Below are 115,343 nucleotides of genomic sequence, written 5' to 3' on the forward strand. Positions count from 1 at the left end.
TTGCATCCGAAGATGCTTCTCTGCCTGAATCCGGTAAGTGCCCACACAGTTTGCTTGGCTTGGTATATTGTTAAAGAACATTCGCTTCTTCGTGAAGCGGGATGCGTATTCTACGCCATCCTTGGTTCAGGTCAAGATCCTTTTGGATCTTTTTTTTGACTTGCGTCACTTCCTAAACCCGCGTCATCACTCGGTGACAACGGCGGCGAATTATAAGGATCGCCGCCAGCTGTGCAAGATCTTTTTTGACGTTTTTGAACTGACTGCTGGGTTTTTAATCGGTTGTGCTTTTAGCACTCGATTTCGGCTCAGTTTCTGAACTATTTTGTTGCTTTTTGGTTGGTTCTTCACTTTCTTCGCAATCTGAGTCACCGACCACATGTTCCAACTTTATTTTCTTTACGGTTCTGAAAGTCGTAATTGGACCTGAAATCGCATAAAGAAGGAAAATCGAGAACAACACCAACGAAGGTTCAGTTGCGACGACGACAAATGCCAACACAATTAAAAGAATGGCGATAAACGGAACACGGTCACGCCAGTCGACATCTTTAAATGAGTGATAGCGGAAGTTACTCACCATCAGTAAGCCCGCAGCTATAGTTAGAACAGCTGCAATATAACTGACATTTGACGGGTCAATTTCGTATTTACTACCAACCCAGACAAACCCGGACACAATGGCTGCCGCACTTGGAATCGCTAAGCCTTGGAAGTAGCGCTTGTCAGATGTACCAAGATTGGTATTGAAACGTGCTAAACGTAATGCGCCACCCGCAACAAAGATGAACGCTGCTAACCAACCGAGTTTACCCAAATCAGAAAGGCCCCAGTTATACATGACCAATGCAGGCGCCATACCGAACGAAACAATGTCGGCCATGCTGTCATATTCGGCACCAAAGGCACTTTCAGTATTCGTCATTCGAGCAACGCGTCCGTCAAGACCATCAAAGACCATCGCAATAAAGATTGCGACAGCAGCTGACTCAAAGAGGCCATTCATAGACGCAACAATTGCGAAGAAGCCGGAAAACAGTCCCGCAGTTGTCAACAAGTTGGGCAACAGGAATATTCCGCGGTTCTTTGCGGTAGCTAATGACTGTTCTGTTTTATTCGGCATAGTTTGATTCCCTAATCATAGTGGCCGCACAGCATAACATAGCTTATTCATAGCAATAAATAGCCGAACTTTGGCTTAGCTCGGCTATTACACTTCATCATTACTGCGAAATCACCAATTCATTATCTTGGTAGTCAACATGAATGACCTGCTTTGGAATCAGCTTGCCAGCTAATATCTGCTGCGCCAGTGGGTTCTCAAGCTCTTGCTGAATCGCACGTTTTAGCGGACGAGCACCAAATACCGGATCGAAGCCAGCGGCAGCCAAATGTTCTAACGCAGCATTTGAAAGCTCAAGAGCGTAATCGCGTTCAGCTAAGCGTTGATACAAGCGTTGTAACTGTATCTTCGCAATATTTTTAATATGTTCCTTCGCGAGCGGATGGAACACGACAGTCTCATCAACTCGATTCAAGAACTCTGGACGGAAATAATGAGAGAGAATTTCCATCACCTCGTCTTTCATTTCATTATAGGTTTGTTGATGCGCTTTTTCTTGTATCACATCGGAACCTAAGTTTGACGTCATGATGATTACGGTATTTCTGAAATCGACTGTACGCCCTTGGCCATCCGTTAAACGACCGTCATCCAACACCTGTAATAGGATGTTAAAGACATCAGGGTGAGCCTTTTCCACCTCATCCAACAGAATCACTGAATACGGACGGCGGCGAACCGCTTCGGTAAGATAGCCGCCCTCTTCATAGCCAACATAACCTGGAGGCGCGCCAACGAGCCGAGCAACGGAATGCTTTTCCATAAACTCAGACATGTCAATGCGAACCATTGCTTCATCGGTGTCAAACATAAAATGTGCCAATGCTTTACACAGCTCAGTTTTACCAACACCGGTTGGGCCCAAGAATAAGAACGACCCAATCGGACGTTGTGGGTCAGATAATCCGGCGCGCGAACGACGAATGGCATTAGCGACCGACGTTACCGCTTCGTCCTGTCCCACCACGCGACTGTGCAATTGCTCTTCCATTTTGAGCAGTTTGTCGCGTTCACCTTCAAGCATCTTGCTAACTGGAATGCCGGTCCAACGTGACAGCACATCTGCGATTTGTTCTTCAGTGACCTTATTTTTGAGCAACGACATACCCTGTTCGTCAACTTCTGACGCAGCTTTCAACTGGCGCTCTAGTTCAGGAATTTTGCCGTACTGTAATTCCGACATACGATTTAAGTCGCTTGCTCGGCGCGCAATTTCCAAATCAGTTTTCGCTTGCTCAAGCTGAGCTTTAATATTTTGCTCACCTTGCACGACAGCTTTCTCAGCTAGCCAGACTTCCTCGAGTTCAGCATACTTGCGTTGCTGGTCTTTCAACTCGTCTTCCAATAACTCGAGACGCTTCTTACTCGCTTCATCTTTTTCTTTTTGCAGCGCCTTTTGTTCAAGCTGCAGCTGAATGATACGACGCTCTAATCGATCTAAATCTTCCGGCTTCGAATCAATTTGCATCCGAATACTTGATGCTGCCTCGTCAATGAGGTCAATGGCTTTATCAGGTAGCTGGCGATCGCTGATATAGCGATGCGACAATGATGCCGCAGCAACAATAGCTGGGTCAGTAATTTGTACTGAGTGATGTACTTCGTAACGTTCTTTTAAACCACGCAAGATTGCGATGGTATCTTCCACCGATGGCTCATCAACCAATACTTTTTGGAAACGACGCTCTAAAGCAGCATCTTTCTCTATATATTGACGGTACTCGTCTAAAGTCGTTGCACCAACACAGTGCAATTCACCGCGCGCTAGAGCAGGTTTCAACATATTCCCGGCATCCATTGCGCCATCGGCTTTACCGGCACCCACCATCGTATGCAATTCATCAATAAACAGAATAATGCGGCCTTCTTCTTTACCCAGCTCATTCAAAACAGCTTTTAAACGCTCTTCAAATTCACCGCGATATTTCGCACCAGCAAGAAGTGCGCCTAGATCTAGAGAAAGCACACGTTTGTGCTTAAGACCTTCAGGCACCTCGCCGTTAACAATGCGCTGCGCCAATCCCTCAACAATGGCTGTTTTACCTACACCAGGCTCACCAATCAGCACAGGGTTATTTTTAGTCCGACGTTGCAACACTTGAATCGTACGGCGAATTTCATCGTCACGACCTATAACCGGATCAAGTTTGCCGAGCTCTGCACGTTCGGTCAGATCAATCGTATATTTCGACAACGCTTCGCGTTTGTCTTCGGCATTTTGGTCATCCACAGCTTCACCGCCTCGTACTTTTTCAATTGCTTGTTCAACTTTCTCGCGCGTCACACCCAGTTTCTTCAAGATCTCGCCAAGTGCGCCTTTATCTTCGGTTGCTGCTAACACAAACAGCTCAGATGAAATGAATTGGTCATTGCGCTTTTGAGCGAACTTATCGCAGAGATTTAGCAGCGTTCCAGTTGCCGCCGAAACTTGCACATCACCACCAGTGCCTTCAACTTGCGGTAGTTTTTCCAAAGCGGCCGATAACTGCGTTTTTAAATCATTTGAATTGACCTGAAGCAAGGTCAATAAAGGACGAATTGAACCACCGTCTTGCGTCATCAACGCATGCATTACGTGAACTGGTTCAATAAATTGATGGTCGCGACCCAACGCCAAAGACTGTGCGTCTGCAATCGCCATTTGGAATTTGTTGGTTAATTTATCGAATCGCATGGTTACCCCTTAAAAAATCTCAAATATCCTGATTCTTTATGTGGGTATTACTGAACGAATTTCAAGCGCCAGTGAATTATTTTTTCCAAATCAATGACGCAATGCGACCACAACTTGAATCACGACGATAAGAATACCAGCGCGAATCAGTGTAAGTGCAATGAGCGCTTTGCTGAACAGATAGACAACCTTGCTGTTCAAGGATGCGTTGCGCCAACAAAGGAAGATTCGCGTGCCATTTCCCTTGAATATGGGAGCGAAAAGTATCGGAATCAACTGCCTCAGTGGATAAAAATGCTTCACGCACTTCGTCGCCAACTTCAAAAGCTGGCATCGAGATAGCTGGGCCTATATAGGCTAACAATTCGCGGGGCTTGGCTTGAAAACGCGCCAGTGCATTTTGGATAATACCGCCAGCCAGACCGCGCCAGCCGGCATGCACTGCGGCAATTTCTTGACCATCTTGGCTACACAAAAGAATAGGTAAACAATCGGCGGTGAGCACCGCGCATACTGTTTGACCGCGATTCGCATACACTGCATCGGCTTCGACGGTTGGATAGGCCGCATCGAAATCAACAATGTGCGTGCTATGCACTTGTCGAAGCCAACGCGGTGAAGCTGGAAGATTTAATTCGCGCTGTAATTGGCGTCGATGGCGGATAACCGTCGCCGGCTCATCATTCACATGCACAGCTAAATTGCCCGGTTTAGCCACTGAAGTGACAGCGGCGAAAACGCCTTCGGGTAATTTCCAATCGAGCTGTTTCATATTAATCGATTGGATGTTCTTTTCTATCAGCGCGCAAGGCCGCAATTAATTCGACCATGTCATCTGGTGTTGGCGCATCCCAACTCATCCATTCACCTGTAATCGGGTGGTGCAGAGACAAACGTGCGGCATGCAAAGCTTGCCGACGAAAGTTTCGCAGCGTTTCGAGTAGCTCAGGGCTGGCTTTCTGCGGTGGTCGCGGACGCCCGCCATACGTAAAGTCACCCACCAACGGATGACGCAAGTGTGCCATATGCACGCGAATCTGATGCGTGCGCCCGGTTTCTAATCGTAAGCGCAAATGGGTATGTGCGCGGAAGCGCTCTACTACACGATAATGGGTTACTGCTGGCTTACCTAATGCAACAACCGCCATATGCGTGCGCTTCGTTGGGTGACGCGCAATAGGTTCGTCAATCATACCGCCGGCAGTCATTGGCCCATTGCAAACAGCTTCGTACTCGCGGGTAATCTCGCGCTCTTGCATGGCGGCAACCAAATGGGTTTGCGCTGGAACCGTTTTCGCTACCACCATCAAACCCGTCGTGTCTTTATCTAAACGATGAATAATGCCCGCACGCGGCACTTGATCAATGGCAGGGAAATGATGCAATAAAGCGTTTAACAACGTGCCATCAGGTGTGCCTGCGCCTGGATGAACAACCAAACCGGCAGGTTTATTGATGACGAGAATATCATCATCTTCATACACAATATTTAATTCAATGGGTTGCGCTTCAAAGCGTTGTTCTTCCACCAATTCCGCGGCGACTTCAATAGCCATACCTGCGAGAACTTTCTCGCGCGGCTTATCAACAACCTGCCCTTCCACCTTCACTTGGCCATCGGTAATCCAACTTTTTAACCGAGAACGTGAATAGTCAGGGAACATCTCTGCGAGAGTCTGGTCCAATCGCTTGCCGTTCGCTGAAGGGGGGACATTTCCTGTTAGTGAAATCTGTTCGCTCATAAATTCGTATTCGGACCTGTGAAAGCAGCCAGTGCTGCGCTAGAATGCGTGAATATGTATAGTGTACCTGTTTGGGACGCTGCACCAAAGTTAAATCAACAGAGATAAATAAAACACATTATGAAATTTCGTCTAATTGTAGCCTGTGTAACCCTCATGACCTTGAGCGCTTGTTCAAGTTCGCCTGATGAATTTGAAAATACGCGCATGACCGATATCGAAGTCGGTTACGAGCGGGCACAACAAGCGATTCAGGCTGGTAACTTTAGTAGTGCACTACAAACGTTAGAAGCTCTGAATACACGCTTCCCGTTTGGTCCGTTGACCCATCAAATTCAGCTCGACTTAATTTATGTGTACTACAAAACTGGTGATATTGATAAATCACTCGCTGCAATCGACCGTTTTACGCGTTTGAATCCGAATCATCAGTCGATTGATTACGCACTTTACATGCGTGGATTAACAAACGAACGTGCCTCTGAGAATTTGTTCCAAGATTTAGTTGGTATCGATCGCTCAGATCGTGACCCAACCAAAGCGCGTGAAGCATTCGATGATTATGCAGAACTCGTCCGCCGCTTCCCAGATAGCAAATACTCAGCCGATGCGCGCCAGCGTATGATTGGTATTAAGAGTCGTTTGGCGAGTCATGAATTAGCGGTTGCGCAATATTACATGAAGCGTGAAGCGTTTCTGGCAGCAGCGAATCGCGGTAAATATGTACTTGAGAACTTTAGTGATACGCCTGAAGCTGAACACGCATTGGCAATTATGGCGGAAGCTTATCGAAGCCTAGAGTTGACAGAGTTGTATGCTGACGCAGTGGCTACGCTCAAAACTAACTTCCCGCGTAGCGACTATCTGTCACAACTTGACTAATCAATACAGACGCGGTGACTTACACCGCGTCTTCGTTTTCCTCACCTGTACGAATTCGAATAACACGCTCAACATTAGTGACGAAGATTTTGCCGTCACCGATTTTACCTGTTTGTGCTGTTTCTAAAATCGTATCGATGCAACGCTCAACTTGATCGTCTGCAACAACAATCTCAAGTTTCACCTTTGGTAGAAAATCAACCATGTATTCTGCACCGCGATAGAGTTCGGTGTGGCCCTTTTGTCGACCAAAGCCCTTAACCTCGGCCACTGTCATACCCGCAATACCGATTTCCGATAGTGCTTCACGTACATCATCCAGTTTAAATGGTTTAATGATGGCTTCAATTTTCTTCATGCGAACTCCGAGCTTGCACTTGTCGTTCTAGTTCGTAACGAAAGTGATTGGTAATTGGAAAACGACGATCTTTGCCAAAATTGCGAGCTGTAATCTTCGGCCCAACGGCACCTTGGCGCCGCTTATATTCATTAATATCAACCAAGCGCACAACACGCAAGACATCCGCCTTATCAAATCCGCAATCGATAATGGCACTGGGTGACCAATCTTGCTCAACATAAAGCGTTAAAATTCGATCAAGCACATCATACGGCGGTAAACTATCCTGATCTTTTTGATCCGGTGCCAACTCTGCTGATGGTGGGCGCGTGATCACTCGCTCCGGAATCACTTCTTGCTCTAAATTACGGAAGCGTGCCAGCTCAAACACAAGTGTTTTAGGCACGTCTTTTAACGGCGCAAAACCACCGTTCATGTCACCATAGAGCGTACAATAGCCCACCGCCAGCTCGCTTTTGTTTCCCGTTGTGAGTACCAGTGACCGGGTTTTATTCGACACCGCCATTAACAACGTACCGCGTGCGCGAGCTTGTAAGTTCTCTTCCGTCGTGTCTTTTTCAATACCCGAAAATAGTGGATCAAGCTGCTGCATAAAAGCATCATACATCGGCTCAATCGCTACCACGTCATACTTCACGCCCATGCGGCGTGCTTGTTCGGCGGCATCATCTTGACTCATTTGTGAGGTATAACGAAACGGCATCATAATGGCGTGAACTTTATCAGCACCTAACGCGTCAACCGCAACCGCCATCGTAACAGCAGAATCAATACCGCCCGATAAGCCAAGTGTTACGCCCTGAAAACCATTTTTGTTTACATAATCGCGCACAGCCAGAACGAGTGCTTGATAAATTTCTGCCAACAACGATTGTTGACGTGGTGTGAATGCTGTATCGATGAGCTGTATGCCGTTACTATCAGCACGAATACTTGCACAGGCTGTTTGGCAGTGCGGTAGCTCCGCAATGAGCTCACCCTTGGCGTCCATGACTAACGAATGACCATCGAAAACTAACTCGTCTTGACCGCCACAATTATTCACGTAAAGAATTGGAATGTGCGCTTCACTTGCGCGTTGCTGCAAAATATGTAGGCGTTGTTGGTGCTTTTCTACTTCATACGGCGATGCGTTCAGAGAAATAACCAAGTCGACATTCTCGGCAGCTAAGCTCGCTAAAGGCGCTGCGTGCCAAAGGTCTTCACAAATTAGCAAGCCAATCCGATGGCCTTGCCATGTGAAAATGCCATTGTCATGACCAGGAATAAAATAGCGCTGTTCGTCGAATACGCCATATTGCGGTAGGCGTTGCTTGTGGTAGCGCGCAAGGCACTTCCCTTTATGTAACACCGAGACACTATTATAAAGCTCATCGCCGACTCGCTGCGGATGTCCGACAATCGCAAGATTAGTATCTGCCGCGACGGCAATTTTATCTAATGCTTGGTAAACCAGCGTTTCGAAATCGTCTCGGAATAGCAGATCTTCTGGCGGGTAACCGGTGATCGCGAGCTCGGGGAATATGACTAAGTCACTATCAGCGTACTGCTGTAACGTTGCGATAATCGACTCGGTATTTCGAGTGATAGCACCCACCGTAAAATCAAGTTGGGCAAGCGTTATCGTTATAGGCTTCATGAACGGTATCTCAAGCTCGGCTACAAATAGGATGCGTATGATAGAGCAGCGTTATGTTTCGCGCAAATTCAGAACAACATTACTGATTTAAATCAAATCGAGTGCCGGCACTTTCAATAGTATAAATATCGCGGCCATTCCGTTGCTGCACTTGAGCAATCTCTGCCCACTGGTACACCACGTTACGGTGCACCTTAGCCCAAAGCTCTCGACCGCAGTCTACATAAAGTTGTTCGTTGCGAACCACAAGTGGATGTTGTTCGGACAGGGCGAACCTCTGATCAATATTGGTGGTAACCTGAATAACAGGTGGCGTTAACTCGTCGACTTTGGCCCAAGTCACCACTATAAACGGCACATCAGCGACACTTATTTTGACCTTCTCGGCAGGTGTTACTAAAAAGTAGTTACCCTGTTCGTGCACTAACACGCTAGCAAAGAGCTTTACCAGCCGATCTCGTTTGATCGGCGAGCCCTGATAATGCCATTGGCCATGCTCATCGATATGAATCGGAATCTCACCACAATAAGGTGGATTCCAACGTTCAGTTGGAGCATGCTTCCCCTGCTCTAGCGAGCTTAGGATTTGCTCCAAACTCATTTAACCCACCAAACGTTTTTGGCGCAGCAAGTACCAAAGCGTGGCTTCCGTTCGGTTCGATACTTTAATCGCCTTAAATATGGCAGAAAGGTGAACCCGAATTGTTCCTTCAGTAATGCCAAGGATGGTGGCGATTTCTTTATTCGACAAACCTTGCGCCAACAACTGCATGATCTCTAATTGACGCGGTGACAAAAAGTGTTCTGCACTCCCTTGTCGATTCATATTGTCATTTAGTCGCGACTCTTCTGGTAAATAGCGATCGTTTTGCAACAAGATGCGTATGGCTTGTTTAGCCTCTTCTGCACTGGCGTCTTTCGGCAGATAGCTGCGCACACCATTACTTAGTGCCTGGCGCACTTCAGATAGCGGACGAGGCCAACTAAACAGCACGATATGCGAACTTGGCGCCATCTTTTTTAAGGTCTGTAAGGTCGGACGGATTTCCGCGTCGGGGATATCCATATCAAGGAAAATTAGGTTATAGTCATTTTGGTGGCGCAGATATTCTTGCGCAATATCAAAGCTCGGGGCTTCGTAAATAGCGAGCTGGTCAGAAAAGCTAGTTAGTACTTGGATTAGCCCAGCACGTACAAAAAATTGCGAATCTATTATTAATATTTTCATCTAAAACCACGCGCTTTAATTGATTACTAACATTTAGCGTATTGTACACGCTTTAACGAATGTTTGAAGTTATGGTGTTACTAAATTGTAAATTTATGTAAAAAAGCCAAATTTTCAGTATCTGATATAAACAATGGTTCAAGCTAAGAGTGTGCTATAGCGCATAAAATTCAATAAAAAAGAGAAATTTATGAGAATTTTACGTTTAATTGGTATTGTTTTATTAATGTTGCATTCTGCCACCGTGTTTGCGCAGACTGTTTTCTTTCATAATTTTAACGGCTATACCTTAACCGGAAACCCTGGAAACGAAGCTGTTTTGGTGAAGTTTGACGCCATGTTGATTCGTGATGGCAAAGTTGCGGCGATTGGTACACTGGCTGAATTAGAAAGCGTTTACGGCGCACTAACAAAAGAACAACGTGTCAACTTAAACGGCAAGTTCGTGTTACCGGGCCTTATTGATGCACACGGTCACGTGCTTGGGCTTGGTCAAAACCTGATGCTGGCCGATTTACGAGATGCAACATCACAAAGCGATGCAGTAGCAATGGTCGCGAAGTTTGCGCAAGGTACACCCGGCGCAGACTGGATTTTAGGCCGCGGATGGAACCAAGAAAATTGGACTGTCAAACAGTTCCCAAGTGCTGAATCACTTGATGAAATCTCTTCGGATAAACCAATTTATTTAACCCGCGTTGACGGCCATGCGGCATGGGCGAATAGTAAAGCATTGGAAATTGCCGGTATTACCGCAGACACTGTTAGTCCCGACGGTGGCGAGATCATTCGCGATGCGCAAGGTAATCCAACCGGCGTACTTATCGATAATGCGATGAACTTAGTCGAGCAAAAAATTCCTGCAACGTCAGCGCAACAGCAAGAAGAAGCATTAAAGCTAGCCTTTAATCATCTGTTAGAACGCGGCATTACCGGTGTTCACGATGCTGGCGTTGATGCACTCACCTTGAGCGTTTATAAAGACTTAGCGGCCAAACAGAACATGCCATTACGCATTTATGCCATGCTCTCGGCAACTGAACCCAAGCTACCTGAACTGCTCGACGCTGGCCACTATGTATCAGCTGATGACAAGCTGACCGTGCGCAGTGTAAAAATCTACGGTGACGGTGCACTCGGTAGCCGCGGTGCCGCTTTGCTGAAGCCTTATCACGATGCGCCTGATCAGCACGGCTTAATGGTGACTTCGCAAGAACGTATTCGTGAGTTATATGAGTTGATTATTCCGCACGGTTTCCAAATTAATACACACGCTATTGGCGACCGCGCCAACCGTATTGTTTTGGATGAATATGAGCATGCTTTTGAAACGATTGGTGGGCGTAATTTACGTCATCGGATTGAGCATTCTCAGATTGTCCATCCAGATGATATTCCACGATTCAAAGAATTGAACATTATTGCTTCAATGCAACCAACGCATGCAACCAGCGACAAAAACATGGCAGAAGATCGTCTGGGCAAAGCGCGCATGAAAGGTGCTTATGCTTGGCAAACTTTTGAAAAACAAGGAACGATTATTGCTGCCGGCTCGGATTTCCCAGTTGAACTTGCTGACCCGTTCTTTGGTTTGCACGCAGCGGTAACGCGTCAAGATCGTGAAAATCAACCTGAGGGTGGCTGGTACGCGCATGAAAAACTAAGCCTAGAGCAAGCTCTGCGCGCCTTTACCCTTGATGCCGCTTATGCTGCTGGTCAGGAACAAATTCTAGGCACCTTAGAGCCTGGAAAATGGGCTGATTTCATTGTGTTAGATCATGATCCGTTTGCGCGTGAGGCCGCTATACTATGGCAGAACACAGTCAACGCAACCTATGTTGCCGGTAAAGCTGAATATCAATCGAAATAAGAAAACAGGATTAACCTAAGGAAACAACGCAGTATGGATTTAAAAAACGTTCGACGTGATTATGAGCAAGGTAAATTGTGCCGCGATTCTCTTGCGAATGACCCGATGCAACAGTTTGCACAGTGGTTTGCTGCTACTAAAGATCATCCGTCGCAAACCGATCCAACTGCGTTTACGCTAGCAACGGTCGGTGCGGACAATCAGCCGCACCAACGTATTGTATTGCTTAAAGAACTCCGCGACAACGGCTTCGTATTTTACACCAACTACGACAGCCAAAAAGGTCACGACATTAGCAACAATAGTCGTGTCGCGATGCATTTTTCGTGGTTAGCCATTGAGCAGCAAGTTCGAGTTGAGGGCTTTGCAAGAAAAATCTCACGTGAGGATAGCGAAGCGTATTTCTACAGTCGGCCACGCGAGAGTCAATTAGGTGCCTTAGCGTCAGCGCAAAGCCACCCGATTGCTAGTCGTAGCGAATTAGAAGCGCGTTACCACCAACTCACTGAGCAATACAACGACCAACAAGTACCTATGCCGGCAACTTGGGGTGGTTACCTGATTGTGCCAGAGCGATTTGAGTTCTGGCAAGGCGGTCGCTATCGCTTACACGACCGCTTCACATTCACCAAAGCAAATGATGCTTGGGCAATTGAGCGCCTCCAACCTTAGTTAGTTGATGTAGGTAAAGGTTGCTGCATTAGATCAGCAACCTTTTCTAACTGACGCCACAATTCTGGACTGTACTCAACGCCAAGCTGCAGCTGTCGCGCACGAGTTGTCATAGCTCCCTCACCCGGTATCCGAACCGGATAATTTTTATCAATGGGTGTCGCGGCTTTCATCCCATCAACGAGTGCTTGAGCCTGCGCCTTAAATTCCTCAGCATCACCAAACGCACTTGGGTCAATCACTTGAATCCATACCGTATTCGCATCAAGGCCTGGTTGCTCTTGATGGCGACCCAATTGGCTCAATGCTAGGGTCCACAATTCGCTAAACAAACATAAGCCCGAACCTTTGTAGCCCAACTGCTGCCCACCTAACGGCGCCAAAACACTGGCAGGATCGTTTAGAAATGTAGTGGCGTCGGTCGTATAATCGCCATCAGCAGTAATCAATGCGGGATACGGCAACGGTTGTTGTTCGGCAATCGCTTTACGGACTTTACCGGCAGCGGTCATCGAGAAGCTAATATCAAATAAAATCGGTTGTGACTGCGTTGGCGCGCCAATGGCAAACGGATTTGGTGAGAACCAAGCTGACTTCGCACCGTGCGGAGCAACAACTTGCTGCCCCGGCGTTGCGCACATCAATTGGATGAGCATGCCGGCATTCACCGCTTGCTCAAGATAAACCGCGAGCGCAGCGACATGCTGAGCTCGTTTGATAATCACAGTTCCGGTACCGCATTCGCGTGCCATCTGCATGGCTGCATTAACTGCTTTAGGCACCACGTAAAGCCCAGATAGCAAATCTGCATCCCACAGCTGCACTGCTGCACGCTGCCTCAATACCTGATAATCGCCGCTTGGCCGTGAGCTACCATCACGCAAGCAGTTAATGTTATAGCGCAGCCGCATTAAACCATGCGTTCGGAATCCCATTAAGTCGGCAGCAACCAAGTTTTCAGCCATAGCAGCGGCAACCGCTGCATCAGCACCGGCGTGCTGTAAGCAGTTTTGTGCCCACTGGCGGATTAAATCATCGGAAATATGAATATTTTTTTGCTCTGACATGTGCGCTTCGTTGTAAATTGAGTTAAGTTCGATAAGCTTATCAGACAATAGGAAAGAGGAGTATAGAGGTGTCTGAAACATCGACAAAGCAACGGATTGGTGTGTTAACCAGCGGTGGTGATGCTCCTGGTATGAATGCCGCTTTGCGTGCAGTGGTATTAGCCGCTGAACATTATGGAATGGAAGTTGTAGCATTTAAACATGGCTACGAAGGCCTTTTAAATAACGAACATCTGCCGCTTAAGGCCGCAGACGTGCTACACGTTTTACAGTATTCAGGAACAATCATTAAGAGTGCACGCTGCCCACGTTTCAAAGAAGTTGAAAGTGCGCAATTAGCAGCTAAAAATTTGACGGAGCTTGGCATTAGCGCTCTTGTTGTCATTGGTGGCGATGGCTCGTTTCGTGGCGCGCACCACTTAAGCCAACACTGGAACGGCCAAATTATTGGGGTGCCGGGCACCATCGACAACGACTTATATGGCACCGACGCAACTATTGGCTACTCAACGGCCGTCGCGATTGCGATGGATGCGCTCGATAAAATTCGTGACACCGCTGATGCGATGGACCGGGTGTTCATAGTTGAAGTGATGGGACGTCATGCTGGTTTTATCGGTTTAAAAAGCGCGATGGCCGCAGGTGCCGAACGCATGATTTTGCCAGAATTACAGAAAGACAAACCGTTGACCATTGCCGCTCTAGTGAAACATATCAAACGCGTTGAAGAAGTTCGCGGCGCGGGAAGTTACGTCATGGTATTGAGCGAGCATCAATGGCCAGGCGGTGCCGTGGCACTCTCTGAGCAACTTGAAGCAGAGTACAGTATGCCGTGTCGTCCGTGCTTACTAGGCCATATTCAACGCGGCGGACCGCCAACAGCGACCGACCGTGTGCTCGCCTCAGAACTTGGGGTACACGCTATAGAGCTTATTTTGCAAGGCAAAACAGCGGTAATGACGGGAATTAAAGCCGGTCAAATGGTTGAAGTGCCACTCGTTGATACATGGACCAAAAAGAACCCTCTCGATGCGAATCTTTTACGTATTCAACATGAGATTTTTAATCCAGTAAAAAAGTCGGCGCGTAGTTAATGAGATAGTGGCAATTGGGGGCAATTATAAGGATAATATGCCCCTTTTTAATTTGCCGAAATCAACCCTGTTGAACGAACGGAGGTGAGTCACCTTGAGTCAACAAAATCCAAATCAACATACCGCTCAGACCAAAGTTGCTGAAGCTATCAAAACCGACGCCCCTGTGCGCGAGTTTTTTGGTGCAACATCCGATAACACTGTGTATGCCAATGGCACGCATATTATCGGTTTTGGATTTGATGGTACTGCCTGTTTTCGTAAAGGAACCCGCAACGGTCCTGATGGCTTGCGCGCGGTTTCAGAAGATATCGAAAGCTATTCGCCATATTTAGATGCGGATCTGTTTGATCACGCGTTTTATGATTTGGGTAATTTATCGCTTGGCTCAAGTGATGATGTGGAAGCGCAATGGCAACACGCCAGCGATCAGTTTGATGAAATTTTTCAACCACTCGATTTGCAAGCGAACAATGTGCGCGTGCTCACGCTTGGCGGCGAACACTCTATTTCGTATGCGCCAATTCGCAAATATTTGCAGCAGTACCCTGACTTAGTGCTACTGCATCTTGATGCACACGCTGACTTACGTGACGGCTTTTTGGGTTATCACTATTCGCATGCGTCGATTATTCGTCGCTCGCTTGACCATTTTGGTCCGGGCCATGAATTGATTCAGTACGGCATTCGCTCAGGAACCCGCGAAGAATATCAGTACATGAACGAGCACGGAACGGTGCGTAAATCACGTAAAGATTTCTTAGATAGCGTGGCGGCTATTGCCGACGACCGTCCAATCTATTTGACGCTTGATTTAGATTACTTTGACCCGGCGTTTTTACCGGGCACCGGCACACCTGAACCAGGTGGCGAAGATTTTCATTCGTACGTGAGCTTAATGAAGTTGTTGCGCGGCAAAAACCTTGTTGGCGCCGACGTCGTTGAGCTATCGCCGGAAATCGATCCAACCGGCAACTCAGACGTGTTTGCAGCAAAAATTGTGCGCGAACTGTTGATCATTTTGAACGAAAAAGGGGCTCGCTGATGGCTCAGAACTGGACAATCGACGACGCCGAAGAACTCTACGGTGTGAACCGCTGGGGCGCAGGATATTTCTCAATTGGAGCGAACGGTAATATCCAAATCGCTCCGAATCATCGTCTGCCGGATGTCACCATCGACATGCAAGAAGTTGTCGACGAAATCTTAGCTGAAGGTATTCAATTGCCGGCAGTTATTCGTTTTCACGACATTTTGCGCTCGCAAGTTGAAATCCTCAACGAAACCTTCGCCAAGACGATTGCCGATGCAGACTACCAAGCTCGCTATGTCGGCGTGTTCCCAATTAAAGTAAACCAAATGCGCGAAGTGGTTGAAGAAATCATCGATGCTGGCGAGCCATATGACTACGGCCTTGAGGCTGGCTCAAAGCCAGAGCTGATGGCGGTGCTTGCGTACAACGAAAATCCGAACGCGCTGACCGTTTTGAATGGCTACAAAGACGAAGATTATCTCACGCTTGCCCTACTCGGCCGTCAATTGCGTCGTAAGATGATCATCGTGATTGAGAAATTCAGTGAACTTGAAATGCTAATTCCATTGGCGAAAAAGCTCGGCGTAGAGCCAATGATTGGTTTGCGTAGCAAAATGATGGTACGTAGCGCCGGCAAATGGGCCGGTTCTAGTGGTGATCGCGCGAAATTCGGCTTAAGCATCACTGAAATTCTGAATATTGTTGAGTTGCTGAAAAAAGAAGACATGTTGCACTGTGCGAAGTTATTACACTTCCATATCGGCAGCCAAATGTCGGATATCCGCAAAGTCAAAGAAGCGGTATCAGAAGGCGCGCGTTTGTACGCCAAACTGATTCAAATTGGTGTGCCACTTGAGTATTTAGACATCGGTGGTGGTCTTGGTATCGACTACGACGGCACCAGCTCAACAACCGACTCGTCACGTAATTACTCTACCGAAGAATACGTGGCTGACGTGGTTTATGGCGTCAAACAGATTTGTGACCTCGAAGAAGTGCCACACCCAAATTTGGTGAGCGAAAGTGGCCGTGCCATTACCGCGCACCATAGTTGTGTGGTAACCAACATTGTTGGTGAAATCAAAAATACCGGTGCAAAATTTGATATCAGCGCCAGCGAAGGTGAGCACATTCTCGTAAGCAACATGCGCGAGCTCGTGAACGCAGCTGACATGCATCCGCAAGAACGATACAACGACGCTGCCTCATTCAAACAGAGCGCGTATGAAGCGTTTAAGCTCGGTATTTTGTCATTGGAAGAGATGGCGAAGCTCGACACCATGTACTGGCGCATTTTGAGCGATATTCATCAATCGCTTGATCGCGAAAGCTTCGTGTTCCAAGAACTCGAGGAGCTCGAAGACATGTTGGCAAGTCAGTACTTGTGTAACTTCTCAATTTTCCAATCGGCCGCCGATACTTGGGCTATTGGGCAAGTACTGCCGATTGTGCCAATTAGCCGCTTAAACGAGAAGCCGGAAGTGCGTTGCTCTATTGTCGATATTACCTGTGATAGTGACGGTAAGCTGAGCAAATACATCGAAGGCACCGAAATCAGCGATAACATTCCAATGCATGCGTTGCGCAAAGGCGATGACTATCATGTGGGTATGTTCCTAACCGGCGCTTACCAAGACGTGATGGGCGATATGCACAACCTATTCGGTCGTTTAACCGAAGTGCATATTTATTGCCACGACGACGAACCAGGCGATTTTTATATCGAAGAGGTAGTTCCAGGCACCGCCGCAGAGAAAGTGCTTGAAACCATGCAGTACAATACCGATTTCATGGCGAAAACGGTGAAGAAGTCGATTGATCGCGAAGTTCGTAAAGGTCACATCGCACCACGTGAAGGTGTGAAGTGGACAGACTATTACGAGAAGTGTTTGGCGGGTAGCACCTACTTAAAGGTGTAAAACCAACCAAATTGCGTATTTACTGAGCAAACGGTCTGAATTCACCGATTTTCCTTAAAAAAGCGGTTGACTCAGACCCGAAAAACTCGTTTAATACGCCCCGACGCCCAGATAGCTCAGTCGGTAGAGCAGGGGATTGAAAATCCCCGTGTCGGTGGTTCGATTCCGCCTCTGGGCACCATTATTGATAAGGCCTCGCTAGCAATAGCGGGGCTTTTCTTTTTGTGGCTTTGTGCCAGATTTGTGCCAGTTATACCCTCCTCCCTGACTTAATTCCTTAAAGCCGCAAACCTTTTGCATCAAGCATTCAGAAAATATTCAGGCGTGAGATCTATTGACAACCGTCCAACGTAATCTTCACTTGAATTACAGACTATCGCTCGGATGCATTGTGTCCGAGCTCATTCAAGAAAGGTGCAATATGAAAAAGTTTACGGGTTTACTATTGATTGTTTGTATACATGGGTTTTTCTTGCCATCGGCAGTTGCGCAAGAAGAGAGAACGGCGTTAGTACCTTTGCCTTCTGTTGACGATTTTACCAAGGGTAACGATGGCTGGAGCTTCGCTCTGGGCTTAGGCATTGAATATGAAACGGCCTATGAAGGCTCAGACGAATTTGGATTTGAGCCTCAGCCTGCCGGTGCAGTGCAGTGGCGTAACGGTGATGATATTTTCTTTTGGGCCGGAGAAGCTCTGGGCTGGCGTGGTCTGCGCTCAGACAATTGGTTATTCGAAGCTGCAATTGGTTTCGATGAAGGCCGCGAAGAAGGTGACTCTGATGATGGCCGCTTAAATGGTCTTGGCGATAGCGAAGAAAGTACTGAATTTGTCGTCACTGCACGCCGAGCTCTTGATACCGATTGGCGTTATCACTTAGTTAGCCGTGTGGTCACTGGCGGTAATGGTAGTCTTGGTTTATTTGGTATCAGTCGTCGCTTTGGCGATACTTATGACGGTACGGGCTCTGAAATTTCCCTCGTCGCATCGTTTCACGATAGTGAGTACGCAAATCACGGTTTTGGTATCACCGCTGAGCAAGCCTTAGCATCAGGATTAGCTGAAACACGCATGAGCGGCGGCTTTCGTTCAATTGGGTTGGACTACAACTATCGTTACTACCTAAACGACAATTGGCAAATTTTCGGAGAAGCACTGTATGAGTATTACAGCAGCGACGTACAGGACAGTCCGATTGCTCGTAGTAATTATGAAGCCGAAGTGAGTGTCGGTTTTATTTACGTGTTCTAATTTCAACACAAAAAAAAGGGCGCATCCTGCGCCCTCTCCTTTCGTCATGTCGTGCTACCAATTAGAACTCGTAGCTGTAGCTTAAGCTGAACACCTGCCCTACTTCGCGGGTTTGAACAATCACGCCAGACTGCGTCACTTCTTGGTCTTCGCCAAGCAAGTTTTGCACTTTAAAACTGATTTTCGAATTAAAGTCCGGGTAATAGTTATAAACCAAATCAAGCGAGTGGAACGGCTGTTCGTAAGCATCACCACGACCACCGATACCTGCGGCTAAGATGCGCTCACCAAATACGTTGTAAACCAAAGAGCTAGAATGATTGCCGTTCAGTGAATCGTAACCTAACTGGAGGTTAGCAACGTACTTTGAATGGCCAGTCATACGCTTGGTTGGGTTCGTTAAGTTACCCGCTAGCGCTGGGTCAATCACTGCTTCGGAATCACTTAAGGTAAGGTTACCAGCGGTGAAGAAGCCGTCAGCTAAGTAGGTCAAATCATGTAACCACTCGAACTCAACGCCGTATACTTCAGCTGAAATACCGTTCACGTAGTTCAACGTGTACTCTTCATCACCCACACTTAAAACGGACTCAATTGGCTTTTCAATATCCTTGTAGAAAGCCGAGATGGTGTAGTTATCACCGTTATCAGCGAAGTACTCGAAACGCGCGTCAAAGTTCGTCATTGGGCTGCTTTCAAGGCCCGCACGACCGATAGTACGGATATCGGTGATTGGGTCATAGTAAGCAACTGGCACGGTTTCACGAATATCAGGGCGAACCACCGTTTCAGAGAAGCCGAAACGAAGCTGATAGTTATCATCACTGATATAAGTGAGTGACAACGCTGGATAGAAATCGTCTTCAATGGTGGTGCCGTTCATGATGCGGTCCACTGAATAGAAGGTTTCTAAATCTTCACGGGTGAAGATCAAGCTCGAGGTTGCCAATGATACTTGCTTGAACTCTTCCCAACGTACACCGCCGGCTAAACGCCAGTTGTTAGTCAGGAACGCATCAAATGATCCGTAAAACGCATCGATTTTCTGCACTGCCAAATAATCGTCTGCATCTGGCGACGTTGGCTCGCGATAAGACAACAAGAAGTTGTTCTCTGCAATGCGCTCGTCGGTTAAGTAATCCGTTACGCCCAGAACATCGTTCGCGTCTTCATTGACGGTTACACGCAGGCCAGAGCCGTTATCCATGGCAAAGCGGTCAGTAGTGTAATAACGAGCTTTGTCAGTAAAGTCGTAACCGGCTTTCAATTCGATATCCATGCCGCCGACATTGGTCGGCAAACTGAAGTTACCGCTGTAAGATTTCACGTTATCTTGCATATCAACGTACTGATAAACCGCTCGGTTATCGTCACCAGTCACAACAGTACTGAGGTAATTACCCTGACTGTCATACAAATCATCAAAACGATACGAAATATCGGTAGGAATATCCGTTTCAGCTTTTGACTCCGTGTATTGCCAGTCAAAACCGATGCCCCAGTAATCTAGGAACGTGTGCTGACCACGAATTTGATCAATATCAAGCGTACGCTCTTCGTATTTAAATTCGTGTTCACGATTCGCCAAGCCAGAGCCAAAGATAGTCTTTAAGTTACTGCCGTTCGGGCTTTGCATAATGCCGAACTCAGATTCGTCTTCTGAGTCGGTCAAATATAGTTTGGTATAGCTGACACGGTGCGTATCAAGCTCATAACCAACGCTGAATACGCCATTTAAACGTTCGGTTTCAGTGGTAAGCGTGGTCTCACTTAAGGTGTTGTAACACGAGTTTGAGACTTCTTCTGCGCTGTTGAGTGTCGTCGCACAGCCCTCAGTCGCATTCTCACTCAAAACCGCATTGGTACGCTCTGAAACATCCCATTTGGTATCATACGCGCCAGCTAATAAGAAACCGATGCTGCCACCGAACAACTCTTCATCAAAGCTGTTACCAATGCTGGCTTTGATGCTGTAGTTCGGGTTGAGCGAGTCTTCTTGCAGGGCGATATCACGTGGTAGCGATTGTGCTAAACCAGAATTTATCGCGCGCGCTTGGTCACTTGCTGAGCCCGTTTCATTGGCAACAAGCCCTTCGCGGCTGACAATGTTTCGCAAGCTGAAGTCGCCACGATATTTCACAATTGCTTCGCGAATGTTTTGCGGCACGCCTGCTTCGTTACGGCTATATGTGTAACCATCAGAAGCATTGGTGTTTTGACCAATACCAACCTCAAGATTTACCTGAAAATCAGACGGTAATGATTTAGTACGGATATCGATATTACCGCCACCAAAGGCTGCAGGCATAGCTGGTGAAAATACTTTCTGTACCGCTAAGCTTTCGATAATCGTTGAAGGAATAATATCAAGCGGAATAACGTTGCGGGTTAAGTCTGGGCTTGGAATACTTGCGCCATTTAAACGAGCGCTTGAGTAACGCTCACCCAGGCCACGAACGTAAACATATTTGCCGTCAACCAAAGTTAAGCCGGTTACGCGGCGTAATGCCGAAGCCGCATCGCTATCGCCGGTTCTTGATAACTGTTCAGCACCAAGAATATCTGCCACGAACGCTTGGTTTTTACGCTCATCAACAACTGCAGCTGCACTGCCTTGTAAACGCGTACCTGTGGTCACAACTTCTTCAATAGCTGTATCTGTGGCGGTTTCGGTTGCTGTTTGCTCGGCCTCTTGCTGCTGCGCGTAAGCTTGACTACTCGCAAGAAGGGCAATACTGACCGCTAGAGCTAGCGGCTTGAGTTTATAATTGGTGCTCATCGTCAACTCCTGCGTTATCGGTAATAGCAGGCGTGCCACCAGCACGCCTGCCATAGATTGCTATGCAACAAGTGTGATTAATCTTGTTCTGCAGCAGCTAACGCAGTTTCAACCCACTGGTACCATTCAGATGATGTATCCGTGCTTGATACCGCACCAATGTAATCAACTGCTTCAAAGAAGCTGTTGCCTAAAGCGCTCAAGTCATTTGCAGTCACCGTGATATCAGACGATGACATATCCGTTGCGAAGCCATCAGTGCCGAATACAGTTGCATTTCCGCCTAAACGTGCGTTCACACCGCTGTTGTCGAACCAAGCTTGACGGCTGGTGCCGTTGGCAAACAAATCAGCTGAAGTGAATTCGTTTTCTGCAACACACGCCATTGCTGAGTTGAAGAAGTTCAAGTCACCATCGGTTACACCCAGTTCGCCGTCACCAGTAAAGAGGATGCAGCGGGTGTCGTTGGTTGCAACGTCGGTTTTAACTAACAAGAAGTTATACAGTTGGCCTTGGAAGTTATCGTCAAACTTCATAGCGGTTGATGGATCGTTATCACGAGTTGATAAGCCGTCAGTTGTCACAACAGTCACGTTCGCGATGTTTGGACGTGATGTTGGTGCTTGTGAGTATTCTGCGCCTGAGTTTTTCTCACCGTCAGCTTCAAAACCGCCGTTACCCATGTATACGTCAGTACCGTCAACGTTAACGGTGCCGTGCTTGATATATAGGAATTGTGCGTTACCTTGCCAACCCGCATCGATATCCATTGAATCGTCTTGGGTGTCAGTGAATACAACGCGTTTCACATCAGCTGCACCACCGAAGAACTCGATACCGTCGTCGTAACCTTGATGAATGTGAATAAACTCATAAGAAGAGCCTGAACCAACTGCGTTTAATGTCAGTGAGTTCAAGTCATCGCCGTCGCCGCCTGCACGTGGGCCTGAACCGGCATACCAGATTTTCGCATACTTCATCGAGCCGCTATCATCCGCGTTATCGTTACCGCCGTAGTAGCTCACGATGCCTTCAGAAGCAACATTACAGGTGCCTGCATCACGCTGCGCATCAGTACACTGGTTGGTGATACCTTCACCATTAATGATAATACCGCCCCAATCTGCAAAACGTGGGCCGTTGCCAACCACATCAAAACGTGTAAAAGCGTTTGCTGAAGTGAAGGTTACTGGCTTGTCGAAGGTACCGATTGCATTTAATTTTGCACCGCGAGCAACGCGAATGATTGCTTCACCGCTGGTAAATGCCAAAGTCGCACCTGGCTCAACTGTCATCACAGGACCATCTTGATTGATAGTACACGAGGTGGTGGTATCACAATCTTCACCAATTAATAGTGCGCCATCGAATACGTGCACACCGCCATCTGGCAATTCAGCAAATGTGATGTCTTCAGTGATTTCGATATTACGGCTTGCAAACTCAAGGTTGTATTCACAGTCACGACCGTCAAATGCACCTTGCACACCGTTGTTGGTTGCACACAGGTTATCGGCGGTAGTGTCGCCACCTGAGCTACCACCAGAACCGTTATTTACAACGCTGTTGTCATTCACGGTTGGTGAAATTTCAATATCACCGCCACAACCGGCGAGAGCTAATGCTGAAGCAACAGCGGTAACTTGGAAAAGAGTTTGCAATTTCATTGTGTTCTCCTGGAAGGAACGAATGTAAGTAATTAAACGACGCAGGCAGATTAGTGAGTAGGCATGACAAATTTGTGACAAAACCGGTTTGTCACGAAAGATTCACTGAACCGAAACAGAACTGTCACAGTAAAAATAAAGAAAGAATATTGTCCGAAAGTGAAAGATCGTGGAGCCAATGCAAGGCTGGTGCTACATTGATAACAGAGGTTACATAACGAGGCTTAAATAACGTGCGCTATTTCATTGCTCTTGCAGCTCTGGTTCTTGTGCTATTGCTGTGGTTTGCGCCGGCAGATTCGCAGATACGGTTGATTACGCTCAGTAAATCCGATCTCGGCTGGACGGTGACCTATCAATTAGACGAACCCGTGACACACCTCGAGTTTGTGCGTTCGCCTAATCAATCGCGCGCGGAGCGCTGGCAACCGCTTACCGACAACATTCAGATTGGTTGGCAAAATGGTTCTGAAGTGATCCTCAGTAAAAACGGCCAACCATTTTCCGAAGCGGCTTTTGTGCTCGACGCCAGCTACACCCCACTCCCCAAAGATTATGCGCCGTTTTCACCATTTAGTGACGGCGGCATGCTGATTCATACCGCGCGCTTTTTTGCCTGTGCCGATCAGTGCGCGGCGGCGCATCATGAATGGCCCATGGCGGTTAATTTAACCACGAATGATTATCTGCTCGTCGACGGGCAATTGCGACTTGGTTTTCACGAATGGCTTGATCGTGACAGTGGTCGCGCTATTTACATTGGCTCACAGCCGCCGGAGACCTTTGCCGCTCTGGTTGCCATCATTGATCCGGTGTTGCCACAATCGTTACAACACGACATGGTGACCGAGTTACCGATGATGATGAGTTATTACACCAAGCAACTGGGTGCGCTGACTCAAACGCCGACATTGTTTGCGTCTTATAGTGACTACGAAGGCGGTTATTTCGGTCACCAAGGCGGCGTTTTGCCCAATCAAGTATTTATGCATTGGTATGGCGAGCAAGCACTACAAAACCTTGATGAGAAGAATACCCTTTGGTTTTTTGCACATGAAATTGCGCACTTGTTCCAAGGCGCGGGGCTCAAGTATTCCAGTTCTGATGAAGCGTGGATCCACGAAGGTGCCGCAGAGCTGATGTCATATCTGTATACCGATACCAAGCTGAATCAAAGTAATCAACTGGTACAAGAAGCCGTGCGTAAAGCGCAACAAGAGTGTATTGCTTCGTGGCCGGCAAGCGAGCCATTTATCAATGTGGGTCGTGTTAATTTTCGCGCACACTATAGCTGTGGGTTAGTCGCTAATGCCGATTTACATGCTCAGTTACAAGCCAATGGCGTTCGTGCTGGTATCTTCGCCTTATGGGAAACCTATTCACGACTGGTGAAAGACGGTGCCGCCGCTAACTCTGAAACTTATTTTGCTGCATTTGAGGAGCTCACCGGCTATAGTTCAATGTCACTGCGGCAATTGATTGATCGGCCCGTATCTGCTTCTATAGCCCCCTAAGTATAATTAATTCAGGAACATTTCATGAAACCGCAGCGAATTTTTATCACTGGCGGCGCCAGCGGCCTTGGTTTTGCCCTTGCGCAAATCTGCGCAAAAGGTGGTTGGCGCGTATGTATCGGTGATCGGGATATTGAACGTGGCGAAGCCGTCATTGGTAGCTTGCAAAAAATTCAACCGCAAACCATGTTCATGCCCTGCGATGTAACACGAGTGAGCGACCTTGAACAGGTTGCCAAAACGCTCGAAGAAAAATGGGGCGGCGTGGATGTGGTGGTCAACAATGCCGGTGTGGCGCAAGTTGGCCAACTCACGCAAACGACACTTAATGACTGGCAATGGATTATCGATATTAATCTATTAGGTGTGGTACGCGGTTGTAAGGTATTCACGCCAATGTTTAAACGCCAAGGTCACGGTCATTTTATTAATGTTGCGTCGATGGCGGGGCTTCTGGATGTACCGAATATGTCCGCATACAACGCGACAAAAGCTGCAGTAGTGAGCTTATCAGAGACCCTGCAAAACGAGCTTAAAAAAGATAACATCCATGTCACCGTAGTGTGTCCGAGCTTCTTTAAAACCAATTTAGGGCAAGGTATGCGTACCTCCATTGATGGCATGGAGCAAAAACTCGATAAACTCATGCGTTCGAGTAAATTAAATGCGGTTGATATTGCCCGCCTGATTATGAAAGCCGTCGAGAAGAAGAAAAGCCATGTACTTCCTCATCGTCAGGGCCGTATGGCATGGTATATGAAGCGCTTCTTACCACGCAGCTGGTATCAAAAATTGCTTTATTCACGAATGAAATAGTCAGCACATCCGTTTTGATATAACGCCCTCATCGTGAGGGCGTTATTGTTTAAAAATACTCCAGCATGCGTTTATTGGCGCATTGTTTGGTTAAATCCGTTCGTTTGATTTAATTAATCATTCACACAGTGAATGATTGCAATCCACTTCATTCATTTGTTGTATTATATCAATTCAGTCTAGCCTTGAGTTCGTTAACACACGAACAACAACTGGATAGATTATGAACGGACTAAAGCTCCCAAAACTTGAGCAACCTGCTGCAGGTTTGATAGATCAAAACTGCCAACAATTTTTGGTCGAATTGGTACGCAAATTTCGCCCGCAATTACACAACCTATTGGTTAATCGACAACAACGTCAGCAACAAATCGATGCCGGTGCGCTCCCCGACTTCGCCCCTGAGACAGCGTCGATTCGTGATAGTGACTGGCAAGTAGCCACACTCCCTAAAGATCTCACCAAACGTCGTTTGGAAATCACCGGCCCCGTTGATCGGAAGATGGTCATTAACGCGCTCAATGCCAATGTCGATTGCTATATGGCCGACTTTGAGGATTCCCAATCACCAACTTGGGAAGGTGTGTTGCAAGGACAAATCAACTTGTTCGATGCCAATACGGGCCAAATGACCTATACCGACCCCGTTTCGAATAAACATTACCAATTACAAGAAAATCCAGCACTTCTGATTGCACGTGTGCGCGGCTTACATTTGCCCGAGAAGCACGTGATGCTCGATGGCGACGTGGTTCCAGGAAGCTTATTTGATTTCGCCCTATATTTTTATCTCAACTACCAACAACGTGTGTCACGTGGTACCGGTGTCTATTACTACCTGCCGAAACTTGAGCATAGCAGCGAAGCGCAGTGGTGGGCGGATGTCTTCACGTTTACCGAGGACTATTTTCAACAGCCGCGCGGCACCATTCGCGCAACCGTATTGATTGAAACCTTACCGGCAGTGTTCCAGATGGATGAAATTCTTTATGCCATGCGCGAACACATCGTTGCCCTCAACTGTGGTCGCTGGGATTACATTTTTAGTTACATCAAAACCTTAAAAAATCATCCCGATCGGGTTCTTCCCGACCGCCAAGTCGTGACCATGAATCAACCGTTTTTGAACGCCTATTCAAGGTTGCTAGTAAAAACCTGTCATAAACGTGGCGCCCTTGCGATGGGCGGTATGGCCGCATTTATACCAAGCAAAGATCCAGCCGAAAATGCCACCATTCTAGCCAAGGTAAAAGCAGATAAGGAGCTTGAACGGGACAATGGTCATGACGGTACTTGGATTGCGCACCCAGGTTTAGCTGACACGGTTCGCGAAGTATTTGTTGCGGGCTTACAAGGGGATAACCAACTGCATATTCTGCGCGAAGCTGATGCGCCGATAACCGCTGCAGATTTACTACAACCGAGTTTAGGTGAGCGCACCGAGGCTGGCATGCGCACCAATATTCGTGTGGCGCTGCAATACATCGCAGCCTGGATATCCGGTAAAGGTTGTGTGCCCATCTACGGCCTCATGGAAGACGCCGCAACTGCGGAAATCTCACGAACCTCGATTTGGCAGTGGATCAAGCACGGAAAAACCCTCGATAACGGCGAAGTGGTCACCAAAGAGCTGTTCCGTAATTACCTCGAGCAAGAAGCACAGGTTGTTCGCGGGGAAGTCGGTGATGAACGTTGGGCTGGCGAGAATTTTCCAAAAGCGACGCAACTGCTCGAACAAATCACGACCGCCGATGAGCTAGTGGCGTTTCTCACGCTGCCAGGCTACGACCTTATTCAATAATAATTCAATCACTTAACAGGACAACAACCATGACAACTTCAATTCACCAAGCAGAAGCCGCGAAACAACTTGAACAAGATTGGCAGCAAAACCCACGCTGGACTGGCGTTGAACGCACCTATTCAGCACTGGATGTGGTGCGCCTGCGCGGCAGTGTTCAGCCTGAATGTACCTATGCACAAAACGGTGCGGCGAAACTTTGGCGTTTAGTCAACGGTGCCGCGCAAGAGAAATTTGGCAAAGACTATGTGAATGCACTCGGTGCGCTCACCGGCGGGCAAGCCGTTCAGCAAGTAAAAGCTGGCTTACAAGCTATCTATTTATCCGGATGGCAGGTCGCTGCCGACAACAATACCTCGCTCAGCATGTACCCTGACCAGTCATTGTATCCAGTGGATTCAGTGCCAACGGTGGTTGAGCGTATTAACAATAGCTTCGCCCGCGCAGACCAAATTCAATGGTCAAAAGGTATCGGCCCAGAACAAGAAGGCTATGTGGATTATTTCGCACCGATTGTCGCTGATGCCGAGGCTGGCTTTGGTGGCGTATTGAACGCTTACGAACTGATGCAGGCGATGATTCGTGCCGGCGCTGCGGGCGTACATTTTGAAGACCAGTTAGCCTCGGTGAAAAAGTGTGGCCACATGGGCGGGAAGGTTTTAGTACCAACTCAAGAAGCGGTGCAAAAGTTAATTGCAGCGCGCCTCGCTGCTGACGTTGCCGGTGTGCCAACGCTCATTCTCGCTCGCACTGATGCGAACGCCGCTGATTTGCTTACTTCCGATGTTGATCCAAATGACCAGCCGTTCTGCACCGGCGAGCGCACCGCCGAAGGCTTTTATCGTGTGAATGCTGGTATCGATCAAGCCATTTCACGCGGTTTAGCTTATGCGCCGTACGCTGACTTACTTTGGTGTGAAACTGCCAAGCCTGACTTAGAAGAAGCACGCAAATTCGCCGAAGCAATTCATGCACAGTATCCTGGTAAATTATTGGCGTACAACTGCTCACCAAGCTTTAACTGGAAGCGCAACCTAGATGACGCGACTATTGCTAAATTCCAACGAGAGCTCGCGGCGATGGGTTACAAATTCCAATTCATCACCTTAGCTGGCGTACACAACATGTGGTACCACATGTTCGAACTTGCGCATGATTACGCACGCAACGATATGTCAGCGTACGTGAAATTGCAGCAACAAGAATTTGCGGCAGCCGACAAAGGCTATACGTTTGTTGCGCATCAACAGGAAGTTGGTACCGGATACTTCGATGACGTGACGAATGTGATTCAAGGAGGGAAGTCGTCGGTAACAGCACTTACCGGCTCGACTGAAGAAGAACAGTTCAAAAAACCGGCGTAAGCAAAGGTTTACGAATACCTCTTTAGCATTACCTCGGAAAATACTGGGTATAAGCCGCCAAGCACAGGTGTTTGGCGGCTTTTTTGTGGTAGTATGCGCGCGCCTGAACAGACGATTCATCTTAAAAATTGTGCTGTTCACCCCTGAAGCCTCGCATGTTGAAGGAATAACAATCATGTGGAAAGTACTGCTGTTGTTGTTGGGCGCGAGCCTATTCTCCCCCGCCGCTTTCGCGGCCGCTGGTCAACTCGACTTGACCTCCGCTAACGTTGGTATTGCCGCCATCATTATTTTCACCGTTGCTTATATTTTGGTGATGGGTGAAGAAAAGCTGCACATGCGCAAATCAAAGCCCGTGCTACTGGCCGCCGGCTTAATTTGGATCATGATCGGTTTTGTCTACATGCAAAACGATCTGCCAGGAGTAGCCGAAGAAGCGTTCCGCCATAATTTGCTCGAATTTGCCGAATTGATGCTGTTCCTGCTGGTGGCAATGACCTACATCAACGCGATGGAAGAGCGTCGATTATTCGATAGTTTACGCGCTTGGATGATTAAAAAGGGCTTCACCTATAAGCAACTATTTTGGCTATCAGGATTTCTCGCATTCTTTATTTCGCCCGTTGCCGATAACCTCACGACCGCCTTATTGATGTGTGCCGTGGTCATGAAAGTGGCCGACGGAGACAAAAAGTTCATTAGCGTCTCGTGCATCAGTATTGTCATTGCAGCCAATGCCGGCGGTGCCTTTAGCCCATTTGGTGACATCACCACGTTGATGGTTTGGCAAGCCGGAATGGTTGAGTTTCAAGAATTCTTCGTCTTGTTTATTCCGTCACTACTGAACTACTTGGTACCGGCGGTGATCATGAGCTTCTTTATCGAAGACCGTAAACCAACCGCAATTTATGAAGAGGTCGAGCTAAAACGCGGCGCTTTGCGTATTACGGCTCTCTTCTTACTCACCATTACTACCGCCGTCGCCTGCCACATGTGGCTGCATTTACCACCTGTTCTTGGCATGATGATGGGTCTGGGTTATTTACAATTCTTTGGTTATTTCTTGCGCATGACATTACCCGGCTCGTTGGCACGTAAGCGCGCCATGGCAGAGCGCGCCGGCGATATGGCGCGCCTCGAGCGATTGGGTGGCGTGGTACCGTTTGATGTATTTAACCGGGTACAACGAGCCGAGTGGGATACGTTGTTGTTCTTCTACGGTATCGTCATAGCAGTCGGTGGGCTTGGCTTTATGGGGTATCTCTCGTTGCTCTCAAATACCTTGTATCTCGATATGAGTCCAACCTTTGCCAACGTAGCGTTAGGCTTAATGTCCGCATTAATTGATAACATTCCAGTGATGTTTGCGGTGCTATCAATGCATCCGGATATGTCACACGGTCAGTGGCTATTGATTACCTTGACCGCAGGTACTGGCGGTAGCTTATTGTCGATTGGTTCAGCCGCAGGTGTGGCACTGATGGGACAAGCCCGTGGTTATTACACCTTCGCTAGCCACCTAAAATGGACCCCGGTCATCGCTCTTGGTTATATCGTCAGTATCCTCGCCCACATGTGGCTAAACGAGGGTTTATTTACCGTCTTTAATCACTAACGAGTAACGCTTATGCAGAGGTCGTGCGCACACAACGCATAAAGCGCACGGCCTCCGGATACGGAAATACGTCCGTAATCACGCCTTGCGCCAAATTCTCTTGTTGTTGTCGCCAAAACTCTGCATCCACTAACTCCGGATGATATTTCAGTAGGATATCTCGTAACTTCGGCTGCGGTACCGCATAAGTCGCCAATTGCTCAGGAAAGACATCATTGGGGCCAACCGCATACCAAGGCTCGGGTGCGATCATTTGCTCATAGGTTTCTGGTTTCGGTAACTTGCGGAAGTTCATTTCAGTGAGGTACTGAACTTCGTCGTAATCATAAAACACCACTCGCTTATGGCGCGTTAAACCGAAGTTTTTCAGCAGCATATCGCCGGGGAATATATTCGCTGCCATCATATCTTTAATGGCTTGGCCGTAATCCTTCATGACCAATTCGATTTCCGCGTCAGTACCGTATTCTAAGAAGATGTTCAGCGGCATCATGCGGCGCTCGACAAACAATTGGCTGATCACCAGTTGCCCGTCCTCAATTTTTAAACTGCCAGCGACGGTATTTGTCAGCTCATCAAGCAAATCTTGCGAGATGCGCTCTAGCGGAATCGCCACATTGGCAAATTCATAAGTATCTGCCATACGTCCAGCGCGATCATGGCGTTTGACCATGCGGTACCGGTCAATAACTGTTTGTCGGCTCATTTGTTTGCCGCCACCAAACTTATCTTTGATGACTTTAAATACATACGGATACGACGGTAACGTGAACACTGTCATCACCATCCCTTTGATACCGGCCGCCGCTACCAACTTATCGTCACTGGCATCCAAATGGTGCAGAAAGTCGCGATAGAATTCGGTTTTACTTTGCTTGTGTAAGCCAATTGCCGAGTATAACTCCGCAATTGTTTTCTTTGGCATCAGGCCTTTTAAGAAGCGAACTAACGCCGATGGCGCACGGGTGTGAACCATAAAATACGAGCGCGCAAAGGCGAAGATAATCGCCATTTGATCGGTATCGGTAATCAGGGCATCCAAATAAAGTCGTCCTGCGCTATTGCGCAGTACCGGTACGATAAACGGGAAAATACGATTGGCACTAACAATCCGACCGACTACATAAGCCGCTTTGTTACGAAAGAATGGTTCTTTGAGTACGTCTATACGCAACTGATACGTCGAAAGCTGACCGGCGGCGGTTTGTTCGCGAAAAGCTTTGCGTAGCAAGCGAATGTCTTCGGATAAGTCATCATATTCAGCGCCAAAATCGATGTCGCCCATGATACGCGCTAACGTGCGCCGCATGCCCTGCACTACCGGAAAGTACGAACGGAACTCGGTTTCCAGCGCCAGTGGAATGCTGTCGCTTAGCGTGGTTTCAACGAAGATATAGGCGTTGTTAAAATAGCGCCGATGAAAAAGGTTACAGAATACCGAATTATAGAAGGTTTCAGCCAGCTCAGCCTGCGGATGAAACTGTAAGAATTGCTGGTAAATTTTGCGGGTTTCTAACCAAAGCGCTTCGTTAAGTTCACCGCCGGTCAGCTTATTCAGCACAGCGGTGGTTTCGCGCACGCGCTGGTCATAAAAGCTAATGCGCACAGTTGCCGCATACTGGCCCGCATGCCAATCACCGTGAGCAAAGCGATCACGCGCTTGGCGAGTCACGTCCTGAAACAATGCATAGTGCTTATGAAAGCCTTGCAATATTTTTCGAGCGAACATGCCCGCGCGTTTCGCGTCACTCATAACTAATGATGTGCGGCAGTGTCAGTAATCAACTGACGGAACCAGCGATGACCCGCGTCATGTTGCAGGAGTGGACTCCAAATCATGGTCAGCTCCAGTGCCGGAATCGTAAACGGCGGTTCTAGCATTACCAACTCATCATCATCTTGATATAACGCGGCGGCCTGACTTGGTAATGTCGCAATAAGCCCTTGGCGGGCTAAATGCATCGCCACATGATAGTTACGGGTAAACACGCGGATTTCACGTTTGTGACCGAGTTTACCAAGCGCTTCATCAACCCAACCAAGTTTCTGAACATCGTGCGGATCCATCCCCACCCCGACACCAAAACCAGTTTTACTCACCCACACATGCTCGCCCTTGAGGTAATTCTCAAGCGTGTAGTTCTGTACCAACGGATGGTCTTTGCGCACAAGGCAACTGAAGTCATCTTCCCATAAGTTTTTTTGGTGAAATGACTGCGGCAATTTCTCAAAGCGGTTAATGGCAAGGTCAACTTTACCGTTTTCAACGTCATGGAAGCTGATGTCACTCGGTGTCATGATATCAAGCGCCACATGGGGTGCTTGTTGTTTGAGCTTTTCGAGTAGTCGCGGCATCAATGTCGATGCGGCATAGTCTGACGCCATAATGCGAAATACGCGGTCACTGGTAGCGGCATCGAACTCACGCGCCGGCTGTACCATTTCTTCTACGGAATACAGAATTTGACGCACTGGCTCTTGCATGCGTAGCGCGGTTTCAGTCGGCAGCATACCTTCGCTGGTGCGTACTAGAATCGGATCATTGAGCAAGGTGCGCAAACGCTTTAAGCCATTGCTCATGGCGGGCTGAGTTATATTGAGTTGCGCAGCGGCTTTGGTCACATTTCGCTCGCGCAATAACACGTCGAGGTAGACCAATAAGTTGAGGTCAATATCTTTAATGTTATTCATAAAAAAAATAAATCCCGCTATAAGAATATAGCGGGATTATAGACATAATTTTTCTGAGATACATCAATTGTGTGATGCGACTATGGTCTATTCCCAGAAAAACGGCTTGCGTGGTTCGGCTTTTGGCACCAGTTGGTTCATGGTTTCCGCATCAAACAAGCGGCCATTCACCATGGTATGCGTCACGCGATCAGTGACTGAGATATCCGCTAACGGATTACCATCAATCACAATAATGTCAGCCAATTTACCCGCTTTCAGCGAGCCGATATATTTGTCCATACCAAACTCTTTGGCTGGGTTAATGGTTGATGTTGCCAGTGCTTGCAGTGGTGTCATACCACCTTGTGCCATCATCCAAATTTCCCAATGCTGCGCTAAACCTTCACGCTGACCGTGGGCACCAGCCACCACATCCACACCCAAGTCTTGTAGCTTTTTAGCGACATCGGCGTTGTTAAAGTGGTTGTAATGGTTGTGCGGTGCTTTTTCGCGGCGCACAGAACCGACTAACGCATCGTCTGGGACAAACTTCGATAACTTCGGATGCTTCCACACGTCAGTTTCAGCATACCAGTAGTTTTCACCCCAGATACCGCCGTATGCAACGCCCAACGTTGGCGTATAGTTTACGTCGGTTTGGCTCCAGAACTGCTCGATATCGTCATAGATTTTCGCGACCGGAATCGAGTGTTCAATCGTCGTGTGACCGTCGGCAACCATACTCAAGTTATGTTGCAGCAATGAACCACCTTCTGGTACCACCATCATGCCTAATTCACGACCCGCTTGAATAATCTGCTGACGCTGATTACGACGCGGCTGGTTGTAGCTCTTCACCGAGAATGCACCCACTTTTTGCAGACGTTCAAGGTGGAACTTAGCATCGTCTAAGTCATCCACGTGCGCGGTGTAACCCGGGCCATTCGCACCGTACAAAATGGTACCGGTTGAGAATGTACGTGGTGCAGCAATTAAACCAGCCTTTTGCAATTCACTGGCGGCAAAGATTTCAGTCGTGTCATTTGACGGATCATGAATCGAGGTAACACCAAACGCCAAGGTGGCATAAGTTTTCCAGTTTTGCTCTGGAATAATCTCGTTATCACCTTGCGGGCCATGCGCGTGACCATCGAACAAGCCCGGCATCACGGTTTTACCGGTGGTATCTATCACGGTTGCGCCGCTTGGTACGGTCACGTCATCGACACTGCCGACCGCAACAATTTTGTTGCCTTTGACAACCACGGTGCCACGTTCAATGACCTGCTCGCCTTCCATGGTAATCACCTGACCACCAACAAATGCCACAGTTTCGTCATGAATGCCGGCATCGGCTGTAAAGCTGATATCCAAACCATTCGCCACTTTCTCGAACTCTGATTCACCATCAATGCCAAACAAGCCATTAACTGACGCATGATAAAGCTCTGGGCCAAGTGACCAATATAGCGCTTGGCCATCACCGCTCCATGAGATGTTTTCGCCGGCACGAACAGACAATTGCTCAATAGGGAACTGCTTGTCGGTTGGGCTGATACGAATTGGCGCACCGCGCTCAACAAATGGCGTCACAAATACTTTAAAGCGCTCAGCAAACGCCAAGTGCTCACCATCCGGAGAAACACGGAACTCGGTTGCGTGCTCAGCGGTGTACAACGTACGTGATTCTTTGGTGACCAAATCAACGCTCATTAACGACGGTGAACCATTGAATGCCATCAAATAAACGCGATCGCTGCGTGCACCAAATTGTGGCGAGCTGCCGCTTTCACTGATCAAACGCGGTTTCGCGCCTTTGTTCAGCGATAAATGATAAACACCTGGGTTTAAACCATAAGTATCTGAGGTGATATAGCCACCACGAATTTTACGATACACCACAGCGTTACCATCTGGGCTAAATACCGGCTCAACGAATTTACCTTTGCCAGTTGCCAACACGGTTTCTTTGCCTGACTTCACGTCACGAACAATCAGCTGACCTAGCTTTTGATCATCCCACGTTGCATAAACCAACTTGCTACCATCGCGTGAGTAGCTTGGATAAAGCTCCCATGCTCCTTCAAGTTTGGTGAGACGTTTCGGTTCGCCGTTTGGCAAGCTACGTACATAAAGCTTACCCAGTGCCTCGAACACAACTTGCTTGGCGTTTGGCGCAACTTGCACCATACGTAGCATTTTCACCTTAAACTGGTCTTCATCTAGGTTGGTTTCGAAGTGCAACGCATTTTGGACTTTCTTGGTGGTTTCCACGCTAAACGGAATCACGCGAGTGCTGCGGCTAGCAACATCGAGTTGCATGATTTTACCGTCAGCCCAGAAAATCATTTTCTTGCTATCTGGGCTCCAGTCCATGGTCGGATACACGCCATGAATAGCCCACGTTTCTTGCATGTCGCGATCAAGCTGATTGTACAGACGTGTTTTTTCGCCTGACTCTAAGTCGTACAAATACAGTACGCTGTTGAAGTCTTCACGCTTGATGTAAGCCAAATACTTACCATCAGGCGAAGGCGTTGGACGAATCGCACCACCGGCACCGCTTAAAATCACATCGATATCACCGGTTTCGCGATCATAACGTTTGATTTTGTAAATGCCTTCCAGAGAATCTTTGCTATAATGGAAGGTTTTGCCTGGGGTATCGTCTTGCGAGAAATAGATATAGCGCCCATCTGGCGAAAACGCTGGCTCACCTAAATCTTTTTGATCATTCGGGCGCTCGGTTAACATCACACCCGAACCGCCTGAACGGTGGTACATCCATACTTCACCTGCGCCTAGAGAACGACTTGCGGTAAAATGTTTGCGGGCGACGATAAATTCGCTGTCTGGGCTCCATGCTGGGCTGTTCAACAAACGAAAGGTTTCGTCGGTTACTTGGCGCGGGTTGCTACCATCCGCATCCATAATCCAAATATTGTCGCCGCCGTCAGCATCTGAGGTATAAGCAATATATTTGCCGTCCGGTGAATAAACCGGCTGCATGCTCCAAGCAATACCACCAACCAATAATTCAGCATCGCCGCCGCTAGCAGGAATACGATAAATATCACCAAGCATATCGAAAACAATGAACTTGCCGTCTGGGCTCATGTCCACGTTCATCCAAGTACCTTCAGAGGTTTTGATCTGAATGTCTTTGAACTCACCTTGAGGATTATTGACGTCCCAGCCGTTTTCGGTTTGGGCTTGCGCAGAAAATGAGAGTGCGACGCTGACCGCAAGGGCCAGCGTAGATAATTTTTTCATGGGTAAACCTTATTGTTATTTTTTGGCGATAACCCAAACCGCATGCACGATGCCAGGAATATAGCCGAGCAACGTCAGTACAATGTTTATCCAAAAATGCTTACCAATACCGACCTGCAAAAACACGCCCAGCGGTGGTAACAAAATTGCGATAATAATCCGGATTAAATCCATGGGTTATCTCCTTGGTAATTAGTATTTCGCTGCTTCGTCCTTAGCAGGAATAGTCGCTTTTATGAATTCACGCAAGTCGTTGTTCGACAATTTCAAATCTTCTGCGCGCAAATACATCATGTGACCACTACGATAACCTTTGAAGCCAATACGGTCAGCCATACGACCGCTTGGATCGATATGCCACATATTGTATTTCGCATCAAAGTAGTTGGTGGCGCCGTCGTAGTAACCTGACTGAATTAACACATTCAAGTATGGGTTTTGTGCCATTGCTTGACGCAAGTTTTCACCGGTATTGTCGTTGCTGCGATCCCACGGATGCACTGGGCCAAACATGTTGTATTTCACGTCTGTTTTGTAACCTAGCTCTTCACGCAAGTAATAATTGATAGCTGGGGTAAACGAGTGCAACCAAGAAGTCAGCTCAGAGTTATAATCAGGGCGTGAACCCACGTCATCACGGTCAATACCGAGGTAGCGCGAATCTAAACGACCAATGGTTTGACCGCGATCACGCAACAACTCTTTCCAGAAAAACGAAGTGCTGATATCAAGGTTGGCACGCAACACGGTTTGTTTATCTAAACCAGAGTACTTCGCTACTTGCGCTGCAATTTGCTCTTTCTCAGCGGCAGGCAACATTGCGCCTTTCGCTAAAGCTGGTAAGTAAACATCAAGCGTATACTTCTCAACTTCAGGCAATAACTCGAGCAAATCTTTGCTTTGCAGATCGGAGCTCAGTGCATCGTGATACCAAGCTGCCGCGGCAAAATACGGTAAGCGGTTCGCTGCTTTTACTGGGCCGTTACGCTCAATGCCGATATCCGTTGGCGATACCAAGATGACACCGTTCAAATACATCCACTGACGGTTTTGTAGCTCAAGCGCTAAACCTGATACACGCGTAGTACCGTAGCTTTCACCAATCAGGTACTTCGGTGAGCGCCAGCGTTCATGGCGGGTCACAAAGGTGTTGATCCAATCAGCTAAATATTTCACATCGGCATTCACACCAAAGAACATTTTTTGCAGTTCATCACGTGAATACTGTGAGCCGTCTTTCTTCGGCAACGGACGCGAATAGCCAGTGTTCACTGGGTTCACAAACACAATGTCAGCGACATCGAGTACTGAATGCGGGTTGTCTTTCACGCCGTACGGCATGAGTGGGAAACCTTCGTCATCAACACGAAGTGATTTTGGACCGGTGTAAGCCACATGCATCCACACAGACGCAGAGCCCGGGCCACCATTAAATGAGATTAATAGCGGTCGTTCTTCACGGTTCTTAACGCCTTGGCGTTCGTAGTACGTGAAAAACAACGCGGCGGTTGCTTCGCCGTTTTCGTTAAACACTGGCTGGGTGCCGGTAGTTGCGGTGTATTTAAAACGCTGACCGTTGATGGTGGTGCTGTGCTCAGTCACAACCGTTTCGTCCGCGGCGATTTTAGCTTCTGGGAGTTCTGTTGCGGTTGCAGTTACAACCAAGCTTGACCCCATCATCACTGCGAAAATGAGATGTTTCATGCCCTTCATGATTACTTCCTCTGGTTTTATTGTTGTTCCATTTAATGCAATCGCTTGGTAAAGCTCAAGGCGAGTGAGCTAAACGTACTGATTTTCAAGATGGTCACGAGCCCATGAACAGCAAAAAGTACAAATAACCCAACGCAAAGACTATTAAGTAGGTTAATCCGATCCAGCCATAGGCTCGCATGCGCTTCGACATGGCATTTTTTCGCGCCAGCTTAAAGTTGAGCCAAGCGAAAAACGGCGTGGTTAAGAACGCTAACGTCATCGCAAATGTCAGCATTGGCCCGAGCGCGCTTTGAAAGTAAATAATTACTAGCATACCGGCGATTGACTGTCCGATGACCCACCAAGTGAGGCTGTCAGACTTAGCTTGAGACTCGCTCTTCTTCTTTGACGGTGCTAGAAGCGAACGGCATTCTTTGAGGGTTCGTGCGTAGCCATCGAGTACAGCCAGTGTGGTGCCAAACATACACAAGAAAGCGATACCGCCGACTAAATATTCCGACCACGCGCCAATGGTATTGCCATACATGCTGACAAATTGCTGCGCAAACTGCGTACCGGCTAATGCAATCGGTTGGTCACTACCGAATTGCACCAAGGCGCCAAGCGAAAGGAACACGACTGCCAAAGCCGCGGTTACCCAATAGCCTAAATTGAAGTCGAATAACCCGTGCTTCAAGCTGATTCGGGTGAGCTTTTGCTTGCTTTGCAACCACAGCGAATTAATTGCTGACAGCTCAATGGGAACAGGCATCCAGCCCATCATCGCAACTAAAAAAGCCAATGCTGAGAGTTGCCATGGAGATGGCGCAACAAAGTCAGCTGGTGGCGGCGTTGCGCTTCCCCACGCAATAATCACCGCAACCACGGTGGCGAAGCTCAAGCTTGCCATAATCCATTTCGAAAGGGTGTCGAGCATGCGATATTGGCCACCTAAAATAACCAACAGACAACCCAGTAATATCAGCCAGCACAGGGCTAACAGTGACAATTCAGGAATAAATAGTCGCAATAAGCTGGCTGTTAGCAGCAACACGCCAGCCGTATTCACCACCGCCGCAATGGTATTCAAAATCGTGAAGAGCCACAGGTAAATCTTGCCTTCACCGTAGTATCCAGCAATTAAGTTTTGCTTACTTTCGAGTGTGTAGGTAACGGCAAAGCGGAAGAACGGATACTTCAGCACATTCACCAAAACAATCACCCACCAAAGTTGCCAACCGAATAAAGCGCCCGCTTGGGTTGAGGCGACAAGATGTGACGCGCCGACAGCTGCTGCCGCTAAAATAATGCCTGGACCAAGAGCGTGTCGCCGGGACGATTCTGTGAGTTGTGTCATAGGTTTATTCTTATTGTTTGAAAAATGACGCCCCACAGCATAGCGCCAATTTCGTCGAAGCCAAAATTATGTTTATACTGCCTTAGTAACTCATTGCAGTATTAGTACGGCATAAGGAATGAGACCATGGGTAGCAATGAACGACAGTTGATGGTTGATGGCCAACCGGCAAAGTGGCAACAGCTACTAAAGTCTGGTGACCGTATTTTTATTGGCACCCACGCAGGCGTTCCTCACGCATTGCTGCACGACCTTGCCGATCACAGTCAACACTTTCACGATATCGAAATTGTGCAGATTTACGCGCTTGGCGATAACCACTGGGTAAACCCTGAGTACAACCAAACCTTTAAAGTAAACTCACTGTTTATTGGCGGCGAGAAAGTACGCAAAGCCGTTGCTGAGGGCCGTGCCGATTACACTCCAGCGTTCATGTCTGATATTCCGTCGTTATTTAGCGAAGAGATTCTGCCTCTTGATGCCGCGCTCATCATGGTGAGCCCGCCCGACCAATACGGTTACCATTCGCTTGGCGTGTCCGTAGATATTGTGTCCTCGGCCTTGCGTTCAGCGAAAAAGGTTATTGCCCAAGTGAATCCGAAAATGCCCGTCACTTTTGGCCAAGCATTCGTTCACAAAGGTCAAATTGATGCCTTTTTTGAAGCCGAGCAAGACCTGCCAGAAATTACCGCGCCTGAGCTCGATGCCGTGACCGAGCGGATTGGCCAGTATGTATCGTTGTTGGTGGAAGATGGCGCCACCATTCAAATTGGCTTTGGCAAAATTTGCGATGCCGTTTTGCGCTACTTGAGCAATCACAAAGACTTAGGCGTACACAGCGAGCTCATTACTGACGGCATCATGGAATTAATGCTCAGCGGCGTGATTAATAACCGCAAGAAAACCTATCACCAGCACAAAGCCGTCACGAGCTTTTGTATCGGTAGCAAAAAGCTGTACGACTTTGTGAACAACAATCCGCACATTGGTTTTTATCCGTCGGAGTATGTGAACTCTCCCGCGAACATTGCCCGCAACGAAAAAATGGTCTCGATTAACAGCGCCATTGAGGTGGATTTAACCGGGCAAGTGGTGTCGGATTCCATTGGTCATCATTTTTATAGTGGAATTGGCGGGCATGTGGACTTTAGCCGTGGCGCCAGCATGAGTCCTGGCGGTAAACCAGTGATCGCCCTGCCCTCAACCGCCAAAAACGGGACCGTCTCACGGATTGTGCCATTTATTAGCGAAGGCAGTGGCGTCGCCACCTCGCGCGCGCATGTGTACTACGTGGTCACCGAGTTTGGCGTGGCATCGCTGCGCGGTAAAAGTATTCGTGAACGTGCGTTGGAATTAATTCGTGTTGCGCATCCAAAATTCCGCCAGCAATTATTAGAAGAAGTGCGTAAGCATTACTATGTGCCCCACTATCAAATTCTGCACTCGGTAGAAGTGCCTGAGCTTGGCCCGGTTGGCTTTAAAGAGATCTCCATTAATGGTGAGTTCTTTGATTTACGTCCCCTGAACCCGAGTGACGAGCGCCGCCTGCAAGAGTTCTTCTATTCACACACCAAAGAAACCCTGCAGATGCGCTACAACACGGTACCCACTAGCATGAGTCGCGAAAAATCGTGCACCTTGGTGAGTGTCGATCAGTCGCGTGATTTGGCGTTATGTATTGTGCGACAAAAAGGCTCAATGGCGCAGATTCAAGCCGTTGGTCGCTATTATCTGCTACACGACGAAAAAAGCTGTGAAGTGGCCTTTGTAACGCGAGAAACTCAGCACGGTAAAGGCATGGCAACCCGCCTGTTAGAAGAAATGAAACGAATTGCCCGCGAACGCGGCCTTGAGCGCATGCTCGCTTACGTGCGTTCGGAGAACGGCAAAATGCTGGCGGTGTTTGAACGCGCCGGTTTTGTGCGCAAGCCTTCGGAAGAGCCAGGTGAAGTTTATTTAGAGTTGGTGCTTGCGGCACCATCAGACAGTGAGTGATGTATGTCGATAACCGTGTTTAGTCACCAATATTGTAGTTTGCACCGCGTTTCTGAAGTGCACCCTGAAGAGCCGGCACGTATTGCCGCCATTAACGATCAAATTATTCGCTCGGGCATGGAGTTCGCGCTCACGCAAAAAGACGCCAAATCAGCGACACGTGAGGACTTACTGCGCGTGCACGCCGCAAACTATGTCGATGACGTGTTCGAACGCGCGCCCACTGAACCAGACCAACATATTTGGCTCGACCCCGACACCATGATGACCGCCGGCACCCTGCGAGCAGCTTTGTATGCCGCTGGTAGCGGCATTTGCGCCGTTGACGAAGTATTTACCGCCGAGAATCGCCGAGCATTTTGCTCGGTACGCCCGCCCGGTCACCATGCCACATGGGATGCCGCCATGGGCTTTTGTATATTCAACAATATCGCCGTGGCCACTGCTTACGCTATGCATGCTTACGGCATTGAGCGCGTGGCAATTGTTGACTTTGACGTGCATCACGGTAACGGCACCGAAGACATTTTTCTAAATGACGAACGCGTGCTGTTTTGTAGCTCGTTTCAACACCCGCTGTACCCGAATTCAGGTACCGAAACCATTAGTCACGAAGTGATCAATATTCCGTTGCCAGCCGGCTGCGATGGCCCAACGTGGCAAGCAGCCGTGCGCGAGCGCTGGTTCCCTGCCATTGATGCCTTTGAGCCGCAACTGATTATGGTTTCCGCTGGCTTCGATGGTCATTTAGAAGATGACATGGCGCAGTTTAAGCTCACCGAAACGGATTATCACTGGATAGGACGTGAACTGAAAGAACTCGCTGAGCGCCACTGTGAAGGGCGCATTGTTGCAACTTTAGAGGGCGGATATGACCACAGCTCGCTCGGGCGAAGTGTGGTCGCATTTTTGAAAGGTATGCAGTAGCTTCAGTTACTTAGTCGCTTGACGTTGCTTGAGGAAGAACACGCTAAATACAATCAGCACCAGCAATTGTGTCGCAAGGCTTTCCCACGTGGCCGCCATACCCAACCAGTCGATATTCAACGGCACAGGGAATGGCGTGGCACTAAGCCAGCCAGCCTCTTGGAAAGCAATAATCGCTTTACCGGCTAACACGAATGCGAGTATTAGCAACAAGTACGTGGTGTAAGCAAAGAACTTGGCGATTGGCAGTTTCACGCTAAAGCGCAAAATAACCCACGTGATCAGTGCCAATACCACCGCTGCGGCAATAAACCCGCCCCAGACGCTGGTGTGCTGTGCGCTTTGCGCTTGGGTCAGCAATGACTGATAGAACAGCACGGTTTCAAACACTTCGCGGTATACGGCAATAAAGCTCAACAGGGCAATACCCCACAGCGTCCCAGCCGCTAAATGAGCATTCAGATTTTGCTTGATGTATTGCTGCCATGCCTGTGCATTGGTTTTGCTGTGCATCCAAATACCGACATACACCAACACCACAGCGGCAATACCAGCAGCCACACCTTCCATGATCTCGCGGCTCGCACCACTAATTGAAATCAGTGACTGCGCCGCCCACCAAGTCAAACCGCCGAGCACAAGCGCCGCAAGCCAACCCGAGTGAACATATTTGACCGCATCGTTTCTCTCAGTACGACGGAGCACGGTAATTAATGCCAACACCACCAACAGTGCTTCTAATCCTTCCCGCAACAGAATCACAAAGCTCGCTGTGGCGAGCGCCGTATTTGAAAGCTGCTGCTCATTCATGGTGGCTTGGGCACGCTCCAGCGCCGCTAGAGTGTCACTAATCGCGGCGCTCACTTGTGCCTGCTGATTCGGCGTTGCAATAATGCGGCGCAAATCCATCATTTGCGCTTCAATGGCTTTGGTTTGCGCCGCATCGTATGCACTCAAACCGTTCTCCATTAACTCAAAGCCATCTAAGTAAGCACTCACTGCTAAGTGGTTTGCACGCTTTAAGTCACCTGCTTTGTAGGCTTCTTCCGCCGCTTGTAGACGCGCTTTCGCCACTGCAAATGGCGATATTTCAGCTTGAAAAAGTTGTTGCGGGTTCGCCCGTAAAATATTGACCAAATTCGCTTGAGAGCTTGGTAACTCGGCGCGTAATTGCGCTGGGCTCGTATTCACCATTTGCTGTAAATCAATCACATCCATACTGGCTTGCGGCGCAACCACGGTACCGTGTTGAAACGCGAGCGAACCCACATAAAATGCCAGCGACCAACGCTCTTGCTCGGTCAAGTCGGTGAAGGCCATCATGGCGGTGTCATCAATGCCCTTCGTAATGGCATCGTATAGACCGAGTAGCGAGCGATTTTCAGCGCGCTCTAAATCAGTAAAGTTCGTTGGGGCAGGTTCTAGGTTTTGCCCTGCTGGGCCGTCACCTTGACCTTGCTGGCCATGACATGCGCTACATTGTGCTTGATATATCTCTTTGGTTTGCGCCATTGGCAACAATGCTTTGGGGAGTTCGACTTTCGGTAATTGCTGCAAGATTTGCGCGCGTAACTGCGAGGTTGCACCGCGCACTTCAGCCAAATCCGCTTTATTCATGACTAATTCGCGTAGCTGTTGCGCCGGCTGGACTAACGTTTGTAACTTTGGGTTGTCAGTTGAAAGCGTATTGATATTGCGCAGAATGATTGACGAGAACTCTTCCATTTCAGCATATTCGCCGGCGTTAACCACCTCACCGTTAGCAACCGCCTCGCTGTAATCCACTCCAACATATTCCACTAACTGCGCAATTTGGCGCATGTATTCTTGCTGAAGGTCTGATTGGAGTTCTGGTTGATTGGCTTTTTGATTGACTAGGGACTGGGCTTGCGTCTGCGGGCTCAATATTGCCAGCGTGGCAAAAGCAACTACCGCCAACGCGGCACGAGTAATGGCTTGAAGCGTCATGAGGTTCGCTCGTCAATTTGAGAAAATGAATAAGATAGAAACAAAGTGCATGTTATGACGAGCGATGTTACTACTAATGCGAATGATTCGCAATAATGCTGGTGAGTATTTTTAGCCTATTCCCACATAGCAATAGACATCGTCATTCGATATTTCTCTGAACGTGTGTGACTCAGTGTCGATGAGGAATACTTGTGTCGCTTTTAACCATAGCTTGTTGTCTTGATCTTTCTCAGATGCGGAACTAATTAAAGCGACAAAGTTGTCGCTCGATGGCATCACGCCTGGCGTGGTCGCTTGCATTTGTTTAAACGACGAATAATTTTCCGTGCAGTTTGATACAGCTGCGCGCCCCTGAGGACTTTCTAGTACGTCGACTATTTCCCATCGTTTAGAGCCCTGCGTTTTTTTGGATAAAATAATCAGGCGCTCTTCGGTACTGAGATCTTTAACGCTGTCAATTGAATACTTGCAGCCTAATAGACAACTTCCAGATAACTCCTTAAACTCAGGGAAATCTCTCTGAAAGTCCTGATAACGCTGACCAATTAAGTCTGTTGCTCCAGCAGCACAAGTTAAACTGACTAGATAGAGTAACGTCGCAATCCATTTGGTTTTCATGTCACTTCCTTATTCAAGGTTCGTCTACGACTTACCGTACTGAACATCCCTTTAAAAGACAAACAGCTATGCTTGGGAAATGACTTGTAACTGGGCTGCTTTGTGCCAATTGCGGAAGTTTACTCTTTGCTAATTCGCGCCGCTGTGCTGCATCGAGTTAGGTTATTTGTTAGGTGTGAGGAGCTTTCAAATGTGCGGCCAGTAAAGCCTTTGATTCTTCGAAGGCTCTCATAATATGTCGCTTAAAATAGAGTCGATTCATACCATAGAATACTGCGGCGTCACCCTCATATTCGGACTTCAATTCTAAATCACCTATTCGCATAAAGTTACACCTCCCATACGCAACGTTATAGGAGCCTCGATTTCCATATTCATCAAAGTTTCGCTTGAACGAGTCGATATGACAGCAAGCATCCCTAACCGCCCTGATAGCATCGGAAACGTCTGTCACATAATCGTTTACCAAAATATCATCGGTAAAATCGACTTTTTGAACATACTTTTCCGTTTTATGCATCAAATCTCTGAGGCATATCATCAAATCTATGAATGCTGACATTTGAAGTATGTGTCCAGCATTTTCTTGATTAAAAATACCACAACCAAATAACTCTTCAATTCTTCTGATATTTGATTCGCAGTCCTGCCGATCTTTGATATTCATAATTCACCTAACGTTTCTATCAGTCAGATTCGAGATTACCTTGCCAGACCAAAAAGTCCAATGTTCGCTCCTAGCTCAATTAGGCACCATATTTCTATCTCCATATCGATTGGAGATTAATCATGGCAACTCAACAAATTCACCCGTGGAATAAAGATCGCATTATCGGTCAGAAAAGACCACTCCAAATTTCTCACATTTGGGGCATTCGGATACGCCTTGAGCTAGAACAAAAAGTGAGAGATTTAGCACTTTTTAACCTTGGGCTAGACAGCAAACTTAGAGGTTGCGACCTCGTAAAACTGAAGGTCTCAGACGTTGCATGTGGACGCTCGCTGCTGACACGTACTCATGTCGTGCAGCAAAAGACTGGCTGTTCGGTTCAGTTTGAAATCACCCAAGGTACCAGAGATTCGTTATCGGCTTGGATTAAAAAAGCAAACCTATCAGATTCCGATTATCTTTTTAAATCGAGAGTCACTGGCAGCGGGCACATCTCAACTCGACAATACAATCGAATCTTTCATAGCTGGATTGACAAACTAGGTTTGGACCGTTCGCTATATAGCACACACTCAATGAGGCGAACCAAGCCATACCTAATTTATAAGAAGACTAAAAACCTTAGAGTTATCAAACTTTTACTCGGTCACAAGAAACTTGAAAGTACAGTTCGCTACCTTGGTATTGAAGTAGATGACGCACTTGATATTTCTGAATCCATTGAAATTTGATATTCATTGGGCTGCGATAGCAGCCCAATGTCAATTGCGGACGTTAACGTCCAACTCACCGAACAAATTTTAATGGCGGCAATTTTTCCTTTTTTACGAAATTAGTGACAGTGAGAATTCTGTCTGGTGGAGCCGTTCGTTAGGTACTCAATGTTATTAATTTATCTGAAAGCTCGTGTTCTAGCTTTTTTAAACCCTCTCCATTTTTTAGGTATATCAGTGCTCGATGATGCACCATATCCGATGGGATATCGCTTATGACCTGAGCCAAAGGAACTACTATTTTTCCAAGGGTATGTGCTATGCCAGTTTCATACATAACATTGGGATTCTTACCAGAGAAATCGACAACCACAATTTTAGCCCTGAATATGAGGCTAAAAATATCTTGAATAATTGAAGAGTGCTCCCAAATGTTGTCAGCTCTAAGGCATCTGCTGCCTGCATTATCACATGCCGTCTGGATTGCATGATATACATCGTCGAAACCAGCAAATGGCATCATAACTGCCACAAGATCCTCTTCGACACCACCGTCGGGAATGGAAAATACATTTGGAGCAAACGTGATTTTCTTATTAGATGGCTTTGCAGAAATATAAGTGGCGTTTTGATCTGGATACCATTCATCGAGGAATTCTTTCACTGTCTGAAGAGCATTTGGATTATGATCGTCCATTGACCTTAAAACACTGATAATATTACCGCCATAATCCTCGTCACCAAAGTGCAAACTTCTCAGTAGTCTATCGTGATGTGAAATTATGTGAGAACAATCTGTTAATAGGCCAATTTCTTCCCAGTTCCCTGAGGTAAAGTCTTCCTCGATTCTTCTTTTTAACTCTATTATTAATTGACCCTTCTTATTGGTCATGCAGATACCTCATGTTTTTATGGTTGCTAAACGCCTGGCTCTGGGGTTGCATCGAGTACAGCGTAATGCAGTATCTCACTGGCGACTATCGACTTAGTGCCAAGAGCGGACGTTAACGCTTGCAGCAGCGGCGAGTTTACGAGTCCGCTGACTGCACTTGTTGTACGGCTTCATCTCCATCTTTAGCTTTACTACTGAGCTTACTACGACTGATAGCGTTGTTGGCAAGACTAAAAACTTTATCACGAAATTCAGGTATGTTTTTTAAAGCTTCTTTAAAGCCACTCGATTCAGCCAGCTCATGCCAAGGAGTTCCGTGAGATGAATCATCCACGAATCTCAAAGGCGCCTCTTCCACTCGGCTCAAAGCAGATTGAAATAACCTCGCTTCTAATTTTTCATCAATGCGAGCTGCTTCTTTTCTATAACCTTCATATGCTTTTGCGACTGAGGCTTTGAAACCATAGTCTTCAGCAAGTTTGAATCGCTGACCGATTTGTTTGGTTGAAAGCCAGGCAAACCACAGTGGCGCACCGAGGCTGACTATAGCTAAAAGAAAATGCATTAATACCATCCCCCATTTGGGATCTGGGTCGGATAATGAGCCTGAAAGTACTTCTATTCTCTGAGCACCGACATACCACGCTGCTCCTAGTGCACAAAGCAACCCAAAAACCCAAACCCACATAGATTTAGCTAATTGCTTTGCCCTTAGATCAAAAGCCCCAGCCAAGCCTTTGCTTGTTGTTATTCGGTATGCTTCCTCGCAATTTTCTACTAACTTATCAGTTTCAACTTTGTTTTCTCTAATTGAAGCTAATAACTTATCGGCCTCTTCTTTTGCAGTAGACACTTTGGCTGAGGTTTTGGTAATCTCCTGACCAATAGAATCAACTTTTTTGCGAGCTATTTTTAAATCTTCCAAATCAGAAGGAAGAGACTCTGCTGTTTCTGTTGCTTCATTGATTAATTTTATCTGATTTAGTAACTTTTCTTGATCGATATCGATTTGGTCAATTTTTGCTTGAAGCCCTTTAATCCTGCGAGAAATTGCAGGAGGCATAGCTTTAGGGTCATTTGAAATCACCCATGACAAATGTGGTTCTATTACGCTAGATATCCAATTTAGCGTCGTAATATATGCAGGAATTGCCTGATGACCGTTTCCGCTAAAAAATTGAGGTAACGTACTACTTTTCAGACGCTCTAATTTAGCAGGAATGCCATCTACGACCTCAAGAAATTCTTCATTATCAACTTCAAGATTAGCGTTTCGAATCTTTTCAGACAAAGCCTTTGGCAAGTATGCCAACTCCATCCTGTCTATCGCTGGATGATGCCACCCAAAAGCCTCATTTAAATTTCGTTTGTCATTCCAACCCTTTACCACTGCTTCGGCCAATGAATCTAAAGATTCGCAGAGATTCTCTATTTCTTCATTCATAATCATTCCTTAAATTTGGCACTTGTTCAATTTGGCCGTACAACGCCCGTATTTGCGGCTGGTTTGGAGCGCAGCGGAAAAGCAGTCCGGCAACATGCGCTTGTTAAGTTTTGTCTGCATTTGCGACAAAGTGATCATAATATTTTCGCGCTTCTTCCTCAGGACCTAACGCAACGTCAATAAGCATTTGAAGGCTCCATACAGGACCGGGGATCACCTGCTCCAAGTCTAGGTCTTCGGGGTAAGCATCTGGGTCTATAGCCATTTCTAAGTTTTCAAACCACCAAATTTCTATTTTTTTTAGTAGACCGACCATTTCTTCAAACGCTTCACCGACATCAAAGTCTACACCTGACGAAGCAAAAGTGAGCATTTCGTGAGCTAAGGTGTTACGACACCTTTTAATATGTTCGAATCTCTCTAAATCTTTTTCATCAATAGCATGCATATCTTGCAACCATTTCAATGATGCGTAGAGAGGACTTCTGTTTAAGCTAAGCACCTTTTCTTTATATTCGGGACTAACAATCATCCCATTTTCGTCAAATCCATTTGTAAAAAAACCTTCTATCTTTTCAACAATGCTGCTCTTGAGCATTTCGAAGGCCATCGAAAATATAGAGGCGGTAATAATATTTGTTTTAAGCGTCTCAGGGTGAAGTGCCCGTTCCCATGATGCTTTTACTTTTTCATCCATGTTCGATCTCGATAAAGAAACTTAACGCTTGCAGCATGCGCGCCCACGGAATGGAGCCGAAGGTGCAATGTAGTGGGCGTCGCCGTGCCTGCACTTGTTAGGCAACTTATACAAGACTAACTTGAACCCCTATATTTCTTCGTTGATTGTCATAATGTTCTTTAGTGAACTTTAGAAAAGCTTCAGGCGACTCCAACGCGTCCTCTAGTAATTCAAGATTAAAAAGGCTTAGATACAAGGCGACTGCGTGAGCTTGGCAGTTTATTGATTTCTTTGGATTAAACTCAATGTCTGTAAAACACTGATAACTTTTAACCTCATTTGATAATAAAACATTCTGGTGAAGGGCATTAATGTAGATCCAGTCATAAAAGTATGTGCGAGGAATCAGCGGAAATTTCTTACCAAAAAACTCAAAACCGACTAAATTCCCAGACTCCTTAAGTCGAATGTCTTTTTTCGCAGCGCGTGAATCTAGGCCAAACAGATCTTTGTATGGCCCTCCTCGCTCAAACACTTTGCTCCCCTGGAAAGCGGTTTCGACGGTGAATTCGTTTCCATATTTTTTGGTCTTTATTTTCAAGTTAAAAGCACTTAAATTAACACCTAGATCAATTTCGGACTTACTTGATATTTCGAGCACCCTCTTGTAGCCCAACTCATGAACTACAGAATGCAGAGCTTCAATTGACCTTTTCTTCTGTGACGCGGAGAGACCGGGGAACCACTGAAAATCAATGGACTTTTCAGTGACTCCTACAGACTCTTCGTTTGGAATAAAAAGAGGTCGAATAGCCATTATTGATACTTCCGCTTGTAAGATCTTGCAGCATAGTATCCTTTATTTTCCGCATGAATTTTTGCCTGCATATCACCCAACAGATCTGAATAATTCTTCTTGGCTTGACGGCTAGGAAACACTACGCCTATAAAATCTGACAAGTCGATAGAATCAATTACTAAAACCTCTGCTTGCACATCTGTCGGGTCATAGGTCTTCAAACACTGATCAGATCTTGATTCATGCCCAGGGATTTCATCATACATACCCTTAAACGCAGATATTCCGGCTAGATCACTAACCGGCATCCCACTTATTCTGGCATCTGCGGCATTGTGTTTACAGAACAGGCAGTCTTGACTCCATAGGACTCTAGGGTGGATACCTATTACACACCAATCTCCACCTTTTTCCCTTCTATATTTATAAAACATCTGGCTATTTGGATGGGCGATAGATAACGAAATAGTATTCGTGTGATTATCCAATCTTAGTTCATCATTGATACCTGGCGGATTTGCTAAGCCAGCAATCCGATCCCGTGATAACAACCCATCAGTCAATATGCTTTCCAAATTCGAGAGCTGCGTAAAATGCAGTAAACAAGGCACCTTGAGCTCTTTTGCATAATTTTCTATTTCATCCGACATAAAATTCCCTAGTCGATGTTCTATCTGCCTAACATTTATATATTGTGCGTGCTCATTTAGAAACTTGCCCAATTAATAGTTTTCAATTGTTAACTGACTGATTAAGCTGGCATTCCGACTTGAAAGGTTCCGATTTAGCACAGGCAATTTGAGCATGCTCACTTACACTCTAGCGAGCGCACGATATCCAATCTTTGTTTTTGTTATGTCATTGACAGTAAACGACTTCAATAAACAACACAACCACAAAACGCGCAATATTGCCGAAGTTAACGTGCCGTGACTCATTTTCATCACTCACACATACTAGCTAGGGGACGGCAGTCATTCGTTGAAGCAGACCGAAAAGCCAAAAGGTCCGCAATTCGCTCAAAGCTGACACCAACCCTAACGCTAAGTTTTCAACAATTGCATAAATACCATCCGTCCCAAGAAAACTTGGTGCAACTACTAAGAACCTACACCTTTACATCCATGAGGTGGAATGCTCTTAGAAAGCTCTTTTTTATTTGCTCGAATATTTTATGGTCTGGGTGATTTATTGAGCGCCTATCTTCAAGAAATGCCGGCGCCACACAACCCCAATTCGAATTTCTTGCAAAATATACAACGCAATCGACCTTGCTCTCTTTCCATTGGCTCGAAACGTCATGTTTTAAATCAGGAGCTGGAACCTCAAATTACGCCCAAATGAGCCTGCAAGCCTTTCAAGCGACGACACCTCGACACTTAGGATATGTCGAGCATCCCCAGAAATGTCGCCCTTGATGTTCACCGCGCTTAACCACTCGTTTCACCATCTGTGCTCCACATTTTGGACACTGAACGCCCTCTGCACCGGAACTTGGTTTATTCGCCTTCTGTTCAATGATTTCCTTCACGTGCTGTTTATGCGCACGAGAAGTCTGTATTGAGCGGGTTAGCGCATTTGATTCAATCTTATCTCTAATGACACGCACTTCCTCAGCGCTCAGCACAGGCACTTTCTTAGCTTGAATAAAATTAATATAACGTGCACCAAAGAAAACGTTGTCGGGCATGGGTGACTTAAATTTGCTATCACCAATAAAAACAACGAGCGAGTAAATCTGTTCATCGTTTAGTTGCAATATTTCTTTGAGTACTTGGGTATGTTTGTAGTTTTGATGCAGTGGATTTTGGAAGTTGTATTTACTGCGGTAAATAACCTGAGTCCATATCTTTTGCTTCTCAGAACCGAAAATCCAACCGCGGAAGTACTTTGTCTCAACAACAAATACGCCATAAATCGAGACAATAATATGATCAATTTGTGTGGTGCCATCATCAGTAGGTAACGTCACATCTTTTATGAGGTGATATTGTTCTTTATCTAGATGAATTTTTGCGGCGAGGTTCACTAAAAACTCACCAAGTTTTCCCTTGAACCAAGATGTGTTGAAGATTTTGATAACAACAAGCATCAACGCCATAACACCGAGGTACTTAAACATTTCGGTGTTTTGCTGAAACGCTGACAGCATAATATCCATATTCATATTCTCCGTTTTCGCACAGTGCGTGGCTAATATATCGCCATAGAACCTTTAAAACGTCAAACACAAAAAAGGCGAGCTAAAATGCTCGCCTTTCTCAACATCACAGCCAATTAACGATAAGTATCAACCGCCGGGCAGCTACACATCAAGTTCCGGTCACCGTATACGTCATCAATGCGGTTCACGCTTGGCCAGAACTTGTTCACCTTAACGGCAGCGACTGGGTAAGCAGCCAGTTCGCGGTCGTATGGGCGATCCCAGTTGGCATCAACAATGTCTGCCAACGTGTGTGGAGCGTTGTGCAGTGGGTTGTTGTCTTCCGCCCACTCGCCCGCTTCCACACGCTTGGCTTCTTCACGAATGCTGATCATCGCTTCAATAAAGCGATCGAGTTCTGCTTTTGACTCAGACTCGGTCGGCTCAACCATCAAAGTGCCCGCTACAGGGAAGCTCATGGTTGGGCTGTGGAAACCGTAATCTTGTAAGCGTTTCGCTACGTCCATTTCAGTGACGCCACAGGCGTCTTTTAATGGGCGCAAATCGATAATACATTCGTGCGCAACGCGGTCGTTACGGCCTTTGTACAAAATTGGGTAGTGCTTGCTTAAGTGCTTCGCAATGTAGTTGGCATTCATAATCGCCACTTCCGTTGCTTCGCGTAAGCCGCGTGAACCCATCATCACAATGTACATCCACGAAATTGGCAGAATGCTCGCGCTACCAAATGGCGCTGCTGAAACCGCACCGTTGTCGGCGCCAGTACCGTCAATTTTCACCACGCTGTGGTTTGGCAAGAATGGCGCTAAGTGCTGCTTCACGCCAATTGGTCCCATACCTGGGCCGCCGCCACCGTGTGGAATACAGAAGGTTTTGTGCAAGTTTAAGTGCGATACGTCAGCGCCAATGTAGCCTGGTGAGGTGACACCCACTTGGGCGTTCATGTTGGCACCGTCAAGGTACACTTGACCACCGTGCGCGTGCACGATCTCACAAATTTCTTTAATGCCTTCTTCGTACACACCGTGAGTCGACGGGTACGTGACCATGATGCACGATAAATTGTCGCCCGCTTCCGCAGCTTTGGCCTTCAAGTCAGCCAAATCAACGTTACCGTTCTTGTCACAGTCAACTACCACCACGTTCATGCTCATCATCTGTGCTGACGCTGGGTTCGTACCGTGCGCAGAACTTGGAATCAAGCAGATGTTGCGGTGCGCATCGCCACGGCTTTGGTGATACTTCTGAATTGCCAACAAGCCGGCGTATTCGCCTTGTGCACCTGAGTTTGGTTGCATTGACATCACGTCGTAACCGGTAATGTCCACCAGCCACTCTGACAAGGTGCTGAGCAATTCAGCGTAGCCTTGTGCTTGGTCAGCTGGGCAGAACGGGTGCAATTGTCCGAACTCTGGCCAAGTAACCGGAATCATTTCAGCGGTGGCGTTGAGTTTCATGGTACATGAGCCCAACGAGATCATACTGTGGTTCAACGACAAGTCTTTGTTTTCAAGCTGCTTGATGTAACGCAGCATTTCGGTTTCTGAGTGATAGCTGTTGAACACTGGGTGTTCCAAAATCGCGCTTTCACGGCGCAATGCAGCTGGAATTGATTCAACCTCGCCTGATGCAGCGCGTGAATCCAGTACGTCGATTTCTAAGCCGTGGTCGTCACCGAAAATTACAGCGAACAACGCATCAACGTCTTGGCGAGTTTTGGCTTCGTCTAAGCTCACGCCGAATTGGCCGTTACCGTCAACGCGTAGGTTCAGCTCAAGCTTGTCAGCGCGCGCTAATACCTCAGCAGTGTCGCCTTCAAGTTGGAAGGTTAAGGTATCGAACCAATGGTTGTTCAATACTTTCACGCCTTTCTCTTTCATGCCAAGCGCAACGATATCGGTCAAACGGTTAATGCGCGACGCGATGGTTTTCAGACCTTGTGGGCCATGGTATACCGCGTAGAACGATGCCATGTTGGCAAGTAATACCTGCGCGGTACAGATGTTTGAGTTGGCTTTTTCGCGGCGAATGTGTTGCTCGCGGGTTTGCATTGCCATACGCAATGCTTGGTTGCCGCGGGTGTCTTTTGACACGCCAATAATACGGCCTGGCAGTGAACGCTTGTACTTGTCGCGGGTTGCGAAGAAAGCAGCGTGTGGACCGCCGTAGCCCATTGGTACACCGAAGCGCTGGGCTGAACCGAAGACCATGTCAGCGCCCATTTCGCCTGGCGATTTCAACAACACTAAGCTCATGATATCCGCAGCTACTGCAACGATACCTTTGTTGGCTTGAATGTCGGCAATGAGTTTTTCGATGTTGTGGATTTCGCCGTTGCGATCTGGGTATTGCAACAAGGCACCGAATACATCGTGATTGTCCGCTTCACGCGCTGGTCCAACAATTACGTCGAAACCAAACTGCTCGGCGCGCGTTTTCACTACGTCGATGGTTTGTGGGTAGACGTTGTCAGCCACGTAGTAAGTATTTGATTTGCTCTTGCTCACGCGCTTCGACATGGCCATCGCTTCAGCTGCGGCAGTCGCTTCGTCTAACAACGAGGCGCTCGCAAGCTCAAGACCAGTTAAGTCCATGGTCATTTGTTGGAAGTTCAGAATCGCTTCCAAACGACCTTGCGCGATCTCTGGCTGATATGGCGTGTAAGCGGTGTACCAACCTGGATTTTCCAGCACGTTACGCAAAATAACGTTCGGGACTAGGGTGTCGTAGTAACCCATACCGATAAATGACTTATACACTTTGTTTTTGCTCGCGATACCTTTGAGCTTAGCCAACGCTTCGCGCTCGTTCATTGGTTCACCAACAGACAAAAATGGGTCGCGACGAATCGCGCCAGGAACGGTGTCGCGCGTTAGCTCTTCAAGGGTGTTCACACCCAATTCAGCTAACATAGCTTTGGTTTCATCAGCGCTTGGGCCAATGTGGCGCGCAATGAATTCACCGTGATTTTCTAACTGTTTCAGTGTAGTAGTCGTCATTTACTTCAGGTCCCCTAGCTTCCGGGTGGATACAAGACATTTGAAACACAAAACCCCGGTGCGAGTGACCGGGGCTAAGCAACAAAACGAGCTGTTATTCTTCGTCGATAACTGCTTGATAACCTTCAGCATCAAGCAAGCTTTCAACTTCACTTGGGTCTTCGGCTTTAATTTTGAACAACCAGCCGTCACCAAATGGGTCATTGTTTACAGTTTCTGGTGCGTCTTCTAAGTCTTCGTTGACTTCAACAATTTCACCAGCAATTGGTGCGTAGATGTCAGACGCTGCTTTTACCGATTCACACACGGCTACGTCATCACCTGCGGCTACGTTAGCGCCAACTTCTGGCAACTCAACGAATACCATGTCGCCCAACAAATCTTGTGCGTGCTCAGTAATGCCTACCGTAAAAATGCCGTCACCTTCGTTGCGCACCCATTCATGCGTTGATGCGTACTTAAGTTCCTTTGGGATAGTGCTCATGTTCTGTTCCTCGTAATCTCATTCTAAAAAGTGATTGCTTAGGCAAGTACTGATTTGCCTTGACGCACGAAGCTTGGTTTGACCACGCTTACTGTAACTAATTTCTTGCGAATTTCCACCTCTGCAGTATCACCCACAGATGCTGGCACGCGTGCCATGGCAATTGAGAAGCCCAGCGTTGGTGAGAACGTACCTGAGGTGATCTCGCCTTCACCGCCTTCTACGATAACTTTTTGGCCGTGGCGCAATACGCCTTTGTCTTTCATGACCAAGCCAACAAGCTTCGCATGGCCAGCAGCTTTTTGCTGCTCAAGGGCTTCGCGACCGATGAATTTGCGATCTGCAGGTTCAAACGCCACGCTCCAACCCATGTTCGCTTCAAGTGGTGTCACTGATTCGTCCATATCTTGGCCGTACAAGTTCATGCCGGCTTCTAAGCGCAGAGTATCACGAGCGCCCAAACCACATGGCTGCACGCCAACATTTAAGAGGTCGTCCCAAAGTTTCTCAACTTTGTCGCCTGGTACCACGATTTCGTAGCCTTTTTCGCCGGTGTAGCCCGTTGTAGCGATGAAGTAATCGCCCACTTGCTCCGACATAAATGGTTTCATGCCAGCAACCGGTGCGAATGCGTCATCACCAACTACCAATTTCAGCTTTTCTTCGGCTTTCGGACCTTGCAAGGCCACCATGCCAAGGCTTGGCTGTTCAGTAATGGTCACTTTGAAGTTGCTCGCAACACTGTTGATCCACGCCATGTCGCGCTCGCGCGTCGCTGAGTTCACCACTAAACGATACGATTCATCAGTGAAGAAATATACGATAAGGTCGTCAATCACGCCGCCCTGTTCGTTCAACATGCCGCTGTACAACGCTTTACCTGGAACAGTTAATTTGGCCACGTCGTTGGCGAGCAGATAACGTAAGAAGGCTTTAGCGTCGATGCCGGCAACATCAACAATGGTCATGTGCGACACGTCGAACACGCCTGAGTCATTACGTACGGCATTGTGCTCTTCAATCTGTGAGCCGTAATTCAGCGGCATGTCCCAGCCGTGGAAGTCCACCATTTTCGCGCCAGCTTTTACATGCGCGTCATACAAAGGAGTGCGATTTGCCATGACCTAGTTATCCTTTTTTGTCGTCGAGATGCGAAATTTACGCATTCAAAAAATTACGCGAATTATAGAACTCAAAGCGCCTTGCAACAAATGAATATTACTTATACATTTATAAATATTTTAAATATTAATTTATAATGTATAAAATTAAATTATGAATTCGATGATTTAACGGAGCTCATGATGCAACATTTACCTTTAGAAGCGTTGCGCGCTTTTGTCAGCATTTATGAGCTTCAAAGCTATACTGCTGCGGCACAGCAACTGAACCGCTCGCAACCTGCGATAAGTTTACAGTTACGTCGCCTTGAAGAGTTGCTCGAAACCTCGTTGCTAACTCGCAGCGGTGGTCGCATTCATTTAACCCCAAGTGGCACCGAATTACTTGAGCAAGCACGGGCACTGCTTGGCTTGAATGACCAAATTATTGCCCGCTTCACCGAGCCTGCCGTTTCTGGACAGGTTCGCCTTGGCATTCCCAGCGAATTTGCCAGTAAGCTGTTACCGCAGGTACTCGGCCAGTTCGCTCATGCGTATCCGAACGTGTCATTGTCGGTTACCTCGGCGCTGAGCAAAGACTTGCTAAAAGACGAGCAAGCCCATTTTGATTTGGTCATCGCACTCAAAGAACCCGACAAACGCATTACTCGCCCAGGCTTAGTCATTCTCAAACAAGAGCCTTTAGTGTGGGTTGGTGCTACGGCTGAGTTGAGTTATCTGCAAGACGATTTGTCGTTGGTCGTGGCGCCTGAGGGCTGTATTTATCGCCGCCGCGCATTGGGCGCTTTGCGGCAGGCGAATATTCCGGCGCGCATCAGTTATACCAATGCGGACTTCTCAGGGTTAACCGCCGCAATAGAAAGCGGGCTTGGTTTGACGGTACTGGCTCAAAGCACGGTGCCGGATAATCTCTCGCGCCAGCAACGCATTGGTCCTATCGCACTACCGGAACTTGGTGAAGTAAGCGTGGCCATGTGGCAAGCCGATACCACCAATCAGGCGGCGCGTCAGTTAGCCCAGTTTATTCAGGAACGTATTTAACTTATTCATTGGTAAGTTACTCGCCAAGCGCGGCTTTAATTAGCTGACGTTTCAGTGGCTGAATGTCGTTCGCCGCTTTAAAACCAATGCCTCGCACCAGTTTCAGTAGCGGGTTGGCGCTACCAAAACCACGTTTAAATGCTTCCATGGCGCCAATCATCGTTATCGCCGCGGCTTTACGTTTGCGCTCCCACGCGCGCAACTCGCGGTGATTCGGATTAGCGGCAAACACCGGCAGCAACTCCACCACGTCTCCAAAACCAAGGTTCGCGCCCTGCCCGGCTAACGGATGAATGCTGTGCGCAGCATCGCCAATAAGAATCAAACGTTGCTCTAGCCAACGCTGTGCGTATTGCATGCGTAGCGGAAAACCGGCTCGTACCGAATCCAACTCCAATTTACCGAGACACTGATCACTGGCGGCCTGCAGTTGGTTCATAAAAGCTTGTTCATCCAAAGCCAACAGTTGCTGTGCCTTTTCAGTATCCGCTGACCACACCAGCGACACCAAATGCGCATCGTTCAGAGGTAGCCATGCAATCGGTCCTGTTGGCAAAAACACTTGGCGGGCAATGCCGTCATGAGGCTTTTCGGTTTTAATCACCGCGACAATACCGGTCTGTTCGTAGTCCCAGAAGCTGAGTGGAAGCTTGGCACGTTCGCGGGTTGGTGAACGGTTACCATCCGCAGCAATGAAATAGTCTGCCTGCAATTGTTGCTGTGACCGCAGTTTGACAGTGACTTGGCTCTCAGTAACCTGATGTTCAACCACTTCGTCGTCGGCAATAATCTGCACGCCTCGTTCAATGGCGGCGTCCCACAAGGCTTGCTCAAGCACTTTGTTTTCAACAATAGCGCCCAAATCATCCGCACCCACTTCAGCGGCGTTAAATTCAATTTCTCCGAAGCTGTCATGATCCCACACCTGCATACCGCTATACGGGCCCAGACGCTGTTGCGGTAATTGTTGCCACACGCCTAATTCACGTAATAACTTGCGGCTGTGGTGGGCTAAGGCGCTTACTCGTAGTTCCGGTGACTCGGTATATTCAGGGCGACCGCTACGCTCAATGACAAACACACGATGCCCTTGTAACCGCAGGCCTAATGCGGCGCTGAGGCCAATCATCCCGCCGCCGACAACCACAATTGATTGCGCTTTAAATGCTTTACTCATGCGTTACGAAACCCCATGGTTTGGCGTGCGAATAGTTGCCGAATAGGCGGCAGGTTATCTAACCCAAACAACGCCAAATTACGGCCAATCACAAGTGGTGCATGCTGATTGGAAAAACCTCGCACTAGGCTATCGGTGAGGCCAATAATGCGCTGATAATCACTTTGGCGTTGCTGGTTATATTCGCTTAATAAGCGATAACTGCCCGGATCATCTGCGGCAATGAGCAAGGCGCTCAGTTCAATCGCGTCACGCACGCCGAGGTTAAAACCTTGGCCAGCAATGGGGTGCAAGGTATGCGAGGCGTTGCCGATGATGACACTGCGGTGGCAAATATTAGATTCAGCTAAATGTAACTGCAGTGGATATTGCACCCGGTCACGCACGGCGGTAAAACGCCCAGCACGATAACCAAATGCACGCTGACACGCTGCTAAAAATTCGCTATCAGACACCTGCATGGTTTGCTCAGCTTGCTCTGGGCTCAAGCTCCACACTAGCGAGGCTTGCTGGTCTGGTAATGGTAATAACGCAATCGGTCCGGTGTCGGTAAAGCGTTCATAGGCCCAGCCGCCGAGGTCGTCGGATAACTTCAACGTGGCGATAATGCCGACTTGCTGATAATCCGTGTGTTTCATCGAAATGCCGGCGTCTTCACGCACTTGCGAACGCTGGCCATCGGCACCAATGAGTAATTGCGTGGTTAATTTGGCTTCGCTGTCGTTATGTTTAAAATGCACGGTTACCGCATCACGGGTGCGCTCACCGCGCTCAAACCACGCGCCACCAAGCCATTGTATGTTGGCTTCGCGCAAACAGGCGTCATACAACGCCCGATTTAACAGCGCTGCGGAAATCACTTGTCCCATGGCGGCAACGCCGTGCTGAGCGGCATGCAAGCGGGTCATACCAAGATGCCCGCGATCGCTCACGTGAATATGTTCAATCGGGCTGGCTTCGGCAGCGAGGTTCTGCCACATACCAATTTGCTCTAGCAAGGCAACCGTCGCGGCCGCTAACGCAATGGTACGTTTATCTTGCGCTGGCCCTTGCGCTTGCGGCTCTAATACCGCAATGCGCCAATCAGGGCGACCGCGCGCCAATAATAATGCGGTGAGCGCACCAACTAGCCCGCCCCCAGCAATGGTGATTGGATAGTCTACTGTGCTGTCAGTATTTACTGTGCCATCCATGCTTCAATCTCTGCGATGGTTTTTGGAACAGCGCTGGTCATGTTTTCATGGCCGTCTTTGGTAATAATCACATCATCTTCAATACGAATACCAATGCCGTGCCATTTCTCATCAACACCTGGCGTGCCGGTCGGAATATAAATGCCCGGCTCAATCGTCAGCACCATGCCCGGTTCGAACTTACGCTTTTTGCCTTCTTGGGTGTACGTACCCACATCGTGCACATCCAACCCAAGCCAATGCCCTAAGCCGTGAATCATAAATGGGCGGAACGCTTCATCAGCAATCAACTTCGTGAGGTTGCCTTTTAAGATACCCAGTGCATGCAACCCTTCCGTTAACGCTTTACCCGCTGCTTTCATGGCCGTCGGTAGATTACTGCCCGGTTTTAACGTTGCCAATGCGGCTTCTTGTGCCGCGAGCACCACGTTGTATAGCTCTTTTTGCGGCTCAGAAAAGCGTCCGTTCACTGGGAACGTACGCGTGATATCCCCGGCGAAACCTTGATACTCAGCGCCGGCGTCAATCAACAATAAGTCGCCGTCCTGTAATTCCGATTCATTTTCGGTGTAGTGCAAAATGCAGGCATTTTCGCCGCTACCGCAAATAGTGCCGTAAGCCGGCGACAATGCACCATGCATCGCAAATTCATGATGAATTTCAGCAGCCACTTGGTATTCAAACTTGCCCGGTTTGGCAAATAACATGGCGCGTTTGTGCGCTAATACGCTGATTCTTGCAGCCTCACGCATCAAGTCCAGTTCGGCTGCGCTTTTAATAATGCGCATATCCGCCAACCACGGATTGATATCCACCCAAGCTTGCGGCGCCTGATGTCCTTGCTTTGGCGACGCCCGCAACTCATCGGCAATGCTGTAAAGTTGTGCGGCTAAGTCGGCTTTATCATGCGGATAATAAACCTGTTCAACGCCATCGAGTAAGGCATACAAATGATCATCGACATCATCAACACTGGCAGCAAAATCAACACCGAGCTTTTCGACAGCTCGGTCAACACCTAAACGGCGCCCGTGCCACACTTCTTCCTGCGGGCTGGTTGGCTGGCAATACAGTTGCACTGGTGCATCGGCATGAGGGGCCAGCACCAATAGCGCATTCGGCTCGCTGAAGCCGGTTAGATAGAAGAAGTCACTGTCTTGTCGAAACGGATACTCCGTATCGCGACTGCGCGTTTGAAGCTGTGCACTTGGAATAACGGCAATAGCATGCGCAGAAACTTTCTTTAAGCGCGCCAGCAGATGCGCGCGGCGCTTCTGGTACTCTTCAATAGCAATAGCGTGAGACATGTGAACCTACAGCAGATAAAGGTGATGGATTAATGCAATACTTTATTGGTTGTGCAACTCGCGCCGACCTTTCGACCCAACTCGTTGAAGCATAACATAGCGGATATACGCAAATACTCGACTACCTCAAAGTACGCGCGCTCGCCTTCTTCGTCTTCATCAACGGCAAAATCTAATTTGGCAATTTCAACCATGTCGTCAATCACTTCGCGAACGTCGTCCGAAAGCCCCGTCAGATTGGTTTGATTAACGCCAAAGCCAACTAAAAACGATTGCACCCAGTTAATCATACTGGTTAAACGTTCCAACAATGATTCATGATCACTTGGCAGTAATAAGTTAAAACCAAGGTCGGGGTCGCGCATGCTGGCACAAATATCATTGGCCATTTCGGTCATGCGTTCGCGTACAGCGGGTTTAAATGACTGCCCTTCATGAATTAAATCACTCACTAGCAATAACCAGTCATCACCTTCAATGCTCGCGCCACCGGCTATCATGCCGGTGAGAATGCCGTGTACTTCGGCGGCGTTAGATAAAATTCCGTTTTGTTCAAAAAATTCTGATAAACGGTCGTAACTCAATGGGTTAGCTGAACTGCTACCTAGGTCTGACATAATCGTTGTACTCTTTACGTTCTTTACGCACATCCTACCATTGCAAAGCTGTTCAGGCTAGCTGACAAAGCCCCGTAGGACGTGCCATAATATGGCTAGTTCTAAGCATAAGAATAGTACAAGCACAGAGGAAGCGGCATGAGTCAACGCGCCATGGACATAAGATTGATGGAACGTCACTACAAAGTGAATTGCCCACCGGGGCAAGAGGTTGCTTTGCAGCAGGCTGCTGATCGCTTGAATAATAAGCTGGAAACGATTCGTACCAACACCAAGTTGTCGAATCCCGAGCAAATTGCAGTAATGGCCGGTTTGAATTTGTGCCATGAATTTGCGCAAGACGAGAAACGTCAGCAACAACGCATCGCGGATCTCGAAGAAAAATTGAAGCTACTGCAAGAAACCCTCGAACAAGTCATGGCGGAACAACGCCCCGGACGTTAAAATAGTCACATTATGACTGCCTGGGATGTGCGCCAGCACGCCGATGTCCCTGAGCCGATGCTAGCAGTAAAGGGGCTCACTGGGCGGCTATTGAGCAAGCTCGACTAGTATCGAGAAGCCTGCGGCCGTTTCAATTGCGCCCCGCCTTGAACCAGTGGGTTCAAGGGCCAAGGCACGCAGCGGCATTCCGGGTAGTCACCCCTTGTAGCCCGGCGTTTCACGCCGGGACGCGGCGCCGCCGCGGTTAATGCTTGTCTAACCATCGATGGTGTTTATCTAACCACCGGTATTGAATTCAACATTAACGGTGCAATGCACCACCCGGCGTGGAACGCCGGGCTACGTCGACTATTTCACGGACGTCGGCGAGGAGTTCTTGGGCGTCGTAGATGATGCCGTCTTTGATGGTGTAGCGGATGCCTTTAGTGCGCATCGGCTGATTATTCTCATCAAGCTTATAATGACCTGTGCCGTAGAGCACTTTGAAATTGGCGAGTGGATTTTCGTCAACGATGATCATGTCAGCTTTTTTACCCGGCACCACGCTACCGATTTGGTCTTCGAGACCAAGCGCTTCAGCGCCATTTAGCGTTGCTGATTGAATCACTTCCAATGCGTTAAAGCCGGCTTCACGCAATAATTCCAGCTCGCGAATGTAGGCAAAACCATAAATTTTGTAGATATAGCCGGCATCAGAACCTGTGGTGACGCGGCCGCCATGATTTTTAAAGTCGTTTAAGAACGTCATCCATAACTGATAGTTTTTGCGCCATGCGACTTCTTCATCGGTGGTCCAATCAAACCAATATGAGCCATGGGCATAGCGGCTTGGCGTGAAGAAATCCCACAGTTGCGGCAAGGTATATTCTTCGTGCCAAATCGCACGGCGTTCACGCATTAAATCGCGGCTCGCTTCGTAAATGGTCAGCGTTGGGTTAATCGTGAAATCAAGTGCGATCAATTCATCGCGTACTTTATTCCATTGCTCCGAACCCGGCTCAGCAGCTTGTGCCCACAAACGTCCGGCCTCACGGAAGCGGTCTTGCTCGTTATTGTAGTTGTAGTCGGCTGGATAATTCTGAATCCGCTGCCCGGTAAACAAGGCTTCCGGTAAACCATACCAGTGCTCCATGCTGCCAAGACCTAAACGCGCCGAATCAATCACGCTGGTACGCACCACGTTCAACTGCGCATGATGCATCATGGTGCCGAGATTTTGCTTTTTCGCTTCATCTAACGCTGCCGCCATCACTTTAGGCGTGGCGCCGAAAAATTTGATACCTGAAGCGCCTTGACGTTTGATTTTACGCACCCAGTCACGGGCTTGTTCACCATTAAAAATGGGCTCTTCAGCTCCCATACCAAAGCCAGCATAAGGAATGATACGCGGTCCAACGATATCGTTTTTAGCCGCTTTTTCTTGGTGCCATTTGGTCCAATCAAGGCCGTTAAAGCTGCCCGGTTCACGTACCGTGGTAATGCCGTGGGCAAGCCACAGCTTCAGCACGTACTCAGCTGGAATGCCTTCGGCCGAACCACCAATGTGACCATGCATTTCAACAAAGCCTGGCAATACGTACTTACCATGAGCGTCAATTTCTTGATCGTTCGGGCCAGCCAGCGGGCGACGTTCATCTTTAATCGGAACGCCAGGATAGCCAACACTCACCACATTCACGATGCGGTCATCTTCAATGACAATGTCCACAGGGCCTTGCGGTGGCGCGCCCTCACCGTTAATTAAGGTGGCGCCGCGAATAATGAGACGATCATAAGGGCCCGCCCCCTGCTCGCCGCGCTCTGGCGCTTTCGGCGGTGCTGCTTGCGCTGCGGTAGTGATGGCCAGCGAAAGGGTTAACATACTTAGAAATTGGCGTATCATGGAATGCACTCACTATTATTTTAATTATGTTGTTCAGCAAGGATATCAGCGCCGTGACCCAACAGCAATTACGCCGCCAACTACTCGACGCACGCGCTAGCGTTTCTAACGCAGCCCGCGATTATGCGGCTTTGCAAGTCGGTGAACACTTACTGCAGCTACCCGAGCTACAGCAGCCCTGCCAAATTGGCAGCTATTTTAGTGTGAAAGCTGAGTTACCAACGCATGCCATTAATCAGCGTCTCATGGCACAAGCACATCAGCTATCGTTACCTATTTTGCATCCGTTTCGCGCGGGGCATTTGCTGTTTATGCAACTGAATCAAACGACCCAATGGACACATAACCGCTTTGGAATTCCCGAGCCGGAACTTGATGTGCGTCATGTGACGCCTCTTAACCAGTTGAATGTGCTGTTAGTGCCGTTAGTCGGATTTGACGCCCTCGGCAACCGCATGGGCATGGGCGGCGGCTTTTATGATCGTACCTTAAGTGCTTGGCGACAGGGTAAAATCAATGTGTTGCCAATTGGGCTGGCAATGGATTGCCAATATGTCGATACATTACCGGTACAACCTTGGGATGTGCCGCTTTCGATGGTGATTACGCCCTCGAAAGTGTGGGACTTTCGGGGCTAAAACTGTATACTAAACCGCCATAGACAACTGACTATGGATTCCGCCATGACCACCTCGCAAGATGACCTAAAAAAGCAAGCTGCTGAAGCCGCACTGAAGTACGTCCAACCCAATTCAATTGTCGGCGTGGGCACCGGCTCTACCGTTAATTTTTTCATTGATGCACTAGCAACTATGAAAAATGACATCGAAGCTGCGGTATCGAGTTCAGAAGCATCGACCGAACGTTTAAAAGCCCATGGTATTGAGGTGGTTGAGCTCAACAACGTGGCTGACTTGCCGGTGTACATTGACGGGGCTGATGAAATTGACGAGCACATGCGCATGGTCAAAGGCGGTGGTGGTGCATTAACCCGCGAAAAAATTATTGCCGCAGTCGCTGACAAATTTGTTTGTATTGCCGACCAAAGCAAAGTGGTTGGCCGCTTGGGTCGCTTCCCTATCCCGGTTGAAGTGATTCCGATGGCGCGCTCCTATGTGGCTCGCGAAATCGTCAAACTTGGCGGTGACCCAGTGTGGCGTCAAGGTTTTGTGACCGACAACGGCAATGTCATTCTGGACATTCACAACTTTGATATCTTAAACCCTGTTCAACTTGAGCAACAATTGAATAGTATTGTAGGTGTGGTCACTAACGGCCTATTCGCCAAGCGCGGCGCCAATATCGCGATTATCGCAAGCCCTGACGGTTTGCAATTCATGGAGTAACTATGAACACCCCAGCAGCACCACAGGTATCTCTGGCCAAAGAACGCATTCAAATTCTGTTACTTGAAGGTGTGCATGACAGCGCGGTCGAGGTGCTTAAACAGCATGGCTACAGCAATATCAAAACGCTGAAAACGTCACTGAATGAAGACGAGCTGTGTGAAGCAATTAAAGATGTGCACTTTATTGGCATTCGTTCACGCACTCAACTAACTGCTAAAGTCTTTGCAAAAGCCGAGAAGCTTGCTGCTGTAGGCTGTTTTTGTATTGGTACCAATCAGGTTGACCTCGAAGCCGCGCGCGATAACGGCGTGGTCGTTTTCAATGCACCATTTTCGAATACTCGAAGCGTTGCTGAGCTAGTGCTAGCGGAAATCATTATGTTGCTGCGCCGAATTCCAGAGAAAAACGCGGCGGCGCATCGCGGTGGTTGGGACAAAGCCGCCAAAGGTTCATTTGAAGTGCGCGGTAAAGTGCTTGGCATTGTTGGTTATGGCCACATTGGCACACAGCTGGGTATTTTGGCAGAGCAGCTGGGTATGCAGGTTCGCTATTACGATATCGAAACAAAATTATCGCTCGGTAACGCCTTACAGGTGAGCAGTCTAAATGAACTGTTGAAGCAAGCCGATGTGGTGACGTTGCACGTGCCAGAAACACCACAAACGCAATGGATGATTGGCGCTCAAGAGTTAGCCCAGATGAAACCAGGTGCGGTATTTATTAACGCTTCTCGCGGCACCGTGGTGAAAATCAATGCCTTGGCAGATTCGTTAAAATCAGGACATTTAGCCGGCGCGGCGATTGACGTATTCCCGGTTGAACCGAAAGGTAACGATGAGCAGTTTGAATCGCCATTACGTGGTTTAGATAACTGTATTTTGACCCCACACATTGGTGGCTCAACGCAAGAAGCACAAGAAAACATTGGCATTGAGGTGGCGGGTAAATTAGTGCGTTATTCCGATAACGGCTCGACTTTATCAGCAGTGAATTTCCCTGAGGTGGCATTGCCTGCACATGAAGGCTCGCGCCGCTTGCTACACATTCACCACAACCGCCCTGGTATGCTAACCCGCATTAACCAATTGTTGGCCGAGCAAAATATCAACGTTTCGGGTCAGTATCTGCAAACCGATAGCAAAGTCGGTTATGTAGTGATTGATATAGAAACGCCGCCGAAAAGCACCATTGCCGATGATTTACTGGTAGCAATGCGTGATATCGACGGCACTATAAAAGCGCGCGTGCTGTATTAATTACAGCGTTAGCGCGCGCCTTTTACCGTTTGCTCCATCGATTCAGGAGAAACGTGTCGTACGTCTTTACCTTTCACGAAGAAAATAATGTACTCGGCGATATTCTGACAACGGTCGCCGATACGCTCCAACGAGCGCGCTGACCACAATACATTCATGACTTTTGGAATCCCGCGCGGATCTTCCATCATGTAGGTCATCAGCTGACGTGTCAGCGCCTCGTATTGACGGTCGGCTTGCGCATCCATTTGGTGCACTTCAAACGCCGCGTCTAGGTCCATTCGAGCAAATGCATCGAGCACACCATGTAGCATCGCTAACACCTGTTGGCCGAGATTTTCTAAGCTCACCAAGAATTGCTGTTGGTCATTGTTGAAGCTCTCGAGTGCAACGCGCGCAATGCGTTCTGCCTCATCGCCGATACGCTCAAGATCAGAAATCGTCTTGAAAATCGCGATGATTAAGCGCAAGTCACTTGCCGCTGGCTGACGTTTTGCAATGATTTGCACACACGCTTCATCAATTTGAACTTCCAATGCGTTAATTTTGTAGTCACGCTGCAAAATCTGCTCAGCCATTTCGTGGTCTGACTTTTCAATCGCATGCAGCGAGTCACGCAATTGCTGCTCAACCAAGCCGCCCATATTCAATACTTGGTTACGGACTGCTTCAAGCTCTTCGTTAAATTTTCCGGAAATATGCCGGCTCATATTGAGTTTATCCATTGCCTGCGCTCCTATTAACCGTAACGTCCGGTAATGTAATCTTCGGTTTGTTTTTGGGCTGGGGTCGTGAACAGCGTGTTGGTGTCCGCATATTCAATCAATTTACCCATATACATAAATGCCGTTTGATCAGACACACGAGCAGCTTGTTGCATGTTGTGCGTGACGATAACCACCGTATATTTTTCTTTCAGTTCAGTAATCAGCTCTTCAATCGTCAAGGTTGAGATTGGATCCAATGCTGACGTTGGTTCGTCCAACAACAGTACTTCTGGCTCAATGGCAATGGCACGCGCAATCACCAAACGCTGCTGCTGACCACCGGATAATCCGAAAGCGGATTCATTTAAGCGGTCTTTCACTTCATCCCACAGCGCGGCGCCTTTCAATGAACGTTCAACCACTTCATCTAAAGTGCGGCGATCGTTCACGCCTTGCAAACGCATGCCGTATACCACGTTCTCATAAATCGATTTCGGGAACGGGTTGGGACGCTGAAACACCATACCAACGCGACGACGCAACTCAGCAACATCCACATTTTTGTCGTAAATGTTCTTGTCGTGCAACAGGATTTCACCTTTCACACGGCAGATTTCTACGAGGTCGTTCATACGGTTGATACAACGCAACAGCGTTGATTTACCACAACCTGATGGACCGATAAATGCGGTGACACGATTCTTCGGAATGTTCATCGAGATATCGTACAGCGCTTGCGCTTCCCCATAATGTAAGTTGAGGTTGCGAATTTCTAACGCGGTTTGCTCTGGCGTTAAGTTTGCTAAATCTAATGATTCGACATTGCTAGTGTTCGGAGTAACCGAAATCATAATGTTTAACCTTAATGTTCAAGAGAGCGATATTTTTCACGTAAATGGTTACGCACGCCAATAGCGGTCAGGTTTAACCCGACGATCACCGTAACCAGCAAGAATGAGGTGGCGTAGACCAATGGTCGCGCGGCCTCAACGTTCGGGCTTTGGAAACCTACATCATAAATGTGGAAGCCCAAGTGCATGAATTTGCGATCTAAATGGAAGTACGGGAAGTTGCCGTCTACCGGCAACATTGGCGCAGATTTCACCACGCCCACCAGCATCAACGGTGCTACCTCACCTGCAGCGCGCGCAACGGCCAATATCAAACCAGTCATAATAGCTGGCGATGCCATCGGTAAAATAATGCGCCATAAGGTTTCCGCTTTCGTGGCACCGAGTGCCAAGCTACCTTCACGCAATGTACTTGGTATGCGCGACAAGCCTTCTTCGGTAGATACAATGACCACCGGCAATGTCAGGATAGCCAAAGTAATCGCGGACCACATCACCCCAGGTGTACCAAACGTTGGGCTTGGCAGTGCCTCTGGGTAAAAGATTTGGTCGAGTGTGCCACCTACCATATATACAAAGAAGCCTAAGCCAAATACACCATAAACAATTGACGGTACGCCGGCGAGGTTAATCACCGCGATACGAATCAGGCGCGTGATGGCATTTTTACCGGCGTACTCGTGCAAGTAAACCGCAGCGATAACGCCAAACGGGGTCACGATAACCGACATGAGTAGCACCATGAATACGGTACCGAAAATCGCTGGGAATACACCGCCTTCCGTGTTTGCTTCGCGCGGATCTTCCGACACAAACTTGCCGATTTGCACAAAGAAGTGACCGACTTTGCTCAGTAATCCCATGTCGTTCGGGAACGTAGCATCGAGTACTCGGTACATTGGAATCGTCACATCCATGCCGCGCATATCACGCATGACCACGCTGTCACGACTGGCCGCTTCACGGTACGCAAACAACTCTTTTTCAAGCTCTTTGTACTGCTCGTTCAACGCCTGTTCTTCGGCTGCCAAACGTTGTTGTTCAGCTTCCGTCAACTGACCTTCAAGGTCCAGTGCACGCGCTTCTAGGCGTAATTGGTTGAGCTCATAGTTAATCGCACCGATTGGCCCTTGCTGCAAGTCGCTGGCCTTTTCGTTGAACTCAACTGCGCGCTCGATACGTTCAAACAATACTTTGCGTAGATTTTCAGAGTTCGCCACTGACTCGCCATTTTCGAGCACATCCACCACGTAACCATAAAAGTTGCCGTCTTTTGAGCGTTCTAAAACAGCTAAGTCTTGTGGTGTTTCGTCGCGAATAATCTGCGGTTGCATTACCCACATAAAATCGAGTGGCACAAACTCACGGTTACCCACTTTAAACAACTTACGCTCAAGCATGTCACCCTCAAAGCCTTCAAGGGTAACGCCCGATTCTTCTAGTCGTGAAATCGGCACTTCTTCGCGGTCATAAACTTCGCCAATGATCACACGAGTTGAGCCATCATTCGCCTGCACTTCAACTTCATGAATGGCTGCCGGCCAAAAGAATGACAAGCCCCGCCACGCTATCAGTGCCAATAAGCCAAGCACAGCGATTAAGCTGACACTTACCGCGCCCGCAGTAAGCCAAATATAAGGTTTTCCTGATTTAAACCATTTATTCATGGACATCCTCACGCTTACATCGAGCTATATTTTTCGCGTAGACGCTGACGCACAAGCTCAGCGACGGTATTAAACGCGAAAGTAAAAATGAACAATACAAAGGCCGCTAAGAACAAGATGCGATAATGCGAGCTACCGACCTCTGATTCTGGCATTTCAACGGCGATATTGGCCGACAATGTGCGCATGCCTTCGAAAATATTCCAATCCATAATCGGTGTGTTACCCGTCGCCATGAGCACGATCATGGTCTCACCTACTGCACGGCCTAAGCCCATCATGACTGCCGAGAAAATACCCGGACTCGCAGTCAATAGAACGACTTTGGTCAGTGTTTGCCAGGTGGTAGCACCCAATGCTAATGAACCGTTCGATAAGTGCTTCGGTACGCTGAACACCGCATCTTCGGCAATCGAGAAAATGGTCGGAATAACGGCAAACCCCATCGCAATACCAACGACTAATGAATTACGTTGGTCGAAAGTAATACCCAGTTCATTCGTTATATATTGACGCACGTTGCCGTCAAATAAGGCTTGTTCAACCCATGGTGACAACTCAAATGATAACCAACCAACAAAGGCAACAATTGGCAGTAAGATCAGTGCTGCGCGGCCATCGGTAAAACGGTTACGCCAAGTTTTTGGCAAGACTGTACTGATGGCAGCAAAGGCAATTATCGCCAGCGGTATCAGGATGATCGTCGCGACGATACCGGGTAAATATTGTTCAATAAGCGGTGCCAACCACAAGCCAGCCAAGAAGCCCAAAATAACCGTTGGCAAAGCTTCCATAATTTCAACAGTTGGCTTCACCACTTTGCGCACGCTTGGCGACATAAAGTAAGCTGTGTAAACCGCTGCGGCTAAACCTATCGGTACCGCAAATAGCATCGCGTAAGCAGCAGCTTTGATGGTACCGAATGAAATTGGCACAAGGCTAAACTTCGGTTCAAAATCATCTGAACCCGACGTTGACTGCCAAACGTATTGTGGCTCTGGGTAGCCTTCGTACCAAACTTCTTGCCAAATGCCACTCCAGGTTACCTCTGGATGTTCATTCTCAAGATTAAAGCTATGTAACTCATCGCCGCTTTGCATCAATAACGTATTGGCGCGCGGGTCAATCACTACGCGGTCGGCTTTGATGCCATCGATATTTTCGCGATATAAATTAGCTTCAGACGTGGTATGAAAAATGCCAACTTCACCGTTGGCCGATACGGTATAAAAAGTACGACGGTAATACTCAGCGATGATGTCGGTAACTGCTGAAGTGCCAGCCTGAAACTCACGAATGTATTCATATTGGCGGCCATTGGCGCCAGCAACTTCGAACCATTGCGTGACACGCCCGTTGGCATGGCCAAAGAGCACGGAGCTGGCCCCTGCCAAAAGCTGCATGCTGGTGATATCGCCGTAGCGGCGACGGTCAATGGTTAATACTTGACGCTCGCTGACGTTACCTGTGCGGGAAATACCAAACACATAGAAACGGTTGCCTTGACGCACAAACACTTGCGACAAGTCAGGCGTGACTTTGACGTTATCAACCGCTCCAGTTATCGGCAGTTCAGCAAACTTTGATTGCAGTTCAACGGTTCCAGTGAGAAAGCTGCGGCTAGCTTGTAGGAAATTGACGATGACTTTGTCATCAGCTGTTACCGCTGCAAACAGTTGTGATTCGCCATCATATTCATAGGCTAACTGTTTCAAGGTGCGTTGTTGCGGATCAACTTGAACCAAATCACCATCGTTGGCGAAACCAACCACTGGCGTGGTTAAGCGGCGACCATTAGTGAATTGCGACCGAAACTTTGGCTCAATAACGCGCGCTTGACCGTTGGCCACTGCATAAGCGTAACGCTTGTTTTGCGGCTGAGTAGCTGCAAATGCGGTCGGCTCGTCGGCAACTTGTTCGGTCAGTAAAACTTGGCCAGGTTGCCAATCGGTGCCCGGCTTTTGCTTGAGTGCAAAGAAGCTCAGTTCACCGTTATCGGCAAAGCGATAGCCAATTTCAGACTGCTCTTCCATACCCATGGCAACGGTCTGACCTTGCCCTGGCACGGCAAACGATTGCTGGTGTTCAACTTCAACACCACGGAAAATAGGTTCAACCACATATAACAAGTAAAAGAATATCAGTAGCAGTGCCATTAACACTAAACCGCCGCCAAGAGTTACCCCCCAGCGAGCAGCTTTGTCTTTGATTAATCGCACATTACTGGCTCCCAACTCTGCACGTTGTGATGCCGCCATTGCTGCCTCTTCAAGTCTAAAAATGATCTAACATGAATTTGATGCAGCAGAGTATAGACCCTTTCTATGACAGTATTGTTACAGTGCTGTCACATTCCTGACATTTTTCTGTCATGCAGCGCGGATTTTTTCACCTGTTGAATACGTCCACTCCAGCTGCGGAGCTTGTGTTGCAGCAATATGCGACAATTGCAGCACCCACATAGCAACGCGCGACTGTCCGATACCACCGCCAATGCATTCTGGAAGGCGTCCGTTTAATAAATCTTGGTGCCATGGTTGCTGTAATATCGCTTCACACCCACGCTGTGCTGCTTGACGCTTGAGCGCTTCGGCGTTAACCCGAATCCCCATCGATGACAACTCTAACGCATCATCAATAGGCGCATGCCAAACTAACAAATCACCATTTAAGCCAGGTAACGCTTGTTGATGCGTTGGGTGAGTCGCCAACGAACTCCAATCATCGTAATCTGGCGAACGCGCGTCGTGTAATGAACCGTCAGCCAGTTCGCCACCGATACCAATAATAAATACTGCCTTGTGTAGCTTGGTGAATTCTCGTTCACGTTCTTTCGGGGTCAGTAATGGATACATCTGGCGGAGTTGTTCGGCATGAATAAATGTCACCTGCGATGCGAGTTGATCTGCATGTTCTGGCGCTAGGTCACACATTAATTGGCATAGTGATTGATAGATATCACTGACCGTTCTTTGCAACGTTGTCAGTGAGCGCTCACTTGATGCAATTACCTGCTCCCAATCCCATTGCTCAACTAGAACCGAGTGCCGCTCTGTTAACCGCTCTTCTTCAGCGCGAATTGCCTTCATCTGCGCAACCACGCCCTCACCTGCTTGGCAGCCGTAATGCGCCAGCACGCTACGTTTCCATTTCGCGAGTGAGTGCACGATCACGTAATCACGCTGTTCCGCTTTAACATGCACTGACACGCCGTGCTCTGCGCCACTCAGATTATCTTGCACTCCAGCTTCGCTCGGGACCATCAGCGGCGCCTGCACTTCGGTCAAGTTCAAAGTGGTACATAACAATTCAGTCATCCGCTGTTTAATTTCGGCAATTCTCTGTTGCTGCTTCAACATGTTAAATCCTCGTAGCCCGGCCGTTACCTGGCGGAAAGTACGCCGGGTAGCGCAACGCGCTGTTAATGGTGGTTACCCGATAATGGTCGTTATTCGTTATTCGTTATTCGTTATTCGTTATTCGTTATTCGTTATTCGTTATTCGTTATTCAAGAAATTAAACCCCAAGCAGCCTTTAATTCAATATCATCTAACCAATAAACAATTACACGATAATTTATTTGTATTTTTAGTAAAAAATATTAGATATTATTTAAAATAACATAGGTATTCAGACGAGAAATTAGATGATCGACAATTTAGACAAAGCGATAATTAGCACGCTGCAAGACAACGCGCGGATTTCTTATGCAGAAATTGCCAAGCAACATAGCGTTAGCCCCGCCACAATTCATGTGCGGGTAGAGAAATTACGCCAAGCGGGAATTATTACAGGTACCCACGTGCACGTTGATGCACGCAAACTTGGTTACGATGTGTGTTGTTTTATCGGTATTAATTTAGCGCGCGCCGGCGATTACCCCAGTGCATTAGCGCAGTTAAACGCTTTTCCGGAGGTGGTAGAAGCACACTACACCACCGGCCAATACAGTATTTTTATTAAAGTGATGGTGCGCTCAATTGATGATCTACAAAACTTATTGATCAACAAAATTCAGCCTATTGAGGAAATTCAGGCCACGGAAACCTTGATTTCGTTACAGCAGCCCATCATGCGGCAGATACAGGTATAAAAAAGCCCGCAATTTGCGGGCTTCCATCTTTCTTAAAACTTAATTCAAGCCAAGCTTTTCAAGCTCTTGCTCAACCACAACGCGTGGTAGCGGAATGTAACCGTCTTTATCGACGATTTCTTGACCAATTTTAGATAAAACCATTTTCAAGAATTCGGCAGTCGCTGGGTCAAGCGGTTTGTTTGGATGCTTGTTTACATAAACGTACAAGAAACGTGCTAGTGGGTACTTACCCGCTAAAGCATTCTCAGTGGTCGCATCAACAAACTCCGCGCCTTCTTCAACTGCTAAAGGTACAGTTTTCACACCAGAAGTCATGTAACCAATGCCTGAGTAACCAATGGCGTTTAATGACGTTGATACCGACTGTACCACTGATGCTGAACCTGGCTGTTCGTTTACATTATTGCGGAAGTCACCATCACATAACGCGATTTCTTTAAAGTAACCGTAAGTGCCTGATACTGAGTTACGACCATATAACTGCAAGTCACGGTTTTCCCAGCTACCGGTTAATCCTAAATCGCCCCAACGGCGCACTTCTTCAGTTGCACCACACAAACGCGTGCTCGAGAAGATTGCGTCCACTTCAGCAATGGTTAAACCTTCAATTGGGTTATCTTTGTGTGCGAATACGGCTAATGCGTCAATCGCTACACGAACTTGCGTTGGCTTATAACCATGACGTTTTTCAAACGCTTCGATTTCTTTCGCTTTCATCGCGCGGCTCATAGGACCGAAGTTTGACGTGCCTTCAGTTAACGCAGGTGGCGCAGTTGAAGAACCAGCCGCTTGGATTTGCATGTTAACGTTCGGGTATAAACGCTTAAACTCTTCTGACCAGAAGGTCATCATGTTTGCTAAAGTGTCTGAACCTACCGATGAGAGGTTGCCTGAAAGACCACTTACTTTTTCATATTCAGGCAGGTTGTCCGTTGCTTTTTGTGCGCTTGCAGAAAAACTAATTAAACCTGCAACTGCAGCGGTAATTAATGCCGATTTGAATTTCATAGTTGACTCCAATCGTGATGTTTTGTCAGTTTCTACCGACGGTTTTAATCAGTAACTGGAGTCAAGTTTAGTGTGTCAATGTGACAGTATTGTGACATTTATGACAAAAGTGTCATTTTTTTATCATGAACGCTTAATGACCAACTCTTCAGAAATGCGGAATGAGAACTTGGAACCACGCCCCACAACAGAATCAATAATAAGCCGACTGTGATGGTGTTCCAGCGCTTGTTGGACTATCGCTAACCCCAATCCAGAGCCGCCTTTTTTACTATTGCGGTCTTTGTCCACACGATAGAAACGTTCAGTTAAACGGCCGACATGTTCGGCAGGAATACCGGGGCCATTGTCTTGCACCGAGAACTCGGCGTCTTGCCCGACCATTTTCCAGGTTACTTTGATTTCACCATGGGGTTGGGTGTAATGAATCGCGTTGGTGACTAAATTTGAAAATACGCTACGCAATTCATCTTCGATGCCGTGAATTTGTATATCGGCAATATCAAAGTGCAATGTGTGTTGCTTATCTTGATTCAAACGCTCGGCGTCATTCTTGATTACCTCTAACATGGCCGGCACGTTGACAGTACGTTCAAACATATCGGTACGATGCACATCCATACGCGATAACGATAGGAGCTGATCAACCAAGTTGCGCATACGTTCGCTTTGCGCCTGCATGTCGGTCACCGCTTTGGTGAGCATGGCCGGTGGCAGTGCAGCCGGTTCATCCAACATTTCGAGATAACCTTGAAGGACGGTCAATGGCGTCTTCAATTCGTGTGACACGTTCGCTACGAAATCTTTACGCATTTGCTCGAGTTGTTTGAGCTGGGTCACATCACGCGCCATCAATAAATATTGGTCATCGCTATAAGGCATGATACGAACTTCAAGTTCTACATCTTCGCGCACCGGAGATGGCAGATGAATGTCGTCGCTAAAATCGCCCTTCTGCAAATAGGCAATGAATTCTGGGTGACGAATCAAGTTGGAAAGGCGGATGCCCGTATCGGCAGGCCACTTCAGGCCAAAATAGAATTGGCCTAATTTGTTACACCAGATGAGACCGCCGTCTTTGCGAAATACTATGGCTGCATCAGGAATCGCTTCTGATGCCTCACGAAAGCGTCGTAGTAACCGCGCTAATGCACGGCGGCGCTGTTGGCTGCGCCGTTGTGTGCGATAGATACCGTCGTAGATATAGCTCCAGCTGCCCGGTGCACTTGGTGGCAACATGGTACGGCGGTGCCATAACCAATCGACCAATTTGTATTGGTAATAATAGTGCCAAACGACCAAAGTGATGAGTGCTAGAGCCAACGTTGCCCAGAAGTAACCGAGCAACCAACCGAAAAAGCCTACCGGGACAATAAACCACAGTAGGCCTTTCAATATAAATAGGACGGAATAACGACGATCCATGCTTAGTGGCGGCTCCGTTTAACTCTTGGAAAAACGGTAACCGACACCACGTACGGTTTGCACCAAGCGGTCATGCCCATGCGCTTCCAACGCTTTGCGAAGGCGACGAATGTGAACATCGACAGTGCGGTCCTCAACATAAACGTTGGTTCCCCATACATGATCTAGTAACTGCTCTCGACTATACACCCGATCAGGGTGCGTCATAAAGAAATGGAGTAATTTAAATTCGGTTGGCCCCATGTCAAGCCGATCGTTATAAGCGGTAACACGATGTGATACTGGATCTAAACGCAAGCCTTCAACTTCTAGTGGTTCATCAAGCGCAGTTGGAGCTACTCTACGAAACACGGCACGCATACGCGCCATGAGTTCTTTCGGCGAAAACGGCTTGGTCATGTAATCATCAGCGCCGACTTCAAGGCCACGTACTTTGTCTTCTTCTTCACCACGCGCTGTAAGCATGATGATTGGGATAGCGCGAGTAAAGTCATCACCTTTCAATTTCTTCGCGAGTTGAATACCAGAGCCACCTGGAATCATCCAATCTAGTAGAATCATATCAGGAAAAGGTTCAACCACCTTTTCCAGAGCTGCTTGGTAATCACCCGCTTCAATTGCTTGATAGCCGTGCTGTTCCATGACAAAGCTAAGCATTTCGCGAATCGGCGCTTCATCTTCAACAATCAGTATCTTTCTGGACATCTGCGTCACCTAATTTGTTTTTGGCACGGCTGATTATCACGATACTTTATGACACTTTTATGAAACCCACCAAATTTGTGTCATTTATTTTAACTGAATGTCTATCCATACCAGTCGATGATCAGAAGAAGCACCGCGTGTTTGCACCAATTCTGCCTTGGGTTCACCGGCGGCAGGCCAAAACACACATGATTGAATTAATTCGATACCATATACCGATGGCAACACGTAATCGGCGCGTTTGCGCCAACCAGCGGTATGTGTCGCGGCCTGCTCATTGTCTGGGGTATGTTGCGCGCCACCGATACTTGTTGGCGTTTTGTTGGCATTCACTAACGGATGTTCTAGTAACTGATCAATCGCTCCAGGTACATTGTCAGCGCTTTCAACCGAAGCATTCAGGTCGCCAGCAATTACAAACGCTTGCTGCTCACCTAGCCCACCTTTTGTGCCATTATCATCATAAATATAGTCACTAAGATGTGGTTGAATGTAGTCAGCCCAAAACCGAATCTCATCGAAGTTTCGACGCCCGTTACGATCTTCTTTACCATCAAACACCGGTGGCGTTGGGTGACTGACCAACAGATGCAATTCGTGACCTTTGACGTCAATCGGTACATCCCAGTGCGACTTTGAGCTTAGTCGAAATTGTTGCCAAGCTTCTGCACTATAAAATGGTTCTGACGTATTCGGTTGCAACGGTGCGAGCGCACCCGGCATGTCTTTCCACTTGAATAGTTGGAACGTGCGCACTGCGTCGGTTTGAATTGGATATTTAGATAGCAGCACCATACCGTATTGGCCCGGATACCAACCAAAGCCCCAGGCATCATTGCCGGTGCCACTGGCCACGCCATCACCGCTTAAATCAAATGGGCTTGGTACACCGGTGTTCACCGGCGCCAAATATACATATGGGTAATCTATCGGCGACTCGCCGTTTTGACTTTGTTGCAGGTAGTCGCGGCGAAAAACATCAACACCTTGACTCGCATCAACATAATCGAACTCATTTAACACCAAAACATCTGGACGCGTGTGCTGGATAATTTCAGCAATGGCTTTGATTTGTGGGTGTTGCTGCGCTAAAGCATCAGTCAGCGCGGTGGCGCCTTGGGTTTGCACTTGCTCATTCGATAAATAATTACTGGCATCCATGCTCACGTTAAACGTGGCAACGCGCAGTGAAACAGGTTCTGAAATTTTTTCTGGGGGCATATCGCATCCTGCTAAATAAAGCGCAGAGAAAGATAAAATAAGGGCTGTACGGAATTTCATCGGAACGAACTATCCTTTTGCGGGCATGCTACGACAGAGAAAAAGCATAAAGGTTCAATTTATACGATGCAATTGTAAAAAAAATTGCGTAAAATATTGTCATATTTTTGACACAGTACGATGCTATAAATCCACATCGGTGGATTCAGGTCATTATATTGCAGTTTTTACCTGATCTCGTCATTGTCTAGGTTATAGGACGAAAAAATGAGTCACGGTTGGCGAAATTCAACTTATCGCATGCAACGATATTGGAGCAATTCTTGTCGTTGGTGTGTGTGTTTTTCGTTGTTCATCAATTCTTCTGTTACCTCATTTATTCATTCTGTAATCATAAACAACTCAAACTCTAATTCGGCAAAGAACGCTTCGTTCGAGCCAACCAATCCAGAAGTTTTTTCTTACTGTAAAACCACAACCCAAGGGAAACATCAACATGTTTAACTGCAAACAAACACGTATCGCAGCAGCTGTTGCTATCGCAATGGGCCTTTCGGCCACTGCATATGCGCAAGACACAGCATCTGCATTGCGTGGTGTTATTACTTCAAATACCGGCAGCACGCTGGCTAACGCTGAAGTAGTAATTACCGATACGCGTACTGGCGCATCGCGTACTTTAACAACCAACGAGACAGGTACTTTCTCTGCTCGTGGTTTGGCTGTTGGCGGTCCATACGTTATCACGGTAACTGACCCAACAACTGGCGCGACAAAAGAACAAGAAGTTTACTTAACCTTGGGTGAAACGGCGAACGTTAACCTGATGGTTGAAAGCAATGTTGAGCGTATTGCTGTAACTGGCACCTCAATGTTGAACAACAACTATGGCGGCACCGGCCCAGCAAGCAACTTCAGCTTGCGTGACCTTGAAGAAGCGCCAGCTATCAACCGTGACATCAAAGATATCGTGCGTATCGACCCACGTATCTATATCGATGAAACCTACGGTGATGGTATTCAGTGTGGTGGTGCAAACCCACGTTTCAACAGCTTGACTGTTGACGGCGTTCGTATGAACGACAACTTCGGCTTGAACTCAAATGGTTACCCAACTGAGCGTATGCCGTTTGCTTATGATGCCATCGAGCAGGTTGCTGTTGAATTAGCACCATTTGATGTGAAATACGGTGGTTTTACCGCATGTAACATCAACGCTGTAACCAAGTCTGGTCAGAACGAATTCCACGGAAGCGTTTTCTTCGATTACACCAACCAAGATATGCGTGGTGACAAAATTGAAGATACCAAACTTGAGCAAGGCGACTTCAACGAAAAACGCTACGGCTTCAGTGTTGGTGGTCCAATCTTAGAAGACCAATTATTCTTCTTCGCTGCGTATGAAAAATACGAAGGTGCGGTGAAGTTTGATAACGGCGCTGGCGATGACCCAACTGCAGGTAACCCAATCTATGGTGTGTCGCAAGCACAGGTAGACGAAATTGCACAAATCGCTCGTGAAGTTTACGGCTATGAAGTTGGCGACCCAATCGCTTCTGCACCAGTAGAAGACGAGAAATTGTTGCTTAAATTAGACTGGCAGATCAACGATGCGCACCGTGCAGCGTTCACTTACAACTGGAACGACGGCGGTAACATCCGTCAGTCAGATTCTTGGGCATATGAATTCTCAAACCACTACTATGACCGTGGTACTGAGTTAACTTCATACGTTGGTGAATTCTACTCAAACTGGACAGATAACTTCTCAACTGAAGTTCGTGCTGGCTACCAGAAAGTTGATAACCGCCAAGTTACTTTGGGTCCAAAAGATTTCGGTGAAGTTCAAATCGAAACTCGTTTTGACCACGACAACGACGGTATCGAAGATAGCGCAACTGTATTCTTAGGTGCTGATGACTCGCGTCAAGCGAACAAGCTTTACTACGATACGCGCTACATCAAGTTAGCTGGTAACTACTTCATGGGCGACCACGTTATTACCGCTGGTTTCGAGCGTGAAGAGTTAGACGTATATAACTTATTCGTACAGCAATCGCGTGGTGGTGAATACCGTATCTTTATTCCAGATGGTAGCACTGATCCAAATGCAGCTATCGACTTGTTCCGTCAAGGTATCGTAGACCGTATCTACTACGGTAGTGCCGCTGGTACGAACAACCCTGAAGATGCAGCAGGTGCGTTCCAATACGAAATCAACACCTTGTACGTTCAAGACGAATACTACATGTACGAGCAAGACTTAACCTTGACTTACGGTCTCCGTTACGACTGGTATACCAGTGATGACTTGCCACGTGAAAACCAAAACTTCATCGATCTTTATGGTTACAGCAATGCAACCAACTTTGACGGCGAAGGTTTGTTACAACCACGTGTTGGTTTCAACTGGAAGCCTTCTCTTGAATTAGAAGTACGTGGTGGCTTCGGTCTGTACTCAGGTGGTAACCCGAACGTTTGGATTGCAAACAACTATCAAAACGATGGTATTACGCAAATCCAATTGCAAGAGCGTGGCGTTGATTTGAACGCTGTCGACTTGTCAGGTTCTGGTCGTCCATTCTACGACGTACCACAATCAATGTACGACGCAGTTGCGAATGCAAGCGGCAACAGCCCAGTAAACTCGTTTGACCCGAACTTCGAAATTCCAAGCGAGTGGAAATATGCATTGGGTGCAACTTATACCTTCGAAAACCAAATGGTCTTGATGGGTGATATTCTTTACACCAAACGTAAAGACTCTGCTGCTATCATCGACTTGGCGTTCGAACAAGTAGGCGTTGCTTCTGACGGTCGTCCGGTTTATTCAAACCCAAATGGTCGTGAAGGTGATTATCAGTTAACGAATGCTGACGATGCAGGTAGCCAGTTGAACTTGTCTCTTGCGTTGAGCCATGCTTATGACTTCGGTCTTGATTGGTCGGTAGCTTATGCTTACACCGATTCAGAAGAAGCTCAGGCAATGAGCTCGTCAGTAGCTGGTTCTAACTTCTCACAAACCGCTACTTCAGACATGAACAACTACGTATCTGGACCTGCGAACTATGAAATTCCACATCGTTTCACTTTACGTGTTAACTATGGTGTTGAGTTCTTCGATGGTTTAGAAACTCGTTTCAGCTTGTTCGGTCAAGCGAACAAAGGTCGTCCATATAGCTTTGGCTTGAACGGTCGTGACCTGTTCGGTGACACTGGTAACCGTCAATTGTTGTACGTGCCAACTGGTGCTGACGACAGCAAAGTTATCTTTGGCCCAGACTTCGATACTGATGCGTTCTTTGCATATATCCAAGAGAGCGGCTTAGACAAGTACGCTGGCGGCATCGCTCCACGTAATAGCTTCTACAGCAGCTGGTGGAACAAGTTTGACTTGAAAGTAACTCAGGAATTACCAGGGTTTGCTGATGGTCATAAAGCTAACATGTTCTTCGTTATCGAAAACGTTGGCAACTTGTTGAACAGCGACTGGGGTGTGTTATATCAAGCCGGCTTCCCACAAATCGAACAGATTGTGGATGCGTCTCTTGATGACGAATACAACGTGATTTATGAGCAGTTTAACCAACCTAGCCCACAATCACGTGAAACTGGTCCATCACTTTGGGAAATGCGTTTAGGCATTAACTACAAGTTCTAATTTGGATAAGTTCGAACAAAGCCCTCGCATCTGCGGGGGCTTTTTTTTATCATGCGCACACATTCATTCAGTTGAAGAAGCTTATGGATAACGAGTTTTACATGCAGCGTGCACTCGAACTTGCCGCGATTGCCGCTGAGCAATACGACGAAGTACCCGTTGGTGCTGTGTTGGTATTAAATGATGAGATTATTGGTGAGGGTTTTAATCAAATGATTACGCTCAATGATCCATCGGCTCATGCCGAAGCGCAGGCCATTCGGGCTGCAGGCAAGCACCTAAGAAACTATCGCTTAGTCGATACCACGCTTTATGTGACGTTAGAGCCGTGTGCGATGTGCGCCGGGCTAATGACCCATGCGCGTGTGAAAACGTTAGTCTATGGTGCGAGTGATCCACGTACCGGCGCCGCTGGAACTGCTATTGAGGTTATTAATCACCCAAGTATGAATCATAAAATTGAAGTGATTGGTGGCGTATTGGCTGACGAATGCGGGGATATTTTGCGGCAGTTCTTTCGAAAGCGCCGATAAATTGTGAATTCAAAAAGAAAGCCCGGCATGAAGCCGGGCTTTTCATTTGTGTCTACTTAACCCAAGTAGACGCGTGCATTGCGGAACATCCGCATCCATGGGCTATCTTCGCCCCACTCATCGGGGTGCCAGCTATTGGCAACAGTACGGAACACACGCTCAGGGTGCGGCATCATAATCGATACACGACCATCTTTCGTGGTCAGCCCCGTAATGCCTTCAGGCGAGCCGTTCGGGTTCGCTGGGTACGTTGCTGCAACATCACCTTTATTGTTGATGTAGCGCATGGTTACCAAGCCTTCCGCGTTCACGGTAGCTAAGTCATTGCCTTTGAATTCGGCACAGCCTTCACCATGTGACACGGCGATTGGCATACGCGAGCCAGCCATTCCTTCAAAGAACAACGAGTTGTTCTTTTGAACCTCAACCAAACTGAAGCGCGCTTCAAAGCGCTCCGAGCGGTTGGTGACAAAGTGTGGCCATGCTTCGGCGCCAGGAATTAACTCTTTAAGGTTCGATAACATCTGACAGCCGTTACACACACCTAAAGCGAAGGTTTTATTGCGCTCAAAAAATGCCGCAAACTCATCACGCGCACGGCTGTTGAACAAAATTGATTTCGCCCAACCTTCACCAGCGCCTAAAACGTCGCCGTACGAGAAGCCACCACACGCAACCAGGCCGTTGAATTTCTCAAGGCTTACACGGCCACTTAAAATATCGCTCATGTGCACATCAATCGCTGCAAAGCCCGCACGATCAAAAGCCGCTGCCATTTCGACGTGAGAGTTTACGCCCTGCTCACGCAATATCGCGACCATAGGGTCACGCCCTGTGTTGATATACGGCGCTGCAACGTCCTCACTCACATCAAATGACAGATCAGCAAACAATCCTGGATCATTGAGGTTTTGTTTGGCGTCAAATTCTTCATCAGCGCAGGCTGGGTTGTCGCGCATACGCTGCATTTGATGAGTTGTTTCTGCCCAAATGGCGCGATAGTGGCTGCGTAAGTGCGCGAGCACTTCTTCACCATTACGATTGAAGCGCACGACGTCTTCACGTACCGGACGCCCAATTACGTGAACACAGTCTTCAAGGCCATGCTCAGCATAAACTTGTTGCACGTGCTCAAGTTCTTCAACACTCACTTGCACCACAGCACCGAGTTCTTCACTGAACAAAGCTGCTAAGTCGTCATCGCCCAGATTATCAAGCGCTACTTCAACACCACAGTGACCGGCAAATGCCATTTCCGCCACAGTTGTAAACAAACCGCCGTCTGAGCGGTCATGGTAGGCCATCAACTTCTTGTCATGAATAAGCTGTTGCGTTGCGTCGAAGAAACCTTTCAAAATTTCAGGGCTATCAACGTCTGGCGTGACATCGCCTAACTGACGATAAACCTGCGCTAAAGCTGAGCCGCCAAGGCGGTTTTTGCCGCGCCCCAGGTCAATTAAGAGTAACTTACTATCGCCTTTGTCCATGCGCAGTTGTGGCGTCAGCGTGCGACGTACATCGCGAACGCGGCCAAACGCAGTAATGACAAGGCTTAATGGTGCGGTTACCGCCTTCGCGCCCTGCTCGTCTTGCCACTGGGTTTTCATCGACATGGAGTCTTTGCCCACTGGAATGGTTATACCCAATGCCGGACAGAGTTCTTCGCCCACTGCCTTCACTGCTTCGTAAAGGCCAGCATCTTCACCCGGATGCCCTGCTGCGGCCATCCAGTTAGCAGAAAGCTTCACGAATTTGAGATCGCCGATGTCTGCCGCGGCAATGTTGGTCAGTGACTCACCCACGGCCATACGTGCAGACGCTGCATAGTTTAACAACGCCAACGGCGTACGCTCACCCATCGCCATAGCTTCACCGGCATAGGTGTCGTAACTCGCTGCAGTGACTGCCACGTCGGCAACCGGAATCTGCCACGGACCAACCATTTGGTCGCGAGCAACCAAGCCGGTGACAGTGCGGTCACCAATGGTGATCAGGAAGGTTTTTTCCGCAATCGCTGGCAAACGCAATAAGCGTTTCGCGGCTTCGCTGAGTTTAATACCGTCGCGATCAATAGCATCACCTTTTACTTGCTTCGTGGTCACATCGCGATGCATTTTCGGTGGCTTGCCAAGTAATACGTTCAACGGTAAATCGATTGGCTTATCACCGAAATGTTCGTCGGTTAAGGTCAGGTGTTCAGCTTCTGTTGCTTCACCAATCACAGCAAACGGTGCGCGTTCGCGCTTACAAATTTCTTCAAATACGTCCATACGCTCTGGCGCAATGGCCATCACATAGCGTTCTTGGGATTCGTTACACCAAATCTCCAGTGGCGACATACCTGGTTCATCGTTGGGTACTTTGCGTAGTTCAAAGTTACCACCACGACCACCATCACTCACCAGCTCCGGCATCGCATTCGATAAACCGCCAGCACCGACATCGTGAATAAAGGCTATTGGGTTCTTGTCACCAAGCTGCCAGCAACGGTCAATGACTTCTTGGCAACGGCGCTCCATTTCAGGGTTATCACGCTGTACCGACGCGAAATCAAGATCTTCGCTAGAGGTACCAGAGGTCATTGACGATGCGGCACCGCCACCCAAACCGATGTTCATCGCTGGGCCGCCAAGTACGACTAATTTTGCGCCGACTGGAATCTCACCTTTCTCGACGTGTTGCTCGCGGATATTACCCATACCGCCAGCAATCATGATTGGCTTGTGGTAACCACGAATCTCTTCACCATTGTGGCTGGTGACTTTTTCTTCGTAAGTACGGAAATAGCCTGTTAGAGCTGGACGACCGAATTCGTTATTGAAAGCTGCGCCACCCAGAGGGCCCTCAAGCATGATATCAAGCGCGGTCACAATGCGGTCAGGCTTGCCGAAATCTTCTTCCCAAGGCTGCTCAAAGCCCGGAATACGTAAGTTAGAAACGCTAAAACCAACCAAGCCAGCCTTTGGCTTAGAACCGCGACCAGTTGCACCTTCGTCACGAATCTCACCGCCAGAACCTGTTGCGGCCCCTGGATACGGTGAAATAGCTGTTGGATGGTTGTGCGTTTCCACCTTCATCAGAATGTGCACAGGTTCGTGGAAGTAGCTGTACTCGCCTGCGGCACTGGTGCCTGCTGGATATGGATAAAAACGCCCGGCTTCCGAACCGACCATAACTGCCGCATTATCTTTATAAGCGGATAAAACGTTTTCTGGCGTGACCTCGAAGGTATTCTTGATCATTTTGAACAACGACTTCAGTTGTTCTTTGCCATCGATAGTCCAATCAGCGTTAAAGATTTTGTGACGACAATGCTCTGAGTTCGCTTGCGCAAACATATACAGTTCAATGTCGTTCGGATTTCGTTTTAGTGCACTAAAGTTTTCAAAAAGATAATCAATTTCGTCATCTGCAAGCGCAAGGCCCATATCGATATTTGCGCGTTGCAGTGCGTCGCGACCGCCCTGAAGAATATCGATACTCTTCAGTTTTGCTGGCTCCGCTTCATGGAATAATACTTGTGCTTCATCGAGGTCGCGCAAGACCATCTCAGTCATACGGTCGTGAATAAGCGCGGCCGCTTGTTGTAGTTGTGCCGCGGTTAACTCACCCGACAAATAATAAGCAATACCACGTTCAATCCGGTGAATTTGGGTAAGGCCACAGTTGTGAGCAATATCTGTTGCCTTTGAAGACCATGGTGAAATCGTACCTTGGCGCGGCACAACGACCAACAAGTTGCCATCTGGAATGTGCGCTGCCAGCGCGGGTCCATAGGTCAGCAATTTGGTCAGAACTGTTGTCGCTTCATCATCGAGCGTCTGTTCGACATCAACAAAATGCATAAACTCGGCATACACTTCGGTTACCGGAAGCTCAGCATTTTGTAGGCGCTGCAATAATTTCTCAGTTCGAAATTCAGACAAAGCGGGAGCACCGCGTACTATTTCCACAGACAAGTCTCCAAAATTTTAGGGCTATTAATCTTGCTTTTCAGTTAAACGAAACCACTTTTGCCGGCGTTCGGTTTGCAAATGGCGTTGTTTACGTAACCAGGCGCGGCGACGCTCTGGTGATACTAATCGACGACTCTTATTACGCATCAGTTGACTCCATCACCGCTCCCTTCAGGAACCGTGATTTCCATAGGTTTGGCTGGAATCCGTCCTCGATTATCAAGCCAGACCAAGGTGTCATAATAGCGACGTATGTTCCCTACGTATCGCACCGGTTCATCACCACGTGCAAACCCAAAGCGGGTTTGTCGATAAAACTGTTTCTGTCTTAATAAAGGTAGACGTTTTCGCACATCAATCCAGCGGTCGGCATCGCCGCCTTGCTGCTGCGTTAAAATACGTGCATCTTCCAAATGGCCGTAACCAATATTATATGCCGCGAGCGCAAACCAAATCCGATCGGGCTCCGGAATTCGCGCCGGTATGCGTTGTAACATACGCTCAAAATAGCGCGCACCACCCTGAATGCTTTGCTCAGGATTCAACCGACTTGCAACACCCATGGCTTTCGCGGTTGGTAGCGTCAACATCATCATGCCGCGCACTCCAGTAGGCGATATCGCACGCGGATTCCACAAACTTTCTTGGTAACTTATCGCAGCCAGCAGACGCCAATCTAACGCGCCTGCATGTTTTTCAAAAATATCGCGATATTTCGGTAATACCGTTTGCACAGCATCAATAAACAGGCTGGTATCAACATAATTAAAGTTGGCGACGTGGCCAAAATGCTGATCTAATAGCTGTGATAATTGCCCAGAGTGGCGAAGGTTGCCGAAAAAGGTAATCACTTCGGCATATAACGAAGCGTCCACTTGTTGATTGAGTAGCCATGCAATATCAACGTCGTCACGCACAGTAAAAGCAACGCTCAAATCAGGATAATAGCGGCGTTGCACATCGAGGGTATTACTATCGGCAATGGTATAGGCAATGTCACCTTCAACCACTTGGCGCAGTAACTCATTCGCGTCATGGTCGTCTGTGGCGCGCCATTTAAGCTCAGGGTAATCTTCGGCTATTTGTAATAACCAATCATGGTGGCTTGAATCTTCAACAACCACTAGCTCAGCGTCGAGTTCCTCGAGGCTACGTGGGCGGTCGCGGGCCCCCTGTTTAAAGACAACACGTTGAGAAATTTCAAAATAAGGTGGGCCAAATTGGAATCGCTGTTCACGTTGCGCGGTGCGATTCAAGCCAGCAGCAAGCAAATCGACTTCGCCTGACTCAAGCAAATTGAGAAGGTTTTTCACGTTGTAGCGCGACACCATCTCTACCTCAACACCCAGTTCTTCGGCAAATTGCTTAGCGAGCACATATTCAATGCCCGCTTCGCCTTCAGCATCAAGGTAGTAGCTGGTTGGCCCAAGTAAGGTACCTACGCGCAACAACCCACGCTCTTTGATGGCGTCAAGCTGGCTAGGCTGCGGCTCGGGCGCACACCCGAGCAACAACCCAATTAACGACCAGCTTATAAGCCACTTAAGCACGCATTATTCCCATTCAATGGTCGCTGGCGGTTTGCCAGAAATATCGTACACGACACGCGAAATACCATCTATTTCGTTGATGATGCGGTTCGATACTTTTTCAAGCAACTCATACGGGAGATGTGCCCAACGTGCAGTCATAAAATCAATTGTTTCAACGGCACGTAGTGCAATAACCCAATCATATTTGCGAGCATCACCCATTACACCAACTGAGCGCACCGGCAAGAACACCGCGAACGCTTGGCTGACGTCGTGATAAATACCAGCGTTACGTAGTTCGCTGATGAAAATATGATCAGCGCGACGCAATAAGTCACAATATTCTTTCTTCACTTCCGCCAACACCCGTACACCAAGGCCAGGGCCTGGGAATGGATGGCGATACAACATGTCATAAGGCAAGCCGAGCTCTAAACCAATTTTACGTACTTCGTCTTTAAACAACTCGCGTAGTGGTTCAACCAAGCTCAATTTCATATCTTCTGGTAAGCCACCGACATTGTGGTGTGACTTAATCACATGCGCCTTACCGGTTTTTGATCCCGCAGACTCAATCACGTCTGGATAAATTGTGCCTTGCGCTAAGAACGATACATCTTTGATGCGGCTGGCTTGTTCGTCGAAGATTTCGATAAATACCCGGCCGATAATTTTGCGTTTTGCTTCCGGATCTTTTTCTCCCGCAAGCGCGTCAAGAAAACGGTTTTCCGCATCAACATGAACAATGTTTAAGCCGTAATGGTCACCAAACATTTCCATGACTTGCTCTGCTTCCTGCCAGCGCAGCAAACCGTTATCGACAAATACACAGGTCAGTTGATCACCGATGGCACGGTGCAACAACATAGCTGTCACTGAGCTATCAACACCACCTGACAAACCTAAAACGACTTTGTTGGTACCAACTTGTTCGCGGATACGAGCAACGGCGTCATCAATGATGTGCGCTGGAGTCCAATTGCGTTCACACTCACAAATCTCAACCACAAAGTGTTCGAGAATGCGCATGCCTTGGCGCGTGTGGGTCACTTCTGGGTGGAACTGAACACCATAGAAATCACGTTTGTCATCGGCCATTGCGGCGATTGGACAGGTCGGGGTTTGTGCGACAATGTCAAAGCCTGCAGGTGCTTCAATGACTTTATCACCGTGGCTCATCCACACATCAATCACTGGGTTGCCGCTTTCGTGCACACTGTCTTCAATGTGGTGGAACAACGGACACGGTGCGATACGCTCAACCTGGGCATAGCCAAATTCACGCTCGAGTGAACCTTGCACTTTACCGCCCAGTTGCTCGGCCATGGTTTGCATACCGTAGCAAATACCAAATACTGGTACGCCCGCCTCGAATACATACTCAGGTGCGCGCGGCGAGTTGGCTTCGGTTACCGATTCTGGGCCGCCTGACAAAATAATGCCGTTCGGTTTAAAGTTACGGATGTCGTCTTCGCTGACATCCCACGCCCACAGTTCACAGTAGACGCCGAGTTCACGAATACGGCGGGCAATTAACTGCGTGTACTGCGAGCCGAAATCTAAAATCAATATGCGATGTGCATGAATATCTTGCATGTTGGCTTAACCCATCCGGTAGTTTGGAGCTTCTTTAGTGATTTGCACGTCGTGCACATGAGATTCGCCCATACCAGCAGCGGTTACTTTCACAAACTGCGGCTTGGTGCGCATTTCTTTCATATTGGCACAACCAGTTAAGCCCATCGCTGAGCGTAATCCACCCATTTGCTGGTGAATGATGGTGGCAATTGGACCTTTGTAGGCAACACGGCCTTCAATACCTTCAGGAACCAGCTTTTCGGCTTCGTTGGTTGCTTGGAAGTAACGGTCTGATGAACCATGACGTTGGTTCATTGCGCCAATACTGCCCATACCGCGATATGATTTGTAATAACGCCCTTGGTACAGCTCAACTTCGCCTGGTGATTCTTCGGTACCGGCTAGCATGCTACCAACCATGACGCAGTCGGCGCCAGCGGCAATCGCTTTGGCGATATCACCCGAAAAACGGATACCACCGTCAGCAATAACTGGAATATTGGTGCCTTTAAGTGCATCAACAGCGTCAGAGATTGCGGTAATTTGTGGTACCCCACAACCAGTTACAATTCGCGTCGTACAAATTGAGCCTGGACCAATACCAACTTTTACTGCATCAACACCGGCGTCTGCGAGTGCTTTCGCGCCAGCGCCCGTCGCTACGTTACCAGCAATGATTTGCAAATCAGGATAGGTTTTACGTGCCCATGTCACACGATCAATAACACCTTGTGAGTGACCGTGCGAGGTATCAATCAATAAGACGTCTACGCCGGCTTCTACAAGTGCTTCAACCCGCTCTTCAGTACCTGGACCAACACCAACTGCGGCACCTACACGCAAACGACCCAGTTCGTCTTTACACGCATTTGGTTTATTTTCGGCCTTGGTGAAATCTTTTAAGGTAATCATGCCGCGCAAGTGGAACGCATCGTCAACCACGAGTATTTTTTCAATACGGTGTTGATGCATTAAGTTTAGAATTTCTTCGCTTTGCGCGTTTTCTTTTACGGTAATCAGCTTGTCTTTTTGCGTCATAATGGAGCTAACAAGGCGATTGTCATCACGCTCAGCACGTGTATCACGACCGGTGATAATACCCACCAATTCGCCTGATTTCTCAACGACTGGGAAACCGTGAAAGCCATGTTCAACTGCCAACGCACGGATTTCGCCAAGCGTGGTATCTGGGCTAACTGTGATTGGATCGGACACCATACCGCTTTCGTATTTTTTAACTTTACGAACGTGTGCGGCTTGCTCTGCAACGGTCATGTTTTTGTGCACAAAACCAATCCCGCCTTCTTGCGCTAAGGCAATCGCTAGAGCGGCTTCAGTTACGGTATCCATGGCCGCAGAAACCATTGGAATATTGAGTTCAATTCCACGGGTTAAACGCGTGCGCAGGTCGGCTGTATGCGGTAAAACGGTTGAATGACCGGGGACGAGCAAAACGTCGTCAAAGGTTAGGGCTTCTTGAGCAATTCGTAGCATGGCAACATCTCACTGGCTGACTTAATGTTGCGGGCAGATTTTACTCGCAAACGGCTTTTCAGTAAACTGATTTTTTTCATTCTTACCGAGGTTTTATCATGCAACAACCGCATATTTTTACTGTCTTTGGCCTGAATACCGAGGTAAGACAGGTGCTTGAGCAAGGCTTCGGTTCGATTTGGCTGGTTGGCGAAATTTCAAACTTCGCAGCACCAAGCTCAGGACATTGGTATTTTACCCTAAAAGATGAGCGCGCGCAGATCCGCGCAGCGATGTTTCGTAATGCCAATCAACGGGTAAAACTACGTCCGCAACACGGCATGCAAGTGCTGGTGCGGGCCAAACTGACTGTGTATGAACCACGCGGCGACTATCAATTAATTATTGAACACATGGAAGATGCCGGTGCTGGCTTGCTACAACAAAAATACGAACAACTCAAAGCGAAGCTGCAAGCTGAAGGATTATTTGCCCCAGAACATAAACAAGCCTTACCCGAAACAATTAAGAAAGTTGGGGTGATTACCTCACCAACCGGCGCGGCTGTGCGCGATATTTTGGCGGTATTAAAACGCCGTGACCCAAGTGTTGAAGTCATCATCTATCCAAGCTCGGTGCAAGGCCAAGCGGCAACCGGTGAATTGCTACATATGCTGCAGCGCGCCATTGCTCGTGATGAAGTCGATGTTTTGATTATGGCTCGTGGGGGCGGCTCACTCGAAGATTTATGGTGTTTCAACGACGAACAATTAGCTTACGCACTACACAGTTGCCCGATTCCGACGATTTCGGCTGTCGGCCATGAAGTTGACTTTACTATCTGTGATTTTGTTGCCGATGTGCGCGCACCAACGCCATCGGCGGCGGCTGAACTCGTGAGTCGTGATCAACGTGAAACTCTGGCGCGCATTCAACATTTGAGTCATCGCGTTGAACAAGCCTGGCTGCGCCAATTTCGACAGCGCTCGCAACACCATGGCTATTTATCACAACGTTTGCAACAACAGCATCCGCAACGGCAGTTGCAACAAAATGGTCAGCGCTTAGACGAACTGTCAATGCGCACGCAAAATGCGTTGCAACGCCACCTACAACAGGTCAAAAGTAACCAAATCCAATTACATAAGCGCCTAATTAATGTTCATCCAGAGCGTCGAATTGCGCCATTGAAACAGCAACAGCAGCAGTTGCAGCAGCGTTTGAGTCTCGCCATGCAGCAGTTACTCAAACAACAGCAGCAACGTTTTCAGTCGCTCACGCAAGGTTTGCATATGGTTAGCCCACTGCAAACCATTGAGCGTGGCTACGCAGTTGTGCGCAAAACAGACGGGAGCTTAGTGCGTAGCCCCGAGCAACTGACTCAGGGCGAAGCATTTCAGGTGAAAGTTGCCGAAGGTGAGTTTATGGCAACAAAAACTGAATAAAAGTGTACCAGAGTGGCAGCGTCACAAAGCACAGTAACACGCCATAGCCCACAATAGCTGCTGACAAAGTCGGCGCTAAGCCTGCCATAATAGCTAATGCGCCAGCTGAAATCATTGCTGGCATGGCGGCTTCCATTATCGTGACTTGCACGGCTAATTGGTCAAGACCAAAGCCATAGAGCACAGCCAATGCAATAATCGGTGTGGCAATCAATTTTAAACCAAGCGCCCAATACAATGGCCCGCGGTCTTCTTGTGGAAGTTTAAATTTCAACTGAAAACCAACCGCAACCATAATCACGGGCACCAACGTAATCGCCAGTGAGTCAATAAATTGGCTCATCACCTCAGGATAAGCTACACCACGCAACAGCAATGCGACGACTAACGCAATAAATGGTGGGAACTTGGCGATTCGCAGTGCAATGGCGCCAGCACTTGGTCGCTTCGCATCAGCACCCGGATCGTGACTGTAAATAGCGGCAATGATAGTGGCATAAATCGATAAAATGAAAAACGAACCGAGTTGATCATATAACAACGCGTATGGAATACCCTCGGGCCCAAAAAAAGCTTCAACCATTGGGAAACCCACAAACGATGTATTGCCAAGTGGCACCACAATCAACATCGCGCCAGTGGTCATACGCGACCAGTTAAGCCACTTGCTTAAACCGAGCAACACAGGCACTGTCAGCGCTAGTAATAGCCAAGGGATAAGTGCTGGATATAGTAGCTCTTTGCCAAACGTTAAACTGGGTATTTTTTGTAATACAACGGCCGGCAACGCAACATAAATCACGTAAGCGTTGAGAATTTGTCCGGTATTTTGCGGGAATTGCCGGCTACGTTGTAGCAATAAGCCAATAACAACGTAGCCCGCAATGAAGATAAAGTTGGCCATCGCTCGACTGTAATCCAATTGAGGTCAAAAGATGGCCTTAGTTTACCTTGCTTAGAACTTATGTTCGATACCCAGAGCCAAATAGCTTTGGTTAACATCGATAGCATCTAAGTCACGGCCTGTGTACCACGTATAAACTTTGGTGTTTTTACCCAGTTTATAATCAACACCTGCCGCCATAGAACTCTCAACACCGTCAACACTAAAGTCCATGCGCTGGTATTGTGCTTTGAAGGTAAAGTTGTTGTATGGATACTTGATGCTTGCGACATAACCATCAGCTTCAGCAGTGCCATCTACTTTTTCTTGTTGTTGCCACATGAGGCCAACAATAGTCGAGACTAACTTGGTATAACCGACAACCCGTTCAATGTCATAACCATCAACTTTACGATCAACCGCACCGCCTAAATAGAACGACGTGTCATCAAGGCCTTCGTCACCGTAACTAATTGCGGTAGAGATGCCGTCGTCGATCAGTGGATCGTCGCTTGCTGTGTAACTCACTTGGAAGCGAACTTGATTAAACGCTGGTGAGTAATAACTCACCGTGTTGCTCAGACGATTTTCACCTTCGAATAAGGCTTTCACGTCGGCCTCATAGTCGCTAAACACATCGATATCGCCTTGAATCGTCTTCAATACGGTGTCGCGACGGCCAATGGTGATTTCACCAAAGTTACCTTTCAAGCCAATGTATTGGTTACGAGATTTCAAGTTATCTGAGCCACCAAGGTCGGCTAAATCAACTTGCCATTCAAGTTTGTAGATAACTTCTAAATCATCATTTAACTGGGTGCCGCCTTGAATACCAAAGCGTGAAGAATTTGACACAACGTCAGTCTGTGAACCGTTGCCGTCATCAAGATCATTGCTTTGTAGCGATACGTTGATTTTACCGTAGATATCCCAAGTTAATGGTTGATCGTCAGCAAAAACAGCTGATGAACTCATCGCGAGAATCGCTGGAACAGTTACCAATAAAGTTTTTTTCATGACATAGCCGCCTAAATATAGGTGAACACACTGTGGACTATAGACCACACCCCCGATTTAGGCGCTATGTTATGTCAGAAATATGACAGTTTCATGACTATGTGTCAGTTTTTTGTCTTTTACGTGTCATTACGATGACGTTTTCATGTCAGCGCGCAGTTCCATCAACCGATTTTGCTGCTCTTGTTCTGCTTGAGCGTAGCGTTCCCACTGGCCTGCAGACTGTCGTGCATCGTCAAATTTCTTCGCAATAGCGAATGCTTGCAAGGCCGCATTAAAGTTTTCCAAGTTTAACTCGGCCATACCAATTACGAGATGCATGGCACCCGGTTGCTTCAAACCACCTTTATCAAGCGCGGCACGGGCTGCTGAGATGGCTTCCTGATTACGCTCCGCATTGAGTAATAACGTGGCGCGTTGCGCATCGAGTTCACCATCGTCACTCAGCTTTGCAGCAGCTAACAATGCCGCACTGGCTTTATCCGTCTCACGGGCGGCAACCCAAGCTTGGGCTAATAACTTTAAGTTACGCAAATTACGTTCAACTGCGCCTTGTTGCAGCGCTTGCTCTAATACTTGGCCCGCTTTAAATGGAACGTCATTGAAAAAATAAGTTTGCGCTAAGTTCAGTAAATCTTGGCCTTTGGTTAAAAAGCCTTGCTGAAAAGCCGTTTCTAACATCGCTAGTTGCTTATGTTCTTGACCAAGCTGACCATAAATACCAGCCAACTGCACCCAATACTCAGGTTTGTTGTAGTAACGCACCATGTCTTCAAGCACGGCAGCAACGCTTTTGGTATCGCCTAGCTCAAAGTACACTGCACGCTGTAACACCAGCCAATTTTCTTCAGGCACTTGGCCTTTTGATTCCACTAACTCAATAGCTTTCGTAATGGGTGCTAAAGCCGACTTATAGTCCCCTTGCTGATACAGTGCTTGTGCTTTTAACACCCAAGCCTTTTGATGTTGCTCAGCCGGAGTAATGCGTTCCCACTTGGCTAGGAATGCAATGGTTTGCTCAAACTCACCCTGCCCCAGTGCTAATTGAGCCAAACTAAACAATGTATTTTGCTCAAGCGCTTGCGGAATGGCTTCTTCCTCAACCACTTTGGCAAAGTACTCAATAGCTTTTGCAATATTGTCCTGGCCGTAATACATGTAGCCATAGAAATTCCAGAGCATCGCGCGCTCGTAGCTGTTCATGCTGCTGAGCTTGCCCTCAACATTACGCAAAACTTCTAAGCCAGCGTTCACATCGCCGTCATCGGCTAGCTGTTGGGCTCGTGCTAACTGACTGTAAACTTGCTCACGCAGAGCCGGCGTCTTTTTCCGGTCTTCAGCCAAAGCTGAGGAATTGACAACCACCGCCACGACTGCAACAACAAAGAGTAAATAACGCATAAGTTTGTCTCCTAACCATCAATGGCGAATGTTAAACGGTTCTGAACCCCTTCCACTTCTACGGGTTCACCATTCACAACACGCGGTTTGTATTTAAACTTCAGCACCGCTTCCATGGCTGCTTGGTCAAAAATGCTTTCTGGCTGGGCTTCTATCACGTATGGATCACGCACAGTACCTTGCTTGGTGACCGTAAATCCGACGACCACGTAGCCTTCGATACCACGTTGAAGCGCGCGACGTGGATAGACCGCTTGTACTTTCACAATCGGCAAATATTCGCCGTCACTGGTATCTAAACCTACGCCGCCAGATAAGCTGGTATCGGCTTGAATATCCGCTGAAAAATCGAATCCTGCGGCATCTGTGTCAGCGCTTTCGTTCTGCATTTGTGGTTGCGGCATATCCGGCGGTGGCTGCTCAGGCTCGGGTGGTCGTTGCGGTTTGCGCTCTTTCTGCTGCACCACCTCTTCTGGCTTCACCCGAACAAAATCAAGCACGCTGCCGCGCGGCGGCTCTGACATAGCACCTTCACCGCCGACAATGAGCGATTGCATCAAATAGAAAAGCCCAGCTGTAATAGCAAAAGCGGCGATGAGTGCGAGCAATACACGTTTCATAACTAGTCTTCTTGCGTTGCAATCGAGACATCGAAGACACCGGCTGCGCGCGCGGCATCCATGACTTTAATCAACGTTTCCGTCGTGGCTTTTTTATCGGCTTGAATCACCACCGAACCTTGCGGGTTCTCGGCATACAAACGTTCAATATTCGCCTGTACCGCGCGCGCATCGACTTGTCGTCTATTGATCCAGATTTCGCCCGAATCACTGATTGCCACTAAGATATTGGCTCGGTCTTTTTGCACCGCCGTCGCCGCCTCTGGACGATTCACATCAATGCCTGACTCTTTAACAAACGAGGCGGTCACAATGAAGAAGATAAGCATGATAAAAACAACGTCCAGCATGGGCGTCATATCAATTTGCGCTTCTTCTTCGTCCACTAAATTTGCAAAATGTTGTTTCATTGCGCCTTACCTCTATTTGCTTGCAAGCTTAGATACGCTTGCGTGATCGAGTAACAAACGATCTTCTAATTTAAGTCGTTCGCGTTTCGCTGTGCGTTGCAACCAGGTGGTGGCAAACACGCCCGACAATGCGCCAACCATGCCTGCCATCGTCGGAATTGTCGCTTTCGATACACCGGCAGCCATTGAACGAGCATTGCCAGTACCAGCGACGGCCATCACGTCAAATACCTCAATCATGCCAGTCACTGTTCCCATCAAGCCAAGTAGTGGACATAACGCCACCATGGCTTGCAGAATCGGCAGATTGCCACCTAACGCTAATGACACGCGTGAAATAATGGCGCCGCGAATTTGTTCAGCTTGCCAAGATGAGCGATCCGCGCGGTTATTCCAGGCTGTTAGAGCCGCTTTGGTTGCTTGGCGATGCCCTCGCATGTAGTAAAAAATGCGCTCTAGAATCATCAACCACATCACGAAAATGAGTACCCCGATAACCAGCAGCACGTTGCCGCCGGTTTCGATGAAATCTTGGATTGCGTTACTGAATTCGAGCAGGAACATAATTAGTGACTCCGCTCAGAGCGCTCCGCAATAATGCCCGAAGCCTGTTCTTGCAATACATGAACGATGTTGCGGCTGCGCGTATTTAACGTGGCGAACAATAACGTCATTGGTATCGCTACCACTAAGCCGAGTACGGTGGTTACCAAGGCTTGTGAAATGCCGCCAGCCATCAGTTTCGGGTCGCCAGTACCAAACAAGGTAATCGCTTGGAAGGTATTGATCATACCGGTGACGGTACCCAAGAGACCCATGAGCGGTGCCACGACAGAGATAATCTTGATAAAGGTTAAGTTGCGCTGAATTTTCGGCACTTCACGCAAAATCGCTTCACTGAGTTTCAGTTCAAGTGTTTCGGTATCAACGTCTGGATAGTTGCGTTGCACCGCCATCACACGACCGAGTGGGTTATCTTCGCGGGCTTCAGGTTGCTTCATTTGACGTTTCACTTTGCCACCCATGAAGGTGAGCGTAATGAACCGTTCAATAGCAATGATGAGACCGATAGCGCCAAGAGCTAGAATGATGTAACCGACTGTGCCGCCCTGATCGATGCGCTCACCTAAGTCAGGCGCTTGCACGAGTAAGCCCAAAATTGAACCACCGGTTGGGTCGAGCGCAAATTTCACTGGGTTGTCGTTGGCTTGTTCAAGTGCAGCCACGGTATCTAAATAGCGCCCAGATGGTTGACGAATGAGCTCAGCTACGGTGTCAGTGCCTGGCACTAACTCTAAATACTGACCGTCAGCAACCATATTGAAGGTACCCACGCGGGTCACTGGCTTGTTCACTTTCTCGCCGTTGGCAAGCGTTACTTCGGTTTCAAAAGAGCTAACTTTGCCAGACTCGGTCATTTCTTGGAGTAAGGCTAACCAAACCGACTCAATTTCCTCAATTGAAGCCAACTTTGAGCTGCTCCCCATTTTTTGCGCAAGCTCACTCATTTGCTCGCTACGGCCCGGAAATTCAACCGAAACAAACGAGGTTTGTAGCTTACTACTGGTGTCACCGGCTACTTGCTGCAACACGCCGAAGAGTTCGCGTAATGAGCCCATACGCTGGGTCAATGTATCAGTCAAGCCAGCCAGTTCAATTTCGTTCTTCTCGAAATTGGTTTCTAAGGTTTCGCTAAGCTGTTCGAGGCGGTCACGCTCTGCAATGGCTTCGCGTAAAATGCGCGCTTGCTCATCCGCTTCTGCACGAAACCGCGCTTCGCGCTGCTTGTTCTCTTCGGTTTGCTCAAATTGCCCTTGCTGCAACTGTTGTAACAATTGGTCGAGGTTGATCGGATCTTGCGGGGCACTGAACGCTTGCTGAGAGAGTAATAAAGCAGTTGTTGCCACTGCACCGGTTAAAAATTGCTTCAACATGATTATTCTCCAGCGCCGTTAGTTTGAGTGAAAACAGGAAGCATTAATAAGTCTGGCGCCAATTGCTTGCGCGCAACTCGAATCGCTTCTTGAACATTGCTGGCATAACTTGAATCAAGCTCTTGCCACTCGCGCTGCTGTTGATTCCACACGCCCATGTGAGCACCATCGCGGGTTTTGTACAGCAACACCGTGCGACCCATGCGTAAAAACTCAACGTCCTGGCTTTGGCCATTGACGCTCATTTCACCGTTGTAAGCTTCAATGTTGCGGCCGTAGTCAGCCTCAATTTGAAACGCTTCCATCACGCGGCGAAACTTCTCAGAAACGTCCACGTCAGCGCGGTCCATCAGGTCACGTAAATTGGCGACGCGTTCAGCACGCTCTTCTGGCAAAAATGGCACATCCAATTCGACAAATTTGGCAAGGCTTTCAATCATACGCAGCATCAGTGGCGTAATTTGGCGTTCAACCACGCTCACTTCATCAATCGAGCTGTTCAGCTCGTCCTTCTCAACGAGCTGTGCATCAAGTTGCTTCTGAAGTTGCTCGGTATAAACCTCAAGGCCCTGAATTTGGCGGGTGATTTGCTTATATTGCTGAATACGTTCTTGCGTTGAATCGGCAATTTTTTCAACGGTAAGCTGCGATGATTTTGCTGCTGCGTTGATCTTGTTGGCGGCATCAACCACCGGCTCTAGCGACTGCTCTTGAGCAAAAACAGGCGCGCTGCCCAGAGCCAGGAGAACCACAGAGGAAATTAAGGAATGCTTCATAACAATACCTTGCGCATCTAATGAATGATGCTGGGCAAGATACTGCAGTTATGTGACAGCTTGGTGACTGTATTATGTCACTTATGTGTCAATATGACGGTTTTGTTTGATTTCTGTGACCATCTCGCGCATGTCGACGCCGCTAGGATGCTGGAATACGCGTAAACCAAACTCTGGCAAAATCGAGATGAGATGATCAAAGATATCTGATTGAATACCTTCATATTCAACCCACTCCGTGGTCGCGGTAAAACAATACACCTCGAGCGGCAAACCGTCAGCGGTTGGATTCAATTGACGTACCATCATCGTCATTTCTTGATGAATACGCGGATGATTTTTCAAATACTGCAGAACATAGGCGCGGAAAGTTCCGATATTGCTGATTCGTCGCGTATTAACCGGCTCTTTGCCTTCGTCCTTTAATTTCTGATTCCAATCATCGATTTCTTGTTGTTTATTATTCAAATAATCTTTTAACAAACGGAAACGATGCAGCTTTTTCTGCTCGTCTTGCGACAAAAAATGCACACTATTTTGATCGAGCATGAGACTGCGCTTAATGCGACGCCCGCCGGACTCTTGCATGCCGCGCCAGTTTTTAAATGGGTCTGAAATAAAACGTTTCGTCGGAATCGTTGAGATGGTTTTGTCCCAGTTTTGCACCTTCACGGTATGCAGCGCGATATCCGTGACATCGCCATCGACATTCAGATTGGGCATTTCGACCCAATCGCCAACGCGAATAATGTCATTTGACGTAATTTGAACACTCGCCACCAAAGACAACAGCGTATCCTGGAATACCAACATGAGTACCGCCGCCATCGCACCGAGACCAGACAATAAAATAATCGGCGAACGGTCAATTAACGCGGCGACAATGAGAATCGTAGCGACAGCATAAATGGCGATTTTGACAACTTGAATATAGCCTTTGATTGGCTTTTCATGAGCATCGGGTTGGCGCTCATATAGAGCATTAACAACGGTCAAAGCCCCACTCATCGCGCGGCCAATGGTCAGCACTACAAATGCGTTGCATACGTTGCTGATGACAATGGTCAGCTCCTCCGGCAAGTTAGGAACCGAACTGATTCCATAGGAAATAACCAGAGCTGGCACGACATTCGCTAGACGCGCGATAATATTGCGCTCAAATAATTGGCGATCTTTACCTGCAGGTGTGTACGACAGCACCGTCATCGCACCACGCATTAATATTTTCTTCACTACAAAATTAGCAAGCCAGGCGGCGACTAGGAGCAGCGCTAATTTGACCATGGTGTCAATGTCGGCATGTTCCGACAACCACTTTTGCCAACTGTCCAGTTGCTCTTGCATGCTTGTAATGACGTCCATTTTTGTGCGTTCCTGCAGCTAATGAAGAGCCCATAACATAGCCTAATCGAGGCGATTTCTCAATCTTTCACATATTGCGAAGCGAGTTAATTTACAGTACCTTGTGTGAATTGTTGCAAGGACTTTCAATGGCTACGTCGAGTATTTCAAAATCCCTCTTAACCAACGTACTTTCAGTCTATTTCGTACTGACTTTGATTGTGACGTCGGTACAAGTTGTTGGGGAATACTACGACACCAAAAATATGCTGGTACAAGAATTACATAACCAGCAAAGTACCTTCAGTCATTCATTGGCACGTTCATTGTGGGAATACAACACACCGCAAATTGAGGCGATTGCCGATGGTCTGATTAACATCCCAGCCATCGCCGGACTCGTGATTCGAGACGATACCGGTCGCATTGTAAGCCAGCTGGGGCGCACGCCACCATTACGCAGTTTCCCAAGCATTTCAGCCGATAGCTATGAGCTACCCGAGCGTGAAGGAGTGTTCGGTTACTACTCCAAGCTCGTCTTTGAATTTTCTGGTGATTCAACTCAAGTGGGCGATGTCACTCTCTATACAACCCGCGACATCGCAATTCAGCGCATTAAAGTTAGTCTGTACTTCATTATTGGTTCAGCCATCGTTAAAAGTACTTTTTTGATTATGTTGTTCAGCGTTGCCTTTCATCGCATGCTGAATCGACCTATGCGCGATTTGATCAATCAAATTCAAAACTTTCGTTTAGACGACTTAGAACACTCGAAGCTACATATTCGTAGCCTGCGTAACACCGAATTTTTGCTACTTGAGCGCGCCTATAACCAGTTGGTTGAGAACCTTAAAGAATATCAGGAAGACCTCGACCGCGCCCAAAAGCAGTTGATACACGTTAACCAAAAGCTCGATGAACAAAACGGTATCCTCGAGCAAGAAGTTGCCCGTAAAACGAGCAATCTCAGTCGGGTGTTGGTTGACCTAGAGCGTCAAAAGAATGACCTTGAGCTACGCCAAGACACGCTCGAGAACGAAATTCGCCAGCGGCGGATCATCGAAACAGACTTGCGCGAAATTAATACGCGCTTACAAGAGTCATTGAGTGCCCTTGAACGTACTCAGGATCAGCTGATTGAGTCAGAGAAAATGGCATCACTTGGTGGTCTAGTTGCCGGCATTACACATGATGTAAATACGCCAATTGGTATCTCGGTTACCGCTGCAACGTATATTCGTGATCAACTGACTGAAGCCGAAGAAGCTTTGAACAAAAAAGCCCTTACCCAAGCGCAGCTCACCAAAGTATTTAAGCTCAGCAAAGAGTCGCTTGATTTATTGGAAAGCAATTTAGCACGCGCCTCTGACCTTATCAGTAGCTTCAAGCAAGTGGCTGTGGATCAAACCTCTGAAGTGGTTCGCGAAATCAATATCAAAGACTACTTAAACGGTGTGATTCAAACCCTAAATCCGCGCTTGAAACCGTTTAAACCGCGCCTGACCATTGAGTGCCCAGATGATATTGAAATTCGCTGCCCGGCAGGTGCGTTTGCGCAGATTTTCACAAATTTAATTATCAATTCCTTGATTCATGGCTTCGAAAATAAGCAAGATGGTGAAATTGATATCAGCATCAAACGCAAAGATGACAAGCTTGTCATTGTTTATCGTGACAATGGTAAAGGCTTGACGCAACAGCAACTTGACCAATTATTTGACCCGTTTTTCACGACCAAAGTGCAGCAAGGCGGAAGTGGCTTAGGCACACACATTATTCGAAATCTCGTGACGCAAACCCTCAACGGCACGATTGAAGCTGAAAGCGAAGTGGGACAAGGATTAACCTATCGCATGACATTAGCGGTGACATTTATCTAATTCAATTCGATATCTCGAAGTTAAATATCAAGGACATAACATGTGGTTCAAGAACTTGCGAATTTATACGCTCGCAGACGATTTTGTTTTACCTGAAAACCTCGAACAACGCCTGAGTGATCATGCGTTTCGCCCATGTGGCCGCCAAGAGTTAGCAAGTTTTGGCTGGAGTTCACCGTTCGGCCAACACAGTGAAGTGCTGTTTCATCAAATTGGTAACGCTTATTTATTTTGTGCCCGTAAAGAAGAAAAAGTACTGCCGGCGGCAGTAGTAAGCGCTGAAGTTGATGAAGCAGTGAATCAAATTGAAGCCGAGCAAGGTCGCAAAGTTGCTGGTAAAGAGAAGCAGAACCTAAAAGAAGACATTATCCATCGGCTACTGCCACAAGCATTTACCCGCTTTCGTCTCACTTGGGGACTGCTCGACACCGATTTAGGTATTGTGGTGGTGGATGCTTCTGCCGCGAATCGTGCTGAAGACTTCCTGGGGATGCTACGCAGTAGCTTTGGTTCACTACCCGTGAAACCATTGTTCAGTGAGAACCCCAGCGAGCTTTATTTCACGCAATGGCTGAAAGACGGCAAAGTTCCCGGCAACTTCGATTTTGGTGACGAAGTGGAGCTGCGTGATAACAGTGACGACGGCGGTATTGTGCGTGTGCGTCAACATGCGTTGACAGGTACCGAAATTGAAACTCACCTCGCCCATGGTAAACAAGCAACGAAAATAGGTTTAGACTGGAATGAGCGTTTAACTTTTGTGCTAGAACATGATCTAGCTGTAAAACGTTTTAAACCAACAGACTTATTGATTGATGAGCAAGATAAGCTTGTTGATGCCACACCAGAGCAAAAAATTGATGCTGACTTTGCCCTATTAGCTGGCGAGATACGTGCGTTTTACCCGGATCTTGTGAGCTTATTTGTTGAAAGGAACGAACAATGATTAAAACAATCCGTTTTCCACTAACAGCGTTAGCCTTGAGTTTAACGCTACTTGGTTGTAGCCAAGAGCCTGCGCCGGTCGAAAAAGCTCAATCGGATGCGCCAGCCGTTGAATTAGTTGCCGATGCGCAATCACGTCTCGACATTTATTACCCGATGGATCTTACCGCTGACTTAAGCCACCTGTCTGATCGTCAACGCCACGTTGTTGAGCTGTTGATTGAAGCGTCTGAGATTATGGACGACTTATTCTGGCAACAAGCATATGGCGCTACTGCGGGTAGCCTTCTTGGTCGCATTGATGATGCGCGCGTGAAAAAATTTGCTGAAATTAATTATGGCCCTTGGGATCGTCTCAATAACGATAAGCCATTCTTAACTGGCTTCGGTGAAAAGCCAGCAGGTGCAAATTTTTATCCGGCCGACATGACCAAAGAAGAGTTCGAAGCTGCTGACTTTGAAGGTAAAATTGACCTCTACACACTGGTTCGTCGTAACGACCAAGGTGACCTCTATGCAGTGCCTTACAACGAAGCTTATCGTACGCAGCTAGAGAAGGCTGCGGGGTTATTACGCGAGGCCGCTGAGTTTGCTGAAGACGAAGGCTTCAAAAATTATCTCAGCATGCGTGCTGATGCGTTTTTGAGCAACGAATATCAGCCGTCTGATTTCGCTTGGATGGACATGACCAACAATGATATCGATGTGGTGATTGGTCCGATTGAAAGCTATGAAGATCAACTCTATGGCTATCGTGCAGCGTTTGAATCTTATGTGCTGATTAAAGATCTCGAATGGAGCGAGAAATTAGCGGTGTATGCGCAGTACTTACCTGAGCTACAGCAAAATCTGCCGGTACCTGCTGAATACAAGGCAGAAGTACCTGGTGCAGGTGCGCAGCTTAATGCATATGATGTGGTTTACTATGCCGGTCACTCGAATGCTGGCAGTAAAACCATTGCTATCAACTTGCCAAATGACGAAGAAGTTCAGTTGGAAAAAGGCACGCGCCGATTACAGCTGAAAAACGCCATGCGTGCCAAGTTCGACGCAATCATGTTGCCGATAGCCGACGAACTCATTGTGCCTGAGCAACGCCAGCACATCACCTTTGATGCGTTTTTCGCCAATACGATGTTTCATGAAGTGGCACACGGCCTTGGTATCAAAAACTTAGTTGGCGAAGAAGGCACCGTGCGTGAGGCCCTGAAAGAACACGCTTCAGCCCTAGAAGAAGGCAAAGCCGATATTCTAGGCTTATACATGGTGACGCAGTTGCTCGAAGCTGGTGTCATTACTGAAGGCGTGCTCGAGGATTATTACACCACGTTCTTGGCGGGTATCTTCCGCTCGGTACGTTTTGGTGCCTCAAGTGCCCACGGCAAAGCCAACATGATTCGCTTTAACTACTTTGAGCAAGCGGGTGCGTTTTCGCGCAACGAGCAAGGTCAATATTCAGTGAATATGGATGCGATGCGTGCGGCTATGAATAGTTTGTCAGAGAAAATTCTAACGCTTCAAGGTAACGGCGATTACCAAGGTGTAGGCGAGCTCTTTGATACCATGGGCAATATTAGCCCGCAGTTACAAGCTGATTTAGATCGCTTGTCGGCTGCTGATATTCCTGTGGATATTACCTTCCGCCAAGGCAAGAAAGTGCTTGGACTGTAACTGTCAGTCTTAATTATTAGTTTTAAAGAAGCTCTGCGCACTTATTTAATTAGCTTATTAAATAAGTGCGCAGTTTTTATTCAAAGTTTAAATAAAAGTCTTTTGTTATTTGCTTAAAGCCTACTGTGTAGTGCCCTACTTCATCGCGAATCACAACTTGCTCGAACTTCTTCGATTGCTCTTCTAAATCTCTGACAAACTCGAACAAAACTAAGTATGGTGCTTTTTTCGGGGTGCTCTGAACCATGCACTGGCGCGCCACTTGCAGGTTCATGGCGGCTAATTCAGCAACAATTGTTTCCTGTGCTTGTATTGGTGCAACCACGGCAATACGACCGTTTGGTGCAAGTAACGGAGCGGCTCGCATTAGCCAAGCGTGCCAAACATCGCCGGTGCCTTGCCGTGCTAATTCACGCTCTTTGGAAGCGCTCGCCAGATGGTTGGCGAAGTACGGTGAATTCATGACAATGAGTTCGTATTGATTCTCACCATAAGCCGCGGTTGTGACATCACCTTGTGTGATCACGATTTTGTCGGACCACGGCGATGCCAACACATTTTGCTGAGCTTGTATTGCCGCGTTTGGATCAAGCTCAATCGCCTCAATCATTGCCGTGGCGGCGCTACGTTGTGCCAACATTAATGCAAGAATGCCGCAGCCGGTGCCCATATCCAGTATGCGTTGCGCCATGCCTACCTGAACCCAAGCTCCGAACAGCAGGCTATCGGTGCTAACTTTCATCGCACATTGATCATCTTTGAGGTAAAATTGCCGGCATTGAAAGCCCATAGGCTTCTCCGTAAGCATTTAGCGCACTACTTATCCGTAACGACAGGAACTAAGCATGACACCCGATTGGGAACAATTAGAACTGGATGACGAACTCATCGATGTTCTCAAGGCTGCAGACATTAACAAGCCAGCGAAAGTACAGCAAGCAGTTATTCCAGCAGCTTTGGATGGTCAAGACTTGTTAGTCAATTCACCAACGGGTACTGGTAAAACGCTCGCCTTTTTATTGCCGGCTATCCAGCATCTCTTGGATTTTCCTCGTCGCCAACCGGGGTCAGCACGCATTCTTATTTTGGCACCAACACGCGAACTTGCTCAGCAAATTGCTGAGCAAGCGGATGCGTTTGGTGAAACCACAGAACTCAAAACGGTGTTGATTACTGGTGGTGTGAATTATGGTTCGCAGCATCAACAGCTTCAGGCTAACCATGATATTTTGGTCGCTACGCCAGGGCGCTTGCTCGATTTGATTGGCGCTGACCAATACGAACTTGAAAACGTCGAATGGCTGATTATTGATGAAGCTGACCGTATGCTCGATATGGGCTTCAGTAGTGCGGTGAAACAGTTGGTAAATGAAGCGCGGCATCTCAAGCAAACTTTATTGTTCTCAGCCACATTAGAAAGCGCTGGTGTTAAACGCTTCTCTGGGGAAATTCAAAAAGAGCCTCAACATATTACGGTGGAGCCACCGAAGCGCGAGCGCGGCAAAATCTTACAGCGTTGGTATCAAGCGGATACTGCCGAGCATAAGTTTAAACTTCTTGAGCGTGTGCTAGCCGAAAATACTGGACGCCGTATTATCTTCGTTCGTACCCGTGAGCGTGTTGAAGAGTTATCGGGCAAGTTGCAATCGGCTGGTATCAAAACCTTAACGTTACGCGGTGACATGCCACAATCCGATCGCCAACGCATTATTGCGCGCATGGAAAAGTTTGAAGACAGCACCCTGATCGCAACCGACGTTGCCGCACGCGGTATTGATGTGGAAGACATCGAGTTGGTGGTGAACTTTGATTTACCGAAGACTGCGGATGTTTACTTGCACCGTATTGGGCGCACTGGCCGCGCCGGCAAATCGGGTTTAGCTATTGCGTTGGTGGAAGCGCATGACGCCGAACTACTCGGTCGCATTGAGCGTTACCAGAAAGCCAAGCTTGAACGTCGTGTGTTTGACGACTTACGGCCGCAATACAAGTTCCCAACGCCGGGGAAAGCGAAAAAGAAAAAGGCAAAGAAAAAAGAAGCGAACAAAAAGAAAGCGAAGTAATTTACTTCGCTTTTTTCTTTTGACGAAACCTAAAGTAAGCATAGGCATAATAGGTTGAAGCGCCTGCCGCGTCGGCAATCAAATCGCCCAAACTTGCGTCGCGATACGGCAACATATCTTGCACCCACTCTATGGCCACGCCATACAGCGTCAGAATCACTAAAGCGGCCCAGATTGGAATCGGAAAAGCGCGATGGAACGTCAGAGCCAAAACAAAGAATGCCCCAAAATGCACCACTTTGTCAGCATTTTCAAAGCGCGGTACTTGATTGGTTGATACTTGCATTAAGAATGCAGCAGACAGCCCAATCAGTACGATTAAAAATATAAGCCGCGCAATGTTTCTTGACGTCATTCAATTTCCTTACTGCTTTTCTGATTTAAGCCACTTTCTTTACTTTGACGGCGGCTGATATACCGCTACATTTTGGTGCCCTTGCTCTTGCAAATACAAAGCCTGCAAATTGCTCATGACACCCTTTTCACAATACAACAAATAAGTTTTACTATTATCTAAATCAGCAAACGCTGTCGCCAATTTAAAAAACGGAATATGGCGAACCATAATATCGTCTTTGGGCGCGTTAAAAGGCTTATTATCCACTTCATCCTGACTGCGAATATCAATGATTTCGTGAGTCGCACCGTTGACACTCTGCACTGCATCAACTTTTTGAACGCGTTGCTCAGTTGCTTCACCTATTTGGCTCACATCTTCAACACGCGATTGACGCACCACCTGCTTAATCAATTCACTATCGAGCTGACTTTCAGCTTCAGCTAGCGCATCGCACTGTGCCTTGACCGTTGGCTTATTCGAAATCACACCACAATATTCTGGCATACTTCGGGCAAAATCGGCGGTACCAATTTGTTGCGCAATGTTAATGATTTCTTGCTTATCCATGGTGATTAACGGGCGCAGTACCAATTTATCGGTTGCTTCATCAATCACACTTAAGTTACTCAATGTTTGGCTTGATACTTGTCCTAGCGCTTCACCAGTAACAATCGCCGCAGTGTGTAAGTTGTTCGCAACGATTTCCGCGGCCCTTAACATTTGCCGTTTTAACACCACACCCATCAAGCCGTTATCAACCTTGGTGAGAATTTCTTCAACCACAGGGGCAAAATCAATACTAATAAACTTTAGCGGATGCGAACTCGCGTATTGCTGCCAAAGGTAATAAGCCGTTTGTCGAACGCCTGTTTCGTGTTGCGCGCCACCTAGGTTAAAAAAGCAAAAGTGCACTCGCGCACCGCGACGTAACAACTGGAAACTAGCAACACTCGAGTCAAAACCACCGGAGAGCAAACTCAACACATTTTCTTGTGTTGGTAACGGGAATCCACCTAAGCCTTGTTCTTTGTGCCCGAACACTCGCACAACGTCATGATCAATTTCAACGCGAACTTCAACGTCCGGCTTCTTCAGGTTGACCTTGCTATCCGCGCAATGTTTGAGAATGGCACCGCCTAAATAGCGCTCTAAATCAAGGGAACGAAACGGATGCTCACCTTTGCGCTTCACTCGCACAGCAAAGCTTTGACCCGGAATGATAGCCTGCCAGCACGCTAATACTTCTTCCATAATTGGCGTGAAGTCGGTTGGGTCGCCTTCGGGAAGTGGTAGCTCATGCGAACGGCTAAACCAAGAAATTCCAGGAACTCGTTGTAAAATATCACTCACTTGGTTCGCATCTTGTTGTGCGTCATCGGCGACAACAACCTCGATTCGATCCCAACACCAGATCACCTTGGCGTTAACGTCGTTACGGCGCAAGATACTTTTCAGATTATTTACCAGTACCTTGCCATAGCGTTTCCGAACGCCTTTACTTTTAATGGTGATTTCTGCGTGCAATCGAACTATAAATTTCATGAGATTATTTGATGCCGTTACTGTTACTGAGTGTAAAAAGGCGGCATTATACCTGATTTGACCACGCTGCGGAATCAAGGTAACTTGTGCGCCATTATTCCATGTAGCTACTGGATACCATGCCTTATGAGTGATTTGTCTTTCGAACAAGCCATGCAACAACTTGAAAAAATTGTTGTGCAGTTAGAACAGGGTGAGTTGCCTCTTGAACAAGCGCTGGAGCAATTCGAGCAAGCGGTAAAATTATCTCGTTTGAGCCAACAGAAACTGCAACAAGCGGAACAAAAAGTCAGTCAGCTATTGCAGCAGCAAGGCCAAGAAAATCTCACGCCATTTCAACCAAGTGCTGAGGATGAGGCGTGAATCTGACGCAGCAGCTCAACGACACTAAAGAGCACATTAACAACTATTTGTCGCGCTTGTTGCAAGAACGTGTAGCAATAGCACCGCGATTAAATGAAGCAATGCATTATGCGCTGGTTCTCGGCGGCAAACGTGTGCGGCCCTTTTTGACCTTGCACGTCGGTGCGTTATGCGGCGCTGATGCCCATAGTTTGGCGCGCGCCGCAGCTGCGGTTGAATGTGTTCATGCTTATTCATTGGTGCATGATGATTTACCAGCCATGGATAACGATAGCTTGCGACGTGGCCACCCGACTTGTCATATCGCCTTTGATGATGCTACCGCTATACTCGCAGGTGATGCATTACAAACATTAGCTTTTGAGTTACTCAGTACACCAGATAAACAATTAAACGCCACGCGCCAACTCGAAATGATTCATGTGTTGGCTGATGCCAGTGGCGATCGTGGTATGTGCGGCGGTCAAGCTTTAGATATAGCAGCCACCGGCAATGCCGTGCCTGAATCAGAACTCGCACAAGTGCACATTCATAAAACCGGTGCGCTGATTCGAGCAGCGGTACAACTGGGAGTACTCGCCGGCCACGACGATGCACAGCCATATCGCGCCCACTTTGATGCTTTTGCGCATTATTTAGGGTTAGCATTTCAAGTGCGCGATGATATTTTAGATGTAATTGGCAATACTGAAGCGCTCGGCAAAACCCAAGGTAGCGATATTGAGGCTAACAAAACCACCTATGTGAGTTTACTTGGCTTAGTGGGTGCGCAGCAGCGCCTCAACGATTTACACCATAAAGCGCTTCATGCGCTGGGCAAAATTCCTTACAATACCCAATTATTGGAAGCATTCGCAGATCATCTGCTGAACCGGGATCATTAATACATGTCGTCATCAAGTAGTCACTCAGCCGCTTCAACAGCTTTGTTGGACAGCATCAATACACCTGCCGACTTACGTTTGTTAAACGAACGTCAGTTGCCGCAGCTCTGTGCCGAAGTGCGCGAGTTTCTATTAAACTCAGTAAGCCAAAGCAGTGGTCACCTTGCCTCAGGGTTAGGCACCGTTGAGCTGACGGTGGCGCTACACTACGTTTACTCGACACCGCATGATCAACTCGTATGGGATGTTGGCCATCAAGCCTACCCACACAAGATTCTCACTGGCCGTAAAGACCAACTGCATACCATTCGTCAGAAAGACGGCTTACACCCGTTCCCATGGCGTCCAGAAAGTGAATACGACACACTCAGCGTCGGCCATTCGAGTACCTCAATTAGCGCTGCTTTAGGCATGGCCATTGCTGCACAACGCAACAATACCCAGCAAAAAGTTGTTTCGATTATTGGCGATGGTGCGATTACCGCGGGCATGGCTTTCGAAGCCTTGAATCACGCGGGTGATATCAAACCGGACATGTTGGTTATTCTGAACGACAACGACATGTCGATTTCGGAAAATGTTGGCGCATTGAATAACCATTTGGCGCGCGTATTATCGGGCAAGGTATATACCTCCATTCGCGAAGGCGGTAAAAAACTGCTACAAGGCATGCCAGGTATTTCTCACCTTGCCAGCCGCGCCGAAGAGCATATGAAAGGCATGGTTGCGCCGGGCACGATCTTTGAAGAGCTCGGTTTTAATTATATTGGCCCGATTGATGGTCATGATGTGAACCTGTTGGTTGATACCCTGCGCAATATGCGTAATTTGAAGGGCCCACAGTTTTTGCACATTGTGACGCGCAAAGGTAAGGGCTACGCACCGGCTGAAAAAGATCCAATTGGTTACCACGGTGTGCCTAAATTTGATCCGTCGCAAACGTCATTACCCAGCAAAAAGGCCGCTACGCCTTCCTATTCCAAAGTTTTTGGTGATTGGCTTTGCGAAATGGCGGCGGTTGATGAGAAACTTATGGCTGTAACACCAGCCATGCGTGAAGGCTCAGGTATGGTCGAGTTTTCGCAGAAGTTTCCGCAACAATACTTTGATGTTGCCATCGCTGAACAACATGCGGTGACCTTTGGTGCCGGCTTGGCGATCGGTGGCTATCACCCAGTAGTTGCGATCTATTCAACGTTTTTACAGCGTGGTTACGATCAATTCATTCACGATGTGGCGCTACAGAATTTACCGGTGCTATTTGCGATTGATCGAGCTGGTATTGTCGGGGCCGATGGTCCAACCCATCAAGGCGCGTTCGATATCAGTTACATGCGCTGTGTGCCAAACATCGTCATCATGACACCGAGCGATGAAAACGAGTGTCGTAATATGCTCTTCACCGGCCATGTGCATCAAGGGCCTGCAGCCGTCCGTTATCCACGCGGTAATGGCACAGGTGTGAGCATGGATGAGCATATGCAAAAACTTGAGATCGGCAAAGGCCGCTTAGTTCGCGAAGGCAAAAAGATCGCGATTCTTAACTTCGGCACATTGCTTACCGAGGTAATGAGTTGTGCTGAGGCACTGAATGCGAGCGTGGCTGATATGCGTTTTGTGAAGCCGCTGGATGCTAGCCTAATCGATTCGCTCGCCGCTGAGCACGATTTATTGGTGAGTGTTGAGGAAAACGTGATTGCTGGTGGTGCTGGCAGCGCCGTCAGTGAATACTTGGCGCAACAAGGTAAGACAGTGCAAATGCTTCATCTTGGCTTACCTGACGAGTTTATTAAACACGGTAGCCAAGAAGAAATCCGTGCGGAGTTAAAACTCGATGCCGCAGGGTTAGAAGCTCAAATTAAAGATCGCATGAACCGCATGTAAAACAACGGCGCTGGCCACTCCGGCCAGCAAGTCGTCCACCATAATGCCTGCCCCGCCCTTTAAGTTTCGATCGCACCAACCGATAGGTCCTGGCTTGACGATATCAAAAAAGCGAAACAGTGCGAATGCCGCCAAAACGTTGTACCACGTGAATGGCAATGCAATCATTGCAATCATATAGCCAGCAATTTCATCCCAAACAATCGCAGGATGGTCATGCACGCCTAATGTTTTCGCGGTGTAACCACAAATCCAAAAGCCTGCGATGGCTGCGATAATGGTAATAACACTGTAGGTGAGTAAACCGGTCAATTGCATGGCATAAACAATTGGAATTGCTGCTAACGTGCCAAAGGTTCCCGGCGCTTTTGCCGCAAGCCCACTGCCAAAACCAAACGCCAAGCAGTGAACTGGATGCAACAATAAACGCTTCATCATTTACTCTGCGGATGAATCAGCAGGCGAACGAAAATGTTCGAAACCTGGCGTTATATCAGGGAGTTGCCAAGGTTCGTCGTCATGGAATAACTGCACCACCTCGGCTTCATTGGTTACCCGTCCTATGCATACAGGTTTGCTTGGGCTATGTGCAGTCACCGTATCAAACAAGCCCCGCTGGGCTTCTGGCACGGTAAACAACAATTCGTAATCATCGCCACTCGTTAAAGCGTAAATCAGCGCTTGCTCCTCGGTGAGGCTCTCCGTTAAGGCCAACGATAAAGGCACTTCGTCGACACTTAAACGTGCACCAACATGCGATGCTTTGAGAATATGGCGCAAGTCGGCGAGTAATCCGTCTGATACGTCGATAGCACTACTGGCTATTCCACGCAATGATTGACCCAAGGCGACACGCGGTGATGGGAAATACAGGCGTTCAGTGAGTTTACGTTGATAATCTGGGCTTAACTGCTGGCGATGTTGGCGAGCAGCTAAAGCTAACCCAGCATCACCTAAGGTGCCGCTCACGTAAATCCAATCGCCTGGCTTCGCACCACTGCGACGTAACGCTTTGCCTGTTGGCACAAAACCGTGGGCGGTGATCGTTACTGATAGTGGACCTTGTGTGGTATCGCCACCAATGAGTTGGCAATTGTAGTAGTCGCAGATTTCACGTAAACCATGCGCAAAGCCGGTTAACCAGTCATCGTTGATTTCCGGTAACGTAATAGCGAGGCTGATCCATGCGGGTTCTGCCCCCATTGCTGCTAAATCACTAAGATTCACCGCAACGACTTTATGGCCTAGTGCGCGAGCCGGGGTATCGCGATCAAAATGCACGCCCTCAACCATGGTGTCGGTAACAATCACCAGTTCACTATTTTCAGGAACCCGCGCAATTGCGCCGTCGTCACCAATACCTAAATCAACATCGTCACGTTGCGGTAGACGATGTGTGAAATAGGTTTCAATCAGATCAAATTCGCCAAAGGCCATAGCAATAACGCTTACTGACGAGCAGCGCGGAGTGAGTCGATAGCTTTATCAAGAACACCATTTACAAAACGATGGCTATCATCAGCGCCAAACGATTTCGCTAATTCAATCGCTTCGTTGATAGCAACTTTGTATGGCACATCCAAGCGCTCACGCAACTCATACGCAGCTAAACGCAGCACGGCGCGTTCTACTTGGTCGAGATCTTTGAGCGGACGGTCTAAAAATGGTTCAAGAGCTTCATCTAAAGTTGATGATTGCCCAGCAACACCGCGTACTAACGCCAAAAAGTAATCAACATCTACTTTACTGGTGTCATTATCGGTTAAAAACTGGGCTTCAATGTCACTCATGCTATTTTGTGACAACTGCCATGAATATATTGCCTGAACGGCGAGCTTTCTTGCCTTACGGCGTGCAGCTGGTTTCATGAATAACTCTCTTAAATTTGACTCAGAACATTAACCATTTCGAGCGCACTCAAAGCAGCTTCAGAGCCTTTGTTTCCGGCTTTTGTGCCACTGCGCTCAATAGCTTGTTCAATGCTGTCGGTGGTAATAATACCAAACGCGACTGGAATCTCGTGCTCCAGTGCCACACGACCTAATCCACTATTGCTTTCACCAGCAACGAAATCAAAATGCGGTGTACCGCCACGGATCACTGCGCCAACAGCAATAATCGCATCATAGCGACCTGATTTAGCTAATTTTTTTGCAGTCAGTGGAATCTCGTAAGCGCCAGGAACTCGCACGACCGTAATATCGTCAGCATTGACTTGGCCATAGTGCTTCAGCGTTGTTAATGCGCCTTCGAGCAGGCTATCAACCACAAAGTGATTGAACCGAGAAACAACAATCGCAAATTTCTTACCTGGGGCGGCAATTCCGCCTTCAATGACGTTCATGGTTGGATCCTTTTCTAAAAATCGGCGGGATAATAGCACAATTTTGCCAATCAGGCATGTTCTGGATATTTTCCTACTGCATGAGCCAGAGCATCTTTAACTCGTTGCAACTCATCATCAATTGAACCGGTGATCATAAACGGTGGAGTAATCTCCACGACCTTCTTTGAGAAATCGAGAGCAATCGGCACCACCGGCACCTGCGCCGCCTGCGCGATGTGTAGAAAACCTTTTTTCCACTCGGCGACTTTCTTGCGTGTTCCCTCTGGTGACAACGCTAAGATTAAGTGGTCGCGTTGGTTAAACTGCGCCACCATTTGCTCAACGACGCCGCTGGC

Annotated in this window: 96 protein-coding genes, 1 tRNA gene and 1 other RNA gene (1 of these 98 running past the window's edge); 33 read left to right on the top strand and 65 right to left on the bottom strand. The window is 47.8% G+C overall.

Going from position 1 to position 115,343, the window contains the following annotated elements; translation table 11 throughout:
- Positions 1-274 precede the first annotated feature (274 nt).
- From pssA to rluD, 4 genes are all read right to left on the bottom strand, one after another.
- Complete coding sequence (pssA, locus tag BM292_RS10270) at positions 275-1,123, bottom strand: CDP-diacylglycerol--serine O-phosphatidyltransferase (RefSeq protein WP_092858271.1); 849 nt, start codon at positions 1,121-1,123, stop codon at positions 275-277.
- A gap of 100 nt (positions 1,124-1,223) precedes the next feature.
- The gene (gene clpB / locus BM292_RS10275) at positions 1,224-3,797 is read right to left on the bottom strand and encodes an ATP-dependent chaperone ClpB (protein ID WP_092858273.1); all 2,574 of its coding nucleotides are present in this window, start codon (positions 3,795-3,797) and stop codon (positions 1,224-1,226) included.
- 76 nt (positions 3,798-3,873) lie between these two features.
- Positions 3,874-4,569 carry a peptidoglycan editing factor PgeF gene (gene pgeF, locus BM292_RS10280; RefSeq protein WP_218151688.1) on the bottom strand — a complete coding sequence of 232 codons (696 nt, stop codon included), beginning with the start codon at positions 4,567-4,569 and terminating at the stop codon, positions 3,874-3,876.
- Between the two features lies 1 nt (position 4,570).
- Positions 4,571-5,539: a 23S rRNA pseudouridine(1911/1915/1917) synthase RluD gene (rluD, locus tag BM292_RS10285; RefSeq protein ID WP_092858275.1), complete on the bottom strand. Its 969-nt coding sequence runs from the start codon at positions 5,537-5,539 to the stop codon at positions 4,571-4,573.
- Between the two features lie 120 nt (positions 5,540-5,659).
- On the opposite strand from rluD, the gene BM292_RS10290 reads away from it, so the two are divergent.
- Entirely contained in the window at positions 5,660-6,421 is a 762-nt protein-coding gene (locus tag BM292_RS10290; protein WP_092858277.1) for an outer membrane protein assembly factor BamD, read from the top strand.
- Between the two features lie 19 nt (positions 6,422-6,440).
- Here BM292_RS10290 and glnB read toward each other — a convergent pair whose 3' ends face one another.
- The 4 genes from glnB to BM292_RS10310 all read right to left on the bottom strand — a co-directional run bounded on the left by glnB (position 6,441) and on the right by BM292_RS10310 (position 9,649).
- The gene (glnB, locus tag BM292_RS10295; RefSeq protein WP_092858279.1) at positions 6,441-6,779 is read right to left on the bottom strand and encodes a nitrogen regulatory protein P-II; all 339 of its coding nucleotides are present in this window, start codon (positions 6,777-6,779) and stop codon (positions 6,441-6,443) included.
- Complete coding sequence (locus BM292_RS10300; protein WP_092858281.1) at positions 6,766-8,421, bottom strand: NAD+ synthase; 1,656 nt, start codon at positions 8,419-8,421, stop codon at positions 6,766-6,768. Before BM292_RS10300 ends, glnB begins: the two co-directional genes overlap by 14 nt.
- A gap of 79 nt (positions 8,422-8,500) precedes the next feature.
- Positions 8,501-9,022 (bottom strand): DUF1285 domain-containing protein, encoded by a 522-nt coding sequence (locus BM292_RS10305; protein WP_092858283.1) that lies wholly within the window; start codon positions 9,020-9,022, stop codon positions 8,501-8,503.
- Positions 9,023-9,649, bottom strand: coding sequence for a LuxR C-terminal-related transcriptional regulator (locus BM292_RS10310; protein WP_092858285.1), 627 nt, complete (start codon positions 9,647-9,649; stop codon positions 9,023-9,025).
- 190 nt (positions 9,650-9,839) lie between these two features.
- Between BM292_RS10310 and BM292_RS10315 the strand changes: the two genes are divergently transcribed.
- Together BM292_RS10315 and pdxH are read left to right on the top strand one after the other, a co-directional pair.
- On the top strand, positions 9,840-11,519 hold the full coding sequence (locus BM292_RS10315; protein WP_177203836.1) for an amidohydrolase: 1,680 nt from the start codon (positions 9,840-9,842) through the stop codon (positions 11,517-11,519).
- Between the two features lie 33 nt (positions 11,520-11,552).
- Positions 11,553-12,191, top strand: coding sequence for a pyridoxamine 5'-phosphate oxidase (pdxH, locus tag BM292_RS10320; protein ID WP_092858287.1), 639 nt, complete (start codon positions 11,553-11,555; stop codon positions 12,189-12,191).
- On the opposite strand, the gene BM292_RS10325 is transcribed toward pdxH, so the two are convergent.
- Entirely contained in the window at positions 12,188-13,258 is a 1,071-nt protein-coding gene (locus tag BM292_RS10325; protein WP_092858289.1) for an Ldh family oxidoreductase, read from the bottom strand. The two genes, pdxH and BM292_RS10325, sit on opposite strands and share 4 nt — an antisense overlap.
- Before the next feature lie 68 nt (positions 13,259-13,326).
- Between BM292_RS10325 and BM292_RS10330 the strand changes: the two genes are divergently transcribed.
- The 5 genes from BM292_RS10330 (at position 13,327) to BM292_RS10350 (ending at position 18,553) form a co-directional block, all read left to right on the top strand.
- Positions 13,327-14,352 (top strand): ATP-dependent 6-phosphofructokinase, encoded by a 1,026-nt coding sequence (locus BM292_RS10330; RefSeq protein ID WP_092858291.1) that lies wholly within the window; start codon positions 13,327-13,329, stop codon positions 14,350-14,352.
- A gap of 94 nt (positions 14,353-14,446) precedes the next feature.
- A complete protein-coding gene (gene speB, locus BM292_RS10335) occupies positions 14,447-15,397 on the top strand; it encodes an agmatinase (protein ID WP_245751916.1) in 951 nt (316 codons plus the stop codon).
- Positions 15,397-17,304, top strand: a complete 1,908-nt coding sequence (speA, locus tag BM292_RS10340; RefSeq protein ID WP_092858293.1) for a biosynthetic arginine decarboxylase — start codon at positions 15,397-15,399, stop codon at positions 17,302-17,304. The genes speB and speA overlap by 1 nt, the downstream gene beginning before the upstream one ends.
- Before the next feature lie 105 nt (positions 17,305-17,409).
- Positions 17,410-17,485: transfer RNA gene (locus BM292_RS10345), tRNA-Phe, on the top strand.
- Between the two features lie 240 nt (positions 17,486-17,725).
- A complete protein-coding gene (locus tag BM292_RS10350; protein ID WP_092858295.1) occupies positions 17,726-18,553 on the top strand; it encodes a MipA/OmpV family protein in 828 nt (275 codons plus the stop codon).
- Between the two features lie 61 nt (positions 18,554-18,614).
- On the opposite strand, the gene BM292_RS10355 is transcribed toward BM292_RS10350, so the two are convergent.
- Together BM292_RS10355 and BM292_RS10360 are read right to left on the bottom strand one after the other, a co-directional pair.
- Positions 18,615-21,332 carry a TonB-dependent receptor plug domain-containing protein gene (locus BM292_RS10355; RefSeq protein ID WP_092858297.1) on the bottom strand — a complete coding sequence of 906 codons (2,718 nt, stop codon included), beginning with the start codon at positions 21,330-21,332 and terminating at the stop codon, positions 18,615-18,617.
- A 77-nt stretch (positions 21,333-21,409) separates the two neighbouring features.
- A complete protein-coding gene (locus BM292_RS10360) occupies positions 21,410-22,999 on the bottom strand; it encodes a beta-helix domain-containing protein (RefSeq protein WP_092858299.1) in 1,590 nt (529 codons plus the stop codon).
- 233 nt (positions 23,000-23,232) lie between these two features.
- Between BM292_RS10360 and BM292_RS10365 the strand changes: the two genes are divergently transcribed.
- The 5 genes from BM292_RS10365 (at position 23,233) to nhaD (ending at position 30,109) form a co-directional block, all read left to right on the top strand.
- Positions 23,233-24,513 carry a hypothetical protein gene (locus BM292_RS10365; protein ID WP_092858301.1) on the top strand — a complete coding sequence of 427 codons (1,281 nt, stop codon included), beginning with the start codon at positions 23,233-23,235 and terminating at the stop codon, positions 24,511-24,513.
- A 24-nt stretch (positions 24,514-24,537) separates the two neighbouring features.
- Complete coding sequence (locus tag BM292_RS10370) at positions 24,538-25,329, top strand: SDR family oxidoreductase (protein WP_092858303.1); 792 nt, start codon at positions 24,538-24,540, stop codon at positions 25,327-25,329.
- A 223-nt stretch (positions 25,330-25,552) separates the two neighbouring features.
- Positions 25,553-27,130 carry a malate synthase A gene (gene aceB, locus BM292_RS10375; RefSeq protein WP_092858305.1) on the top strand — a complete coding sequence of 526 codons (1,578 nt, stop codon included), beginning with the start codon at positions 25,553-25,555 and terminating at the stop codon, positions 27,128-27,130.
- Between the two features lie 29 nt (positions 27,131-27,159).
- Positions 27,160-28,494: an isocitrate lyase gene (gene aceA, locus BM292_RS10380; protein ID WP_092858307.1), complete on the top strand. Its 1,335-nt coding sequence runs from the start codon at positions 27,160-27,162 to the stop codon at positions 28,492-28,494.
- 175 nt (positions 28,495-28,669) lie between these two features.
- On the top strand, positions 28,670-30,109 hold the full coding sequence (nhaD, locus tag BM292_RS10385; RefSeq protein WP_092858309.1) for a sodium:proton antiporter NhaD: 1,440 nt from the start codon (positions 28,670-28,672) through the stop codon (positions 30,107-30,109).
- A 10-nt stretch (positions 30,110-30,119) separates the two neighbouring features.
- Here the strand turns inward: nhaD and aceK are convergent, their stop codons facing one another.
- The 6 genes from aceK to BM292_RS10415 form a co-directional block, all read right to left on the bottom strand.
- Positions 30,120-31,862: a bifunctional isocitrate dehydrogenase kinase/phosphatase gene (gene aceK / locus BM292_RS10390; RefSeq protein ID WP_092858311.1), complete on the bottom strand. Its 1,743-nt coding sequence runs from the start codon at positions 31,860-31,862 to the stop codon at positions 30,120-30,122.
- A gap of 2 nt (positions 31,863-31,864) precedes the next feature.
- Complete coding sequence (locus tag BM292_RS10395) at positions 31,865-32,800, bottom strand: LysR family transcriptional regulator (RefSeq protein WP_092858313.1); 936 nt, start codon at positions 32,798-32,800, stop codon at positions 31,865-31,867.
- An 87-nt stretch (positions 32,801-32,887) separates the two neighbouring features.
- Entirely contained in the window at positions 32,888-36,055 is a 3,168-nt protein-coding gene (locus BM292_RS10400) for an amidohydrolase family protein (protein WP_092858315.1), read from the bottom strand.
- Positions 36,056-36,070: 15 nt separating this feature from the next.
- Positions 36,071-36,229 carry a YqaE/Pmp3 family membrane protein gene (locus tag BM292_RS10405; RefSeq protein WP_092858317.1) on the bottom strand — a complete coding sequence of 53 codons (159 nt, stop codon included), beginning with the start codon at positions 36,227-36,229 and terminating at the stop codon, positions 36,071-36,073.
- Positions 36,230-36,247: 18 nt separating this feature from the next.
- Entirely contained in the window at positions 36,248-37,759 is a 1,512-nt protein-coding gene (locus BM292_RS10410) for a S10 family peptidase (RefSeq protein WP_092858634.1), read from the bottom strand.
- Between the two features lie 103 nt (positions 37,760-37,862).
- Positions 37,863-39,107, bottom strand: coding sequence for an NRAMP family divalent metal transporter (locus tag BM292_RS10415; protein WP_092858319.1), 1,245 nt, complete (start codon positions 39,105-39,107; stop codon positions 37,863-37,865).
- 126 nt (positions 39,108-39,233) lie between these two features.
- On the opposite strand from BM292_RS10415, the gene BM292_RS10420 reads away from it, so the two are divergent.
- The gene (locus tag BM292_RS10420; RefSeq protein WP_245751918.1) at positions 39,234-41,102 is read left to right on the top strand and encodes a GNAT family N-acetyltransferase; all 1,869 of its coding nucleotides are present in this window, start codon (positions 39,234-39,236) and stop codon (positions 41,100-41,102) included.
- A 3-nt stretch (positions 41,103-41,105) separates the two neighbouring features.
- Positions 41,106-42,029, top strand: coding sequence for a histone deacetylase family protein (locus tag BM292_RS10425; RefSeq protein ID WP_092858321.1), 924 nt, complete (start codon positions 41,106-41,108; stop codon positions 42,027-42,029).
- 6 nt (positions 42,030-42,035) lie between these two features.
- Here BM292_RS10425 and BM292_RS10430 read toward each other — a convergent pair whose 3' ends face one another.
- The 3 genes from BM292_RS10430 to BM292_RS10440 all read right to left on the bottom strand — a co-directional run bounded on the left by BM292_RS10430 (position 42,036) and on the right by BM292_RS10440 (position 45,285).
- A complete protein-coding gene (locus tag BM292_RS10430) occupies positions 42,036-43,997 on the bottom strand; it encodes a cytochrome c/FTR1 family iron permease (RefSeq protein WP_245751920.1) in 1,962 nt (653 codons plus the stop codon).
- Between the two features lie 111 nt (positions 43,998-44,108).
- Positions 44,109-44,618 (bottom strand): hypothetical protein, encoded by a 510-nt coding sequence (locus BM292_RS10435; protein WP_092858322.1) that lies wholly within the window; start codon positions 44,616-44,618, stop codon positions 44,109-44,111.
- A 169-nt stretch (positions 44,619-44,787) separates the two neighbouring features.
- On the bottom strand, positions 44,788-45,285 hold the full coding sequence (locus BM292_RS10440; protein ID WP_092858324.1) for a hypothetical protein: 498 nt from the start codon (positions 45,283-45,285) through the stop codon (positions 44,788-44,790).
- 122 nt (positions 45,286-45,407) lie between these two features.
- On the opposite strand from BM292_RS10440, the gene BM292_RS10445 reads away from it, so the two are divergent.
- On the top strand, positions 45,408-46,019 hold the full coding sequence (locus tag BM292_RS10445) for a tyrosine-type recombinase/integrase (protein ID WP_092858325.1): 612 nt from the start codon (positions 45,408-45,410) through the stop codon (positions 46,017-46,019).
- Between the two features lie 139 nt (positions 46,020-46,158).
- Here the strand turns inward: BM292_RS10445 and BM292_RS10450 are convergent, their stop codons facing one another.
- The 9 genes from BM292_RS10450 to gcvT all read right to left on the bottom strand — a co-directional run bounded on the left by BM292_RS10450 (position 46,159) and on the right by gcvT (position 56,583).
- Entirely contained in the window at positions 46,159-46,893 is a 735-nt protein-coding gene (locus BM292_RS10450; RefSeq protein ID WP_092858327.1) for a hypothetical protein, read from the bottom strand.
- A 136-nt stretch (positions 46,894-47,029) separates the two neighbouring features.
- Positions 47,030-48,337 carry a coiled-coil domain-containing protein gene (locus BM292_RS10455; protein ID WP_092858329.1) on the bottom strand — a complete coding sequence of 436 codons (1,308 nt, stop codon included), beginning with the start codon at positions 48,335-48,337 and terminating at the stop codon, positions 47,030-47,032.
- A 103-nt stretch (positions 48,338-48,440) separates the two neighbouring features.
- Positions 48,441-49,034, bottom strand: coding sequence for a hypothetical protein (locus BM292_RS10460; protein WP_092858331.1), 594 nt, complete (start codon positions 49,032-49,034; stop codon positions 48,441-48,443).
- Between the two features lie 106 nt (positions 49,035-49,140).
- Entirely contained in the window at positions 49,141-49,833 is a 693-nt protein-coding gene (locus tag BM292_RS10465; protein WP_092858333.1) for a DarT1-associated NADAR antitoxin family protein, read from the bottom strand.
- A complete protein-coding gene (locus BM292_RS10470; protein ID WP_092858335.1) occupies positions 49,833-50,465 on the bottom strand; it encodes a DarT ssDNA thymidine ADP-ribosyltransferase family protein in 633 nt (210 codons plus the stop codon). Before BM292_RS10470 ends, BM292_RS10465 begins: the two co-directional genes overlap by 1 nt.
- Before the next feature lie 707 nt (positions 50,466-51,172).
- Positions 51,173-51,982 carry an NERD domain-containing protein gene (locus tag BM292_RS10475; RefSeq protein ID WP_245751922.1) on the bottom strand — a complete coding sequence of 270 codons (810 nt, stop codon included), beginning with the start codon at positions 51,980-51,982 and terminating at the stop codon, positions 51,173-51,175.
- A gap of 110 nt (positions 51,983-52,092) precedes the next feature.
- Positions 52,093-54,978 (bottom strand): aminomethyl-transferring glycine dehydrogenase, encoded by a 2,886-nt coding sequence (gene gcvP, locus BM292_RS10480; RefSeq protein ID WP_092858338.1) that lies wholly within the window; start codon positions 54,976-54,978, stop codon positions 52,093-52,095.
- Positions 54,979-55,072: 94 nt separating this feature from the next.
- The gene (gene gcvH, locus BM292_RS10485; protein WP_092858340.1) at positions 55,073-55,462 is read right to left on the bottom strand and encodes a glycine cleavage system protein GcvH; all 390 of its coding nucleotides are present in this window, start codon (positions 55,460-55,462) and stop codon (positions 55,073-55,075) included.
- A gap of 38 nt (positions 55,463-55,500) precedes the next feature.
- On the bottom strand, positions 55,501-56,583 hold the full coding sequence (gcvT, locus tag BM292_RS10490) for a glycine cleavage system aminomethyltransferase GcvT (RefSeq protein WP_092858342.1): 1,083 nt from the start codon (positions 56,581-56,583) through the stop codon (positions 55,501-55,503).
- A gap of 180 nt (positions 56,584-56,763) precedes the next feature.
- Here gcvT and BM292_RS10495 point away from each other — a divergent pair, with 180 nt between their 5' ends.
- Positions 56,764-57,624, top strand: coding sequence for a LysR family transcriptional regulator (locus BM292_RS10495; RefSeq protein ID WP_245751923.1), 861 nt, complete (start codon positions 56,764-56,766; stop codon positions 57,622-57,624).
- A 16-nt stretch (positions 57,625-57,640) separates the two neighbouring features.
- On the opposite strand, the gene BM292_RS10500 is transcribed toward BM292_RS10495, so the two are convergent.
- From BM292_RS10500 to BM292_RS10515, 4 genes are read right to left on the bottom strand one after another with little or no spacing between them, the layout of a single operon-like run.
- Positions 57,641-58,801 carry a UbiH/UbiF/VisC/COQ6 family ubiquinone biosynthesis hydroxylase gene (locus BM292_RS10500; RefSeq protein WP_092858346.1) on the bottom strand — a complete coding sequence of 387 codons (1,161 nt, stop codon included), beginning with the start codon at positions 58,799-58,801 and terminating at the stop codon, positions 57,641-57,643.
- The gene (gene ubiH, locus BM292_RS10505; protein WP_092858348.1) at positions 58,798-59,994 is read right to left on the bottom strand and encodes a 2-octaprenyl-6-methoxyphenyl hydroxylase; all 1,197 of its coding nucleotides are present in this window, start codon (positions 59,992-59,994) and stop codon (positions 58,798-58,800) included. Before ubiH ends, BM292_RS10500 begins: the two co-directional genes overlap by 4 nt.
- Positions 59,979-61,301: a Xaa-Pro aminopeptidase gene (pepP, locus tag BM292_RS10510; RefSeq protein WP_092858350.1), complete on the bottom strand. Its 1,323-nt coding sequence runs from the start codon at positions 61,299-61,301 to the stop codon at positions 59,979-59,981. The genes ubiH and pepP overlap by 16 nt, the downstream gene beginning before the upstream one ends.
- 29 nt (positions 61,302-61,330) lie before the next feature.
- Entirely contained in the window at positions 61,331-61,918 is a 588-nt protein-coding gene (locus BM292_RS10515) for a UPF0149 family protein (RefSeq protein WP_092858352.1), read from the bottom strand.
- A 138-nt stretch (positions 61,919-62,056) separates the two neighbouring features.
- Here BM292_RS10515 and BM292_RS10520 point away from each other — a divergent pair, with 138 nt between their 5' ends.
- Entirely contained in the window at positions 62,057-62,362 is a 306-nt protein-coding gene (locus tag BM292_RS10520; RefSeq protein WP_092858354.1) for a cell division protein ZapA, read from the top strand.
- Positions 62,363-62,376: 14 nt separating this feature from the next.
- Positions 62,377-62,560: non-coding RNA, 6S RNA (gene ssrS / locus BM292_RS10525), on the top strand.
- 103 nt (positions 62,561-62,663) lie between these two features.
- Here ssrS and BM292_RS10530 read toward each other — a convergent pair.
- Positions 62,664-64,244 (bottom strand): amidohydrolase family protein, encoded by a 1,581-nt coding sequence (locus BM292_RS10530; protein ID WP_092858356.1) that lies wholly within the window; start codon positions 64,242-64,244, stop codon positions 62,664-62,666.
- A 53-nt stretch (positions 64,245-64,297) separates the two neighbouring features.
- On the opposite strand from BM292_RS10530, the gene BM292_RS10535 reads away from it, so the two are divergent.
- From BM292_RS10535 to serA, 3 genes are read left to right on the top strand one after another with little or no spacing between them, the layout of a single operon-like run.
- Positions 64,298-64,882 carry a 5-formyltetrahydrofolate cyclo-ligase gene (locus BM292_RS10535; RefSeq protein ID WP_218151689.1) on the top strand — a complete coding sequence of 195 codons (585 nt, stop codon included), beginning with the start codon at positions 64,298-64,300 and terminating at the stop codon, positions 64,880-64,882.
- Positions 64,883-64,927: 45 nt separating this feature from the next.
- Complete coding sequence (gene rpiA / locus BM292_RS10540; RefSeq protein ID WP_092858360.1) at positions 64,928-65,590, top strand: ribose-5-phosphate isomerase RpiA; 663 nt, start codon at positions 64,928-64,930, stop codon at positions 65,588-65,590.
- A gap of 2 nt (positions 65,591-65,592) precedes the next feature.
- On the top strand, positions 65,593-66,849 hold the full coding sequence (gene serA / locus BM292_RS10545) for a phosphoglycerate dehydrogenase (RefSeq protein WP_092858362.1): 1,257 nt from the start codon (positions 65,593-65,595) through the stop codon (positions 66,847-66,849).
- 8 nt (positions 66,850-66,857) lie between these two features.
- On the opposite strand, the gene phoU is transcribed toward serA, so the two are convergent.
- The 5 genes from phoU to asnA all read right to left on the bottom strand — a co-directional run bounded on the left by phoU (position 66,858) and on the right by asnA (position 73,433).
- Positions 66,858-67,574 carry a phosphate signaling complex protein PhoU gene (gene phoU, locus BM292_RS10550; RefSeq protein WP_092858364.1) on the bottom strand — a complete coding sequence of 239 codons (717 nt, stop codon included), beginning with the start codon at positions 67,572-67,574 and terminating at the stop codon, positions 66,858-66,860.
- 14 nt (positions 67,575-67,588) lie between these two features.
- Positions 67,589-68,407, bottom strand: coding sequence for a phosphate ABC transporter ATP-binding protein PstB (gene pstB / locus BM292_RS10555; RefSeq protein WP_092858366.1), 819 nt, complete (start codon positions 68,405-68,407; stop codon positions 67,589-67,591).
- A gap of 11 nt (positions 68,408-68,418) precedes the next feature.
- Positions 68,419-70,074, bottom strand: a complete 1,656-nt coding sequence (pstA, locus tag BM292_RS10560; RefSeq protein WP_092858368.1) for a phosphate ABC transporter permease PstA — start codon at positions 70,072-70,074, stop codon at positions 68,419-68,421.
- 14 nt (positions 70,075-70,088) lie between these two features.
- On the bottom strand, positions 70,089-72,332 hold the full coding sequence (locus BM292_RS10565; protein WP_092858370.1) for an ABC transporter permease subunit: 2,244 nt from the start codon (positions 72,330-72,332) through the stop codon (positions 70,089-70,091).
- A gap of 111 nt (positions 72,333-72,443) precedes the next feature.
- Complete coding sequence (gene asnA / locus BM292_RS10570; RefSeq protein WP_092858372.1) at positions 72,444-73,433, bottom strand: aspartate--ammonia ligase; 990 nt, start codon at positions 73,431-73,433, stop codon at positions 72,444-72,446.
- A gap of 287 nt (positions 73,434-73,720) precedes the next feature.
- On the opposite strand from asnA, the gene asnC reads away from it, so the two are divergent.
- Positions 73,721-74,167, top strand: coding sequence for a transcriptional regulator AsnC (gene asnC / locus BM292_RS10580; protein ID WP_092858376.1), 447 nt, complete (start codon positions 73,721-73,723; stop codon positions 74,165-74,167).
- A 39-nt stretch (positions 74,168-74,206) separates the two neighbouring features.
- Here the strand turns inward: asnC and BM292_RS10585 are convergent, their stop codons facing one another.
- The 4 genes from BM292_RS10585 to BM292_RS10600 all read right to left on the bottom strand — a co-directional run bounded on the left by BM292_RS10585 (position 74,207) and on the right by BM292_RS10600 (position 78,529).
- Positions 74,207-75,178 carry a PstS family phosphate ABC transporter substrate-binding protein gene (locus tag BM292_RS10585; protein WP_092858378.1) on the bottom strand — a complete coding sequence of 324 codons (972 nt, stop codon included), beginning with the start codon at positions 75,176-75,178 and terminating at the stop codon, positions 74,207-74,209.
- 123 nt (positions 75,179-75,301) lie between these two features.
- Complete coding sequence (gene phoR, locus BM292_RS10590) at positions 75,302-76,603, bottom strand: phosphate regulon sensor histidine kinase PhoR (protein ID WP_092858380.1); 1,302 nt, start codon at positions 76,601-76,603, stop codon at positions 75,302-75,304.
- Between the two features lie 18 nt (positions 76,604-76,621).
- Positions 76,622-77,308, bottom strand: coding sequence for a phosphate regulon transcriptional regulator PhoB (gene phoB, locus BM292_RS10595; protein WP_092858382.1), 687 nt, complete (start codon positions 77,306-77,308; stop codon positions 76,622-76,624).
- 84 nt (positions 77,309-77,392) lie between these two features.
- Positions 77,393-78,529, bottom strand: coding sequence for an endonuclease/exonuclease/phosphatase family protein (locus tag BM292_RS10600; RefSeq protein WP_245751924.1), 1,137 nt, complete (start codon positions 78,527-78,529; stop codon positions 77,393-77,395).
- Between the two features lie 496 nt (positions 78,530-79,025).
- Here BM292_RS10600 and BM292_RS10605 point away from each other — a divergent pair, with 496 nt between their 5' ends.
- Positions 79,026-82,190 (top strand): TonB-dependent receptor, encoded by a 3,165-nt coding sequence (locus BM292_RS10605; RefSeq protein WP_092858386.1) that lies wholly within the window; start codon positions 79,026-79,028, stop codon positions 82,188-82,190.
- Between the two features lie 83 nt (positions 82,191-82,273).
- Complete coding sequence (gene tadA / locus BM292_RS10610; RefSeq protein ID WP_218151690.1) at positions 82,274-82,723, top strand: tRNA adenosine(34) deaminase TadA; 450 nt, start codon at positions 82,274-82,276, stop codon at positions 82,721-82,723.
- A 56-nt stretch (positions 82,724-82,779) separates the two neighbouring features.
- On the opposite strand, the gene purL is transcribed toward tadA, so the two are convergent.
- The 5 genes from purL to guaB are packed head-to-tail and all read right to left on the bottom strand — an operon-like array spanning position 82,780 to position 91,283.
- Complete coding sequence (purL, locus tag BM292_RS10615; RefSeq protein ID WP_092858390.1) at positions 82,780-86,676, bottom strand: phosphoribosylformylglycinamidine synthase; 3,897 nt, start codon at positions 86,674-86,676, stop codon at positions 82,780-82,782.
- Between the two features lie 27 nt (positions 86,677-86,703).
- Complete coding sequence (locus tag BM292_RS11855; RefSeq protein ID WP_267899179.1) at positions 86,704-86,826, bottom strand: hypothetical protein; 123 nt, start codon at positions 86,824-86,826, stop codon at positions 86,704-86,706.
- The gene (gene mltF, locus BM292_RS10620) at positions 86,826-88,229 is read right to left on the bottom strand and encodes a membrane-bound lytic murein transglycosylase MltF (RefSeq protein ID WP_092858392.1); all 1,404 of its coding nucleotides are present in this window, start codon (positions 88,227-88,229) and stop codon (positions 86,826-86,828) included. Before mltF ends, BM292_RS11855 begins: the two co-directional genes overlap by 1 nt.
- A gap of 3 nt (positions 88,230-88,232) precedes the next feature.
- Positions 88,233-89,807 carry a glutamine-hydrolyzing GMP synthase gene (gene guaA / locus BM292_RS10625; RefSeq protein WP_092858394.1) on the bottom strand — a complete coding sequence of 525 codons (1,575 nt, stop codon included), beginning with the start codon at positions 89,805-89,807 and terminating at the stop codon, positions 88,233-88,235.
- A 6-nt stretch (positions 89,808-89,813) separates the two neighbouring features.
- Positions 89,814-91,283: an IMP dehydrogenase gene (gene guaB, locus BM292_RS10630; RefSeq protein ID WP_092858396.1), complete on the bottom strand. Its 1,470-nt coding sequence runs from the start codon at positions 91,281-91,283 to the stop codon at positions 89,814-89,816.
- Positions 91,284-91,381: 98 nt separating this feature from the next.
- On the opposite strand from guaB, the gene xseA reads away from it, so the two are divergent.
- Positions 91,382-92,707, top strand: coding sequence for an exodeoxyribonuclease VII large subunit (xseA, locus tag BM292_RS10635; RefSeq protein ID WP_092858398.1), 1,326 nt, complete (start codon positions 91,382-91,384; stop codon positions 92,705-92,707).
- On the opposite strand, the gene BM292_RS10640 is transcribed toward xseA, so the two are convergent.
- From BM292_RS10640 to BM292_RS10680, 9 genes are all read right to left on the bottom strand, one after another.
- Positions 92,685-93,611 (bottom strand): AEC family transporter, encoded by a 927-nt coding sequence (locus BM292_RS10640; protein WP_092858400.1) that lies wholly within the window; start codon positions 93,609-93,611, stop codon positions 92,685-92,687. The genes xseA and BM292_RS10640 overlap by 23 nt on opposite strands.
- Before the next feature lie 51 nt (positions 93,612-93,662).
- Positions 93,663-94,607 carry a porin gene (locus tag BM292_RS10645; RefSeq protein ID WP_092858402.1) on the bottom strand — a complete coding sequence of 315 codons (945 nt, stop codon included), beginning with the start codon at positions 94,605-94,607 and terminating at the stop codon, positions 93,663-93,665.
- 129 nt (positions 94,608-94,736) lie between these two features.
- Positions 94,737-96,008 carry a tetratricopeptide repeat protein gene (locus BM292_RS10650; RefSeq protein ID WP_143434092.1) on the bottom strand — a complete coding sequence of 424 codons (1,272 nt, stop codon included), beginning with the start codon at positions 96,006-96,008 and terminating at the stop codon, positions 94,737-94,739.
- A gap of 11 nt (positions 96,009-96,019) precedes the next feature.
- Complete coding sequence (locus BM292_RS10655; RefSeq protein WP_092858404.1) at positions 96,020-96,628, bottom strand: energy transducer TonB; 609 nt, start codon at positions 96,626-96,628, stop codon at positions 96,020-96,022.
- Positions 96,629-96,630: 2 nt separating this feature from the next.
- Positions 96,631-97,038 carry an ExbD/TolR family protein gene (locus tag BM292_RS10660; protein ID WP_092858406.1) on the bottom strand — a complete coding sequence of 136 codons (408 nt, stop codon included), beginning with the start codon at positions 97,036-97,038 and terminating at the stop codon, positions 96,631-96,633.
- A 12-nt stretch (positions 97,039-97,050) separates the two neighbouring features.
- Positions 97,051-97,596, bottom strand: coding sequence for a MotA/TolQ/ExbB proton channel family protein (locus BM292_RS10665; RefSeq protein WP_177203841.1), 546 nt, complete (start codon positions 97,594-97,596; stop codon positions 97,051-97,053).
- 8 nt (positions 97,597-97,604) lie between these two features.
- Positions 97,605-98,972, bottom strand: coding sequence for a MotA/TolQ/ExbB proton channel family protein (locus tag BM292_RS10670; RefSeq protein WP_092858410.1), 1,368 nt, complete (start codon positions 98,970-98,972; stop codon positions 97,605-97,607).
- 2 nt (positions 98,973-98,974) lie between these two features.
- Positions 98,975-99,748 (bottom strand): DUF3450 domain-containing protein, encoded by a 774-nt coding sequence (locus BM292_RS10675; RefSeq protein ID WP_092858412.1) that lies wholly within the window; start codon positions 99,746-99,748, stop codon positions 98,975-98,977.
- 81 nt (positions 99,749-99,829) lie between these two features.
- The gene (locus BM292_RS10680; protein ID WP_245751927.1) at positions 99,830-101,110 is read right to left on the bottom strand and encodes a mechanosensitive ion channel family protein; all 1,281 of its coding nucleotides are present in this window, start codon (positions 101,108-101,110) and stop codon (positions 99,830-99,832) included.
- A gap of 128 nt (positions 101,111-101,238) precedes the next feature.
- On the opposite strand from BM292_RS10680, the gene BM292_RS10685 reads away from it, so the two are divergent.
- The 3 genes from BM292_RS10685 to BM292_RS10695 are packed head-to-tail and all read left to right on the top strand — an operon-like array spanning position 101,239 to position 105,585.
- Positions 101,239-102,969: a sensor histidine kinase gene (locus BM292_RS10685; RefSeq protein WP_092858414.1), complete on the top strand. Its 1,731-nt coding sequence runs from the start codon at positions 101,239-101,241 to the stop codon at positions 102,967-102,969.
- A gap of 40 nt (positions 102,970-103,009) precedes the next feature.
- Positions 103,010-103,915: a recombination-associated protein RdgC gene (rdgC, locus tag BM292_RS10690; protein ID WP_092858416.1), complete on the top strand. Its 906-nt coding sequence runs from the start codon at positions 103,010-103,012 to the stop codon at positions 103,913-103,915.
- Positions 103,912-105,585: a dipeptidyl-peptidase 3 family protein gene (locus BM292_RS10695; RefSeq protein WP_092858418.1), complete on the top strand. Its 1,674-nt coding sequence runs from the start codon at positions 103,912-103,914 to the stop codon at positions 105,583-105,585. The genes rdgC and BM292_RS10695 overlap by 4 nt, the downstream gene beginning before the upstream one ends.
- A gap of 76 nt (positions 105,586-105,661) precedes the next feature.
- On the opposite strand, the gene BM292_RS10700 is transcribed toward BM292_RS10695, so the two are convergent.
- Positions 105,662-106,375, bottom strand: coding sequence for a tRNA1(Val) (adenine(37)-N6)-methyltransferase (locus BM292_RS10700; RefSeq protein WP_177203837.1), 714 nt, complete (start codon positions 106,373-106,375; stop codon positions 105,662-105,664).
- A 55-nt stretch (positions 106,376-106,430) separates the two neighbouring features.
- Here BM292_RS10700 and srmB point away from each other — a divergent pair, with 55 nt between their 5' ends.
- On the top strand, positions 106,431-107,648 hold the full coding sequence (gene srmB / locus BM292_RS10705; RefSeq protein WP_092858422.1) for an ATP-dependent RNA helicase SrmB: 1,218 nt from the start codon (positions 106,431-106,433) through the stop codon (positions 107,646-107,648).
- A 1-nt stretch (position 107,649) separates the two neighbouring features.
- Here the strand turns inward: srmB and BM292_RS10710 are convergent, their stop codons facing one another.
- Both BM292_RS10710 and thiI read right to left on the bottom strand, forming a co-directional pair.
- On the bottom strand, positions 107,650-108,003 hold the full coding sequence (locus BM292_RS10710; RefSeq protein WP_233340255.1) for a VanZ family protein: 354 nt from the start codon (positions 108,001-108,003) through the stop codon (positions 107,650-107,652).
- A gap of 39 nt (positions 108,004-108,042) precedes the next feature.
- Complete coding sequence (gene thiI / locus BM292_RS10715; RefSeq protein WP_092858424.1) at positions 108,043-109,530, bottom strand: tRNA uracil 4-sulfurtransferase ThiI; 1,488 nt, start codon at positions 109,528-109,530, stop codon at positions 108,043-108,045.
- A gap of 126 nt (positions 109,531-109,656) precedes the next feature.
- On the opposite strand from thiI, the gene BM292_RS10720 reads away from it, so the two are divergent.
- From BM292_RS10720 to dxs, 3 genes are read left to right on the top strand one after another with little or no spacing between them, the layout of a single operon-like run.
- Positions 109,657-109,893 carry an exodeoxyribonuclease VII small subunit gene (locus BM292_RS10720; protein WP_092858426.1) on the top strand — a complete coding sequence of 79 codons (237 nt, stop codon included), beginning with the start codon at positions 109,657-109,659 and terminating at the stop codon, positions 109,891-109,893.
- Positions 109,890-110,777 (top strand): farnesyl diphosphate synthase, encoded by an 888-nt coding sequence (locus tag BM292_RS10725; protein ID WP_245751929.1) that lies wholly within the window; start codon positions 109,890-109,892, stop codon positions 110,775-110,777. Before BM292_RS10720 ends, BM292_RS10725 begins: the two co-directional genes overlap by 4 nt.
- A gap of 3 nt (positions 110,778-110,780) precedes the next feature.
- Positions 110,781-112,661, top strand: coding sequence for a 1-deoxy-D-xylulose-5-phosphate synthase (gene dxs, locus BM292_RS10730; protein ID WP_092858428.1), 1,881 nt, complete (start codon positions 110,781-110,783; stop codon positions 112,659-112,661).
- Here dxs and BM292_RS10735 read toward each other — a convergent pair.
- The 5 genes in view from BM292_RS10735 to BM292_RS10755 are tightly spaced (at most 50 nt apart) and all read right to left on the bottom strand, a layout consistent with a single transcriptional unit that may run on beyond the window.
- The gene (locus tag BM292_RS10735; RefSeq protein ID WP_092858430.1) at positions 112,623-113,099 is read right to left on the bottom strand and encodes a phosphatidylglycerophosphatase A family protein; all 477 of its coding nucleotides are present in this window, start codon (positions 113,097-113,099) and stop codon (positions 112,623-112,625) included. The two genes, dxs and BM292_RS10735, sit on opposite strands and share 39 nt — an antisense overlap.
- On the bottom strand, positions 113,100-114,098 hold the full coding sequence (thiL, locus tag BM292_RS10740; RefSeq protein WP_092858432.1) for a thiamine-phosphate kinase: 999 nt from the start codon (positions 114,096-114,098) through the stop codon (positions 113,100-113,102).
- Positions 114,099-114,109: 11 nt separating this feature from the next.
- Complete coding sequence (gene nusB, locus BM292_RS10745) at positions 114,110-114,529, bottom strand: transcription antitermination factor NusB (protein ID WP_092858434.1); 420 nt, start codon at positions 114,527-114,529, stop codon at positions 114,110-114,112.
- Positions 114,530-114,540: 11 nt separating this feature from the next.
- Complete coding sequence (gene ribH / locus BM292_RS10750) at positions 114,541-115,005, bottom strand: 6,7-dimethyl-8-ribityllumazine synthase (RefSeq protein WP_092858436.1); 465 nt, start codon at positions 115,003-115,005, stop codon at positions 114,541-114,543.
- Between the two features lie 50 nt (positions 115,006-115,055).
- Positions 115,056-115,343 carry the 3' end of a lysophospholipid acyltransferase family protein gene (locus tag BM292_RS10755; protein ID WP_092858438.1) on the bottom strand. The gene runs 321 nt beyond the window's last position, so the window shows 288 of its 609 coding nt (coding positions 322-609); its start codon lies off the right edge, out of view — the gene reads right to left on this strand; its stop codon occupies positions 115,056-115,058.

Source organism: Pseudidiomarina tainanensis (assembly GCF_900115255.1).
Classification (GTDB): domain Bacteria; phylum Pseudomonadota; class Gammaproteobacteria; order Enterobacterales; family Alteromonadaceae; genus Pseudidiomarina; species Pseudidiomarina tainanensis.

Excerpts from the sequence above, each read along its gene's own strand:
- ribH (WP_092858436.1), bottom strand. The coding sequence starts at position 115,005 with ATGAACGTCATTGAAGGCGGAATTGCCGCCCCAGGTAAGAAATTTGCG.
- rluD (WP_092858275.1), bottom strand. The coding sequence starts at position 5,539 with ATGAGCGAACAGATTTCACTAACAGGAAATGTCCCCCCTTCAGCGAAC.
- BM292_RS10435 (WP_092858322.1), bottom strand. The coding sequence starts at position 44,618 with ATGAAAACCAAATGGATTGCGACGTTACTCTATCTAGTCAGTTTAACT.
- BM292_RS10410 (WP_092858634.1), bottom strand. The coding sequence starts at position 37,759 with ATGAAACATCTCATTTTCGCAGTGATGATGGGGTCAAGCTTGGTTGTA.
- gcvT (WP_092858342.1), bottom strand. The coding sequence starts at position 56,583 with ATGGCAAATCGCACTCCTTTGTATGACGCGCATGTAAAAGCTGGCGCG.
- BM292_RS10460 (WP_092858331.1), bottom strand. The coding sequence starts at position 49,034 with ATGGATGAAAAAGTAAAAGCATCATGGGAACGGGCACTTCACCCTGAG.
- BM292_RS10600 (WP_245751924.1), bottom strand. The coding sequence starts at position 78,529 with ATGCCCCCAGAAAAAATTTCAGAACCTGTTTCACTGCGCGTTGCCACG.
- BM292_RS10445 (WP_092858325.1), top strand. The coding sequence starts at position 45,408 with ATGGCAACTCAACAAATTCACCCGTGGAATAAAGATCGCATTATCGGT.
- BM292_RS10695 (WP_092858418.1), top strand. The coding sequence starts at position 103,912 with ATGATTAAAACAATCCGTTTTCCACTAACAGCGTTAGCCTTGAGTTTA.
- BM292_RS10305 (WP_092858283.1), bottom strand. The coding sequence starts at position 9,022 with ATGAGTTTGGAGCAAATCCTAAGCTCGCTAGAGCAGGGGAAGCATGCT.
- phoR (WP_092858380.1), bottom strand. The coding sequence starts at position 76,603 with ATGGATCGTCGTTATTCCGTCCTATTTATATTGAAAGGCCTACTGTGG.
- BM292_RS10710 (WP_233340255.1), bottom strand. The coding sequence starts at position 108,003 with ATGACGTCAAGAAACATTGCGCGGCTTATATTTTTAATCGTACTGATT.
- BM292_RS10425 (WP_092858321.1), top strand. The coding sequence starts at position 41,106 with ATGTCGATAACCGTGTTTAGTCACCAATATTGTAGTTTGCACCGCGTT.
- aceB (WP_092858305.1), top strand. The coding sequence starts at position 25,553 with ATGAACGGACTAAAGCTCCCAAAACTTGAGCAACCTGCTGCAGGTTTG.
- asnA (WP_092858372.1), bottom strand. The coding sequence starts at position 73,433 with ATGTTGAAGCAGCAACAGAGAATTGCCGAAATTAAACAGCGGATGACT.
- BM292_RS10515 (WP_092858352.1), bottom strand. The coding sequence starts at position 61,918 with ATGTCAGACCTAGGTAGCAGTTCAGCTAACCCATTGAGTTACGACCGT.
- pstA (WP_092858368.1), bottom strand. The coding sequence starts at position 70,074 with ATGAATAAATGGTTTAAATCAGGAAAACCTTATATTTGGCTTACTGCG.
- guaA (WP_092858394.1), bottom strand. The coding sequence starts at position 89,807 with ATGCAAGATATTCATGCACATCGCATATTGATTTTAGATTTCGGCTCG.
- pdxH (WP_092858287.1), top strand. The coding sequence starts at position 11,553 with ATGGATTTAAAAAACGTTCGACGTGATTATGAGCAAGGTAAATTGTGC.
- BM292_RS10660 (WP_092858406.1), bottom strand. The coding sequence starts at position 97,038 with ATGAAACAACATTTTGCAAATTTAGTGGACGAAGAAGAAGCGCAAATT.
- BM292_RS10455 (WP_092858329.1), bottom strand. The coding sequence starts at position 48,337 with ATGAATGAAGAAATAGAGAATCTCTGCGAATCTTTAGATTCATTGGCC.
- pepP (WP_092858350.1), bottom strand. The coding sequence starts at position 61,301 with ATGTCTCACGCTATTGCTATTGAAGAGTACCAGAAGCGCCGCGCGCAT.
- BM292_RS10700 (WP_177203837.1), bottom strand. The coding sequence starts at position 106,375 with ATGGGCTTTCAATGCCGGCAATTTTACCTCAAAGATGATCAATGTGCG.
- BM292_RS10395 (WP_092858313.1), bottom strand. The coding sequence starts at position 32,800 with ATGAATAACATTAAAGATATTGACCTCAACTTATTGGTCTACCTCGAC.
- BM292_RS10400 (WP_092858315.1), bottom strand. The coding sequence starts at position 36,055 with ATGAAAAAATTATCTACGCTGGCCCTTGCGGTCAGCGTCGCACTCTCA.
- BM292_RS10310 (WP_092858285.1), bottom strand. The coding sequence starts at position 9,649 with ATGAAAATATTAATAATAGATTCGCAATTTTTTGTACGTGCTGGGCTA.
- pstB (WP_092858366.1), bottom strand. The coding sequence starts at position 68,407 with ATGATTTCGGTTACTCCGAACACTAGCAATGTCGAATCATTAGATTTA.
- tadA (WP_218151690.1), top strand. The coding sequence starts at position 82,274 with ATGGATAACGAGTTTTACATGCAGCGTGCACTCGAACTTGCCGCGATT.
- BM292_RS10350 (WP_092858295.1), top strand. The coding sequence starts at position 17,726 with ATGAAAAAGTTTACGGGTTTACTATTGATTGTTTGTATACATGGGTTT.
- BM292_RS10530 (WP_092858356.1), bottom strand. The coding sequence starts at position 64,244 with ATGATACGCCAATTTCTAAGTATGTTAACCCTTTCGCTGGCCATCACT.
- glnB (WP_092858279.1), bottom strand. The coding sequence starts at position 6,779 with ATGAAGAAAATTGAAGCCATCATTAAACCATTTAAACTGGATGATGTA.
- phoB (WP_092858382.1), bottom strand. The coding sequence starts at position 77,308 with ATGTCCAGAAAGATACTGATTGTTGAAGATGAAGCGCCGATTCGCGAA.
- thiI (WP_092858424.1), bottom strand. The coding sequence starts at position 109,530 with ATGAAATTTATAGTTCGATTGCACGCAGAAATCACCATTAAAAGTAAA.
- aceA (WP_092858307.1), top strand. The coding sequence starts at position 27,160 with ATGACAACTTCAATTCACCAAGCAGAAGCCGCGAAACAACTTGAACAA.
- pgeF (WP_218151688.1), bottom strand. The coding sequence starts at position 4,569 with ATGAAACAGCTCGATTGGAAATTACCCGAAGGCGTTTTCGCCGCTGTC.
- nhaD (WP_092858309.1), top strand. The coding sequence starts at position 28,670 with ATGTGGAAAGTACTGCTGTTGTTGTTGGGCGCGAGCCTATTCTCCCCC.
- BM292_RS10430 (WP_245751920.1), bottom strand. The coding sequence starts at position 43,997 with ATGACGCTTCAAGCCATTACTCGTGCCGCGTTGGCGGTAGTTGCTTTT.
- BM292_RS10450 (WP_092858327.1), bottom strand. The coding sequence starts at position 46,893 with ATGACCAATAAGAAGGGTCAATTAATAATAGAGTTAAAAAGAAGAATC.
- BM292_RS10405 (WP_092858317.1), bottom strand. The coding sequence starts at position 36,229 with ATGGATTTAATCCGGATTATTATCGCAATTTTGTTACCACCGCTGGGC.
- BM292_RS10585 (WP_092858378.1), bottom strand. The coding sequence starts at position 75,178 with ATGAAATTCAAATCGGCATTAATTACCGCTGCAGTTGCAGGTTTAATT.
- ubiH (WP_092858348.1), bottom strand. The coding sequence starts at position 59,994 with ATGGATGGCACAGTAAATACTGACAGCACAGTAGACTATCCAATCACC.
- BM292_RS10360 (WP_092858299.1), bottom strand. The coding sequence starts at position 22,999 with ATGAAATTGCAAACTCTTTTCCAAGTTACCGCTGTTGCTTCAGCATTA.
- phoU (WP_092858364.1), bottom strand. The coding sequence starts at position 67,574 with ATGGATAAACTCAATATGAGCCGGCATATTTCCGGAAAATTTAACGAA.
- BM292_RS10465 (WP_092858333.1), bottom strand. The coding sequence starts at position 49,833 with ATGGCTATTCGACCTCTTTTTATTCCAAACGAAGAGTCTGTAGGAGTC.
- gcvP (WP_092858338.1), bottom strand. The coding sequence starts at position 54,978 with ATGACGACTACTACACTGAAACAGTTAGAAAATCACGGTGAATTCATT.
- BM292_RS10735 (WP_092858430.1), bottom strand. The coding sequence starts at position 113,099 with ATGATGAAGCGTTTATTGTTGCATCCAGTTCACTGCTTGGCGTTTGGT.
- asnC (WP_092858376.1), top strand. The coding sequence starts at position 73,721 with ATGATCGACAATTTAGACAAAGCGATAATTAGCACGCTGCAAGACAAC.
- xseA (WP_092858398.1), top strand. The coding sequence starts at position 91,382 with ATGCAACAACCGCATATTTTTACTGTCTTTGGCCTGAATACCGAGGTA.
- BM292_RS10655 (WP_092858404.1), bottom strand. The coding sequence starts at position 96,628 with ATGAAACGTGTATTGCTCGCACTCATCGCCGCTTTTGCTATTACAGCT.
- nusB (WP_092858434.1), bottom strand. The coding sequence starts at position 114,529 with ATGAAACCAGCTGCACGCCGTAAGGCAAGAAAGCTCGCCGTTCAGGCA.
- BM292_RS10500 (WP_092858346.1), bottom strand. The coding sequence starts at position 58,801 with ATGAGTAAAGCATTTAAAGCGCAATCAATTGTGGTTGTCGGCGGCGGG.
- BM292_RS10720 (WP_092858426.1), top strand. The coding sequence starts at position 109,657 with ATGAGTGATTTGTCTTTCGAACAAGCCATGCAACAACTTGAAAAAATT.
- BM292_RS10565 (WP_092858370.1), bottom strand. The coding sequence starts at position 72,332 with ATGGCGGCATCACAACGTGCAGAGTTGGGAGCCAGTAATGTGCGATTA.
- BM292_RS10650 (WP_143434092.1), bottom strand. The coding sequence starts at position 96,008 with ATGCGTTATTTACTCTTTGTTGTTGCAGTCGTGGCGGTGGTTGTCAAT.
- speA (WP_092858293.1), top strand. The coding sequence starts at position 15,397 with ATGGCTCAGAACTGGACAATCGACGACGCCGAAGAACTCTACGGTGTG.
- gcvH (WP_092858340.1), bottom strand. The coding sequence starts at position 55,462 with ATGAGCACTATCCCAAAGGAACTTAAGTACGCATCAACGCATGAATGG.
- thiL (WP_092858432.1), bottom strand. The coding sequence starts at position 114,098 with ATGGCCTTTGGCGAATTTGATCTGATTGAAACCTATTTCACACATCGT.
- BM292_RS10315 (WP_177203836.1), top strand. The coding sequence starts at position 9,840 with ATGAGAATTTTACGTTTAATTGGTATTGTTTTATTAATGTTGCATTCT.
- guaB (WP_092858396.1), bottom strand. The coding sequence starts at position 91,283 with ATGCTACGAATTGCTCAAGAAGCCCTAACCTTTGACGACGTTTTGCTC.
- clpB (WP_092858273.1), bottom strand. The coding sequence starts at position 3,797 with ATGCGATTCGATAAATTAACCAACAAATTCCAAATGGCGATTGCAGAC.
- BM292_RS10675 (WP_092858412.1), bottom strand. The coding sequence starts at position 99,748 with ATGAAGCATTCCTTAATTTCCTCTGTGGTTCTCCTGGCTCTGGGCAGC.
- BM292_RS10640 (WP_092858400.1), bottom strand. The coding sequence starts at position 93,611 with ATGGCCAACTTTATCTTCATTGCGGGCTACGTTGTTATTGGCTTATTG.
- BM292_RS10475 (WP_245751922.1), bottom strand. The coding sequence starts at position 51,982 with ATGAATATGGATATTATGCTGTCAGCGTTTCAGCAAAACACCGAAATG.
- dxs (WP_092858428.1), top strand. The coding sequence starts at position 110,781 with ATGTCGTCATCAAGTAGTCACTCAGCCGCTTCAACAGCTTTGTTGGAC.
- BM292_RS10680 (WP_245751927.1), bottom strand. The coding sequence starts at position 101,110 with ATGGACGTCATTACAAGCATGCAAGAGCAACTGGACAGTTGGCAAAAG.
- BM292_RS10370 (WP_092858303.1), top strand. The coding sequence starts at position 24,538 with ATGAAACCGCAGCGAATTTTTATCACTGGCGGCGCCAGCGGCCTTGGT.
- BM292_RS10440 (WP_092858324.1), bottom strand. The coding sequence starts at position 45,285 with ATGAATATCAAAGATCGGCAGGACTGCGAATCAAATATCAGAAGAATT.
- pssA (WP_092858271.1), bottom strand. The coding sequence starts at position 1,123 with ATGCCGAATAAAACAGAACAGTCATTAGCTACCGCAAAGAACCGCGGA.
- serA (WP_092858362.1), top strand. The coding sequence starts at position 65,593 with ATGAACACCCCAGCAGCACCACAGGTATCTCTGGCCAAAGAACGCATT.
- BM292_RS10420 (WP_245751918.1), top strand. The coding sequence starts at position 39,234 with ATGGGTAGCAATGAACGACAGTTGATGGTTGATGGCCAACCGGCAAAG.
- aceK (WP_092858311.1), bottom strand. The coding sequence starts at position 31,862 with ATGAGTGACGCGAAACGCGCGGGCATGTTCGCTCGAAAAATATTGCAA.
- srmB (WP_092858422.1), top strand. The coding sequence starts at position 106,431 with ATGACACCCGATTGGGAACAATTAGAACTGGATGACGAACTCATCGAT.
- BM292_RS10290 (WP_092858277.1), top strand. The coding sequence starts at position 5,660 with ATGAAATTTCGTCTAATTGTAGCCTGTGTAACCCTCATGACCTTGAGC.
- BM292_RS11855 (WP_267899179.1), bottom strand. The coding sequence starts at position 86,826 with ATGCGTAATAAGAGTCGTCGATTAGTATCACCAGAGCGTCGCCGCGCC.
- rdgC (WP_092858416.1), top strand. The coding sequence starts at position 103,010 with ATGTGGTTCAAGAACTTGCGAATTTATACGCTCGCAGACGATTTTGTT.
- BM292_RS10415 (WP_092858319.1), bottom strand. The coding sequence starts at position 39,107 with ATGACACAACTCACAGAATCGTCCCGGCGACACGCTCTTGGTCCAGGC.
- BM292_RS10300 (WP_092858281.1), bottom strand. The coding sequence starts at position 8,421 with ATGAAGCCTATAACGATAACGCTTGCCCAACTTGATTTTACGGTGGGT.
- BM292_RS10325 (WP_092858289.1), bottom strand. The coding sequence starts at position 13,258 with ATGTCAGAGCAAAAAAATATTCATATTTCCGATGATTTAATCCGCCAG.
- rpiA (WP_092858360.1), top strand. The coding sequence starts at position 64,928 with ATGACCACCTCGCAAGATGACCTAAAAAAGCAAGCTGCTGAAGCCGCA.
- BM292_RS10645 (WP_092858402.1), bottom strand. The coding sequence starts at position 94,607 with ATGAAAAAAACTTTATTGGTAACTGTTCCAGCGATTCTCGCGATGAGT.
- BM292_RS10495 (WP_245751923.1), top strand. The coding sequence starts at position 56,764 with ATGATGCAACATTTACCTTTAGAAGCGTTGCGCGCTTTTGTCAGCATT.
- BM292_RS10605 (WP_092858386.1), top strand. The coding sequence starts at position 79,026 with ATGTTTAACTGCAAACAAACACGTATCGCAGCAGCTGTTGCTATCGCA.
- BM292_RS10670 (WP_092858410.1), bottom strand. The coding sequence starts at position 98,972 with ATGTTGAAGCAATTTTTAACCGGTGCAGTGGCAACAACTGCTTTATTA.
- BM292_RS10685 (WP_092858414.1), top strand. The coding sequence starts at position 101,239 with ATGGCTACGTCGAGTATTTCAAAATCCCTCTTAACCAACGTACTTTCA.
- BM292_RS10470 (WP_092858335.1), bottom strand. The coding sequence starts at position 50,465 with ATGTCGGATGAAATAGAAAATTATGCAAAAGAGCTCAAGGTGCCTTGT.
- BM292_RS10520 (WP_092858354.1), top strand. The coding sequence starts at position 62,057 with ATGAGTCAACGCGCCATGGACATAAGATTGATGGAACGTCACTACAAA.
- BM292_RS10355 (WP_092858297.1), bottom strand. The coding sequence starts at position 21,332 with ATGAGCACCAATTATAAACTCAAGCCGCTAGCTCTAGCGGTCAGTATT.